This window comes from Oligoflexus tunisiensis (assembly GCF_001748245.1).
Classification (GTDB): domain Bacteria; phylum Bdellovibrionota_B; class Oligoflexia; order Oligoflexales; family Oligoflexaceae; genus Oligoflexus; species Oligoflexus tunisiensis.
This window is the reverse complement of sequence record NZ_BDFO01000001.1, coordinates 4,417,471-4,532,813: the sequence shown is the minus strand read 5'-3', so window position 1 is coordinate 4,532,813 and position 115,343 is coordinate 4,417,471. Positions and strand designations below refer to the sequence as shown.

The window sequence follows — 115,343 nt, the reverse complement described above, 5'->3', positions numbered from 1 at the left end:
GCGGATGTGCTCGCCAAGGTTGCCATGGCGGAAGGTCGCGTGCTGGATGCCTGCCGCCATCTGCGCAAGAGCCACAGCGATGCGGAACTTGTCCAATTTCTCAACAATGAAGGCGTGCGTTTGTCCAAGGAAAAGGATCTCGACGGCGCGATTCGCATGTATGAACAGTGCCTGGGTGAGGTGCATGACAGCGAATTCGCCCATGCCATCTACTATAACCTGGGGCTGGCGCATGCCAAGCGGCGGGAATCAGGCCAGGCGGCGCAGTATTTCCAGATGGCTCTGGCCCGGAAGCCGGACTTTGTGAAGGCCCAGCAGGCGCTGGCCCGTCTGGAACCTATGGGAGCTTAAAATCGAACTCCTCCTTGAGTGGTTTCAAGGAGGTATTTCCAAAACCTTGGGGCCCTATGGGGCCCCATTTTTTTTTGCAAACTGGCGAGGCAGACTGCCCCGGATTCTGCACACGATAACCCCTAACCTTACCGAATTGTATGGCATGTTGTCCCTGTAATATCCGTGCTTTATAAATTCTGATCAATTGATACTTCGTTCTTCCGATAAAGAATTATAAGTTTTGCTGCACACACGAAGAATTGTCGGGAGCTAGGATGCGCTTTGGACGTTATATCGTAGGGTTGCCGGAACATGGTCCCGGGTTTATCCCGCAGGATCAGGACCCGTTGCGCTCCGGTGTGAAGGCAGCTGATGACAATGTGGAAGTGGATGACAACGGCCCCGCGCATGCGGAAGCCGATGCCATGGTATGATCCCAGACTCTTTTTTTTCCCAATCCTGGGAAGGCCTAAGCTTGCATGGTGGAGGGGGCTGACGTAAGTCAGTCCCTTCGGTTTTTTTTGGACACCCGGCGTCAGCTCATAGCCGCGTGAATCGCACCCGCCAGACAGCGCGCCAGCCGTTCAATCCTCTCCGGGGAGAGGGGGACGTCATCCAGCTGATAATCCGTGAAATCTTCGGCCCAACTGGACAAAAGATGCTTCGGCACATCCAGGGAAATCGAGGGCACGCTGCGAACATGCTGGCCACTCAGAAACGCGGCCGAGGCACAGTAAGGAAAATTTTCAACGACCGGATAACCTTCCGCCTGCAAGGCCCGCTGCACTTCCGCCACCAGCCGCGGATCCGCCCAGCGCTGCCCATGATCATCGCCGGTGATCAGATCGATGCTCCGGCGGTATTTGTGATCCCGGGCTTCCACGAACTGGTTGACATAATCCTCCAGGCGGTGAAAGGAAACGGGCAGGATATAGCGTGTGCCGTTGCCATCGATCGGACAAAAGCTGGCCATCGTATGCACATCGATAAGATAACGAGCCGCGCCGGAGCGAATGCTGGCGTAGAGTTCGTCCACCCGGCGCAAGGTCTGCTGGTGCAGCTCCAGAAACCGCTCTTTGAGTTCAACAAAGAGGGCCGTCGGCAGGCAGGCGCGCAGACAGTGGTCCATAAGGCGACCCCCGTCAATGATGGCGCGCGGGTAGTTCACACAAATGACCTGGCACGGGATATCATAGCGTCGCGCCAGGTTGTGGGCTATGGCATGGGCCAGTTCATCAGCCCCCACATCGCGTTCAATCGCCAAATATGTTTCAAATAACGGCCAGACTGCTTGTAAAAGCGCATCCGATTCTATCGCCGGGAATGCATCCAGGAAGTCCTTGGCGTCTGCACCATGCGGTGATATCAAAAGCACCCGGGTGGGGCCGCCTGCTGCGTAGGTGGTTTCTTTCAAACTTTGGTAGGTCATAGGGTCTGGGTCTCTCCCCGATCTATGGCTTGTATCTTAACATGGGTCAGCGGTCCATGCTATGGTGATCGCTGCATGATAACCTGAAGGAGAATGCGGTTGGAACTGATTCATCATTGTCGGCGCGAGGTCTTCAAAGGACTCTGGGCTCATTATAGCGAGCTGGTACCGGATGTGCCGAGGCTGATTCAGGCTTTCGAGGCGCGCGGCGAGGACTGGACCGAAGATCATGTCGCTTATCGCACGCTGCCCGGTGAATTCACCGGCGCCCACATACTGCAAGGCGTTTTTGAAGCGCTCGGTTACTCCCGCAAGGATGATTATTTCTTCGAGGCCAAGCAATTGAAAGCCTTCTGGCTCTGCCCACCGGATGTGCAAGGCCATACCCGGGATGCCTCGCCCAAGATTTTCGTTTCGGAATTGATACCTACGAAATTCTCGTCGGAATTTCAGGAAGTCATCCGGCGTCTGACCTCGCAGGTCACCGCTTCGCCTTTGCGTCGCATCCAACAGCTGCGCGATCAAGTGAAAGGCGGCAGCCAGGAGGCAGCGGATCAGCTGATACGCGAATGCGTGGCGTTGCTCACGACGTTCCCCTCCTGGAGCCGTCCGAGCCTGCACGACTATGAAGTGCTGAAGAAGGAAAGCGAATACGCGTCGTGGACCATGCTCTATGGCCATCAGATCAATCACTTCACCGTGAGCGTGCACCTCCTCCAAGGCTTCAAGGACATCAGGGAAGTCGCCAGCTTCCTGGAGAAGGATTTGAAGGTGCCGATGAACCATTCCGGTGGCATAGTCAAGGGCACACCGGATCTTCGCTTGGAACAGATTTCCACCATGGCTGTGGACAGGGATTACGAATTCCAGGAGGGCGTGGAAAAGGTGCCCTACGGTTTCGTTGAATTCGCCTACCGTTATCCCTTGCCTGGCAAGCAACACGACGGCCAATGGCAATCCTACTATCAAGGTTTTGTGACGTCCAACGCCGACAAGATTTTTGAATCCACCTTCAAATAACGCAAAAAGGCCTCGGTTTTTGACACCGAGGCCTTACCATTGCGACCCAAGCTTGTTTCCAGCTTGAATGTTCCGACGAATCCTACTTCACATCCTTGCAACAACGAAAGCTCAGATGATAGTTCGCGTGACTATCAGGGTGACGTAAACGTGTGCCGTGCCAGTAAGGGGCGCGCCAACGGCAGTGATCCGGATGTGCCTGGTATTTATCCCAGATAAACCAGCTGCCTTTCATTTCCGTATAACCGAGGTCCTTGCTGCCTTTGCTGGCCATTTCCTCGGGTTTGGTCGGCAGATTCATATGTTCCGCGGCGTTTCCATGCAGATCGAAGACTTCAAGTCCGCTTTTGCATTCCAGGAAAGCACCGACCGGATAGGTGTTGGATCCACAGCGTTTCCAGTCTCCACCGTTGCAGCCGTTGTCCTTGGTGGAGTTCATGCCGCAAATACCCTTCTTGCGTTCCTTGCCGTAAGAGTAGACCTTGTTTTGATCCGCCACCCGGTTGTGGGCGAGGCGTCGCTGCCTGATTTTGTTTTCGGGCGACGCATCCTTGAAGCTGTCGAAAGCGTAGTCCGGCTCTTCCAGAGCTCCGGCGCAGGCCCCTTCCCACTCATGCGCATCACAGATGCGTTTACCGATGGAGCTGCAGATATCCGCGGCTTCCACCGCGCGCGTCCAGACCACGGGATATTCACAAGGCACATTGGGGAATTCAAACTGGTCGATGCACACTTTAGCATCTTCCGGCTTTTCCTTGGCGGGATTATAAAGGGGAGCCATGTAAGGAGCACCGCAGATTTTTTCAAACTGCGGGTTTTCGAAAGTGACGCCTGCTTTTTTTGCATTGGCGAGACACTGTTCGGTGGTGATCGGATGTTTGGTGACCGCAGGATTGCCCTGACCTATTTGAGCCGAGCGGCTGCGGAACTTTTCGAGGACCTTCTTATAGTCCTGAATCAGAGTCTCACGCTCCGCCGCAGCCAGGGGCGATGCCCACAAAGCGATCAGAGCCAGGCAAGAGAAAATAAGCCGCAGCATCATATCTGTCTCCTTGAACGAACAGCGAGGGCCGGAACACTGTCATCCATCATAACCAATTCGTCGCATGCAGGTCCAGTTGGCTTGGATGAAGTGCACAGGACTTGCATCCCGCGTCCCTTTCGATGTACCTAGGGAGGGTGGACCCTGGGAACCCCAGCCACTTGATGACCTTCACTCGCATTGAGGAGCCTCTATGAAACTTTTTGCTGCCCTGTTCGCTGTTGCGACCCTTGCCACTCAGCCCCTGGCTGCACAAAGCAGTGGGCGACCCACGCAGATGGTGATCCAGGCCGGGATCGATGAGGGCGGTCTGGCGCTCGGCGGAGATTTTTTGGTGAATGACACCGCCACGGAGAGTTATGGTGGTTATCTGCGTCTTTATTCCAAGGATGAAGACAAGGGGGCTCCGGCGATCTTTGCGCTCGGCGCATCGGGACGTGGGCATGTGAAGGTTGGCATTTTTGAATATTATTTGTCGCCGGGGTTTGGCCTCATTCACTATAACCTCGATGAAACGGAACTGCTCTTTGGGCCGACACTCACCTATGGACTGACGGCGGATATCGATCCTTACATCGGTCTGGGTGTGGAGAACACGAAACTTTATAGCTGGATGGGCGAACACAAGGGCCTCATCAAGGACACGTTCCTGGCCCATGTGCGTTTCCGTCTGTGAGAATTTTTTATGCACTTCGGTCGCGTTCAGGATGATCGCGGTCTGGATCTCGCGCTGCCGGATCCAAGGCCCCGCACTTTGGGCTTTTTGAAATTGGGTCATCAGGGCCGTGGCCTGATCCGCTGCGGCGCTCCCGTCTGGGTCTGCAAGGAATGGCTCGGCACGGTTTATCCCGAGACGGCCCGGCCTTCGGAATATCTTTCCGCCTATGCGCAGCATTACAACTGTGTGGAATACAACGGGAGCTTCTATCACCTGCCGCAGGCGCATCAGGTGGAAGGCTGGGTGAACCAGGTGCCGCCGGGCTTTTCCTTCTGTCCCAAAGTTCCCCAGGATCTTTCCCATAAAATGCATCAGGCGCTGGATCACGAACTTCTGCAGCGGTTCAAACGCGTCTGCGAATGGTTTGGCGATCACCTTGGCCTTTGCTTCATGCAACTGCCGGACTGGTTTGCGCCCACGCATTTTCCGGCTCTGAAGCAATTCATCGAAGCCTGGGGGAATGCGTTTCCGCTCGCCATTGAATTTCGGCACCCGGACTGGTTTCGCGATCATATGCTGGCCGATCCGGTGATCAATCTCCTCTTCAAAGCGAACATCGCCACGGTCATCACCGACAGCCCCGGACGGCGGGATGTGGTGCACATGTCCCTGACGCAACCGAAGCTGATGGTGCGGTTTCTCGGCTGTTTTCCCTCGCGGCGGGATGATCAGCGCGTGCGGGCGTGGATGGATCGGCTGTCGGAATGGGCGGCGGCGGGCATGGATGAGATCTATTTCTTTGCCCATCAGGAGCGGCACGGGGCGATACCGCAGACTGTGGATTTCGCGCTGCGGTATCTCTATGAAAAGAACTATTTCAGAATGAAGGAAGCCGAAACGCCTTCATATGGGGATATCGCATCGGTCCAGCCGGATTTGTGATCCCCGCGATGGCGCACGCGATAGGTGCCCGGCGCGGCGCCTTCGGTGTGCCAGGTGATGGTGATCCTGGAGTTGGCAATGCCGCTGCGTTCCCAGCGATAGGTCGTGTCAGGATCCCAATCGTAGCGCACGGGCAAATACACACCGTTCTCCAGTTTTTCGATGATCAGGAAGGTATCCTGCGTGCGGTAGTCGTTGTTGGGATGCGCACCCCAGAATTGCACGCTGACGGTGGCGCCGCGTGGGTAGGATGCCTGCGGCTGGGTGATGACCTCACCATATTTTTTTCCCCAGGGTTTATCATCAAGAACGACCTTGGCGGTCAGGTCCACGGCATGACCGGTGACATCCGGCGGCGTGGGGCCAGGATCGACGGCCGTGCCTTGCACGATGGCGCGCGAGAGCTTCACGAATTCCTGCTGAAATGCAGCCTGCTGATGCGGGCCAAAGAGGGTGGCGGCACCTTCATACCATTGCTTGGCGTATTCCTCGCGAGTCGCGAGATAGGAGGCATAGGAGTTGGCGAGGCTGCTGATCACCCCATAACGGACTCCGAGAGGAGCGAGTTCATTCAGGACGGCCTTGCGGAAGCGACGACCGGACATCGTGGTGACTTCCGCTGGGACGGCAATCAAGGCCACACTTCCTATTTTGATGATTTGCAGCGGCATGATCTGTGGGGTCATGGTCGGGCCGTTGATATTCACATGCGCGATGCCGGTGGGAATCAGAACCGGCTTTTCCGCATGACAGGCCTTGTAGTTGGGATCACTCGTGTCGGTCCAGATCAGCGAAAAGAAACCGCCCAGGATTTTGCTGAGGGCGGCTTTTCCTGCGTTTTCGCTCCAGGCGAGGCTGTCGACGGTGGTACCGTTCGGAAAGAGCGGCGCTGGGCTGGGATTATCATAAGGACTGCCTGCGGAAAAGGAGGCCCCCATGCCGGCCGCACAGGTGTGGGTTTGGGCGCTGGCCACCTGCAGTGTGCGCATGTCGACCCATTCATGGCGATAGTCGATGGCACCAGTGACTGTTTCGGTGGCGCTATCAAAAAGTTCGCGCGCCTTGTAATACTGCTTGAGCACGGCGTTGCTTAAACTTTTATTCGTGCTGAGGGTCAGATCCGGTGGCGCCTGACCAAAGCCGATGTTGGGGGTGATGTCGCCGGCATTGGCCTGGGCAAAGGCGCCGACAAAGGTTTTGGCGGCGAGGTAGTTGGTGCCGTGATCCTTTTCGAAGAGATACGAAGCCCAGCCTTTGTTATCGGCGGTGATCAGGTGGTTTCCCGGGCCAATGCTATCGGGGTGAACGGCGAACCAGTTGGCCATGCCGATGGCCTCGCCGTGGCGGTTGACGAATTTGAGGAGGGTGAAGGTGCGATCGGTGTTGCTCGCATACTGCGCGCGTTCCTCGGCTGGATTGTTGTTATAAGCTTCCACGGCCCGGTTGCCACCCACCCCATCGAGTGTGCCTTCGTTGATGAGGATGCGGCCGGGTTCCAGATTGTTGTGCGCGTTGAGGATGGAGAGATAAATGCCGTTCACGATGGTTTCAAAGTGGCGTTTGATAAAACCATTGATGGTGAAGTCGTAGAGGAAATAACCGGAGTAACCACCGGGGCCGCCGTGGGTGTGCGTGGCGGAGAGCAGAATATTTTGTTCGTTGTAATAGCGCGCGAGTTCGGGATTCTGCGCGATTTTTTCGGCGACTTTTCGTTTGACCATCTGAAACATCATGCCGAGATCCGCGCTGACAAAGACCACGCGTTTGTTCGTATCGCCAACAATGTAGGCCCGGGAACGCAGGCGGGTGTGGATGCCGGCGGTTTTCTGGTCGCCCACGGCAAAGCCCATCATGACGATTTCAGCCGCGGGACCGGTGATGTCGTATATCCCTGTACCGATCAGATATTCGCCGCTGGTTTCAAGGGCTTGAGGGGTTGATGCGGACGGGCCGCAGGCCATGGCAAGACACAGGCATACGGCGATGAGCGCGCGTTTCATGGAGCCTCCGACTGGGGTCGTGGATGTTCTGCTCACGTTTATGCGCGGATGGACGGGAAAAGCCAATGGATGTTTTTGAGGGGCTGGGGGAATTTGATCAGGGCGCCCATGCGGGCGTGACGAAGGGGGCTGCGTGGGGCGAGGCCGCCCGTGGACGGCCACTCAAATTGAATCAAGCGTGCGGCTGGTCAGGCTGCTGCTGCTGCTGCTGGTGTTGCTGCTTCATGCTCTGCTCGTAGAGCTGATCGAAGTTGATCGGAGCGAGGACCAGCGGAGGGAAGCTGCCCTTGAGGCAGAGACTGTCCACAGTTTCGCGCAGGTATGGGAAAAGAATGGTCAAACAGAATGTACCCATCAGGCGGCGCAGGTTTTCACCTTCCAGGCCCTTGATTACAAAAATGCCGGCCTGCTCGACTTCGATGACGAAGGCGTTCTTCTCACCGTTTTTGGCCGTAATGGTCATTTCCAGGGAAACTTCGTAAGCCGACTCGGCGATCTTACGGTTCCGGGTTTGCATTTCGACATTGACCTGAGGCTTCCAGTTTTGGCCGAATACTTCGACAGGATTAGGCGATTCGAAGCTGAGGTCTTTGACATAAATTCTCTGCAAGGCTACTTGTATTTCCTGGTCAGCCATGTCTACTCCTGCTAAATGTCGGGCTGCTGCTCCCTACTGAGCGGACGCTCACAGTAGCTGATGACCGGCGTTTGGGAAAGAGTTTTTTACCCCGGACCGGTTGTCCGTCGGATAGGGGGAGTGATTCTGACGGCTCTTGCATGAGGGGGAAACTCGAACGTGAAAAGCGGGACCTGGAAAGATGCGTTTATCGCCAAACTGTCCGCAGGAACCGGCTGGGCCCTGGCTCTTCTGATCCTTTGGCTCGGCTTCGTCTTTCATCTTTGGATCGCTGCCTATTTTCCCCTCGTAAATGATGAAGCGTATTACTGGGACTGGGGACAAAGGCTGCAGCTCAGTTACTATGATCACCCACCCGGCATCGCCTGGGTCACAGCGCTCAATGCGAAGGTGGGCAGTGGTTTGTTAAGCGTGCGCCTGCTCATTCCGTTTCTGCATGCATGGGCTGCATTTTTTCTTTTGCTTTGTCTGAGGGAAATCCATCCTGCCTGGCGGTCGCGTGATCTCATGCTGCTCGCCCTGGCGACTCTCATCCTGCCAGGCTTTGGACTGCTCGGGATTTTTGCATTACCGGACGCCGGTCTTTATCCCTGCCTCACCGCTGCATTGTGGTTGACGCTTCGCTATCGACGCCAGGAACGTCTCAGCGCGAATCAGGGTTTGGCCTGGGGCTTTGTTTTGGGTCTGGCGGGAATTTTCAAATATCATGCGCTGCCCATGGGTTTGGGACTGGGCGCGGCTCTGTTCTGGTTACGGCGTGGACGGGCGCGAACGGATCTGATGTTTTGGTTGAACGCCTTGGGCATGGGCCTTTTGGTGACCACACCGGTGTGGGTCTGGAACCTTCAGCATGATTGGGCCTCGATCCGATTTCAAACGCGACAGGGCTTCGGTGATCTGAAGTGGTTTTGGGAAGGACCTCTGCGCACGATCCTCGGCCTTCTCCTGTTTCTCACACCCTGGTTTGCCTGGCTCATGATCAAGACCATGCGTCGTCTGATGCGGGAGCGCGAGCGATTTCCCCAGGGTGTGCCCTTGATTCTTTTGTCCAGCTGCCTGCCTTTGATCATTCTGCTCGCGGGACTCAGTTTCGTGAAACCCGTGCGCTTGCATTGGATGATGCCCGGCTTTTGGCTGCTGCTGCCCGCCCTCGTGGCTCTTTATGGTGAGACTCTGGCCCGTTCCAAACGCAGCTGGATACTCGCCGTGCTGCTGAGCGTTCTGCTGCCGAGTCTTCTGGCTCGCCGCGATGTGCGAAGAAATCTTCTATCCATGCTGAGCGACCGGGATACTCCACTCACGGAATTGACACTGTGGTCAGATCTTAACAACGGCCTGCAGACGATCAGGCAACCGATTTTGCAGAAACTGCCCGCACACTGTCCGGTCGACGGCTATCTTGCGGGTCAGCGCTGGTATATCGTGGCCCAGTTGCACTTTTTGAATCAACGTATGCCGGTCATTTCCCTGGATCGGCAGCATCCCTCGTTTTATACGTTTCGCGATGTCGGTCGGGATTGGGTGGACTGTCCGGTGACGCTGGTGATTCCGGAAGCGAATTATCGGAAGGCGGACTATGAGGATCTGATCATGATCAAAACGGTGACACCCATTCCCCTGCAGCGGCATCCGACTGTGAATTATCTGGCGGTCACCGGGCGTCTGATCGCACCGCCGGAGCAGGTTTTGCAGTCCTTGTGAAACAGCAATCAAGTGCAACATGAGTTTGGCAGGATCAAGGACCTGCGCTATAGAGTCAAATGGAGAAAACCTGTGGAGTGGGGTTATCATGCGGATCATCGTGGCTGTGTTTTTTGTATCGCTGGTCTTTTCCTGCCAAAAACCTCATGTTTCCCGCAGGACATCGCCATCGGAAATGGATAGGCGGCAGAGCGATGGGGAACGGGCCCAAACCCGACGCAGCGCTTTGATCCTGAACGATGATGCGTTTCACTATGAAGGCGCATGGCAGGCTGGTCCTGAGGCCAATGCCTATAAAAAGGATAATCGCTGGGCCCGACGGTCGGGTGATCTCTATACCATTCGATTTGAAGGTGATCAGATTGCGCTCTATGGGGCCATCGCTCCACATCATGGCCACGCCCTTGTCACTCTCGATGATGGATCGCCTACGCGGATCAACTTCCATGGTGGGGAACGTCTGGATAACACTCTTGTTTATCTCAGCCCGAAACTCACCATGGGCTCACATACATTGACTGTGCAAGCGACCGGTACGGGTGAGCCCCAGTCTTTGGATACGTGGATCACCGCCGACCGGGCTGTGATATTTCGCGATCAGGATAGGGAGCTGCCTCCCCCCGAGCACTCCTATCCAATCCTGAACAATAGTGTGTTGGGCTATCGGATTCCCCGTTTGACAGGAAAAGAGTGGAATATCGAACTCCCACTTTATGGTGATTCGGTTTACACCGAGCCCCTGATCAAACAGTCTGCAGCTCACTATGGGGGACTCGCGGATTCATTCGATGCTTTGGCCTGGATTCCTCAGACCTTTGAGTGGGATTACAACTATCATCATGGTCGGCAGGGAGGCTATCCACGTCTGCCGACCGATCGGAAAGATGCCTGGCAGCTGATCCAGGATCATTTTCTGAAGATGCTGGACGAAGCTCAGGACTCTCATGCGATCCTCCACAGTTTAACGGGTCACTATTTTTACTCGCACTATGCCGCCCGATGGGGCAAGGATCGGCTGGATCTGATCCAGAGTGAAATCGGTGAAAATATTCGCAGCACCAATGCCCGCGTGGCCTTCACACGTGGAGCTGCGCGGCAGTATGGAAAGCCATGGGGCCTTCAATTTTCGCCATGGTATGGGCCGAGCATTCTGGACTACTCGACCCAACCCATCTGGATCCATGAGACCACAGGCGAGCCTTATTCCGGCCCGACTCATGGACACTCCGTGGAACTGGCCAAACGGAGTTATTTTCTCACCTACATGGCTGGTGCCAACGTTGCGACGATGGAAGCCGCAAGTATCAATTGGTTTCACGGTGAAACCCTGGATGCTCAAGGAAATCTCTTTCTTTCGCCGTTGGGGAAGGTTGGTCAATTTCTTTACGATTACACGCATCGCTTTCCGGATCGGGGCATTCCCTATACACCCGTGGCGATCGTTATCAGTGAGTATCACGGGCTCGGTATGGATCTGCAGAAAATTTTTCACGGTATGGGAACCGATGCGACGGGGAAAAAAATACCGACAGGGTTTGAACCCGGTCCGGGCGATCACATGATCCGCGAGCTTTTTAATACGGTCTGGCCGCAGAGCTTTGCGGAATCGGCATGGGATGAATCAAAATACTTCATGACTCAGACGCCGTTTGGTGAACTCTTTGATGTCCTGACTGAGGATGTGACCGCCGATGTGTTGAAGCATTACCCGGTCGTAGTCCTGGCCGGTGATTTGGAAATGGATGCCGAGCGGGCTGAAAGATTGAAAAAGTATGTTTTCGAGGGAGGGACACTGGTTCTTAACAGTGCTTATGTTCAGCCTCATCTGTCCGGCCTCTTTTCTGATGTGAATATTCAGAGCTCCCACCCTGTGGAGGTTAATCACGCGGAGGTGGCCGGAAGCTTGAAGCCCGTTGCCATTCAGGAAACGATGGATCTGATCCAGGTTGAAGCCGAAGGCCTGGTGCCGTTGATTACGGGTAAAAACTCTGCAGGCGAATCCCTGGGGCAGCTCGCCACGCTTCATGTGTTTGGAGCAGGGCGTGTGATCACAACGATGCCTCAGTTCCTCAGGAATCGCAATCTTTGGAACGTGTTGTTGAGTCGGATTCAGCAGGAGTTACAGCCCTTTAGGGTGGATGAGGATATTCAGCAGCTGTTCAATCGAACCTCCGATGGTTGGATCGTGACCCTGATCAATAATAACGGCGTTACCAAAGCCCCGCTGACTGCAGCTGTCATTGATCCCACGCAGATTCAAAACGTCTCGATTCTGGATCCGTCGGGCCCTGGCCGCTGGTCCTCAGTTCGGGAGGAAATGGAAGATCGGGAGGTGGCGATCGATTCTGCAGGACAGATCACCCTGGCTGTTCCATCAGGTGACGTTCGTATTCTGCGTTTTAGGGAAGTGAAAAATGGCCCAGTCGGACGACTGGGCCAAGGGTCTTAGAGAGACGAGTCAAGCAGCAGGCTTTTCACCGACTGCAAATTGGTTTTGTCTTCACCGGTGGAGATGTCGATCAGCGAGAACGTAGGCCAGGCAGCATAGGTCACGGTATCACCGGGGTTGCCTTTGGCCACTTCAAACGTACTGCTGGTCACGCCCTGCCCGCAGTTGTTACGGCCGGCGAAACCCACATGGTTGGTAGTGGCTGTGAACTTGTCTGTGGTAAAGGTGATCACCTGCTTTTGTGCGTAGGTGATCCCGGTGTGGCTGTGGTTCGGACCTGCCCAGTTGCAGATCATTTTTTCAATCGACTGCTGGGTATCAGTAACAGTTCCTGCTTTCACGAGGGTGCGGAAATCACCGAGCTTGGGACCGAAACCAAAGTAGCCCCAGCCGCTGCGGGTCTCGCCACTGACAGTGACTTTGGCGTGCAGAGTCCGTTGCTCTTCCATCGCACCACCAGCCGTCCACATGAAGATCATTTCACCTGCACCTGTGGCGGAATCCATACTGGCCATCACATGGGAATAACCAGGGTTGCCGGTGGAGGCGACGCGAACGCGTTTATCCGATTCAAAGAGTGCGGTTGGATCGGCTTCGATGGCGCTCTTGTCTGTGGTGCTTTGAGCCACGGACTTGGTGCCTTCAAACTTCATGACGTCGCCGTCCTTCTCATAGATCACCGAGAACACATGAGGATCGTTCTGAGAAGGTGCGCCTTGCAGCGTGGCCCCTGACTCTGATCGCTCGAGGACGCCCCAGACATAACCCTTGGTGTGGGTGTCGCTGTATTTTTTGGTTACCACGCGAGTCCAGATCGATCCTTTGGGGATATCAGCCTGCACATCCGTTTGAAAGACGTTGCCGGTTTCGGCCGCTTCCAACAGAGTAATCTTGATGGTTTCGAAGGTCAGCGTGCCCTTCTTGTCGAGATCAGCAGCGATTTCCGTCAGAGCTGTATTCACATCTTCTGTCAGATCCAGCTCCTCACCTTCCGCAGTTGGCAGTTCCTTACCGAGGACAGCAGCGAAGCAAAGGGCACGTTTTCCGGTTTCGATGGATTCTTTTACCGTGGCGCGGATGGATCCGGTCATCTCATTCATCTTGGCAGCCACGCAGGCTTCACCGCTGGTTTCCGATGCATCGAAGATACCAAGGTCACCCGAAGGCATTTGAGCCGGACTTGGGTCACCGCTCGTCGAGTCGGGATGGTTGCGATAAACCACGGATGGGCCATAACAATTGGTGTTACGGGCCTGGGGAGCCTTACGACCCAAACCTACGAGACAGCCTTTGATATCCGTGGCACTGGCAAAGGCCTCATCCAAAGCTGCAACAGCAGCCTTGGGATCTTCCACATCCAGGTCAGGTTCCTCATCAGCCAGTCTCAGTGCGGTCGTGGTGGTGGCACCCGTGGGCGATGCCAGCACGATGGAAGGCACGAGGGCCAGAGTGCCCGCGGCGACTTCGGTCGTGGTGTCCGTTGTTGTTGTGGTCGTGGCTGCGTCATCAGAGGACGAATCACTTTTTCCACAGGCTGACAGGGTAACGGTGACCCCGAGCAGACCCGTTGCGACTTTTCCGAACATTGAATTTTTCATTGTTGGTTCTCCTGGAACATTCTCCTAATGAGAAACCCTTCGGGATCTCTCAAGGCCGCTTGCCTTTACTTTTCCGTAAGGCCCTTAAGTCTGGAAAAGAACAACGTGAAATTGCTTCTGTTACTCCCTTTGGACGAAGGTTTCGCGACTTGCCTTTCCCTTGGACTTTGGAGAAGATGAAAAGCCGTTGGGATTTCCGGTAAGAATTCGGGGCTTGCGAATGCGAATCGTCTGGATCTTTTTTTTGCTGTTTCTTTGGATGCCCAGGATCCGGGCTGACGCCAGCTGGTTTGCTCCGGCCGATGCGCCCAGGGAACCGCTTGACGCCAGCTGGTTTGCTCCGGCCGATGCGCCCAGGGAACCGCTTGACGCCAGCTGGTTTGCTCCGGCCGATGCGCCCAAGGAGCCGCAGAATCTCTACTGGCGCCCCATTCTATCCCTGTTCCTGCCTGGCCTTGATCAGTACGCACAGGGGCACACGCGATCGGGTCTGGTCTATTCCTCCGTGTGGGCGGGATCCTTGATCTGGTATACAAATCGTGCGCGCAAATTGAAGGATATGCATGAAGATATGCAGTGGGATCTCTGGACCGAATCCCAAAAGAGTGATTTCGCCCAACATGAGGAGCTGCCACGTCAGGCCACGCTTGCCCTTCAATATACCCTATCGATCGGGGCCCTGAGCGCCTGGCATTCGTTTCGTTCCGGGGTGGAAACGCATCGCGCCTCCGGACGTTTTGCCTTCCTCGAACACGAGGAAACCCCCATGGATCTTCTGGTCGCGCCTTTTGAATTCTCACATTTGCAGCGGAAAACGACCTGGATTCCGCTTCTGGTGGCCGCAGGACTGGGTGCCATGGGTCCCAACTTTCTGTCCGAGGATTATCAACGCGATCCCTTCAGCTCCGCCGATGCTTTCCATACAGCTGCGATCTCCTACAACGCTGGTGTCGCGGAGGAGGCGCTCTTTCGTGGCTATCTGCAGCCGCTCTTTTATGACCAGACCCATTCGACCTTGTGGGCCAATACCCTGCAGGCGACTCTCTTCGCTCTGGCCCATCGCGGCACGGTCGAGCGGCCTGTGGCCCAGGCCGGAATTGGCTTTTACCTGGGATGGCTGCAGCAGAAACGCAACTGGACTCTGAGCGAAAGCATCTTCATTCACACCTGGTGGGACGTGATCGCGCTGTCGAGCAGTTACCTCGTCCGCCTGAAGGATGACAAGCGTGGACGGGCCCCACCGGTGATCTGGCTGCCAGGTGTCTCTTTCCTTTGGTAAAGCGCGCGGAATCGTCCCTGCCTCTTTAAAATGCAGGGGTTCAGGTGCTCGATTTCAACCGGGAAAACGCGGAAACTTGAGAAAGATCCGCATTCGTCCGATCGCCACTTGACAGGTGGTTCAAATCAGGCGGCACCAGCCGGGGGATTGGGGAAGGGTCTTAACCATGCAGGATCGCAAACGCCCGTCGCATCGGGATCGGACAGCACAAAATGTTCCCAACAGTTCATCCCAGCTGCCGTTCTATGCGCAGCTGCCTGAGGAATTTTTGGACCCCAAGCTTTTGATTCGGTTGAGCCACGCCCGTTGTCTGCAGTGGCAATGCCTGCCCATCTGCGAGGACTCCGCCAGTGTCACGATTGCAACCCACGCTCAGACTTCAATTGAAGTTTTGACGGAGCAGCTCGCGCGCTTTTTTGATAAGCGCATTCATTGGGTGATCTGTCCGGAAAAGTATCTGGAGGCCGCCATTCATCGTGCCTTTGGCTTTTATCAACGCTAAAATCGCAACATTTATTGAGGAAATTCGGTCGCAGCGCCAGGGACTTTGGCCTATAATGGGCCCGGAACACACTCTAGGCAAGGGAGTATTTTCGTGAATCCTTGGCGCTTTCCTCGAAAAATTCTGGCCGGATTTATCCTGCCCATTTTGATATTGAGCGGCTGCGCCTACAAGCGCATGATCTTCAACAACCTCGACTGGCTTGTCGTCTACCAGATGGATAGCTATCTGGATCTGACCGACGCGCAGGAAAAAAGCATCAAAATTCCCGTGCATGATACAGTGAACTGGCTGAAGGCGGAGCGTCTGCCGGCCATCACGGAGCTTTTGCGCGATGTGCAGAAGGCGGTCGAAGCCGGGCGTATCGATGCCAAAACCTATGAAAGCTGGGTCGCGCGGGTCAATGTCTGGCGCGCGGAAATCACCGAACGTGTGACGCCACCGCTGGCGCTGCTCCTGAAGCAGCTGGATGCCGGACAGATTGAACATCTGGAAAAGAAGCTCAATAAATCCGACCGCCATCTGGTCAAACTCCTTGAACACAACGATAAGGAATTTCCCGAGGAATTTGCTGATCACGTGGATGATGCGGCTTCCAAATACAAGTTCTGGTTTGGCAAACTGCGCAAGGACCAAAAGGTCCTGCTGGTGGAAAAGCTGGGCTGGAATCGCGCGACGCTGACGGAAAAGCTCAAGCAGCGCCGGCGTTCCCGTGAGTTTTGGATGGATCTGCTCCGGAAACACGACCGTGATCAGCTGGTCACGGCGCTGCGAAATTCCGCGGAGCCCGAGGGAAGTTTCCGTGATCCCGAGTATCTGCGCTTTCGGAAGGAATCCCAGGAACGTGCGCAGAGTTTCCTGATCGCGCTCTTTGCAAGCCTCGATCAGGACCAATGGCAGCATCTGAATAAAGTGATCAAGGACCTGATTGTCGATTTGGAAAGTCTGCAGGTCACCCAGAGGAGTCATCATTGATTAAAGTCTATGGAACGCCGATGACCCGGGCCATGCGGGTTCTCTGGCTGCTTGAGGAACTGCAGGTGCCCGCGGAATTGGAACCTGTCGATCCACGCAAGGGCGAGCACTATCATCCTGATTACTGGCGCATCAATCCCTTTGGCAAGGTGCCCTGCATCACAGTGGACAACTATAGTCTCGCGGAAACATCCGCGATCTGCACCTGGCTTGCGGATCAATATCCCGACAAGCGCCTGATCCCGGCCTGTGGCAGCCGGGCCCGCGGCACGCATGATCAATGGCTGTCGTTTGCCCTGACGGAATTGGAAGCCCCGCTTTGGCTCGTGATGAAGAACACCGTGCTCCTGCCCGAAGCCGCGCGGGTGCCGGCCATCATCCCTCAGGCCATGGAGACGTTCGCGGCGTCCTGCAAAATCCTTGCGGCGCATATGAACATGCGACCTTTCGTATTGGGGGAAGAGTTTCAGGTGGTGGATATCTTCATGGTCTCGCTGATCAGCTGGGCCAAATTCCTGAGTGCACCAGGACTGGATCGGGGACTTCTCGATTATCGGGAGCGCCTGAGTCACAGGCCAGGCTTTCAAAGCTTCAAGGAAAAATATCTCAAAAAAACCTGAATCAGGCGCCTTTTTTGAGGATGAAAATCTCGACCGCAGCTGGCGTCACCCGATGGCTGGCGCGGGGCATATAACGATCGCGGCTGAGGTGCCAGGTCATGGGGCGGCTGATCAGTATTTCCCCAGGTTCCGCCTCTTCCTGCAGTTTATGCGCGACATCCACCGCCTCGCCGAGAGCCATGTACTCCATGCGCGCGGCATGCCCGATATTGCCGACCACAGCGAGTCCCTGATGAATGCCCATGCGGACCTCCAGACGCCAGGGAAGGTCGGGAGACAGCTCACGATTGATGGCCTCAAGCTGCTTCAAAATGCCCTCGGCACATGCGAAGGCCTGTCGGGCCTGGTCGCTCGCCTGCGTACTGCCCGTGTCTCCGAAGACGATCATCACCGCGTCCCCGACATAGCGTTCGATCAGGCCGTTGCAGGCAAAGGTTTCCCTTGTGGTGGCGATCATGAAGCGATTCAGGATGCGGGAGATTTCGGTGGTGCCCAGCGTTTCCGTGGCCGCTGTGAAACTGACGATATCGACGAAGAGTGCGGTCACGAGACGCTGCTCCGGCTGATCGTGGAGTTGCATGCGACCCTCGAGCACATCACGAATCACCTGAGGCGGCAGAAAACGCTGCAAAACATGAGTCGCGAGGTAATGATTCATGCGACGGAGTTCGATCAGATTGCGGATGACCTTCACACTGATCCCAAGGCTGAGGCCCGTGAGAAGAAGGAGCAGAGCGGCCAGGCCGAGACGTTGGCCGAGCTGCAAACGCAGGGAACGGGTCTTCATCGCTTCCAGACGCAAATTTCCGGTCGCGATTTCCTTTTGTGCGGTCAGCGCGCGGGTCTTTTCCTCTTCCGCCTGCAACCCAAGACGTGCGGCTTCCGATTCATAAGCGTCCCGGGCTATTTTTTCCTGCCAGGTGCGCAGGCGTTGGGTGGCGTCCAGCAGCGCTTCATAAGCCCTGGGATAATCGCGCAAACCAAAGAGCGCCCGGGCCTCCAGTTCACGGATAACGAGGTGATCATGGACCATGGATTCCGGCAGGATACGGCGAACCTGGGCGATGGCATCGAGCGCCTTGTTCCATTGTCCCGTTTCCACATAAATGGTGGCCGCTTTGCCATGCGCTTCGCCGAGCCATTCGCGATCCACATCCGGTTTGAAATAAGCGAGAGCGGCTTTCAGGGTGCGCAGGGCCGCTGCCGTTTGCCCCCTGCGATGCAGGAGGGTGGCCTGAGCGATCAGAACCGATCCGTGCAGGCTGCTGTGCGGCAGACTTTTGGAAAGTTCCCAGGATTGCTTCAGCAGCTCATGTGCCGCGCGATCCCCCTCCGGGCTCTTGCGATAGATATGGACGATGCCCAGGTTATAGGCCGTATTCGCTTTCATGAAGCGCAGCGGCAGGGCCTGCAGTCCGTCCCACACGAGCTGAATCGAAGGGATGGCGCGTTCGGGAAACTTGCGATGATCGATGGCGTAGGATAGGTCCTCGTGAATGAAGACGCGCAGAAGGAGCGGCAGACGCAGATCCTCCGCCATCCTTTGCAGTTTCAACTCATGGACCGCGCGATCATGAGGATCCAGATCATTGTAGAGAAGCACCTGGCTGAGCACCTGGGCCTCGGTGGAATAATCCGCGACCTTCTGCAGAAGCTGCTGGATCAGAAGACGATCCGGCTTTTCATCCTGCATGAAACGCCAGGCCAGAGCCATGGCATCCAATACCAGGGCCACGTCGCCAAGTTTTTGATCATGGGCCACACGTGCCCCGAGTTCGAAGGCGGCGGGACTTTCCATGACGCTGATATCGTGCAGATTCATGTGCGCCAAACCCAGAGCCAGGGCACACCAGGCGGCCGCGGGCTGCCGGCGATCCCGCAGCTGGAGAAGATCCCGCTGACTTTGTTCGATGAGGGTGACCGGATCATCGGCGGCCAGTTGAAGGAGCTGCATCAACGTCAGGGAGGATTTCAAACAGGGGCCCGCGAGGAGCGGTGTGGTCCAAAAGAGGAGCAGGATCAGGATATGCCTCATGACACCGCCTCCTGTTCCCCATGCCGGATCCAGATATAAAGGGACTGATGCAGTTCGATCCCTTTGAGAAGGAAGTGACCCATCAGACGATATTCTTCATCCTTCAGGATCAATGCGATAATTTCACTCACAACGATATCACCCGGAGCCGCCAGACCTTCAATCCTTGAGGCCATGTTCACGGTCGCCCCAATTGCGGTATAGTCGGTGCGCTCCACGCCTCCAAAGAAACCAACCAACGCCGGTCCATGGTGAATGCCGATCGCGAGCTGCAGGTCCACGCCAGCTGGCAGCGACCAGGAGTGCTGCAGCTCGTCCAGGCGCAGAAGCATCGCTTCCGCACAGCGTGTCGCGGCCCTGACCTGGGATTCATCATCCATGGGCAGCGGAGCTCCAAAGAGGATCATGAGCGTGCCGCGATTAAATTTATCAATGGTGCCGCCGTGGGCGAAAATCACCTCGCTCATCCCTTCCAGAAAGGCGCTCAGCACCTCGGCCAGCCGCTGAGGACCCAGGTTTTGCACCAGCTCTTCAAAATGAGGAATGCGGGCGAAGACCACCGTGATGTCATGCCACTGCGGATCCTGTTCGATAGGCTTTTCACCGGCAGCGATGGCATGCGCCAGGGCCGGTGGAACAAAGCGTTGCAGCAGGTTTTCCCGAATGTGGACATGCACGTCGTGGGTCTTATGGTGCAGCATGCGACCGGCGAGCGCGAGCACGATGATAAGCGCCAGAAGGCCAAGGACGCCGATAATCAGCTGATCCAGGGAACGCTGCCGGCTGGTGGTGATGGTCTGGAGTTCCGCCTCCGCTATGGCCTTGCGACGTCTGGCTTCCGCTTCCGTTTCCAGGGCGAGGCTCCGCGCCTGCTCCAGATCGATTTGATTGTCGATGAGGCGGGAGCTGAGTTCTGAACTCTCATTGGCGGCCAGCGTGTCCTTGTAAAGCTGCAGATGCTGCTCCAGCTTCAGCCAGGCCTCCCGGTGCTGCTGCAGGGCGGCATGCGCCTCCTGCTGCAGATCGAGAATTTCCAGCTGATCCTGCTTGTAATCCTGCTTGAAGATCTCCTGGGCCTTGGCGAGCAGTTCCAGCGCCCTCTGATGCTGCTGCAGGAGAACATGCGAACGTGCAGATTTTTTGTAGGTATCCCCGATCCACACCCGGGCATCGAGTTTTTTGAAGAGAACCAGGGCCTTGTTGAATTGAATCAGGGAATCCTGAAGGCGTCCCTGCTTCTGATAATAAACCCCGAGCACCGAGAGAGCGGTGGCCAGCGTCGCTTCCTCATCCACTTCCTGGGCCATGCTGATGGCATCGACGAGGAGGACTTCAGGCTCCAGATCCATCGGTCGCTGCTCCATGCGGGTCACCAGCAGAGAGATGTTGGCCTTGGTGGCGGCCAGGAAATAACGGGGTCGGGTCTTTTCCAGCTCTCTCAGGATATCCCGATAGATGGACAGCAACTGGCCTTCACCCGACTTGTTTTGCAGCGTGACCACGGAATTGTGCAGGATCTCCAGCCAATCATAGTATCCGATGTTAAGGTTCTCCGGCCTCGTTTTGGGAATATCCCGGAGCAGACCAAAACCTTCGAGGACATTGCCGGTGTCCACGAGCAGCCAGGCCAGCTCGGTCAGAATCAGAAGTTCGAAACCTTTTCGTTTAAGGCGCCGCGCTTCGGCAATCAGGTCCTCGTAAGCCTTGCGGCGGGCCTGCATATTGCCCGGATCCTTTTGGAAGCCCTGCATGAGGCGATAGCGTTTGACGAAGAGATATTCCCGATGATAGCCCCGCTTCAGGGCCTCGTGTTCCGCGAAGGTCACGTCCTCGGGATCAGGGGCCGTTTCCTCATTCAGATCGGTTCGCAAAAGCGCCACGAATCCTGTGATCCATTCCTGAAAACGCGAATGTCGATCCACACCTGGCAGTTCATTCTGCAGCCAGTGGGCGAGCTGATGCGGGGCATCGAATTGAGCGAACTCTATGGTTTCCGGTTTACGCAGATCATAGGCGTAGGCAAAGAGAGGCCGGGCGCAGCCGAACGCTGTGAGTAAAACGAAGAGGATTTTGATCCCGTTCATACCGCCTCAAAATTCCGCAAAAATACGGAAAATTTATCGGCAGTTTCAACGGGAAAATTGAAGGGAAAGGCGTGGGATTTCTTACATTGAAGGAAAAGGCGCCAGCACGCTGCTGACCTATACCTTAGGGCTGGCGCCGCTCGCGCTACTGACCTATGCTTTCGAGCTGGCGCCTTCTCGCTTACTGACCTATACCTTCGAGCTTAAGCAGGAAGGCATATTCCTCCGCCACTTCCTTGATCACCGCAAAGCGTCCCGATGCTCCACCATGCCCCGCCGTGAGATTCGTACGGAGAAGTATGGAGGTCGGCGCCTTGTTGTGATCCCTCAGCTTCGCCACCCATTTCGCCGGTTCCCAGTATTGGACCTGGGAATCATGGAGGCCGGTGGTCACCAGCATATGCGGATATTTGTGGTCTTTGACGTTGTCGTAAGGGGAATAGGACTTCATGTAGTCATAGTATTCCTTCTTTCGCGGATCACCCCACTCATCGTATTCGCCCGTGGTCAAGGGGATGCTTTCATCCAGCATGGAACTCACGACATCAACAAAGGGAACAGCGGCGATCACACCCTTATAGAGGTCAGGGCGCTGGTTGATCACGGCCCCGATCAGGAGGCCACCGGCGCTGCCGCCCATGGCGTACAGGTGCTGGGATGAGGTGAAGCCTTGATCGATCAGCCACTGGCTGCAGTCGATAAAGTCATGAAAGGTGTTCATCTTGTTCAAAAGCTTGCCCGCTTCATACCAGGCGCGACCCATTTCCGAACCGCCGCGGATGTGGGCGATCGCAAAGACAAAGCCGCGATCCAGAAGGCTGGCCCGTGACGCACGGAAGGTCGGTTCCATGGAAATTCCATAGGAGCCGTAGCCATAGATCAGAACCGGGTTTTTCCCGGACTTTTGCAGACCTTTTTTGTACACGAGCGACATCGGAACCAGGGTTCCGTCACGGACCTTCACCATGACCCGTTCGCTGGCATAAAGATTGGGGTCGTAGTTGTTGACTTTGGTCTGCTTGATCTCACGGCTCTTGTGGGTGGTGAAATCCCAGGAGTAGACGGTGTTGGGCCGGGTCAGGGATTGATAGCTGTAGAGAAAGTCCTGGGTATCATATTCGGCGTTGACATAAGGCGACACCACATAGGCGGATTCCTGGAAGGGAATGTCGCGCAGTGATCCATCCTTGCGACTCATAACGCGGAGGCGGGTCAGACCATTCTCCCGCAGATGCATCACGATATGGCTCTCAAAGACTTCCGCATTCTCGATGAGAATGTTCGGATTGTGCGGCACCAGCGTGATCCAGTGCTGAATGCCTGGCTTGTCGAGCGTGGTTTCCATCACTTGAAAGTTTTTGGCGTTGTGATTGGTGAGAATGAAAAGGCGATCGCCACCGTCCTCCACCATGTATTCCAGCCCACGGATGCGCGCTTGAATCAGCGTTGGCGGAGTTTTCACATTGTCGCTCGGCAGGAAACGAATTTCCGACGTGGTGGTGCTGGTCGCGCTGATGAAAAGCAGACGCTCGCTCAGGCTCTTGCTGATGGCCAGCTCAAAGGTATTGTCCTTTTCCTCATGGATCAGCGCGCTTTTCCGCTCGCCGATCGTGCGACGCAGAATCTGATAGGACCGCAGCGTGACAGGATCCTGCCGTGCATACACGAGGGTCCGATTGTCCGCGGCCCATTCGAAATTGCCTTTGGTTTTTTCAATGGACATCACGCGTTTGCCGGTCTTGCGATCGTAGACCTCGATCGTATACAGCCGACGGCCCTGGGTATCCACGGCATATGCCATGTAACGCTCGTCGGGGCTCAACGAAGGCGCGGTCATCGCAAAGTACTTGTGGCCGCGGGCCCTGACGTTGCCGTCGACCAGAATTTCCTCCGGGCCTTCCATGCTGCCTTTGCGGCGACAGTAGATGGGATATTCCCCGTCACCCTCGGTGCGTGTGTAGTAGGAATAACCTTGATAGGAATAGGGCGCGGACTGGTCATTCTTTTCAATCCGGCCTTTGATTTCCTCGTAAAGTTTGGTCTGAAGCTTGACCGTATCCTTCATCACGAAGCCGGTGTAGGCGTTCTCGTCCTTGAGATGCTTCAGCACCTTGGGGCTTTTCCGATCATGAAGCCACATGTAAGGGTCGATCCGGACGTCGCCGTGCTTTTCGAGTTTTGTCTCGACACGGGCCGGTTTCGGAGGAGGCATGGCCAGACCTATGGTGGATGTGAGCCCGACGGACGCCAAAAGAAGAGTGATAGTAAACAACATCGCGTTTGACCTTTCCTGTCAAAAACCAGCTGATACTGCTAGCATAGGAAAGGCTTTATTTCCAGCGGTTGTGCAGCCAGAAGTAGTGCTCAGGGTATTTGCGCACCGCGTGTTCCACGACCTGATTGAACAGCAGGGAATGCTTCAGAATATCCTCGCTGCGGTTCTCGGAGCTGACGAGGTCAAGCGCCGGTTCGAATTCCATCAGATGCTCGCCAAAGGCTGTCCGATGCATATAGCCCGGAACGACGGGGGCAGGGCGGCGGCTCCAGATGGCGGCAAAGCTGGTATTGGTCTTCGCGGGTGTTCCGAAAAAGGGGAGACGTGGTTCACCGGGACGGGCCTGGTCGATCACAAAACCGACGATTTCCCCGCGGTCCAGCACCTCGCGGATGCCGCGCATGCCGTCGCCTTTTTTATCACGCCGGATCCAATAAAAACCGTTTTTAAAGCGCAGACGTTCGACAAAGCGGTTGGTGCCCTGGCCGCCGACCTTCTTCACCACGACATAGGCCGGTTTGAAAGCCCGGGTAACCTTGGCGCCCATCGCCTCCCAGTTGCCCAGGTGAAAGCAAAGGATATAGACGCCACGACCCTCGGCCAATGCCGCCCGCAGGTGTTCCCCACCGCGCACCTCGATGCGATCGGCTATGGGTTTGCGAATCGAGATCATGGTTTCGAAGATGGAGAGAACAAAGTTCAGCACCGACTGACGGGCGATGTGTTCCATCTCAGCGGCCGACTTGCTGTTTCCAAAGGCGATGCCGATATTGCGAAGCATAAGAGAGCGGCGGATCCGCAACAGATCGAAAGACACAAAGGTGATGATTTGGGCCAGACTGACTAAAATACGATCCGGCAGCCGGCTCAGGCTTTGAGCCAACGCGGTAAGAACGTGTTCCACGCGAGGTCCTTATCGGTCATGAGAGTGTTATATCTTTTACCCATAAAGCTTTTTGCAGGCTTCTGTCCAGTAAAAAAACTGACAGCCCCGGCGGGAGAGGGATGCGGCCACGGCGGATGACCGGCGCAAATCGCCTGACGCCTTTGCATTGCATATTGGCGTCGAATCAGGTACTTATGTAGAGAATGTTCCGAATTCCTGTTAACGGCTCACGCAAGCTGGAGCAGCGTTTGTTGTCACCAGCATTCGTGAATGACGAGCACCGCGGTCACAGTTCAAGGGGTTGCTGAAGGAATGATGCGTCCAGCCTGGACATTCAGTTTGTTTTTTTTCCTGGCGCGCGCGAGTCAGGCGCAAACCCATCCCTATCATTTTTGGGCGGGTGAAATCCCCCCTTATTCCTATCTGGATGAGAAGCAGGAGGCGCTTGGGAGTCTCTATCGCATCTTTCAAGCTTTGGTCGAACGCATGGGCTATAAGACCAAGGTGGAAGTTGTCCCGTGGAAACGCGTCCTGATCGGAACCAGGAAAGACCTTCCCATTTTTTTTATTCCCGTCGCGCGCACACCCGAGCGTGAACACATCTATCAATGGATTGAACCCCTTCTGATCGACCAGTTTGTGATCTACAGCCTGCAGAACCATATGGCCGCTGTGCAGGATAAGGAGCGGATCAAGTCGCTGCGAATCTGCCTCTTGCGCGGATCGGCCGCCGAGGAACTCGCAAAGAAACATGGTGTAACCCGGATGGAACCTGTCACGAACGCCCATTCCTGTGCGCGTCTTCTGAATGCCAACCGCGTGGACGGGTGGCTGACAGCCCGGAGCGTTGCCGAAACTGCCTATGTTCGTGCCGGTTATGATTTGAAGGATTTGCATGCCGGCGTTCAACTGGAACTCTGGCCGCTTTATCTCGCAGCCTCCAAAGGCGTCCCCGAAGGGGAGGTCCTGAAATGGCGAAGTGCCTTGCAAAAGATGAAACGCGATGGAACCTTTGACCGCCTAAGGCAGGAGCCAATACCGCAAGCGGCCAGCCCGGATCCCACACCGACGCTCCCTGCTCAGAGCAAAAGCCGATAGGCCGGGTTATCCGTCTCCCGCTTGAAGGGATAACTGATCCGCTGCAGATGGCTTTCAAATTCCGCGCGCTCATCCCGGCGAACTTCAAAGGCAATCAGCACACGGCCATAATCCGCGCCGTGGGATCGATAGTGGAAAAGTGAGATATTCCAGCGATCGCTGATTACGGCGAGAAAATCCGCCAGCGCCCGTGGTCTTTCCGGAAAGACAAAACTATAAAGTTCCTCTTCCAAAGCCTGAGGTGCTCGGCCTCCCACCATGTGCCGGACATGTTCCTTGGCCAGTTCATTTTCAGTGAGATCCTCCACGCGATAGGCCTGCTCCCGCAGACGGGCCAGGAGGCGCTCCTGATCCGCGAGGCCCTGCACCGCGAGCCCAAGGAAAATATAGGCTTCCGCTGTGCCGTTGGTCCGGTAGTTGAATTCCGTGATCGCCTTGCCGGCCAGGATCTGCGTGCAAAATTCCTTGAGGGCTCCCGGTCGCTCCACAAGGCGAATGGCGAGCAGGCATTCCCGGCCCGCGCCAGTCATGGCACGTTCCGCCACGAACTGCAGGCGTTGGAAGTTCATGTTGGCTCCGGAGTTGATCGTCACGATATGGTGATCCTTCACCGGATTCTGTTTGAGAAAGGATCGGGCGCCGGCCCAGGACAAGGCGCCGGCTGGCTCGACGATGGTGCGCGTTTCACTGTAAATATCCTCAATGGCCGAACAGATTTCATCGGTCGAGACCCGGATAAAACCATCCACAAGCGTTTGCGCGATGGCCAGGGTGTGCTGCCCCACCTGCCGAACGGCGACGCCATCGGCAAAGACACCGACCTGATCCAGCACCACCTGCTGGTTCTGATCCACCGAGCGGGTCATCGCATCACTGTCGCAGGGTTCGACGCCGTAAATTTTCACGGCGGGATTCAAGGTCTTGATGTAAACGGCAAGGCCGGCCAGCAGACCGCCGCCGCCGACGGGCACGAAAACATAATCGACCTCGGGACAGTCCTCCAGAATTTCCTTGCCCACCGTGCCCTGACCCGCGATGACCAGGGGGTCATCAAAGGGATGAATCATGTGCGCCCCGAGGCGTTCCATCAGTTTCAAACAGTAATCATAGGCCTGTGAATAGTGATCCCCGGCCAGCACAATTTCGGCTCCCAGGCGCGCCACGGATTTAATCTTGATATCCGGCGTCGTGGTCGGCATCACCACCCAGGCCGGTATTCCGAGCCGACGTGCAGCCAGGGCCACACCCTGACCGTGATTGCCGGCCGAAGCGCAGATCACACCGCGCTCGCGTGCATCCTTGGGAATGGCGGCCATGCGGTTATAAGCGCCGCGAATTTTGAAGGAAAAAATCGGCTGCAAATCTTCGCGTTTGATGTAAATGGAGTTGCCCCAGAGCGTGGAGAGCTGGGGGGCGAAGTCCAAGGCGGTATGTCGCGCAACATCATAGACGCGGGCTTTCAGTATCTCGTTAAACAGCGATTGTTCCATGGGAGCCTCAGGTTAAACTGGGCTCATCCTAGCATGGGGAAGGGCGGGGGAAGGGAAGCGCTTTCCGTGATTCCGGGCTTTTCCCGGGCAAAAGCATACAGCGTTGTGGGAGAAAGACCACCGCAGGGTACGTTTCGTTGATGAAGTCAGAATGACAGGCGAGACCGGCGATTCAGGAGGCCTTGAGCTGGCGCACGAGGGGGCGCAGAGGCAGGGAAATCGTCCGGCTGGTTCGCGCGGGTTTGAGCAGCAAAGGGCCATTCCAGGGATGGTATTGGGCTCTGACTCTTTGATTCAAGGTCAGAGAACGCTCGGCTGTGCGCGGCTGCTCGGGCAGAGCCAAGGGTTCGAGGGGAAATTCCTCGCGAATGAAATTCCGCAGATCCTCGGCCGACAGCATATCGCTGCGAATCAGGTAAAGCTTCACCGGCCGGTCCTGGCCCGTGAACTGACGCGAACCCAGATAGATCAATTCCTCGGGCCTTGTGCTCAGATGCTCGATAAAGCTTTCGGTCATGATGATGTTGGAACCGGGCAGACGATGCACCAGCTTTTCAATGCGATGCAGAAGGTCGATCTCGTTGGAGGTCGTATCAAAGGATTTTTGTGTGACCGCGCCGGCCGGTGTCTTCAGATGCACCGTGTGAATGTCCACCACAGCATCATGAGCAGCGTGCAGGGCAATGCCGCATTCCAGATCGGTTTGATAGACCTTGTTGAGACCGCGCAGTGCCACCCGGAATTCACGGGCTGCGGCCAGCGCGGCTTCCCCATAACCGTGGATGCCATCCATCAAACCAAAATGGGCATAAGCCGAGTCGCCGGAATGCGATTCCCGGAAACCGCCGTGCCGCAGGATGGATTCCGAGAACAGCTGAATCACAGCCGCCCGCAAGGGCTTTCCGTCGATGCTCATGCCGTGGATGCGGCTGGATCCGATAATATCGAAGGTAATGCCAACGATATCGCGTTGGATGGGGAATTTCAGTTGTGGATTTTTCAGAGCCCAGAGCACGAAGGGCGGCACCCAGCATTCCAGCTCCCGGCGCATTTCCGATTCGCGATGACGGGCCAGCTCCAATTCGAGCCGTGCCTTTTCCAGATCGCGCGCCTGCCGTTCCAGTTCCTCACGCTTGCCCGCAAGGTCGGCGAGGACTTCCTCTTTCTGGCGGTTGACGCGATAGTAGGCGATGGCCCGTTCCAGGGATTGTTCCAGATGCTCCGGTTCCCAGGGTTTTTTGATGTAATCGAAAACCTGGGCGCGCGTGACCGAACTGATCACCAGATCCTCATCTGAATAGCCGGTGACGATCATGCGAACGGCCAGAGGCACCAGCTGAGCAGCGAGGCTCAGAAATTCCACGCCCTTCATGCCCGGCATTCTTTGATCTGTGATGATCACCCAGGGATCGAGTTCCTTCAGGCGCGACAGGGCTGTCAGCGGATTGTCAAAACAGTGGACGGACCAACCCGGCTCACAAATCGCCTCAAAGACGGTGAGATTGTTGGCTTCATCATCCACATAGACAATCACGGGCTGCATGCCGAGGCACCTCCGTGAGGATGTTTGGGAAGCGTGATGGTGAAGGTCGAACCTTGAACCGAATCAGAATCCAAAAGCAGAGAACCGCCGTGACGGGCCACTTCCCTGCGTGAGATATGCAAACCGAGGCCGGTGCCTTTGCCGACATCCTTCGTCGTAAAGAAGGGATCGAAAACCTTGTCGCGAATATCCCGCGGCACACCCGGACCATCGTCGCGAACCCTCAGGCAGACGGCATCCTGGGCAGCTTCCGCGGTGATTTGAATCAGCCCACGATCGCCGATGGCATCGAGAGCGTTGATGACGAGGTTGACCAGCACCTGATTGATGGAGGCACCGTTCACGGCAACTTCCAGATCATCCGGGACATTGATTTCAACCTTGACGCCCTCCGGCACGCGGTTGTTGAGGATCGCCATGGTCGAACGCACGAGGTCGATGACGCGATGTTCGCGCATGCTCGCATGATTGAGACCGGTATAGGTGCGCAGACTGTTCATGATTTCAAAGGTCAAACGCAGGCCTTCCTGCATGACCCCCATCAGTTTGTTGGCCTGCTCGGTGTATTCGAAGTTGACACTTTTTTGAAAGAGCCGGCGCAGGGGGGTGATCGCGCCGTTCACATAGTTCAAGGAATTATTGATTTCGTGCGCGATGCCGGCGGCCACCATGCCGAGCGAGGCCATCTTCGAGGATTGAATCAGATCGGCCTGAGCCAGACGCAAGGAGTCGAGGGCCTCCTCCAGCGCTTCGGTCTTGGCGGAAATTTCCGCGGTCTTTTTAATAACTTCATCTTCCAGATGATGACGGAGGTAGTCCCGTTCCCGATAGGCTTCCGTGATGCGTTCATGCACATCCAAGGCCAGGAACGTGACCCCGCCCAGCACCCCGATCGACAGCAGAACCGGCCCTTGGATAAGACCCAGCACGACCAGGACATCATTGCCTGACATCAGAATAAAGGAACTGAGACTGAGAATCTGTAGAATAAAGGTGCGGTGAATTCCCTGCGCCCTGGACCTTTGCAGAAGATTGCAAAAGCCCATGCCCATGACCCCAAAGAACATTCCAAAGGGCAGGGTCGTACCCAATTGAATCACATCCCCCGTCGTGCCGAGCGCAATGATCAGAACCGCGAGGCCCACATGCGCACAGTAGATCGCAAAGGGGCCTTTGCCCACGAGGCCGATCACGCGGAAGGTATTGAAGAGGAGCAGGGTTCCAATCCACAGCGAAAAATCCGCGAGCTTATGCAGATAAAGCATGGGGAAGTGCAGATTGAACGGGAGTGGGGTCGTGGCAATGAAATAGGCAGCAAACGCGGCCCCCGTGCCGACCAGCGAGAGCGTGAGCAGATGGGAAACCTGACCCCAGAAGACAAAGCCGCTGATCAGGGCGAGCATCAAAAGCCCACCCGAAACCACGGCGTTCAAGGTTTCCTGAAAGAAATTGATATTCGGAGAATAGGGCCTGAACTTGGGCCAGAAGGTGACCCGTGCAAAATACTGGCTATAGGAATATGCGCGCCAGGTGAGTTTTTTTCCGTCCAAAAGGTTTTGGCAGGATACCAGCATGGTTCCATAGAAGGAGCGCACAGTGCGAAAGGTGGGGTCGCCAAAGAATTCGACTTTTTTCCCATCCAGGAGGGCTTCATGGGCGCCGTGAATGATCATGGGAAATTCGATGAAGCCGTCGGGGTTCGCCGCGCATTCCCGCGGGGCCGCTTCGCTGCTGGCTTCCAGTTTGTAAATGCCCTGACTTTCCTGCCAAGGCTGGTCCACAGTCCAGGGGCTCGCCGGGTCCGAAGACGACGGTAAAGGCCCGACACCAAATAAGGATGTCAGGCTCATGAGCACCGTGACGGCGAACTCGGACAAACTCATCCAAACCTCCTAGGCCACCAATGGAAGATTCACCTGGTCCGGTGAAAAATCGGCCTTGCGCATCGCCGCTTCCAAGGTGGTGAGGACAAAATCCAAATCGGAGCGCGTGTGCTGAGCCATCAGAGTGAACCGGAACCGGCAGCTGGTGCGACTGACGGCAGGATAAACGATCGGAACCGCAAAGATTCCTTCATCCCGCAGGTGCGCATTCATGATACTCAGTTTCTTTTCATCTCCGATGATAACAGGAATTACGGCACTTTCGTGATGCGGATCTATGCTAAAGCCCATGTGCCTCAAACCGCTTACAAAATGGCTGATATTCTCTTTTAAATTGTTCACAAGTTCCTTTTCCGAGATGAATATGCGGAGTGCGGCCAGAGCCGCAGCCGCCGTACTGGGCGGAATCGAGACGGAAAAGATGTGCGGCCTTGCAAAGTGATAAAGCCAGTCGACCATCTCGGCCGAACCCGCAGCGAAGGCGCCGATGCCGCCACAGATTTTGGAAAAGGTTCCCATCACGACATCCACCTGAGGCAGCACACCAGAGCGGGCTGCCGCCCCCTGGCCTCCGGGGCCAATCACTCCAAACGAATGCGCCTCATCCACCATGAGACGCCCGTTGTACTTGCGCGACAGGGCACTGATCTTGTCAATGGGCGCGACATCACCGTCCATCGAGAAGACGCCTTCGGTGACGATGAGGCAGCCGACGTACTGATCCCGTTCATCGATCAGCATCTTTTCCAGATGCCGCGGCTGATTGTGTTTGAAGAAGCGGGCTGTCGCCGAACTCATACGCATTCCATCCTGAATGGAAGCATGCGTCAGCACATCGGCGATGACCAAATCCTGCTCCGCCGTCAGTCCGGTGATGATGCCAACGTTGGCCGTATAGCCAGAGTTAAAGAGTATTGCCTTTTCCTTGCCGAACGTGCGTGCGAGTTCATGCGACAGTTCATCATGAATCTTGGTATTGCCCGTGGTCATGGGGGAACCGGTCGAACCGAATCCATATTGATCGAGGGCCAGCTTGGTGGCTTCAATCACTTTGGGATGGGAAGCCAGACCCAGATAATCGTTGGAACAGAGCATCAGATAATCATTGCGGCCGTGCTTGCGCGGCATGTCGAGCAACACACGTGGGCCCTTGGAGGGCTGACGCAGGCTATAATACTGATACTTCGGTGTTTCCTTCCACTTTCTGTAAAGGAAGGAAAACTGCCGGCAGCGGGCAAAGAGATCGACGTTGGAACTTTCGGAACTGAGAAAGGAGGCGAGACTGAATTTCTCGGGATCCAGTTCAAATTCATAGGCACTGTCGGTGATGGCCAGCACCTGACTCAAAGGACCGTCGATGGGCACCTTGTTATCAATGGTTTGAAAACCATAAAAAAAGCTGTTGTCTTCGGCGCGTATCGCCCGCAAAACCAAACGGCCCAGATAAGCTGTCTTATCAGCCCAGGAAAGCTTCGCGGGTGGCAGGATGCTGCCTTCGTAGAAGCCTTCATCCGTGGATAGCGCTTGATCCGTCGTGGCACCGAGTCCCATAAGGGAACAGTTGAGCACCTTGAGTCGCTGGGTGGTTCCCGAGCTTGACTGCAACGTGAGCGTCAGATCCCCGTCCTGCTGGACACGAAACCTGGTGTGACGAATGGAATTGGCTAAATTTGTCATAATATCTCCCATCGGGCCGACTTCACTGCGCTCGGCCTCCCTCTTTCCGCCTCGGCAGAATTGAGTCAGGTATTAATTACAAAGCGCTCTGTCGCTAAACAGCGTCAGGTGAAAGCGCGGCGCTCTATTGAGGAAAAAAGGTTTTTTTAGGAGGGGACCAGGCGTCTGTCCACGCCGGGTCACGGTAAGAATCGGACGGGTGGCGCCATCGGTTTCTGCTTGAATGGATGGCACTAAAGCGAAAGACTGATGCCGATGCCGAAGCCTTCCACCTGGACGGGAAAGGTACTTTCCGTGCGGAGTTCCTGCAAAATCTCTTCGCCATTGGGGCCTTCGGCACTGTACTGCCAGCGATATTTGGTGGAATATCGAGCCTGCAAACTGATGGTTCCTTCCACAAAAAGGCTGACATATTCCCAGTTATAGGAAGCGGATAGCACAAAATCAGTTTCCTGCAATTGCCCCACACCACGGACCAGGAGGTTCACCGGCCGCTGATTCTCGTCCACCAGGGTATCCTGGAGCGAACCATCGCCTTTGCCCTGAATCAGATAGCGCAGACCGCTGCTCAGGCTCCAGCGCGGGAAGTTCCAGCTGTAGGAGACGCCAGCGAAATACATCAGCACGGAAACATCATAATCGGAAAACTGATCCACCCCCGTGTAGACCACATCCTCATTGCGAATACCAAGATGAAAGCCGAGTCCCTTCTGCAGCTGGTAGGTGCCCTGGACCTGGGTCCCCGTGCCGTGCAGGTCTCCTTCCTGCTTGCCTGCCGGGACGATGTAATAGCGGGTGACAACCGTTGCTGTGAGCAGCAGGCGATCGTGTTCACTCGGCTCCTGCACCGTGCGTTCCACGAGGCTCGGGGCGGGGGGCGGCACGGGCCTGGCTTCCGGAACAGGAGCCAGATCCTCTCCATCATCATCCTGTGGGGGAATTTCCATGGGATCAAAGACGGGACGGTTTTCCGAACGGGGCGCTTCCCCGGGCTTGATGCGGAAGGTTTCACCGACTTCCATTTCCTCGGAATCGTCATCGATCAGCATGATGCGCGCGCGATTCACGCGGTAGATTTTTTTGATCAGTCCGGTCCATTGATTTTTTTCGAAGTTCTCGATCAGGATATACTGCCCGACACCGGTGTTTTCCAGCTCGACGCGGGAAAGACCCATGATGATGGCGCGTCCTGATTTTTTCCGCAGGACGGCAGCGGTCGCCGGGTGAGTTGCCAGAAAGCCAACGAGTGCCGCCAGGAACCAGAGCATCCTTTGCATGGCTTTTCCTTTTGCTGATGGAACCATTTCAGTATTGCAGAAAACAGGGAATGAAAAAAGCCCTGAACCCGCAGGGTTCAGAGCCGTGACGACAGAGAATACAAATTAAGGGCAGGGCCTCAGCGAGGCCGGATCCTTCCCATCAGATGGCCTGGCTTAGCTCCGGGGTCGCACGTTGGTATTGAGCTGCGTTCTGTGCTGCGCGACGATCACGCAGGCGGAGTTCGTCCCGCAGCCAGATGGCTCGAAGCAGGTCACTGGACTCATCGTTCAGTTTAAAGAGTTCGCAGAGCGCATCATGATAGCGGGCGTTCAAGCGGCGATCACCATTCATGACGTGCGAGAGGTAACCCTTCGAAGAGATACCGGTCCGTCTCATGATGTAGCCGAAGGACATATACCGATACAAACTTTTATGCAGTTCGTACAATCCCCGAAACGCAGCAGCACCGTTCGGTGCCTGGGAGACAATCGCAAGGTTCATTCCTTCCAGATCCTTGTCCTCGAGAGACAACCGACAATGGGGAAGTAATTCAGATGCGAGGCCAGACATGATGCGAACTCCTTGTGCGTAGAGAAATGCCGTTCGTTGTGAGCGGCGTACCCTATTTTGCAGAAAGCGTTCCGCTGCGATTCGAGTGGTTTTGACGTGTTAAAGGAGGATTTTCGAGCCATTATGACGCAAAATGGCCCATTCCTGTCCGGAACGAGCCGTGCGTGTGGCCGGATTTCGGCCATGATTCAGTGGGTGGTGGCGGCAGCTGTGGTGTTGTTCAATTGTTCATCAAGAAACTTCCAGATCTCTTTCAGATAGGCGGCCCGAGGTGCATCCTGCTCGCGATAGATCTCATGGCGCGTGCCGGGTACAAAAACCTTGCGACAGCGCGGAGCCCGGGAACAGAAGGCGTCCTGACCCTCGGCGGAGACAAAGGTGTCGTTCTCGGCTTGAAAAAGCAGCACAGGTGTTTTCAACTGAGACGCCCAGGCTTCGTCATCAACAAGGATTGACTGCCGGACCGCCTCACCGAGCCAGTGAAAGGATGCGCCGCCCAGCGCGTAGGGCCACTCTTCGGGACTGCTATAAAAATCAGCATAAGCCTGCCAGCGGGGACGCGATCCGGTTCCCGTGTGATCATTGAATTCCGGTTGGCGTGGACCGACCTGACCAAAGGCATAGCTGGAACCAAAGCCCAGAGCCGATGCCACGTCCGCCAGCAGCAAAGCCATACGGCGCGGCACTCCATTCAGCTGGATCGAAAACATCGGAGCCGATAGCACCGCGCCCGCGATCAGATCGGGGCGATCGTGCATCAGAAGCGCACTCACGAGGCCACCCATCGAGTGTGCAAACAAAAAGGTCGGCTTCGAATGGGAGGCTCCGACGACTTCGGTCAAAAATTGTTCGAGGTCCTTCTTGTAATGAACAAACTCATCCACATAGATGGAATCCTTGCCCTCGGGATTGATCCGGGTCGAACGGCCGTAACCGCGCTGGTCATATAGGTAGACGTTATAATCGGCCTGATGGAAATCGAAGGCGATCTCCATGAGCTTTTCGATGCGCTCGCCATAGCCGTGCACAATCACGACCTGCGGCCGGGCTGCATCGATCAAAAAGGATTTATAGCGGAGTTGCACGGGCTGGGCGGAAGGCACCTTGGACGTCAGGAACTGATCCGGCTGGCTTTGAAACCAGGGAAACAGTTCCTGCGCGGCCCAGGTGGAATATTGCGGTTCACGATCTGTAGCCGGAAGGGACCCAGACGTGAGTGCAAAGATGATGAACAACAACCCCAACCAATTCTGCATTTTTCACCTGACTTGGGTTCCAAAAGCCGGGGAACGACCAACTTACGTTGCGTTCCAAAAGCCGGGGAACGACCCACTTACGTTGCGTTCCGAAAGCCGGGGAACGACCCACTTACGTTGCGTTCCGAAAGCCGGGGAACGACCACTTACGGAAGCGTCCCAAACGCTGAGGGCCCGTAGTTGATGTTAAAGTCACCGCGCCGGTTCTTCTTGAAGACGGCGATGGTATTACCTTCCTCCACCGGATCCGATTCCCCCATGGGTATCGGATTCAGACGGTCTTTCTCAATACCGTGCTGGATTAAATAATCCTCGATGGCTTTCGCCCGACGGGCACTCAAGGATTTATTATAGTTCTCCGCACCCTGCTTATCCGCATGACCGCGAACGGTAACACGGGCCAGGGGATCCTTTTTCATGCCCGCCACGATCTTATCCAAAGCTGCAATGGTGGCTTCGGATAGCCGCGCGTCATCAAACTCAAAGTGCACCACGATTCCCGAAGGATCGAAGCTCTTGTAATCGGCAATCGCGTAGTCCACGACATCCTCGTCGACGGACTGCAGAACCTGTTCGGCTTCCTGAACCAGGGCCGCTTTTTCCGGATCATCGGCAGCGATCGGCTGATAATCCGTGATCGGTTGATAATCTCCGGTGGTCTGATCCTCGGGGATCACGTCCGTGGGCGCCTGGGCTGAGGCATCCAGATCATCCACGGCGAGTATGTCTTCTGAATTGGATTCCTCTGTCGTCGTACATGCTGGCAGCAAGGATAGGAGCAGCGCCGCATGCAACCCAAACCGCATTATTCGAGTCATCATAAAATCCTGCCTTTCGCTTACTGGAGCCTTTCGTGCGTTATCGGTATTTTTGTGTACTAACTTCAGGTCTGCGCTTAAAACGGGTGAATTCATTGTAATTTCCACAACTTGGATGATCAATGTCAGCGCCATTTACAGGGCCCATCTGCATATTAGGCGGAAGTTTCGTGGGGTATTGAGCCGGGAGCGCGGACCTGGGGCGAAACCTGGGAAAAATACGAAATTCATTCCAGCCGCTTACTCAATTCTTTGGAAGAAGTCATAAGAATTCGCGGGCCTACTGTTCAAGTCGCCAGGGCGTCCACCGAACATTGACTTAGATTTTCGCGCTGGACATTCTGGAGTTCTTTTCCATGATCGCATCCTTGCCGTATAAGGTCGCCATACTTGATGATGACCACTTCCATCGTAAAGTTCTTGAGCGATTCTGCGAACGATTCCCCTGGGTCAAACCCTATAGTTTTGAGGCACCGAAAGAGGCCCTGGAGGTCATCCGGTTCGAACGGATTCCCATCGTGCTGGTGGACATCCACATGCCCGGCATGTTTGGTGATGATGTCCTGCGCCACTGTATGGCCTTGAAACAGGGCATTCAGGCCTATGTCATCACCGGAGCTGAAAACATGGTGATTGCCGATCGTTGCTTCGATCTGGGAGCACGCATTGTGATTCGCAAGCCGGTCACACAGGAAGCTATTGAAGAGGCGCTCATGGATGCGCGCGTGCATCTGGATCGCTGTAATGAAACCATTAAAAAATTTGCACGTCGGAAGATGGAGGCCTGACCTATGACCATGCATTTGAAACAAAAGCTTTTGGTGAGCTTTATCGTGACAGCCGTATTCTCCTTGATTGTGGGCTTGCTGGGTATCTTCGCCATGAGCAAGGCTGTCGACGCACTGAATTTTCTGCAGAGCAATAGCGTCCCCTCGGTGGACCTGGTATGGCGAGCCAACCAAGCCCAAACCGAAGTCCGCTCTATGGCCCGGGGTATGATGCAAAGCGATCTGACTTTTAGTGAGATGCAGAAGCTATTGGATGAATATGCGAAGTATTACAAAGATATGAATAGTTCCCTTGCAGCCTATGAAGCTATGGAGGATGACCCCACAGCCTTGGCTCTCCTCAAAACATTGAAGCAGCAGCTTGGCGACTGGGACCGGTTACAAAAACAGGTTGAGCCCTTATGGGCTAGAAAACTCGAGATGATTCGTGACGGGTCACGCGAAAAAAATCCTGACGTTTATCGTGAGTTACGTGACAATATTATCAGTCGGCAGGACGAAACATCCAAACCTTATGATGACAATACTGTGACCATGGTCGCCTTGACTGACTTCAGCGTTAAGCAGGCCAAGGATTATGCAGGCGATGCCGAGAAACTGGTGCAGAGTTTCCGCGTGGCCATGATCCTGGTGGCTCTGGGTGCCTTGGGTGCTTCCGTCTTTATTGGTTACCGCATTGCGCAATCCACTCTGCGTCTGCTCGGTGCCGATCCTTCTGAAATTTCAGACGTCGTCAAGACCATCTCCACAGGTGATACGGACCTGCAACTCAATACTCACATCAATTACGGCGTCTATCAGGATATCCGCATCATGGTCAAAGGCCTCAACGATAAAGCCAACCAAGCGGAAGCAATTGCAGCCGGTGACTTGACCAAGGAAATCGTCCTGCTTTCCGACCGCGATCGCCTCGGCAAGTCCTTCCAAACCATGACCAATGTTCTGCGGGAAGTGATCACCCGTTCCAATCTCGCTGCCAATCAGGTGTCCGCCGGTTCTGATCAGGTGTCCAGCGCCAGCCAGAGTCTGTCGCAGGGTGCCACCGAACAGGCCGCAGCTGTGGAAGAAATCTCCAGCTCCGTGACCGAAATCAGCGCCAAAATCAAAAACAACGCCGACTCGGCCACCAACGCCAGTGAAACCGCGCAACGCGCCCAGAAATCCGCTGAACAGGGCAACCGGCAGATCGAAGTCACCCTGAAGGCCATGAACGACATCAATCAATCGAGCATGGAAATTTCCAAGATCATCAAGGTTATTGACGATATCGCCTTCCAGACCAACCTTTTGGCTTTGAATGCCGCGGTCGAAGCCGCCCGCGCCGGACGCCATGGCAAAGGCTTTGCGGTGGTGGCGGATGAAGTCCGTAACCTCGCCGGTCGCAGCGCGAAAGCCGCCAAGGAAACGACGGAACTGATCGAATCCTCCTCACGCAAAGTGGAAGGCGGTCTGGAAGAAGCCCGCAAGACAGCGGATTCCTTCAAGGATATTATGGAAGGTTCCTTGGAAGTCGCTTCCACGGTGAAAATGATCGCTGATGCGAGCCGCGAGCAGGCCTCGGCCATCAGTCAGATCGCATCCGGTATCAATCAAATCAACAAGGTCACCCAAACCACCACAGCGAGTGCCGAGGAAACGGCGTCAGCCGCGGAAGAGCTGGCCGGTCAATCCCAGGAGCTGAAACGCAGTCTCGCCTATTTCCGACTGGGAGATGACCGCTTCAATTTTGATCGCATGAATGGATCCCAGAATCAGGCGCGCGTAATCTCGATGCGCAATAACAATGCCGCTCCCTCTGCGGACTGGGGACGCGGTCAGCCCATGGGCTCGAACACCGCGACCGAACAGGGGAACAAGCCGGTGGCTTTGGATGATCAGGATTTTGGCAAGTATCGGGCCTAAGGCCTGCTTAAGGGAGTCCCTCTGTGGATCGAGAATATCTCGCATCTGAAGAACTGGTTGAAACCTTCATCGCGGAAAGCAGCGACTTTCTCGATGAACTGGAGCTTCAGCTGATCGCCCTGGCTGATGCTACCAATAATCCGGACACGCCGGAAGCGACTCGTGAAACGCTGATGAACACCATCTTTCGCCTGATTCATACGGTGAAAGGCAGCGCGGGGTCCTTTGGGTTCAAAAACATCGCGGCGCTGGCCCATAAGGCGGAAAACCTTTTGGATGCCATCCGCAAGCGCACCATCAAGCTGGATGCGCTTCGGCTGCAACTCTGCCAGCAGGCGATCGATCTTTTTCGCATCCTTTTGGGCCAAATCCAAAAGACCAGGGTGGACATGGACCCCGAATCGCAGGGTGACGTCATGGACCTGATGATGAAACTCGAAGAGGCCCTGATCGATCGCGACCAGGATGGCTCCATGCCGGCCATGAAGGAAGTTTCGTCGGGATTCTTCGTGTTTGAAGAGGATGCTGCACCCGAGGCTCCGGCGGCACCAGCCGCCCCTGCAGCGTCCGCTCCCCAAGCGACCCTGCCGCCTCCGGCCTTTCGCATCACCGATGCCATGCGCAATTCCTTCCTGCAGGAATCGGATGAAACGCTGCAGAAGGTGGAGGCCAGCCTTCTGGCTCTGGCCAATACCAAAGGCGCAGAGCAGATGGAACAGGTTGAGGAAGCCTTCCGCCGGATTCACAGTTTCAAAGGTAACTGTGGGTTCATGGGCTTTCGCGATCTCTCGGATGTTGCTCATGCCCTGGAAGGCCATCTGGAACGGCTGAAGATCCATCCGCAGCTCATCACGTCCGCGGCCACCGAATGTCTTCTGCGCACCGTGGATGCCATCAAAAGCACACTCTTCCGGGTCGGACAGAGCGGTGATGATTCCGTCGAGGATCGTGACGCGCTGCTGAAGTACATGGAAGCCGCGTTACCCGGGCTCGAGAAAAAAGGCAGTCCCAGCCCGGCCCTTGACACGAGGCGCCTCAAACCCTCTCCCCTGGAAAGCCAGGCGCCCCAGCTCAATCCCGTACGCAATGACATTCGGGTTGATCTGAAAAAATTGGATGCTCTGATCAACCTCGTGGGTGAACTCGTCATCGCCGAAGCCATGGTTAGTGGCAGCCTTGCGGATGCCGGCATCGAAAACGAACAGCTGGAACGCGCCTTTCATCATCTGCGCCGCACGACCCTCGATCTGCAGGACATCTCGATGTCCGTGCGCATGGTGCCGGTCGCGCAAACCTTCCGCAAGATGACCCGCCTCGTGCACGATACGACCCAGAAAATGGGCAAGAAGGCCCGTCTGGTGCTGAAGGGTGAGGATACGGAAGTGGATAAAACGGTGATCGAGCAGATCGCCGATCCCTTGGTGCATTGTGTGCGCAATGCCATCGATCACGGCCTTGAGATGCCGGAAGCCCGCAGGCAGGCCGGCAAGGACGAGGTCGGTACCATTACGCTGGAAGCCCGGCATGAGGAAAGTGAAATTTGGATCATCATCAAGGATGATGGCGGCGGCCTGCGCCGTGACAAAATTCTGAAGCGGGCGCGGGAACGCAACCTGCCCGGCATCGAACGCGAAGCCACCCTCACCGATGCCGAAGTCTTTAATTATATCTTCGAACCCGGCTTCTCCACCGCGGATCAGGTGACCGATATCTCCGGTCGCGGTGTGGGCATGGACGTGGTGCGCAAGAATATTGAGAAGATCAAAGGCCGCGTGCGCATTGAATCGCATCCGGGTCAGGGTTCGTCCATTATTTTTGAAATCCCGCTCACGCTCGCCATCATCGATGGGATGCTCGTGCGCGTGGGAGAGACGAAGTATACCGTACCGCTTCTTCTGATCCAGGAGTCCATCATTCTGAACCCCGATCGGGTCACCATGGGTCCGGATGGGTCGAAAATGGTGGAGGTGCGGTCCAACTTTATTCCGATCGTGCAGCTGGCCCAGCTTTTCGGCGAGAAGGATATTCCGCCGTTGCCGGAGGATGGACTGGTGGTCCTCGTGGAAGCCAATCAGCAGACGCTGGCCTTGCACGTGGATGAAATCCTGGGGCAGCAGCAAACCGTGATTAAAGCGCTGCCCACGACCTACAAACGATCCCGCGCCATCAGTGGCTGCACCATACTCGGGACAGGCGAAGTGAGTCTTATTTTGGATGTGGGCGGCATGAGTGAATGCCTGGGCCAGGCGTATCAGGCCCTGATGGACAAGGAAGCGGCCTAAACCTCAAGCAAAGGAAGGGAGGACCTGTGGTCACTAAAAAAACCAGTGAACGTGAACATCTGGATGATGACTGGGATGAGGATGAAGAGGATAGCATGAAAGGCCGTTATTTGGCCTTTCGGGTGCATGAAGAGGACTACGGCATTGAAATCCAGTATGTGACGGAAATCGTCGGCATTCAGAAAATCGCCGCCGTGCCCGAAATGCCGGACTTCATCAAGGGCGTCATCAACCTGCGTGGGCAGGTGATCCCGGTGATGGATATCCGCACCCGCTTTCGCATGCCTCCTCAGGAGTATAACGAAAGAACCTGCGTGATCGTGGTGAACTATGATGAGCATCCGATCGGCCTCGTGGTGGACTCGGTCAATGAAGTGACGAGCATCTCCGAGGAGAATGTCTGCGAGCCACCCCGGGTCGCGTATAACGAGAGCGCCCGCTACATCAAAGGCATCGGCAAGGTCGGAGACGAAGTCCGGATTATTCTGGATGTGAGCAAGTTGCTTTATGGTGCGGAAGCGGAAGCTCTCGCCCAAATGACGGCAGCCTAGGGAGCGATGTTTGACGGATAACATCGGACAGCTTGCGGAGACAGCCGAGACGCTCGGCATGGGCTCCTTGCGCCTGACGGACAATGAATTCCGTGCCATCGCGCGGCTGGTGTACGAGAATTTTGGGATCTGTCTGGGCGAGGAGAAGCGCGGTCTCGTGCTGGGACGTCTGCAGTCCACGCTGCATCGCCGTCAGATCAACGATTTTTCCGAGTATCTGGCGATGCTTCAACAGGATCGCACAGGCACCCTTTTGTCCGAACTGGTCAATCAGATCGCGACGAATCACACGGCATTCTTTCGGGAAAACAACCATTTCCAATACCTTCAACAAAAAGCCCTGCCCGATGTCCTGGAGCGTCTGCAGAAGCAGCAGCGGCGGGATCTCAGGATCTGGTGTGCGGCCTGTTCGAGTGGTGAGGAAGCCTACACCATTCAAATGTGTGTGATGAAAAGTTTGGGCATGCAGTATGCGATGCTCGACGCCGGCCTCCTGGCGACGGATATTTCGACCAAGGTCCTGTATCAGGCCGCCCAGGGATCTTATTCCGGGGAACGGGTTCAGGATGTGCCGGGCGACTATGTGCAAAGTTTTTTTCGACTGCAGGCGGATGGCAATTATCAAATCATCGAGCGGGTCCGCAATGAAATCATGTTTCGGCGTTTCAATCTGATGAATCAGGTCTTTCCCTTTAAACCATTTCAAATCATTTTCTGTCGGAATGTGATGATTTACTTTGATGCCAACACACGAATGAATCTTTTGCAGCGGCTGTATAACTGCCTGGAACCCGGTGGATACCTGTTCCTTGGGCATTCGGAAGCGATCAATTCCGGCAGCACGCCCTTTAAAAACCTGGTGCCTGCGGTCTATCAAAGGAGGCCAGCATGAGCACAAAACCGATTATGCTGGGGATAGGCAATTTGGATGGCACGGCGGAATCGGGCGCAACCTTGAAAACCATGGCGCTGGGCTCCTGTGTGGCCCTGATCATGATGGATCCCAAACGCAAGGCCATAGGCATGGCGCATGTTGCATTACCGGAGTCCAGTACGGATGCCGTCAAGGCTCTGGCTCTGCCGGGTTATTTTGCGGATACCGCAGTTGCCGCCCTGCTGAGCCGCATGGCCCGACTCGGCTGTGATCCGCGCGGGCAGGGTTTTATTGTGAAACTGGTTGGAGGATCCAGCATTATGGATGTGGACGGCGTCTTCAACATTGGCAAGCGTAACGTGCTTGCTCTGAAAAAACATCTATGGCAGGCGAAGCTCGCGGCCATTGCCGAGGACGTCGGCGGTGATTTCAGTCGTACCGTGGAGGTGCATCAGGAATCCGGACATATCGTCATCACGAGTCCGACCAAAGGTCTTTGGGAGATATAAATGGAGAAGCGCATACTGATCATTGATGACTCCAGGACGGCCCGCATGTTTATCAGGCAATGCTTTGAAATCGCCGGATTTGCGGACTGCGAGTTTCTGGAGGCCAGCCAGGGCGAAGAGGCTTTGGCGCTGATGAAGAGTCAGCCGAATCTGTCGCTGGTCATCACCGACATCAATATGCCGGTGAAGGATGGGATTTCCATGCTGCGGGATATGCGAGCCAGCGAAATCTTGAAACATATTCCGGTCGTGGTGATCACGTCCACGCAAAGCGCGGCCCGTGAAGCCGAGCTGAAACCTTTGAATGTAGCGGCGATCCTGGCCAAACCGGTGCATTTGCCACTGGTAGCCGAGACCTTGGCGACCCTTAAAACACAGTTGGGTATGTAAGCATGGGAATTGAACGAGCCAGCCTTGTGGTGGAAAGTCTGAATGCGATCAACGAAGCGGTTCAGGACACTCTGGAAACGCTGACCTATTCCGAGGCCACGCCGATTCCGGCGGAAAGCTGCCCGGCTCGCGGGGCCCCGTATTACATGACCACGGTGGAAGTGAAACGGCCTTATGCCGGCTTTATCCGCCTCATGATCAGCCGCGATATGGCGATAAGCCTTGTCGGATCCATGCTGGGCTGCAGCGATCAAATGGAAGAGGAATGGGTGCACGATGGCCTTTCCGAGCTCGTCAATACCATTGGCGGTCGGATCCTGGCTCATCTCGTCGATACCTATAGCTCTTTCGATTTGGGTATTCCGCAAACCGTCTTTGTGGAAAAGGTGCAGCCGGGACCTTCCGGTGTCCTTGTTCGCCAGGCTTATGCCGTGAATGAAGGGCATGTGGAACTCGAACTGGAATTCAATAGGGCTCAAGCCGCATGAGCCGTATCGAGTGGATGGAATGCATAGCACAACCCGCGACCTTTGGGCGTTCCGCCTGCTTATCAGTCTATGCTCTTGGGTATCGGGCCTGCTTTATGCAGCACCGGGTCCGGGACGCTTCGATCTCAGCCACTGGGATCAAAGCCGCCCACTGAAACTCGACGGCACCTGGCTCTATATGCCAGGACGTTTTGTTGAACCTCACGAATTCGAAAATATTCTGGATCATGATCATCAGGACGTCGACGTTCTGCCAGGCAACGCGCTCCTGCATGAGGAGGCTGCGGCTCCCCGTTACGGAACCTATATCCTGCGTTTGGCTCGCCCGCAAAATCTTGCGGACATGGCTCTGCTTCACGGCCTTTACTATAGCAGTGCCAAAAGCCAGGTGTTCTGCCGCCAGCAACCACGCCGCTCGCTCACCTTGAATTTGGGGCAGGTGGGCGCCAGTATTCCAAGCAGTACGCCGCGGGCTGCATCGCTTGCCATCCAAAATCTACAGGAACTCGCTTCGCTGCCCGCCTGTCCTGAGCTGGTGATCATGCTGCAGGTGAGCAGCCAGCATCACAGCCGATCCGGTGTCTGGCAGCCCCCGCACCTCGGACGCCGGGTTGAATTTGAGGCGCTCCGCACCGGGCAGCTCCGATCCCATGCTTTTCTTCTCGCTGTTCTGCTTTTGATGAGTGCGTATGGGGCGGGTCTTGTCTGGAGGCGGCAGGAGAAAAGCGCGCTCTACGTGTCCCTCGGGGCTCTGGTCCTCGGCCTGCGCCTGGCCGCACAGTTTCATGCGATGCAAACCACAGCTGGGATATCCCGCTGGATATGGCATTTTGAAAATCTTGGAATGCATGCCGCTGTTTATCTCGTCCCTTATTTTTCCTGGAAAAGCCTGCGCCATGTTCTGCGCGGCAGCCATCCTATTCCTTGGATGGAGCGCGTGCTCGACGGAGCTGTCCTCAGTGTTCTCCTCGTCCAGCTTCTGACTCCGGTTCAATTTTGGACCGATTTTACCGGCTTCCTTCCGCTTCTGGGTGGGTGCCTGATGCTGCTGTTTCTTTATGGTCTGAGTCAGTCCAGGGGCAAAAGCAGGCCCCAAATCGGTCTGCATGCCTTCGGGTTGGGTCTTGCTGCCGGCGGCCTGCTGCTGGAAATCCTGGTCTCCGGGCGTATGATCGATGACTTGCCCTTGCATGCCTCAGCCTATGGCTATGCCATATGGCTTTTCCTGCAGCTTCAGCTCGGCCCTGGCTACGGTGCTTTTCCTTATGCGAAAATTCAGGCGCATAATCCTTGCGGCTCACCGTAATTTTTCGGCAAAAGTTCAAACGAGCAAAGTGTTTACAAAAAGACCTGAATTCGACCCCTTTTCTCTTCGCGAAAAAACAGTTACCACTAATGCCGGGGGCTTTTAATCCTTTCGAAAAATTCCAATTTGGAAACTTGCATGATTTTGAAATTCGTCCTGATCCTTCTTGCTGCCTTTGGCGCAGCCGGGATGTCCCAAGCCTCCGTCCTTAACCTGGAACCCGAGACGGAGCGACAGACCGTCCCGGTTATAGAGTTCTTTCCCGAACAAAGCGGAAGCGATGACGAAGTTCTGGCTCGACTCGCTGCGATGCAGGGGGAGCCTGTCACGAGCGGTCGCGTCATCGCACAGGCTTTTGAAACGGTGTGGCTGCGACTGGTGCTGCAGAATGCGAGCGACACGGATCTGAATCGGGTCCTGTACCTGCCGAATAATTTCACGGCGCGTTCCATTGATTTCTACTATTTCCACGAGGGTGTCTTCGTGGAACACAAAAGCTACCCTCAGGATCAAGAGGAGACGAACTACGCGATCATTGGTCGCAGCAGTTATTCCACGTTCGCCGTGCCCAGGGCTTCGACTCTGACGATCTATTTGAAAGTGGATACCGGCTATGAAGCCTTGATTCAGGGCTTTCATGTTGGAACGCGCCAGCAGTTTATCAACTGGGAGGTGATGAGCACCTTTTTTGTGGGCATTTACCTGGGGATTCTATTTCTGACTGCGGTGGCCAACCTCATGCAGGCGGTCGCCTACCGGGATCGTACCTTTCTTTGGTACTCCGCCTATTGCGCGAGTTTGATGCTCAGTTCCCTGTCGTTTTATGGGATCTGGGTGCGCATGCTGGGAATGTGGGAGGTTCAAAAATATATGGCCTATGTGGGGGGCATGCTGGTGCTCGTCTCCGGCTCTCTTTTTATGCGCCCCCTTCTGAATACGCGGCAGCTGTCACCAGGCCTCGATAAGGCACTGATCGGAGTCTGCTGGCTGGCGGTCCTCACCCTCGTATTGCGACTCAGTCCGTCGACAGGTCACACGGGTTTTGCCTTGCAGAATGTCAGCTCCATCCTATTCATGGTGCTGGCCTGCAGCGCCGGTGTGAACGCCATGCTGCATGGGCTTGAACTCGCCTGGCTCTATACGTCGTCCATCCTGCTCATCGCCTTCACGGTGATCTATGTGCGGCTTTCCCAAATGAACATCGTGCCGATCAGTCCGAATGCATTCTATGCGCCAGCCGTTGGTCACATCATGCAGGTTATGATCATCAGTTATGTGATGTTCATCCGTTCGCGCCGGGCTTATAGCGAGATGCTGCGGAGTCAGCGCAATCACAGCATGAATGAACGACTCAATCTTCTGCTGAAAATTATTTCTCATGATATTGCCAATCCGCTTCAGGCCATTTCCCTTTATTGCAACATGGCTTTGCACAAAGTGAAGAACGCAGCGCTGCCGGAAAAAGAGCTGGAGAAGGCCCTGGAGGCCATTCATACGCAGACGCGTATCATTAGGCATGCCAAGGAAGCGGTAAGACAAATGCAACTCGGTCAGAAGATGCAGATTCAGCCGGTTCATGTGTCGCAGATTCTTGACGAGGTCCTGCAGATTTTTCAGCCGCTCTGCCAGGCTCGGGGTATTCGCCTGGACGTTGTGAACGAGCTGCGTGAGGATATCCTGGTCCATACAGACCCCACCATCCTGGTTCACAACATCATCGGCAATGTCCTCTCGAATTCGATCAAATTCACGCCACAGAATGGCCTGATTCAAATTCGGGTGCGTTGCATCAATCGACGTTTGATTTTCGATCTGGTGGACAACGGGCCGGGAATTTCGAAGGAAAAGCGCGTGGAAATTTTTACGCTGAATGTGGGGAAGGGATTCAACGAGCAGCTCACAGGTGCAGGAAGTTTTGGTTTAAGCATCCTGCAAATGTGTTCTGAACTCTTGAACGGACAGCTCGACATAGGCCCGTCCACTGTCTCGGAATCAGGACAGGAACTGGGCCTGCGTATCACCGTTTCTTTGCCGCTACATCACTCCCTTTAGCGGCGATTCCTGAAAAAAATCAGGGGCGCCTCCCTGCTGCTGCAGATAGGGGGGTGCAGCTTTCGCCACCATGCAGTGCAGACTGACCAGCTCGGCCAACGAGCCTACGCCAAAGGACTTCAGCAGCTTGGCCCGACGCAGCTCGATCGTGCGCAGGCTGACATTCAGCTCCGAGGCGATGACTTTATTGGCTGTGCCTTTCAGCAGATATTCGAAGACTTTCTTCTCACCAAAACTCAGCTTGTTCATCGTCTCTTCGTACAGGCTGAAATTTTTCTGATCCTGTGCGCGTTTGTCGAGTTCCTGAGTGGCCAGCTCAATTTTGCGCAGAAAGGTATCGTTGGCGAAAGGCTTTTCCAGAACATCGAAAGCGCCATGCTTGATCGCTTCAGCCCCGGTTTCGAAACCGCCGAATGAGGTGGTGACAAGAACGACTTCCAAAGGATTGCGACGCAGAATGGAGTCCACAAGATCCATGCCGTTGTGAACGCCGAGACGCACGTCGATCAGATAAATCGTTCGTTCTTGCGGAACGTCGTTTTGCTGGAATTCAGCGATCGAAGTAAAAGACTCAACACGATACCCCTGTTGCTTCAATATTTCGCTAAGGGCGCTTTGCACCAGCTCGTCGTCTTCTATGATTTTGACGACTACAGGGTCTTTGAGTAGGGTCATTGTATGCTCCACGATTCAGATTGATGCCAACAGGGTAAAGAAAAAAATTCTATCTCAGATCCCTTCATGAAAGAGCAAACCAGAGTTCTGCCAAGCACACATTCCACATGAAATGAGGTTGAGCATCTGGTTTGCCGATCATGACTATGCGTGAGTGAATTATGTCATTTCATTGACTTTTTAACAGTTGCGGATATCCGCAAAAATAATGATATACAGATTCAAATCAAAGTGCAGCAGAAATAGATAAAAATGCTTGCTGAACATTCGCCGCACGAGCAGGTGAAGGAAATTCGCAACGCTTGAAATGCGTGTGTTAACTCTGATTTCTGTTCCACTGTATGATCCACACTACAGCAAAAAAAATTGTGACAGCAGAGTCCATGGTTTCAAAATTAAAAATATAGCAGGGGCTAAATTAAAATTAACTTAGAAAGCCAAAAGCTGGACTTTAACATGATGAGGCCCAAAATTGAATTGCAGGTGGCCTGGTCCCACAGCTCAAAATTCAGGAAAAGTTGGTCAGGACGCCATGGTTCGGTCCGGGGACCTTGCCTTTCAAAAACATGATTGTGTGCTCTCAGGCGGGGGGCTGTTATCAGAAAACTTCGATCGGGAAAAACCCGGAAGCGTCCGCTGGTAAATGGCCGCGTTCGTCCTCCTGAAAAATAAGTAAAGACTAAACTTATCTTGCCAGTTCCTATCTGAAAGAGTTCTATGGACTCCGCAGCTCGGAAACCACGGGCTTTCACCTGTTCTCGCGCCAGGGATGAGGTATGGCCGCTGCGAAAAAGAAAGGCGGAAACGAACGCGCTTGTTTTCACGTAGCGCTTATTTGTTGGGCATTGGCCGCCCTCGGACTCATCTGGGCCATCACCTTTAATATCACCATCTACCGTAGCGCCATGCTCGAGGCGCGTGATTATCAAAAGGATAAAGCGAATGGAGTCGCCAGGCAGATTCATAACTACTGCAGTGTCGCCACCCAGCTTGCCGATACGCTGACCGTTTTTGTGGAACGCTACGAGGGACGTGACCCGAAGCAAATTGAACAGTATATCGACTCGATATTGGAAAGCGCTCCCCGCGAAATTATATATGGCACCGGCATCTGGTGGGAACCCTACGCGTTTGATCCGCAAAGCCGATATTTCGGGCCCTATGTCTATCGCAAGGATCCGGGAGCGGAACGGACCATCACCTATGAATGGAGCACCAGCCGCTATGATTATCATAACCAGTTCTGGTATCGGGACGGGATGCAGGCGCAGAAGGAGGGGATGGCGATCACCGACCCTTACATCGACCGCGATGTGGCGTTCATTTCCCTGCTGAAACCCTTTTACGATCGGAAAACGAAGGGCTTCAAAGGGCTGGTTTCCGTGGACCTCGTCCCGCCTCACATGGCGCGGCTGCTCGAAAATGTTGCCATCAAGTCCTCGGATAAGGCCATCATCGTGTCGCGAACGGGCCATCTCATTGCCCACTCCGATTCGGAAGCTGTTCTGGAGCGGGTTCGGCGTCGGCACCCGCAGCAGGTTTTTCACTCCATCATGGACGTGCGGTTTGCGGACAGTCGGGTCGGTTATGAGGATCGCCTCAACTATTCGCACTACATGCCCATGATGGGCTGGACCGTTGTGATAGCGAGCGACCCGGACGAGCTGCTGGCCGGTTATTATCGCAGCCGGCGCGTGATTGCGCTGGCCACCTTGGTTTATCTGCTGACACTGACCATTGGCTACTTCACCATCTGTTACTTCCTGCAGTCCCTGGAACGGCAGCGCGAAAATTTTCTCTATGCGGAAAAAATGGCCTCACTCGGCGAAATGGCCGGCAGTATTGCTCACGAAATCAACAATCCTCTGGCCATTATTCAGGGTTCGGCCCAGAAACTTCAAATCCGCCTCCGGCATGAGGAACTCAATCGCGAGGATCTCAAGCATACGGCGGGCGTTATCCTGAAAACGGCGGAGCGCATTGGCCGAATTATCAAGAGTCTGCGCTTTGTGGCGCGTGATGGCAGTACCGATCCTTTTGCCAATACCAGCATAAAGACCATTGTGGAGGAAACGCTCGCGCTTTGTGAAGCCAGGCTGAAGAATGAAGAAATTCGCATCGATGCCAGTCTGATCCCTGCGGATCTTTGCTGTGTGTGCCGGGCGGTACAGATTTCCCAGGTTTTGATCAATCTGATCAATAATGCTGTGGATGCCATCCGGGATCTGCCAGAAAAATGGATTCGGATTGAAGCCCGTTCGCAGAAAGGCATGATTCATATCGCGGTGACCGATTCCGGGCCCGGCATTCCCAAGGAACTGGCGGACAAGATCATGAAGCCTTTTTTCACCACCAAAGGGGTGGGCAAGGGCACAGGACTCGGTCTCTCCATTTCCCGTGGCATCGCCCATGCTCATGGTGGTGACCTGGAATTGGATGCGGATTCTCCGCATACGCGTTTTGTTTTGACCCTGCCGCAGGCCCGTGAAAGTTTGCAGACGGCCTGAAAGAAATTTTCAACGTTCGAAGCGGGCGATCACTTCAACATGCGGGGTGTGGGGCATCTGATCGAGTGGCTGAATGCAGCGGGCCGAGAATCCCTGCTGCACCAGGCGCCGGGCATCGCCGGCAAAGGACTGAGGATCACAGGAAATCAAAACCACCGTGCGGATATGCGGCATGAGTTTGACAAGTTTCCACAGCGCGCCGAGTCCGGCCCTGGGGGGATTGGCGACCAGAATGCTTGCGTCCTGGGCCGCTCGCGTTAGCTCAGAAATTGCGTCCCGTGCCACCGTCGTCACCTCAGATATGGCGTCGCGTCCGTAAAGATCCATACGTTGCGCATGGACGCCAGGCCATTCTCTTTTCTTCAGACTCTCGATCGCATCCGCGCCAACTTCAAGTGCAAGGATCTTCGAAAAGCCGCATGAAACCAGCACTTCGGTAAAGTTGCCCGATCCTGCGAAGAGTTCGAGCACCAGGCTGGAGCACGGCTTTTCCTCCAGCTGTTCCGCCAGCCACCTGCGCATCGCTTCATTCTGCTCGGCGTTGGCCTGCTGGAAAGGACGGCGTCGATTGAGGGGGAGCGCCGCAGGATTGGAATCCTCATCGATATCCAGATAATTCCAAATATGCCCGGCACCGGGCGTCCATGCCGGATCCGGCAGACGGGACCGCAGCGCATCGAGATGCTGCTGCATGCGTTCGGTCAGGACCAGGCAGTTGGTGATCGGCGCGATGCAGAGGCCCTGACGGCCCGCATAACCGAGGACCGTCCCATCCGTTTTAAACTGAGCCCGACGGCGATAGTGATAAACATCCGGTGAAGGCCAGATGGGCTGCACGGAAACATCACGGAGACCAATACGCTGCAGGGCATAGGTCACGCGGTGCTGTTTTTCCTCAAGCTGAGCGGCATAGTCCACCATCATCCAGGGACAGCCGAAACACTGCGTGGGGCTGAGACCAAGGTGCGGACAGGGCGCCGGGAGGCGTTCAGGCGAAGGGCGCAGCAGCGTGATCAATTCCGCAAAGCGATAGGCGCCATCGCACTCATCGGTCGCAAGAAATTGCCCGACATCCCCCCGCCAGGTGCCACGGACAAACCAGGTCACACGATCGGGGCCCTTGACCACGCCATAGCCCTGATTGGATAGATGCGTGACTTCGGCCTCAAAAATGGTTGGGCTGCCTTCCACCCGCACACTCCCGCATTGGAAAACGGCGGTTATAGCATCAAGGTTCGAGGGGAACCAGACTTGATTGGGCCGTTCAACCCACGCCGGCAGCCATCTCGGTCGCGGTCAGCGCATTCCGAATAAATTCCGTGATTTCCTCGCGACGGGCCTGGGCATCGTGGTAGCCAAGATCGGTCAGGCGTGCGCAGTAGCTGGGAACGAAGAGGAGATAACTCACGAGGTTGCCGGCATCGTCCTTGGACCCAAGGCCTCCGACCAGATACCGAATGGAGCGGGGCAGGCGTTCGTATTCCTGATAGGCGATGGCGCTGATATCCTCGGTCGGGGCGATATGAAGACAGTTGAGTACGCGCAGTGGCGACTTCACCCGCTCGGACTCCGGCACAAGGCTCAAAGTATGATTGATGCGTCGCAGGCGTTCCACATCGATGCCCACCCCATCCAGGAGCACCGAATTGAGCAGAACGCTCAGAATCCGGGCGATGCTCGGAATATGCTGCACCGGAACCTGAGGTTCCGGCCTGGCCAGATGCTGCACGCCGATCACCAGAATGGATTCGGCGTGGAGATGAATGGCGGGACTCAGAGGGGCCGTATTTCGCAAACAGCCGTCGCCGAAATATTGCTCCCCGATCTGGACCGGCGCGAAAAACAAGGGTATGGCCGCGGATGCACAGACGTGATGGAGTGTGATTTCCGAAGGCACACTGATGCGTCGCATGCGCTGCCAATCCCCATAGGGCTTCACGCTGTTGATAAAGGTGATGTTGGTCGAGGTCGCATAATCCGTGGCGGAAAGAGCCAGGGCATCCACCAGGCCTGATTCCAGATTCTTTCGGATGTTCAAAAAGTCGATATGATCGGTCAGGTATTGGAAGAGCGGGGTGGTATCGAGCAGATAGTTGGCCCTTCTGCTGCCGAACGAACCGCTGCTGATGATATCCGTGACCAGATTCCAACCGATGTTGCCAAAGGACAGGAGGTCCGTGCGAAAGACCTGATCGATATGGATGTTGCGCCAAAGTTCGGTGAGTTTATGCGCAGACCACACGAAGCTTTCATGCCGGGCTGCGAGAAACGATGCGTTGATGGCCCCCGCACTGACTCCCGTGATAACGGTGAACGCATCAGGACGTCCCATGTCGGTACAAAACTCAGCCAGAGCTTTGACAACACCCGCCTGGTAAGCGCCGCGTGCCCCGCCTCCCGACATCACCAAAGCCAAACGTTTTTCCCGCACAAAAGAGATGGTTCACCTCCCGGTTGGACGGACCATCGGCCCCATCATAACGCATCCCCTGCCTGGCGAAAAGCCCCGTAGCCCGATACCTACACGCGACCCTTTGGACGTGATTCGCGGCTTCTGCTAAGCTTAAAAGATGTCAAAGGAGGAGCCGGGAATGCTGGGCAAATTGAAAAAGATGCTGGGACTGACGGATAACACGAGCGAAGATCCAGCCCTCACAGTAGGCGAAGCCCGCCTGCATACTCGCTATAATCTCGAGGACTTTGATTTCATCCGTCTGGAATTTCCGCTCGAACAGTACCCCAGGCTTCGTGACATTTCCTATGGAGGTTTCGCCCTTCTGAAATCCGGTCTGGCTCTGCCGGAGTTTTCTGATCCGGAAATCCCGGGCCATCTCCACCTGTTTCACAGAATCTGTCCCATTAAAGCCAAAAAGGTTCATGAGGATCGCGACAAGATCGGATTTCAATTCATACACGATAGTGATGGCATTCTGGTTTTCCTCCGTTCGTTTCTGGAGGACATGCGCTGTGGTTCCACACTCGAGCGCATCGATCCCATTCTGCTTAATGAAAATTTTCAAAAGAAATATACCCTGGCTCTGCGCGGCGACGGACCGGTTGATCTTTATATCGACTGGCGGGATGGCTTTCTGCATCGGGCTCTGCTGACCCAGCGGGAAAACAAGGTCTATCAGGAAGTCCGTTGGGTGGAAGGAAGTCTGCAGACCGGCCGTGTGCTGGACCAGGAGGGAGTGGCGCCTCGCATGGTCACCGACCGGGAACCTGATCCGCAGGCTCTGCAAAAATCCCTGCAGATCATGGTGGGAGCGTTGATCAAACGATCGGACTGGCTGGAGCCGCTCACCGCATTCTATGATGAACTGCGGCGCTGGCATAAGCTAAAAGAATAAGTTCAGCACGGGCGCGGCCATGAGCGCACCATCCATGCGGTCGAGCAGCCCGCCATGCCCTGGCATAAGCCGCCCCGAATCCTTGACCCCGCGCTGGCGTTTAAAGACCGATTTGAATAGATCACCCATCTGTCCGAACAGAGCGCAGACGGCACCGACCCCGATCATGAAGGCCGGATCACCCAATTCATTGTCATAGATCGCGGAAACGATCCAGGCCGCGAGGGCGCTGGCTACGAAACCTGCGCAGGCCCCGAGCCAGGTTTTTTTAGGGGAAATCATCGGCGCCATGGGCCTTCGTCCCCAGGTCTTCCCCACAAAGTAAGCGGCGGTATCGCCCGCCCAGGCGATGCTGAGCAAAAGAATGACAAAGCGCTCGTTTTCCGCCTTTTCATAGAGGCTCGCGATCATCAGCCAGGGAATGAGGCTATACACCATGCCGAGGACAGTGGACTGCGAGCTGCGACTGCGCTGCTCGATCGTGCCCGGCAGCAGCGCCGACAGCAGAGCCACGCCACATAAAAAGAAGGAGAGACGGGCCAGCAATCCCTCAGGCTCACTGAGGAGGAGAACGATGAACGCCAACGTGGATGCAAGGGCCCGCATCCAGTCGCCCCGGGCAAAGCCGAGAAAACTCTGCGTGCCCCGCTGCGGATCCTCAACATAAATCCGCATGATCTCAAGCGCCAACAGAAAGTGAATGACCACAAAAAAGCTGTAAACGACAGAGGGCGTTCCCAGAATCAGGATGGCCAAAACCAGCGGCAGACCGATCAAACTGCTGATGATGCGAATGATCATGGTTGATCTGCAATCTGCAGACAGCCCGTACCCTGGATCCGATCCGCTTTTAAATCCTGCAGGGCCCGGTTGGCCTCTTCCAGTGGATAAAGATGAACCTGTGGCCTCAGGGGAATGGCGGCCGCCACTTTAAGAAGTTCCACTCCATCGTCGCGCGTATTCGCCGTGACGGAATGCACAGATTTTTCGTAAAAGAGATGCCGCTCATAATTCAAAGCTGGAATATCGCTCATGTGAATGCCAGCCAAAGCCAGGGTTCCTCCTTTTTTCAGGACTTCAAGCGCCCGCGGAACGAGAGCCCCTGAAGGCGCAAAGATAATGGCACTGTCGACCTTTTCCGGAAACGCATCCTGGAGGCCACCCACCCACCGTGCCCCGAGCTGGCGCGCCAGCTTCTGATGGCCGACATCCCGCGTCATCACCAGAAATTCCGCGCCGCGATAAAGAGCCAGCTGGGCCACGATATGCGCGGACGAGCCGAAGCCAAAGATGCCCAGACGCCCGCCGGGAGGCAGCTCGGCGCGTTTCAAGGCTCGAAAGCCGATGATGCCGGCACACAAAAGCGGTGCGGCTTCCGCATCGTCGAACACAGCGGGAATCGCATACGCGTAATCTTCATGCACACAGGCATACTCCGCAAATCCACCATGCGCGTGATAGCCGGTAAATTCCGGGCTATCGCAGAGGTTTTCCCGGCCCATTTCACAGGACGGGCAGACCCCACAGGTGCGCCGCAGCCAGGCGATGCCGACTCGTGCGCCGAGGGGAAAGCGGTGCACATGCGGACCCAGGGCCTCGACATGTCCCACCACCTGATGGCCCGGAATCAATCGGCGTTTTTTCGAAGGCAGATCACCCTCGATCACATGCAGATCGGTGCGACAGAGGGCGCAGCAGTGGACCTTGATGCGGATTTCCCGTTCACCGGGAACGGGCATGGCCAGGTCCTCCCGTTGCAAGGGTGATTCCATGATATCGTTCTGCTTTTCCAAAACCATGGCTTTCATACGAAGACTTCTCCCAGGCCCTGGGGGGACATGTCACCGACCGGCTCACCCAGCACCTGGGCCTTGAGGAGCCGTCGCATCAGTTTTCCACTGCGCGTATGCGGCAATTCCGATTGAATGACGAGATCGCGTGGGGCCAGGGCCGGTCCCAGACGCTCCCGAGCGAAGTCCAGAATCTCAAGGCGCAGATCCTCATGAGTCATATGATTCGGTTTCAAAGTCACAAACGCGTGTCCCACTTCATAGTGCATGGGATCCGGCTTGCCGATCACAGCGGCTTCGGCCACCGCAGGATGCTCCATGAGCACGCTTTCCACTTCAAAGGGGCCAATCCAATGTCCCGAGGATTTGATGACGTCATCGACGCGGCCTTCAAACCAGAAATAACCATCGGCATCCCGGCGCACGAGATCGCCGGTCAGATACCAGCCGTCGACGAAACTTTTTCGATAGCTATCCTCCCGCCCGATGCAGGCCCGAAAGAGGGAGGGCCAAGGCGTGCGCAGGGCCAGCTCGCCCTCTTCATCAACCGCAGCCGGCACAAGACGGCCTTCCTGCCGTTTCAAGACGCCCGCGTGAATACCGGGCAGAGGCCGGCCCATCGAACCGGGGCGAATATCCGTGCTCCGGAAATTGGCGATCATGATGCTGCCGGTTTCCGTTTGCCACCAGGTGTCGTGAATGGGTTTTCGAAAAACCTTTTCACCCCAACGCACGGCCTCTGCGGTCAATGGCTCACCGCCACTGGCGATCAAACGCAGGTCCTCGTAGCGATAGCGTTGGGATGCTTCCTCTCCACTTTGCATCAGCCGCCGGATCGCGGCCGGTTCGGTATACCAGACATTAACCTTTTGTGTCTCAAGGAGTTGATACCAGCGCTCCGCGTCCCCCTCGCCGCCATCGACGAGGACGGTCGCCCCGTTGCTGAGAGGCGCAAGGATTCCATAGAAAATGCCGGTCGCCCAACCCGGGTCGGCGGTGCACCAGAACACATCACCCGCACGCAGATCGAGGGCGAACTGCGCGCTGACATGATGCGCGATGATCGCTTCATGCACATGCAGGGAGCCTTTGGGTCGGCCGGTGGTGCCGCTGGTAAAATGAATCAAAGCCGCATCCTCAGCTGAGGTGGGGCCGATCGCATAGTGAGGGGAACTGGCATCCATCCATTCCCTATAGCTGATGCAACCCTTGTCCAGAACGGAGCCGGGATCCGCATCGATAAGGACCACATAGTGCAGATCCGGCAGCTCGGTGCGAATGGCTTTCACTTTCGTTTGATAGAGCGCCCGGGTGGTGACGAGAACCCGGGCGTGACCGCTCTGCATGCGGGCGTGAAGAGGCCCTGGGCCAAATCCCACAAACAGAGGTGAAAAAAGACAGCGATGTTTCAAACTGCCAAGCACAGCCACGTAAAATTCAGGCTGGCGCGGGCACAGGGCAAAGACCGCATCACCCTGCTGCAATCCCAGCGCCGTCAGGCCATTGGCAAAGCGTGCCGTCTGTTCCATGAGTTCCTGCCAAGTCATGTCGATGACCGGGCCCGTCTGTGGGCACCAGCGCAGGGCCACTTTATCACCCTGATGAAAGACCTGGACATGGCGATCCACCGCCTCATAAGCCATATTTAAACCGTGATGTCCTGGCAATCCAGTCATACATGCTTCAGCCTGTAGCCACCCATAGGATGCGTAGACCTTCTCGTAGTCCTTGAGATTGGCCTGTTCCCGGTCATGACTGGGCTTGACAATTGTTTCCATAGGCGGTGCCTCGTTGGGAGTTTTTCTGCAACAACCACATCAATCCATGAAGCAATCCAAGTTAGCAATCGTTGTGCCAGTCCTTGAAATGCGCGATGAAGGCATGATCCTTGCTCCATGGAAGGGCGCCGGCCTCGAAACAAAAAAATAGGGAGGAGAAATCCCCATGAAACCATCTTCATCCGCACCCTATATAAAATGGCTGGGAGATATCGGTCTGCAGGATTTGCCTTTGGTGGGCGGGAAAACAGCGTCCCTGGGCGCCATGTATCGCAACCTCAGTGCGCGCGGCATCACCGTTCCCAACGGTTTCGGCATCACGTCCACCACCTATTGGCTGTTTCTCGACGAGAACAGGCTGCGCGATTTCATTCGCAAAACGATTGAAGACGCGGACCTGAAAGATCCCGATCAGCTTCAGGCGGCTGGTCACGCGATTCGGCATCGCATCATTGATTCCAGATTGCCTGCGGCCCTGGAAAAACCGATGGTCGAGGCCTTTCGCGAATTGGTCGAAGGACGCAAGGATGCGGGAGTTGCCATTCGCAGCAGCGCGACGGCTGAGGATTTGCCGGATGCAAGTTTCGCCGGCCAGCAGGAAACCTATTTGAACGTGCGAACGGTCGAGCAATATCTCATGTCCTGCAAGCAATGCTTCGCCTCGCTCTTTACCGATCGGGCGATTTCCTATCGCGAGGATCGGGGCTTCGATCATTTCTCCATCGCGCTCTCCATCTGTGTGCAGCATATGGTGCGCTCCGATCTGGCCAGTTCCGGGGTCATGTTCTCCATCGACACCGAAAGCGGTTTCAAAAATGCCGTGCTCATCAACGCCTCGTATGGACTCGGGGAAAATATCGTGCAGGGTTCCGTGACGCCGGATGAGGCTTATGTTTTTAAGCCCACCCTGAAGGAGGGCAGGCGACCCATCCTGCAAAAGCAGATCGGTTCGAAGGAATATAAACTGATCTATGACGTTGGCGGCAGCCGCATGGTGCGCAATGTGCCGGTGCCAGAGGCCGATCGCCGAAAATTTTGCATCAGTGATGATGACATTCTTCAGCTCGCGCGCTGGGCCGTCGAGATCGAGGAATATTTTTCCAAGGAAAAAGGCCGCGAGACGCCCATGGATATGGAGTGGGGCAAGGACGGGATCGATGGGAAGCTCTATATTCTGCAGGCCAGGCCGGAAACCATCCACTCGCAGAACAAGGCCGTGGATTTCTCCTATTATCAGCTGAAGGAACAGGGAAAGGTTCTGGCGCAGGGTCGCGCTGTGGGCGAAAAAATCGCTCAGGGCAGGGTCCGGGTCATCCAGGAGGCGGCGAACCTGCGGGAGCTGGAACAGGGTGAGGTGCTGGTCACGGAAAAAACCGACCCCGACTGGGAACCTTCCATGAAGCGTGCGGTGGCCATCGTCACCAATCGTGGCGGCCGAACCTGTCATGCGGCCATCGTCAGCCGTGAGCTGGGCCTGCCCGCGATCGTGGGGACGGAGAACGGGACCAGCGTTCTGCAGACGGGGCAGCTGGTGACCATAAGCTGCGCGGAAGGGGAAATCGGCCGGGTTTACGAAGGAACGCTGGCCTTTGAGCAGCAGACCATTGATGCCAAGGCCATCGAGGAAAGGCCCATGACCCAGCTCATGCTGAACATGGCGAATCCGGAGGAAGCCTTCCGTTTATCCCATATTCCGAATGATGGCGTGGGTCTCGCCCGGATTGAATTCATCATCAATCATTCCATCGGCATCCATCCCATGGCTCTGGTGCGGTTTGATCAACTGAAAAACCGCGAGGATGCGGAAAAGATTGCGGAGATGACCGCGGCCTGGCCGTCCCGAACCCAATACTTTGTCGATAAGCTGGCTGAGGGTGTGGGCATGCTGGGCGCCGCCTTTTATCCCAAGCCGGTGATCGTGCGTTTCAGCGATTTCAAGTCCAATGAATATGCCAACCTTCTGGGCGGGCGCATGTTCGAGCCGGACGAGGACAACCCGATGATCGGCTTTCGCGGGGCCTCACGCTATTACAGTGAACTCTACCGTGAGGGTTTTGCGCTCGAATGCGCGGCCCTTAAAAAAGTGCGACAGGAGATGGGGCTGACCAATGTCAAGGTTATGATTCCCTTCTGCCGAACTCTGGACGAGGGGCGCAAGGTCCTGGAGGTGATGAAAGAGAATGGTCTGGAACGCGGCAAGGATGAGCTGGACGTTTATGTGATGGTCGAGATTCCGAGCAACGTGATCCTGGCGGATGAGTTCGCCAAGATCTTCGATGGCTTTTCCATTGGATCCAACGATCTGACCCAGCTGACCTTGGGGGTGGATCGGGATTCGGAACTGCTGTCGGAAATTTTTGATGAACGCAATGAAGCCGTGGAGCGAGCCGTGCGCGAGGTTATCCGGAAAGCCCGGGCCTCGCACACCAAAATCGGCATCTGTGGCCAGGCGCCCAGTGATTATCCTGAATTTGCGGAATTTCTGGTCCGGGAAGGGATCGACAGCATCTCGCTGAATCCGGATACGCTCGTGAAAACCACGCTGCTTGTCAAGCGGCTGGAAGCGGAAGGACAGCGGGGACAGTGAAGGCTGCCCCGCCCTGCAGAGGACTTTCTAATTGATCTGCAGGCGCGTTTCCACTTCGGAAACGCCCGGCACGGCCCAGGCGGCCCATTTCACATCGTCCCGCTCCTCGGCGGAGTGAACGGTTCCGCTCAGGATGACCTTGCTGCCGGTCACTTCAATGTCGATGTTATCCTTGTCCTTGTTGGGCATGCGTTCCAGGGCGTGTTCGATTTTGGCTTTGACGTCCTCGGGCAGGACCTGTCTTTCGATGCTGATATGGTTCGCGACCTCCGTGATACCGGTGAGATTGCGCAGGGCTTTTTCCGCCGCGCTGCGCTGAAAATCCCAATCCACATGACCGCGCAGGATCACGCGTCCTTTCTCCACCGACACCTGAACGGAGGCAGGGACCAGAACATTCCAGGCCAGGGTATCCGCCGCGGCCCGGGCGATTTCGGTATCGGAACGCATGTGGCTGCCCGGGAGGATGACCTCAAGTTCATCGGCGATGGCCTTGACCCCATGCACACGAAAGCAGGCTTTTTCTGCGGCATATTTCTCGGCGTAACTGGAAACTGAGCCGGTGAGCGTCACAACCCCGTCCTGCACCGTCACGCCAACGCGTTCCGCGGCGATGACAGGACTATAGTCCAGAGCGGCCATGACGTCTTTTTGAATCTGGCGATCGTTATTCATGACGGACTCCTTGAAAGCTGAGTTTCACTGGAAAACTCACCCGGGGAGAGTCATGCAAAAAGAGCTCCTTATCGTCGCTGCAAGGAGCTATCGGGAACGTATTAACGCCGCTGCAAGGAGCTATCGGGAACGTATTAACGCCGCTGCAAGGAGCTATCGGGAACGTATTAACGCCGCTGCGAGTAGCAATCGCGACAGACGGAGAATTGCGAGAACGGAGGCATCATCGCTTTGCACTCCGTGCAGAACGAAAGCGGCAGACCCATGGTCTTTTTCCGCGTCACGCGTTTGTTACCCGCCAGGAGTTTATTGATCAGGCCATCATAGAAAGCGGCCAATTCCTGAGCCCTTTCCTTATCCTGGAAAATGTCAGGTTTCTTGTTGGCAAACCAAAGGTACACCGTCAGGTTTTTACGCTGAGCTTCCGCATACTCCAGTCGCGCGCCGGGATCTTCATAGATGAAAAGATCCACGGTGTTCTTCTCCTTGTTCAGCACCTTCTTGTATCCAACCGCAAGGTCCAGGAAGTACGAGAAGGCATCCTCGCTCTTGGTATCCGCCGGGGCGATGCCAAAGAACCAGCGCACGCTGAGCGATGACGCATCCGTGCCGAAGATCCGATCCATCTTCTCTGCCACCAGCAGGGTTTCCTCGGAGATATCCACCGAAAAAATCTCGTGGCCGATTTTCTGGAACTTCCGGAGCGCAAATTCCAGACTGTAGTTGTTAAAGCTTTCGCAGATCTTCCGAATGTGCGCCGCGGTCGGCTTCATATGGACGTCGGTCAGACCCTTTTCCGATTCAGGAGCTTCATAGCGCTGCCTCAGAAAGTGCAGATCCTTCGCATCATAGCTGGTAATGATGCCGGCCTCCGAAGCGATTCCGTAACGTCCAGCCCGTCCCCCGATCTGCTTCACTTCCTGGGGAGCCAGGCGGCGGAAGCCTTCACCATCAAACTTTTCGGTTTCGGTGAAGAGGATCTTATGGATCGGCAGATTCAGGCCCATGCCCACGGCGTCGGTGGCCACCAGGTAATCCGTCTCGCCATCACGGAAGCGGCGGGATTGCTCCTTGCGCACCTCCGGCGAGAGCGCCCCGTACACCACCGAGACATTGGCGCCGGCACCTTCCAGCATGTCCTTCCAGAGAAGAACATTCTTGCGGGAAAAGCAGATAAAGGCCGTGCCCGGTTCCGGCAGTTTCTTGGGGTCTTCCTTGTATTCGGCAAAGACCAGAGGTGACATCCTGTGGGTGTAGACCACCTCAATCTCATCACCAGTCAGCTCCGCAAGGTCGCGCAGAATGTTTTCCACGATCGGCGCGCCGCAGAGGTAAACGACATCGGCCGCAATCCCGATCGCAGCGTTGAGCCAGTAGCCCCCGCGATCCTTGTCGGTCAGCAGCTGAATCTCATCGATCACGGCCACTTCATAGTTCTGGTTGAAGTCCGCGGTCTCGATCGTCTGACAGACATGAGTGGCGCCTTCCAGATCCACGCGCTCCTCGCCGGTCAGAAGGCCAACCTTGACCCCCTTTTCGCGCAGACGATCATAGTTTTCCAAAGCCATGAGCCGCAAGGGCCCAAGGTAAACGCCGGAATGGGCGGTGCGAAGCGCTTCCATCGCCGCATGGGTCTTGCCACTGTTGGTGGGGCCCAGGAAGGCGACCATCTTCCGCTTCTTCGCCCGCGCGGCAAAGAACACGTCCTTGTAATCGGAAAATTCACGATTTTCCCGCAAAGCGGCAATCAGTGCAATTTCAAGCGCATTCTTCTGACGCTTGTTCGCGGCTTTCTTTTCCTTTTTCTCGGCTCGTGCCTGATCCTTTTCGAAGTCGGGCGAGCTGTTCCGATGGGCCTGCTTCAAGGACTGGCTGGCCACGCGATTGACGCTTTTGATAAAGGTTTTCTGCGTGGGCTGCACCTTGGGAGCACCGAGACCGTCGTTCCAACGATGGTATTCTTCAAGCAGGCTTTCAGGCGTATGCGAGCCCGAGCGGAATTTTTTCAATATTTTTTTGACGGCTTCCTGCTGTTCAGGAGGCAGGTCCAAAAAGAAGGGCACATGTTCCACACGCGCGTCCCGCCCATGTTGAACAAACACGGCCCTGAGTTTTTCTGTGAGTTCTATTCTTTTGTCGGTTGTTAATGTCATCAAGTTTCCAAGAGGTAATCAAACGGTAGGTCATCTGTGGATATATAAGATGTATACGGCGTTTGTCAAGGAATGCGTCGATTGGTCCATGCCATATGACGCATCCAATTCGGTGGGAGGGCTGGATTCAGCTGGGCAGCACGGCCTGTGCAGGCTGAGAGTATTTGTCCAGGAGAGGTTGGCGCATGGAGCGCAAGGCCCGCAGGGCATGCTCACGGCAGAGCTCAATCTCCTGATCCGTCACAATCCCATTGGGACTGCGAATGGTGGCGAGGCGGGCGCCATGTTTCTTGGCCATTTTATAGATCTCGATCACCTTGCGATAATTGATATTCCGCGACAGCGTAAAGGACTCCAAACGACCTTCCAGAGCCAGGAGCGCGGTTTCAGCCAGGCAGGCATAGACCACGCTCGCTTCCAGGCCGATATCGCAGTCGAGGTTGACCTTGCCAGGCAGTTCGATCTCACCGCTTTCAATGATGAGCACATCGGGACGACGAATGGCTTCACTCGCGGTAAAGGTCAAGGGCCGGCCCACATCACAGATCAGGGCTCCGGGTTTGATGCGATCAATCGAAAGCACTCCGCCTTCGGTGGCGCTGGTCGCGATCACGATCAGATCCGACTGTCCTGCAAAGCGATCGGGCTGGGTGCTGACGGTCAAGCGGCAGTGCGGTGCCGTCTGCTGAATCTCATCGCGCAGGGTCATAAGCCGCGCTCCGTTGGTGGCCACCAGCACCACATCGGTGAAGATATCGGCAAGGATGCGGGCGCAGACTTTGCCGATGCTGCCGGTGGCCCCGATGACCATCGCCTTGCCTTGCGTTTTCTTCCGTTTATCCTTGCCGATGGGGACAAAGCCAAGTTTCACGAGGGCATCGCGAGCCGCCCACAGCGTGGCCGCGGCCGACAGGGAATTGCCGGTAGTGACAGGAATGGAACTGCGCTGGGCTATGGTCACGCCCGCGTCGCCGACGATTTTGGTGAACGCGCCGAGGCCGATGATTTCCGCGCCGCGTTTTTTTGCATCTTCTGTGATCGCGAGAATCTTTGCATAGATCGCATCGGGATTGGCGGCCAGCATCTCCTTGGGTGTTGCAAAGAGCGTATAAATGAGGCCTTCCGCCATGCTGCCATCGGCCATGCTCTTGATGCCTTTGATCTGACCGTAGAGGACGCCGGGGGCTTTGCCGATACCTTTTTCCATCCACGGCTGCACACGATCCGGCAGCCAGGTCAGCGGCTTCAGCACCGGGTGACGGAAGAGATCGCGACGGCTCAGCGGATGAATGACAAAGGCAAAGCGCCGAATGGAACCCTCGCGCTCCGGATGCAGACGCTGCAGGCCGGGATTGACCCGGTGGGTGGTCAGAAACTCGAGAATATCGTCCTGGTTGAGCGTTTCGTCGCTGTCCTGACACAACTGAATCAAGGCCTCGATCACGGGATAGGGCAGGTCCTCGCTGAGAGAGGGAATTTGGGGTTTGAGCCAGAAGGCGTTGAAAACCTTGGCGGCGCGCAGGTCCGCGGCCAGCTCCGGATTCATATCATCGAGCAGAATCGTCCTGTCCGCAAAATCGTGAAGATCAAAGCAGCGAATCACGTTGCTCGTGCCAATAAAATAATCGGCCTGCAGAGCCTTGCGGACCATCGGATTCAGGTTCATGGCCGACAGTTGAATCGGCTGGCAGGGCTGGACCACCGTATGATTCTGCAGTGAGCGTCCTGCGATGTTTGCATAAGTACGCAGGGCCTTGACGCCACGCAAAGCGGTGGGCACCTGGTACTGCAGGCAGGGATCGAAAAAGTATATATCCTTGGCCAGGCTTTCCAGAGCCGGCAGCGCATCAAACTGGGTCAGGCCGGAGAGAAACGTCAGGGTACTGTTCTGTATTTTCAAATCGCCTTGCTTGATGGCATGCTGCAGGGTCCAGTCAAAAAAGGTGGAACGCAAGAGGTGTCCGGTGACCATGGGCGCCTGCGTCACCTCCTGATGCAGGCGCGTCAGAATCCGATGCCGCAGGGTCCTGCGGCCGATATAAACAGGCGCCGGGATGCAGCCCAAAGCGAGGACATCGCATTCACCCTGATACTGTGAGACGAGTCGGAACAGGAGGTCTTCATCATAATCCACCCCGTAATGGGTGACATGGATGGATTGTCCTGCAAAGTGCAGGATACGATCAAAATTCTGACGTGAGGAACCCAGACTCAGGCTGATAATCCGTTTCATCGGGTTTGGCCTCCTTTAAAAAGATGCTCCTCCGCATAGCGGAATAGAGTGGGCGCGTATTCCTTGTAATGAGGGAATCGCAATGTCGGCAAACATTCCTGCAGATGGGTTGATTGAAAATGCGTGGGACTGTTCAAGGTCGCCAGCATATCCAAAGGCATATGGAAGTATTTCCAGATCGCCTTCGGCACCCGATCATAAGGCAGGGCCAACGGTTCCATATCGAGCCCGACGTGGGCCATCATTTCTGCGAGCACTTTGCGTGCCGAAATCCCATCATCGCCGCCAAGGATGTGCCAGGTCCCAACGGATGGACGTGAACCCGCTGCCACCAGCTGCTGATAGGCCTGAGCCGCGCGATCAACGGGCAGAAGAGGCAGCCGCGTGGCCTCCGAAAAGACGAAGGGCAGAAAGGTCATCCGGCGCAGGGGCAGGCGCGCACTCTTCAGTCGATAAAGCGCCTGCAGGATGTGATACATGCCGCTGATCCGCGGAAATTCCCCGGTGGCCGTCGAACCGATGATTTCACCCAGGCGCACGACGCTGCGGGCAAAGGGCGCTTCCGTCTGTTGGACCAATTTTTCCGCCGCAAACTGGGCTCCGGCCCAGGCATCGGCATAAGTTTGCTCGGGTATCTTGGTGTTTTCCGCAAAGACACCCGCGTGGCGTCCCGCCACCCGCACGGTACTGGTGTGATAGTAATGTTTGAGGCGCGGCAGATAACGGCAGAAATGCAGAATCGTGGCGGTGCGCACGACATGCTCTTCATAAAGCGCGGCATGCGTGGCCGCGGACCCTTGAAAACCGCCGGCATGAATCACCACCTCGGCATCGACCGCGGCCTTTAAAACCGGCCTCAGGGAGTAATCGGAGTGGGCTTGAAAACGGGCATGAATCCATTGGATGGGAAGCCCGCTTAAGGCTGCCGGGGGTTGTCGCCGACTGCAGGCGAGCACCTTCCAGCCGGCCTGCACGAACTGCTGTCCGAGCTGCTGGCCAAAAAAAGTGCCAGCGCCAATGATCAGGACGGTACTCACGGCCGAACCTCCAGACGACGCGGGGTATCAAAGGCGTTCAAACAGGGCAGCTGATGCGAATAAACCCGCAGCGACTGCGGTTTGATTCCGATCTCCAGCCGCTTGGCGCTGGTGAGCAGTTCCCCGTCTCCGTAAAAAGCCATGTTCTGATCCGTGCTGTCGAGCAGCTCGATCTCTAAATGATCAGTTTCAAAGGAACGCATTCTGGGATCATTGGCCGGCGGAATATGCTGACGAACTCGGTAAAGGCCGGTCAGCAGCTGACAGAGATGATGATGTGTGAAGATGCTGACATTGAATTTGCCATCATCGTTGCGGGTCTCCGGGGCGATTTTAAAGGAACCGGCCACGGAGGGCTGATTGTTGATCATCAACAGCGGACTTTCGAGTTCGCCGCGAAATTCATCACAGGTCAAACGCAAACGATATTTTTTCTGAGGGGATCCCAAAAGTTTCAGGCCCAGAATCAACGTATACATGGGATGACCGATGTTGCTCATGAGCGACTGAAAACCGGGCAGGCTGCGACGCCACTGATTGATGCTGGACGCAACGTCACCGATGATGCCGATGCCTCCATTGGTGGCCATATGAGTGCCATTGACGGTGATGAGGTCGATCACCTTCCACTCATCGAGTCGCACGTATTCCAAAGCCTGCTGGACCCGATTATGAATGCCGAGTTCGCGGGCAAGATCATTGGCGGTGCCAGCCGGTAATACCAGAAAACGGGATTCCTGTTCGGCCAGCTGCTGAATCAAGGTATGAAAGGTCCCGTCGCCACCGACGGAAATGATGACATCCACCTTGTCTGCGGTTGCGCGGTTGATCTCAGACCTGAGTTCGTTTTCGTCACGGGGTGCGATGAAATCCAATTCGCTGCGAAACAGCTGACGACGGATCAGGCTCTCCCAGTCGCGACTTTGTCCTTGGGAGGCGCGGGTGTTCAGAAAGACTCGAACTTTTTGCATGTTGATCAAGCCCTTGCGCGGAGTGGAGCGATTTCCTTCTGCCAGAAGACTCTCGGAATGAGTTATGGCATTTCTTTCGCCGCAAAGCCATAGCCCTTGCTCTTTTTTATTGGACATCTGGGAGGGTTGGCTACCCGGAGGGACTTGTAACCCATATGGCGCTATGGGCCTTGTCCAGGGCTGCGCGGCCCTGGTTGCCCGGAGGCTTTGGAAATTCCTTTAGTGATCAACTCTTTGCATGATGGCTTCCGCCAGGTTGCGATCGATCGGCGCGAAGCGATTCAGGGACGGTTCCCACGCGAGAACTTCGGCGTTGGCGATATCGAACCACCAGCCGTGCAGCTGCAGGCGACCGAGCTCCAGAGCCCGACGAACGCTGGGGTAGGTGCGCAGGTGTTCGAGCTGCTGCAGCACATTGAGCTGGGATAATTGATTATGAGGCGCAAGATGCTGACATTCAATAGTGGACCCGGCATGCAGCTTGACCAGGGAAGGCTCGGCATGACGCAACCAGCTGCGCAGGTTGCCGCCCAGGCCTTGCGTGCCGCGCAGGACAGCGATGTTGGCCCCGCATTCGGAATGGCCGCAGACGATGATATCGCGAACCTGCAGTTGTTCCACAGCAAACTCAACGCCGGCGGCTTCTGATTTGTCGAAAATATTGATGCCGTCTTCACCACAAGGTGGGACGAGATTGCCGACATTGCGAATCACAAAAAGATCGCCAGGGTCCGAGGACGCGAAAAGATTGGGCACCACGCGACTGTCGGAGCAGGCAATCAGAAGGGCGTCCGGCGATTGACCCAGGGCGAGACGGGCGAACGTTTCGCGCCAGGCGGGCTGCACGTTTTCACGAAAATCCACGATACCCCTGATGAGTTTTTTCATGTCGCAATGACTCCTATAGATTTTGATCCTTCGCCGCAAATATGTCCTGGTTTTTCCGTCGATGCAATCCCTGAATCGGCCGTCATTCGAGCGCCCGAACCGAATGGTCCGTCCGCTGATCAATTGCCCGCTTGCCCTTGGCTGCGCTAGACTAAAATGTGTCGTTATTCAAAGGACTTCGGAGAAACTGACATGAAGGTCGTTTGGCGCATGTGTTTGGGCTTCCTCTTCCTCAACGTCATCGGGGGCTGCCAGCCTGTGGAACAGAAGTCCACCCCGCAACCCGGTCTCGACGTTTCACCTGTGCCAGGCCCCGCGGTCCCTCCTGCAGGGGTTTTGCAGGCGGCTGAGCAGAGTCTTGAGAACGGTCAGCCGCGCGAGGTGGTGCGCAATCTTCATGCGCTGAAGGTGAGTACGCCCAGGGAAAGGGCCTGGCATCGATTTTTGCTCGGGGAGGCGTATTTGGATATCGGTGCGGTGGACAAGGGTCATCGTCTGCTGCTGGCGAATTATGAAGAGCTGCGTGATGCGCGGCCGGCCGCGGAACCTGAGGTCATGCGGGTGCTGGCGCGGAGTCTGAAAAAGCTCGGCGCCCATTATCGGGATCGCCGGGATTATGAGCGGGCTTATACGCTGCATCAGCTGCAGTGGCTCTATATGCGGCGGGTGGGAAATCTGCTGGACCGCTTCGATGCGTTGATCAGTCTTGATGTGGATGCCGCTTTGCTCAGGAATTATTTTGCTTCCGAGCAATGGCTGCGGCAGGCTTTGCTGATCGCGCAGCAAATGCCGGAAGGATTGGACAGGCAGCGTTCCCAGATCATCATTTGGAATAATCTTTCCTTAAGTCTCAGCGAACTTCTGCGCTTCCCGGAAGCCGAGGCCGCCGCCGGCGAGAGCCGTCGGATCAGCCAGCTCTATGATCCGGCCTCCTCGAAAAAGGAATACCGCGAGGTCTGGGCCATCGCACAGCAGGCGGAAGTTTTCGCCGCCTGGGCCCGCTACACCGAAGCCAAAAATCCAGCGGAATCGCGGCCGCTTTATGCCAAGGCCCAGGGTTTTGCCATCGAAGCTCTGGCGCTGGCGGACAAGCAGGCGATGGCGGCTGGCGTGCTTGGGAAGCTTGAGCAGCAGATGCGTCGGCACTGTGGGTCCAACTGTCGGCCGGCGGTTGGGGGGTAAAATGAAACCAGGAGCGGGGCTTACATCAGGTCCAAGGCAGTGCTATGCTCGACTGGGCCAGGCGCTGCGTGATATTCCATAGGGCATGGGCTGGCCTGCTCCTTGCACAGCGAGGTGGTACGGGAATTCGGGGAAGGATTCATAATGCCAAAAATTCTGTCATTAAACGAACGTCAAAAAGAGATGTATCTGAAGTATTCCGGGCTCGCGCTGCCCCGCTATACGTCCTATCCGGCCATCACCAGCTGGAAGGATACGTCCACCATTCCTGTCATCAAGGAACAGCTGGATGCCACGGCTCATGATCAAAATGCATTCAGTCTCCATTTTCATGTCATGAATCCCGCCAGCCCCGCGACCGAGGAACTGGTGGAAAAATACCTGCACGGCCTGGAACGCGAGGTGACGCAAATCGCACACCACGTCGACAGCTGTGTGATGCAGCAGGTGCACTTTGGAGGCGGGACCCCGAATTTCCTCCATGTAAAACACTGGCGCCAGCTTTATGAAAACGTGCTGAGTCGCTTCACGATCAGTGAAGAGGCCGAGTGGAGTGTGGAGCTGGATCCGCGCTCGGTGACTGAGGAGCAGATCCGTTATCTGCACGACATCGGCGTCAACCGCGTAACTTTTGGGATTCAGGATTTTGACTCCAAAGTGCAACAGGCCATCTATCGGGGACAGACTTATGAAAAGGTCGCCGAGGCGGTCGAATGGGTGCGCTCGCACGGGATTGCTTTTATTAATTTTGATTTGATTTATGGTCTGCCCTTCCAAACAGAAGAGTCCTTGCAGCGCACGCTGGATCAGGTCATTCAGTTAAGCCCGGATCGCATCGCCTTTTGCCGGCTGGAGGAGTCGCTGGAGACGTTCCAGGATCTTCCCACAGGGGCCGCGCTTTTGTCCCTAAACCTTCTTGGCATCAATCGCTTGCTGGCGGCCGGTTATGAATTCATCGGTATGGATCATTTTGCCAAGGCCAATGATCCCCTGGCTGCTGCAGCCCGCAAGGATCAGCTGCAAAGGAATTTCCTGGGCCTGACCACCGTTGGCAGTCTGCCGCTGCTCGGCTTCGGTCCCTCGGCCATCAGCATGCTGGATGATGTTTACGTGCAGAATCCCAAGGGTGTGGATCAGTGGCTCGGCATGGTGGAGGATCACGAATTTCAACGGAAATCTCATATCGTCACCGAGGACGACAAAATCCGTCGTGAGGTGATCAACCAAATCTTCTGTCATGGATCGATCGACAAGGGTTACACCGAATCGTTCTACGATATCGAGTTCGATCATTATTTTGCGAAGGAACTGCAGAGTCTGAAGACCCTGGCCCAGGATGGGCTGGTGACGCTTGATACCTGGAATATCCGTCTGACCCAGCCGCTCGGCCTCCTGCTCCGGGGGGTGGTGGCTGCGCACTTCGATGTCCATCAACCCTTCGGCCGCGGCTCACAGGTCGGGTGAGAATTGAAAACGCCAAGGTCGGTCCACGTTCTTCGTGATGCCGACCCGTGGTCCGTGACTGTACTTTGTCACGGCCTGACTCGGCGGACCGAGCTGGAGTTCACTCTTCTGATCCGGAAAGCCTCCATTCAAACTCAGATGGATGTCCATGGCCTGGGCCAGCTTCCCTGGACCGTTGCATAGTCCCCGCAAGGGTTTGGGTTCCGGCCACTTGCGGAGCTGCCGCATGATGTCGATGCCCCAGAGCGGTTGAATGCTGCGAATGAGAACCGCCTCGCCCTGGCCTTCGTCCCCGCTGCTGATATTCAAACAGAAGTGAATGCCGTAGATGCGATAGACATAAAGCGTGCCGGCCTTTTGGAACATGGCTGCGTTGCGCTGGGTCTGGCCGCGAAAGCTGTGACTGGCTTCGTCATCCTCGGTATAGGCTTCCGTTTCCGTGATGATGCCACCGACCCAGCGTTCCCCGATGCGGCGCACCAGGGTGCAGCCGAGCAGAGCCACAGCGAGTTCTGGCGCCGGTCGTTCATAGAAGGCGGCCGGCAGAACCTGATCAAGCATGAGGACTCCGCGACTCTCCGGTTTGTTTCAACAGGGCTTCCAATTTCAGGATGGGTTCACCCAGGGCTGTCTTCAAGGAGTTGAATTCCTGCTCCGCTGCGCGCAGATAATTGCCGCGCCGCGTGGCCAGCATCAGGCGGTTTTTGGGGGTATGTTCGCTGGCAACAAATTCCGTGGCGGTGACTTCATAGCCGCGGCTCCGCAAAAGGAGAGTGCGCAGCATATCGGTCATGTCCGCCGCGACCACACGCCGGAAATGGGGCGCGCGCATCACAGGGCTCATCGGCAGATGCTGCTCGGCGAGCGGCTGATCCTTCCATACCCGGGCGAGTTCCGCCTGACAGCAGGGCGCCACCGCAATCACGTCGGCCTTGAGACGCAGGGCCTCGGCCAGTGCATAGTCCGTGGCCGTATCGCAGGCATGCAGCGCCACGAAACAGTGCGGACGGAGGTTGGCTTCAATCTGTCCAAAGGCTTTGTGATATTCGGTCAACCATGAAAAGGTCTGAAGATCCGCAACAGCGAATTTCAAACTCTGCTGATAGCCGAGCTGCACGGCGCGGGCATTGGCCCGATCCACCATCGCCTGGCTGTGATCGATGCCGATGAGTTCGAGCGGGTGCCGGAGAATATCCCGAAAGTACCAGGCGATCAGGAAACTCAGATAGGCATTGCCGCAGCCGGCATCCACCACCCGCACCTTGGGAAAACTTTTGGCCAGGCTCTTCAGCGAGGGCAGCAGGAGCTGCAGCATATGATTGATTTGGATGAACTTGCGAGTCGCGTCCGCGGACATCGACGCGTCCTTGTTCAGAAGACCCAGGGCAAAGAGAAGTTCGCCCCCCTGCCATGGGGTGAGCAAAAAGCTTTTGCCTGACAGGAACTTGGTGCGACGTTCCGGTGTCCAATGATCCTGCAGACGTTTTTGAAAAGCAGCGGTTTCCATGCGATCCCCCTTGCACAAGCCTCGCAGTTTTAGCGGGGGCAGCGGGGGCTTGTCCAGGGGTTTATCGGGGGCCGGATCCATGCCAATTCGGGAAGGCGATGGCTCGAGGATTGACAGCGTTCGCAAAGGCATGAATGCTCGAGCTTGGGGAGGGCATCGTGTCACATACCAATCGTCGGCTCGGCATTCAGCAGATCATTGCGTCGGGACTTTGTTTTGGCTGTCTCGGTCTGTTCGGTAAACTCCTTTATCAGCATGGGGCCACGGCCGGTGAGCTGCTGGCCTTGCGGTTTTTCTTCGCGGCCTTGATGCTTTTTGCCTGGCACCTGATGCGGGATCCCAAACGTCTGTGGCTGCCCTGGAGGCAGCTGCTCTCCTGTGCGGTGCTCGGGATCTTTGGTTATGCGCTCTTTGCCTGGTGCTTTTTCGCGGCGCTGGGTGGGCTTTCCGCTTCGCTCTCGGTTCTTCTTCTTTATACTTATCCGATCATGGTCACGATCGGAGGCCGTCTTCTTTTTCACGAAAAAATTCCCAGACAGAAACTTTGGGCGCTGCCTTTGGTGGTGATCGGAACCGTCGCTCTGGTTTGGGGCGAAATTTCTGTGGAAAAGGTGAGTGCGGTGGGACTGGGACTTTGCGCGGCGCTGTTCTATTCGCTTTATATTTTGCTGTCGAGTCGTCTCCTGCGGAAAGTGCCGGCGGATATTTCAGTCCCTTACATTCAAAGTTTTGCTGCTTTGATTCTAACGCTACTCTTTGTTCATGACTTCGAACGGATTCAGAATCTTTGGGTCAACGCCTGGTGGATTATCCTGTCGATTGCGTTTATGGGGACGGTCCTGGCCATGAGTTTGTTCCTGGCCGGCCTTCAGAAACTGCAGAACTGGGAGGTGGCCCTGCTCAGCACGACGGAACCCTTGTCGGCCGTGCTGTTGGCCGCCATTTTCCTGGGTGAACGCCTGACCCCCAGCCAGGTGCTTGGAGGCCTTGGCATTCTTCTGGGACTTCTGCTGGTGGCCCGGCCGGTGAAGCGCCGGGCCGTGAACGTCAACTGAAATAACCCGCTTCCAAATCCCAATCGATCCTCGGCGCCAGGACCGCATCCAGCTCCAGCGCCTGCTGAAAGGCACCCTGCAGGTCCTCGATAAGGTCCTGCGGATGTTCCAGGCCAATGGAAAGACGAATCAATCCATCATCAATGCCGGCTTTGAGGCGATCGGCCCTGTCGTAGCTGGCATGAGACATCGAGGCCGGCTGTTCAATTAGGGATTCCACGGCGCCCATGCTCACCGCGCGCTGGAAAAACCGTGTGGAGCTGACGAAACGTTTGGCAGCCTGGAAATCCGCATTCAGTTCAAAACTGACGACCGCCCCGTGGAGGCCGCGCAATTGTTTTTGCGCCAGTTCATGCTGGGGGTGCGACGCAAGGCCTGGATAGTAAACCTTCTTCACTGCGGGATGACTTTCCAAAAACTGGGCAATCCAAAGCGCGCTTTTACACTGTTCACGGAAACGCACTTCAAGCGTTTTGATCCCACGGGCACAGAGGTAACAATCCAGCGGAGCCATGACACCACCCGTGGCGTTCTGGATAAAATAAAGTTCCTTGAGCAGCGCCTTATCCTTCACCACGAGAGCCCCACCGAGCAGATCGGAATGTCCGCCCAGATATTTGGTGGCCGAATGCATCACGATATCCGCACCCAGTTTCAAAGGCTGCGTGGCCACGGGTGTGGCAAAGGTGTTGTCGATGGCCAGGAGCGCACGATGCCGGTGGGCGATCGCGGCGAGGGCTGCAATATCAACCAGCGAGAGGAGGGGATTGCCGGGATTTTCTGCCCAGATCATGCGGGTCGTTGGCCGAATGGCAGCCTCCACCTTGTCCAGATCATCGAGTGGCACGAGCGTGGTTTCGATACCGACGCGATTGAGTATCTTGTGAAGAATGCGATAGGTGCCGCCATAGATATCGGTGCCGGCGATCACGTGATCCCCATTTTTCAAGAGCATGAACGCGCCATGAATGGCCGCCATGCCCGACGCATAGGCCAGGGCTCCCGCACCTTCCTCCAGGGAGGCGATCGTGGTTTCCAGACCGGCCCGCGTGGGATTGCCGCTGCGGCTGTAATCGTAGAGGGCCTCGCTGAATTCACCCGAAGGCGCGAAGGTGGAGGAGAGATGGAGAGGAGGAATCACCGCTCCGGTCAGGGGTTCCTTTTCGTTGCCCATATGAATTGAACGCGTGGAAAAATGCATGCTGTGGTCTCCCTTAAATACAGTGAAAAGCCTGGTCGAGATCACTCAGAAGATCCTGGGTGTCCTCGATGCCAAGCGAGAGACGCACGAGCGCCGGGTCGATGCCCCAGCGCTGCCGGTCGGCCTCGGATGCCTTGTAAAAACTCATGATCGCCGGTTGTTCGATGAGCGATTCCACACCACCGAGGCTGGGTCCGATCCGGGGGAGACGCACCGCATCGATAAAGCGGGCGCAGCCTTCGCGATCGGTCTTAAGTTCAAAACTGATCAGACCCCCGCAGCCGGTGAGATATTTCTGTGCCTGCTCATGGCTCGGATGGTTGGGAAGACCCGGGTAGTAAACTTTTTTCACGAGCTTATGCTGATTCAAATACGCCGCCACCGCGAGGCCGCTTTTGTTCTGCTGCTGCACCCTGAGGGGCAGGGTTTTCAGGCCTCTTTGCAAAAGCCAGGCGGTATGCGGGGCGGCGATCGCTCCGATAATGCCCTGGAGTTTGCGGACAGGTTCGAGGCGCGCGCGGGAACCGGCGAGCACACCCGCGAGCAGATCGTTGTGCCCGCCGAGATACTTGGTGGCGGAATGCACAATATAATCGACGCCCCAGCGGGCCGGCAGATGATTCACCGGACTGGCAAGCGTGGCATCGACACAGGTGGCCGCATCATAGGCCTTGGCAACCTGGACGAAGCGTTCAAGGTCGATCACGGTCAGATGCGGATTGGTGGGCAGTTCAGTAAAGAGCAGACGCGTGCACCCGTTCATGGCTTCTTCCAGCGCCTCGAAATCCCCGGTTGGCACCTGCACACAGTCCACCCCGTAAGTCCTGAGGTATTCAAAACAAAACTGCCGCGTGCGGTGATAGCATTGATCGAAGAAGACTAGACGGTCGCCGGGTTTCAATTCCGCCAGAAACAGAAGGCTCAGGGCCGACATCCCGGTGGTGCAGACGATCGCATCCTCGGTGCCTTCCAGTTCCGCGAGTTTCTTTTCCACGGTGCGGGTATTCGGGCTGCTGTAACGCGCGTATTCATCGCGTTCCGCCGCCGTGCCCTCGAGCATGTCGATCAGCGCTGCGGTGTTATCAAAGGTATAAGCAGAGGAACAGTGGATGGGATCGACAAGACCGTAATCGCTTTTGACTCGTGCCTCGCCTCCGTGGACGGAGAGAGTGGACAGACCTGGTTCACGCTGCGTCATGGCATAAGCTCCCGGTATCAAAGGGTGAATGAGAACCAGGATTTGCTTTGCGCGAAAAAAAAACGCCACGCAAGGGCGTGGCGAGTTTTCTCGAACTCATTTGGCGCTTTAGCAGAGAAAGCTGCAATCGGCCACAAATCCTTTAAACCCACCTTAGTGAGTCGCGGGAAAAGGAGCAAGATTTTTTCCAGGCTCATCCTTAAAAAAGCTACAGCCTGGTGGCAAGCGGCTCTTTATGTCGAACCCATGGACGCCGTAATAGGCCGGTGGCAAGCGGCTCTTTATATCGAATCCATGGACGCCGTAATAGGCCGGTGGCAAGCGTCACCTCGATGCCGAATCCATGGACGCCGTAATAGGCTGGTAGCAAGCGGCGCTTTGATGTCAAATCCATAGGCGCCGTAATGACATAGAATGCCAAAGAGAGGCCGGCCTTGGTCTTGAACCTTCAAGGATTGCGGACGACCTCATACCAGAGATCAATCATTCCGTTTTTAAATGCCGACATATCCGTGAGGCGCAGCTTCTGCTCTTTTCCATCAAAAAGCGCGACACCACTCCCCAACAGAATCGGCACGACCGTGAGACAGATTTTGTCCACCAGGTTGAGTGGGAAGAATTCCCGGTAGAGCGTGGGACCTCCCACGAGCCAGACATTTTTCTGCGCAAGACTCTTCGCCAAATCCACCAGATCACCTGAATAAAATTCGACGTTTGGTCCGGCCGCTGTGAGTTTTCTTTTGGTCGCGACGATCGTCCGCTTCTCCGCATAGGGCCAGCCGAGCTTGAGCGCCAATTCATAGGTGCGCGATCCTATGATATAGCAGTCGATGGTTTCAAGGATGTCGGCCGTCATTTCCATGCCCTTATCATAGGCGCTCCAGGAAACGTCCATCCAGGAATAATCATCATCTTTCTTAGCTATGAAACCGTCCAGACTCGCGACCATATGCAACGTTATGCTCATCGACATCCACCTGGCTTGTGGTTTGACGAAAGCCTGGAGGCTCGGCATGAGCCTCCAGTGGCTCGATTCAGGATTCAGGCATCTTCATAGAGCCAGGTCGAGAGATAACGTTCTCCCGTACTGGGTATGACCGCCACGATCTGCTTGCCCTTGGCTTCCGGTCGGGCAGCTACCTGCAGCGCGGCCGCGAGAGCCGCACCCGAGGAAATGCCCGCAAATATACCTTCCTCTTTGGCGAGGCGGCGGGCCCAGTCACCGGACTCTTCATTGGAGATTTTGATGACTTCATCGATGAGCGAGGTGTCGACGATCGGGGGAATAAAGCCGGCGCCGAGGCCTTGGATTTTATGCGGACCGGGTTGACCACCGGAGAGCACCGGGGAATCCTTGGGTTCCACTGCAATGGCCTTGAAGGACGGCTTCAGCTTTTTGATTACCGAGGCCACGCCCGTGATGGTGCCGCCGGTGCCCACGCCCGAGATCAGATAATCGACTTTGCCATCGGTATCCTCCCAGATTTCCAGAGCTGTCGTTTTCTTATGGATCTCGACGTTGGCCGGATTGTTGAACTGCTGCGGCATGTAATAACCGGTATTCTGTTCCCGAATTTCCTCGGCCTTGGCGATGGCCCCCTTCATGCCCTTTTCACCCGGCGTCAGCACAAGCTGGGCACCCAGGGCCTTGAGAAGTTTGCGGCGTTCCACGCTCATGGTCTCCGGCATGGTGAGAACCAGCGGGTAACCTTTTTGAGCGGCAACAAAGGCCAGGGCGATCCCGGTGTTGCCACTGGTGGGTTCGACGATGGTCATGCCGGGTTTCAATTCGCCGCTTTTTTCCGCAGCTTCAATCATCGCGAGACCGATACGATCCTTGACGCTGGAAAGAGGATTGAAAAATTCCAGTTTGAGAAGGATATCGCCGGGCAGGCCCTTGCCGATTTTGGTCAGGCGGACCAGGGGGGTATTGCCGATGGTTTCCAGGATGCCGTTGGCGATCTTGGGACGGTGACGACGTTCGGACATGTTGAGTTCTCCTCTGTGAGTGCATGAAGGATGGTGTTATCAGATGCCATCACCATCAGTAAAATACGATGAGAGATAGCGCTGCTGTGTGACGCGACTTCGCGGCTCGACACTTTCGGTGACCCAGACGTTGCCACCGATCGTGGAACCCTCGCCGATGTTGATCCGTCCCAGGACCGTGGCACCGGCGTAAATGGTCACCCCGTCACCGATAATCGGATGCCGGGCATTTCCTTTGACAACAATTCCTTTGTCGTCACGATAAAAACGTTTGGCACCGAGCGTCACACCCTGATAGAGCGTGACGTTCTTGCCGATGACCGCGGTTTCTCCAATAACCACCCCGGTGCCATGATCAATAAAGAAGTGCGCTCCAATCTGCGCTCCGGGATGGATATCGATGCCGGTCTCCTCATGCGCCAGCTCCGCGATCAGCCGGGGCAGGAGGGGAATATTATGCCGATAGAATATATGGGCGATGCGGTGATAGCGCACGGCTTTGAAACCAGGATAACAGATGATGATCTCCAGGGGATCATCCGTGGCCGGATCATTGTTCAGTGCGGCCTCGATATCGGAACGCAGGAGATGCTCGATCGCCTGCATCTCCCAAATCAGAGCCGTGGTCGAGACCGAAGCCAGCCGCGGATGCTCCTGGCCGTAGGTATGCTGCAGATAGACGAGCAGCTTTTCGATGACCGGAGCAACCTTGTCGGCAAAAAACTGCTCCTTGTCCGTCTCGAAAAGAAGACCCGCCGTGACCAGCCGCACCAGCTGATGAATATCATCCTGAAACGCACAGAGCAGCTTATGCTCCAGTCGGTGTTCACTGAGTCTTTCGCTCAAAGTTCTGGGAGTGCCCATACTTCATCTCCTGCAAAGGGTCATCAGCTCTATGAATCCCTTTATACCGCTTCTCATGGAACAGGTCCAATCCCTTTCCTCTGCAAAGTTTCCCTCAAATGCCCAATCCATCCTGATAGACACCGATGCCGCGCGAAGCCAAGCGTCGGCGCAGGAATTGTCCCTCGCGACCGTCCTCGACCACAAGGTTCCAGCCGAGTTCCAGAAGACTTTCCACAGATTGCTGCTGAATTTCCAGGGTGTTTTTTTGCAAGAAGCCTTTGGGCAAAAAGAGCCAGCCGGGTTTCCCACGCTTTTCCTCCCAGATGGGGTCATCAGCGGCAGCCAGATGCAACTGATCCGGGCGCAGGCCGTCGCCTTCGAGCGGAGTATCGATCATGCCGGCCGCCACGGTTCGATAGCTGCGGGGATCGATCAAAATAAAGGCACCAAGGGCTCGCGATCTTTGATAGGGCTCCGCATAAAGAGGCCGTGAACTTTCGATTTCCACCGCGGCGATGTCATTGAGCTGAAGGCCCTGCGCCGGTCCCGGGGCAAGTGTCGTCAGATCAAAGCGATGTTGCAGCCGGCTGATCTGAGCCCGCGCGGTTTGCGTTCCAAGTCGCACGATATAACGCTCATCCGAACGCCAGGGATCTTCATCGAACCAGACGAGTTGCGCCTGCCACTGGCGGGTGGGAACCGGAACATTCGTCTCGGTCACGACAAGACTGCCGCGGTCGAGATCGCGTTCATCCTCGAGGGCGACGGCCACGGCATCACCCGCTTTCGCAACGTCTGCCTTCTGACCGGAACGGTAAATGGCAGCGACCCGGCTGGTCTGTTGCGAGGGCAGGATGGAAATGGGATCGCCGACGCGCAGCTGTCCTTCGGCCACCGTTCCCGCCGCCAGCCGCTGACCGCTGCTGTCCCGCAGAATGATTTGAATGGGCAGCCGCAGTTCCTTGCCCGCTTGGGCGCGTGAGGGCAGGGCGTCGAGAACATCGAGCAGAGCCGGACCCTGATACCAGGGTGTGAGTCCGCTTTTGCTGCTGATATTATCGCCCCGCAGAGCGCTGACCGGAATGACATGAAGCGACTGATCAGGCTTGATCCATTCCAGGGCGCGGAACTCATGTTCGATTGCCTGAATGCGCCCGGCATCATAGTCAATCAGGTCGATCTTGTTGAGGGCCAGAACCAGATGCGGCACACCCAAAAGATGGGCGAGGTAAGCGTGGCGCCGGGTCTGCTCCAGGATTCCATGCCGGGCATCCACGAGCAGGATCGCGACATCCGCAAGCGAGGCGGCGGTGACCATGTTGCGTGTATACTGCACATGACCGGGCGCATCCGCGAGGATGTATTTCCTTTGGCTGCTCGAAAAATACTTATAAGCCACGTCGATGGTGATGCCCTGCTCGCGCTCGGATTTCAACCCATCGGTGAGCAGGGAAAGGTCGAGTTCACCCTGAATGCGTTTCGAATTTTCAATCGCGGCCAGCTGATCATCAAAGACCGCGCGGGCCTCATACAGAAGGCGGCCGATCAGGGTGGACTTGCCGTCGTCCACACTGCCCGCGGTGGTGATGCGCAGAAGCGAACGTGCCTTTGCCTGTGTCATCAGAAATACCCCTCTCTTTTCTTCAGTTCCATGGATGCGTCCTGATCATGATCGATGACGCGGGTTGAACGTTCGGAACTCCGCGCCTCGAAGAGTTCGCTGATGATATCATCCAGATCGCGCGCGCTCGAACGGATGGCGCCAGTGCAGGGGCTGCAGCCCAGGGTGCGGAAGCGGCAAAGCACATTCTTCGCGTCACTGGAATACCAGCGTGGATCATCGTCATCGAGCGGAATGAGACTCGTGCCCTTGTCCAGAACGCGGCGTTCATGCGCGAAGTAGAGGGGAACGATTTCGATGTTTTCGCGCTTGATATAATGCCAGACATCAAACTCCGTCCAGTTGGAAAGGGGAAAGACGCGCATGTTCTCCCCTTCATGCACCCGGGTGTTGTAGAGGTTCCAGAGTTCCGGCCGCTGGTTTTTCGGATCCCACTGGCCATGACGATCGCGGAAGGAAAAGATTCTTTCCTTCGCCCGCGAGCGTTCCTCATCACGCCGCGCGCCGCCGAGGGCCGCGTCGATGCCATGTTTTTTCAGGACCTGCAGAAGGGCTTCGGTTTTCAGAAGAGCACAGCAGGCCCGGGTTCCCAGGCGAAAAGGGTTGGTGCCGTCGGCAATCGCGGGTTCATTGCGATGCACGATCAGCTCCACCCCCAACTTTTTCGCCATGCTGTCACGGAACGCGTACATTTCCTTGAACTTGAATCCGGTGTCGACGTGCACCAGAGGAAAGGGGATTTTTCCCGGAGCAAAGGCTTTCACCGCCAGATGCAGCAGGACCGAGGAATCCTTCCCCACCGAATAGAGCATCGCCGGTCTTTCATAGTTGGCGGCGACCTCGCGGAGGACCTCGATGCTCTCCGCTTCCAGATCATTTAAATAGGTATTGTCAAAGGGATGCCGGGGCATGCTGATCCTCTCTTTTGGCTGGGGAATGCAGTCCGCATTCCTTGTGACTTTGATCCTCCCACCACCAGCGCCCGGCCCGCTCCTCCTCATGAGGCTCGATGGCCCGGGTGCAGGGCGCGCAACCTATGCTGGCATAACCTCTGTCATGCAGAGGATTGTAAGGAAGATTGTGAGCTTTGATGTAGGCCCACACATCCTGCCGCGACCAGGAAATCAAGGGACTGATCTTCAAACGTTCCGCTTCGTCGAGGGCAAAGAGCGCGACGGTCGATCGCACGGGGGATTGTTCGCGTCGCAGGCCGGTGAGCCAGGCTTTTTTTCCAGCCAGGGCCCGCTGCAGCGGCTCCACCTTACGAATGTGGCAGCACTCCTTGCGGCGTGCGGCACTTTCATAAAACGCATTGGGACCGTGCCGGGTCACAAAGGGTTCGAGCGCCGCAGGATCCGGATAATAAAAGCGAAGGCTGAGATCATAACGGATGCGCCAGCGTTCGATGAGATCATAGGTCTCGGGTGGCAGGCGTCCCGTATCGAGAACAAAAATTTCCGGGCGGACGTCGAGCTGCAGAGCCAGGTGCATCAGCACAAGGTCCTCAGCCCCAAAGCTGCTGGCGAGGGCCAGCTCGGGAGCAAACCAGCGCGCGGCGAGCTGCACGATATCGAGCGCCGGCCGCGACGCATGGCGCTGATTCCAGTCCTTCAGCTGATCGCTCGTGATCGGCGCCGCGTGCTTCATAGGAGTGCTCCCAGACGTTCAGCCCCGATGCGCTGGGCAAAGTCGCCGAGATATTCATCGCGTCCGCCTTCCGCCTTCCAGAAACCCAGGATCCTGTCGAAAGCCTGAGGCAGATCATCGATTTTAACCTTGTCCTTGATCTTGAAGGCGAGACGTTGACCTTCCGGTTCGCCGCCCAGGAAAATCGCATACTGCCCCGGCATCTGACCGACGAGGCCGAGTTCCGCGGAATAGGGGCGGGCACAGCCGTTGGGGCAGCCCGTGATCCGCACCGTCGGGGCTTTTTCGTTGAGTTCATAGCGATCCAGGACTTCCTGGATTTGACCAAAGACCTGAGGACCCACGCGTTCACTTTCAGCCAGCGCCTTCATACAGGTCGGCAGGGCCACGCAGGTCAGGGCCCGATCATAAAGTTTGCGCGGGCTCAGGGGATTAAGACCGTGGCTGTCGAGCCAGGTTTCAATCGCACGCTTATCCTGAGGCCGGATCCCGGAGAGTATCAGGTCCTGTTCCGCGGTGAGCTGCACCGACGTTTGATACGTTTCAATGATATGCCGCAGGGCGGATTTCAATGGACGGTCACTGTCGATCAACCGACCGGAGAGGGTATGAAAGCCCAGGGAAAGCGTTCCATCCCGGGCTTCAATCCAGCCGAGATACGAGGGTGTTTTCCAGGGCGGCAGAGGGCGATCTTCAAATTGCAGTTGGGCTCGCTGACTGACCTCATTTTTGAACCACTCCACGCCGCGCTTATCCAGAAGGTACTTGAGGCGGGCGAAGGTGCGATTTTCCCGATTGCCGTGATCACGCTGCGTAAAAACCACAGCCTCGGCCACGGGCACCAGGGCCTCCTGAGGAATCCAGCCGAGCAATTCCGCAAGACGCGGATGAGTTTCCGTATCATTGTGCGACATGCCCATGCCACCGCCGACGAAAACGAAGTAACCTTCGAGCTGATCCTTGTGATCAAAGGTGGCGGCAAAACCGAGGTCCTGCGCATAGATGTCGATCGAGTTGTTGCCAACCGCGGTGAGGCCGATTTTGAATTTGCGCGGCAGATAAGCCTTGCCGTAGATGGGATCCTCTATTTCCTCGACCACCGGCTCGCCGTCGAGGAAGATTTCAAAGTAGGCGTTGGAAGCCACAGTAAAATGTTTGGAAAGCCGGGTCGCCGGTTCATCGAGCTGCGCGAGACGCGGATCACCCCAGGGGTTGACGGACTGGGTCACGTTCCGCACAACATCCCCGCAGGCACCCGTTGTGCTGCTGAGCGCGGCCCGGATTTCCTTGAGAACGGGTTTCACGTTCGCCTTGAGGACACCATGCAGCTGCAGCGACTGCCGCGTGGTGATGCGCAGTCCGGCATTGGCATAGCGCGAGGCGATATCATCCCAGGCAACCCATTGCTGCCAGGTCAGACGCCCGCCCGGGATGCGGCCGCGCACCATCATGGTGAAAGGTTTGGGGCCGGTCGACTCCTCACCGGGTTTTTTCTTGTCACGGTCCTTGTATTGATACATGCCGTGAAATTTCAGAAGGTTTTCGGCGTTGCCGGTAAAGCGCGGGGCATCGCTGTTGATCTCCTCGGGAAGCGTGCCGCGCAGTCCCCGTGATTCCTCTTTCAGAAACTCGATTTTGCTTTTTTCCTGACTCATCGCGTGGATTCTCCTGCTTGTGCATAGTGGGGTTGTTCGGTCCGCCAGTTGTTTTGCCAGATCTGCAGCTGCTCCTTGAGACGGCGCATGCGCTGGGTGGGATCCGGTATCAGGAGGCGGACATTCCTCCGAAGGACAGCGAGCTGCCCGAGTTCATCACTAAGGTCCTGCGGCAAGGCCTCTTCCAGCCAAAGACGCAGGGCACGCGCCACACCAGGGAAAAGACCCTGGGTGGAGATGGCGATCTGCAAAGGACCGCGTTCGATCTGAGCTCCGAAATAAAAATCGGCAGAGGTCGGTTCATCAACCGCATTCACCAGGATGCCCCGGGCTCGTGCCGCCGCGGCGATGCGGGCATGCACGGCGCTGTCGTTGACCGCGGAAATCACGAGCACGTGACCCGCAACGTCGTTGGCAAAGAAGGGCCGGGTTTCATAAGTCAGCTGGTGCCGCTGCAAAAGCTCCTGCGTTTCCGCAGCCCAATGCCGGGCGATGACCCGCACGCGCGCTCCGGCCTGAAGGAGCTTTTCCAATTTTTCCCGGGCCACCGTCCCCCCACCCACGAGGAGCACCGGTTTGTCCTGAAGATCAATGAATATGGGCAGCAAGGACATGAGGAGCCTCCTGAAAAAGGTTGGTGAAGCTTTGCGATTTCGCATCCATAAAGCGCACATTGTCACCGAGGTAGATGATCACCGGACCTTGCCCGACGCGCTGGTAGCCCAGGGCCAAAATACTTTGAATGGTGGTCTGGAATGCATGGCTGGAGCCATCATCTGCGCTTTCGATCAGAGCGAGTGGGCTGGCTGGATCCCGTCCATGCTCCAGAAGTTTTTCCAGGGTGCCCTGCAGTTTCTCAAGGCCCATGAAGATCGCGACCGTTCCCCTGTAGCGCGCGAGGTCCTGCCACCATTGAGGATCCTCGGGCAGGTGATGGCCCTGAATCGCTCGGAATTCATTGCTTCCGGTGCGCAGAGTCAAAGGCAGAGTGAAGCCGGCTGCGATTCCATTGAGGGCGCTGACGCCTGGAATCACCCGGTATTCCACACCCGCTTCGCGCAGGGCTTCCACTTCCTCTGCGCCACGGCCGAAGATGAAGGGATCACCGCCCTTGAGACGAACCACGAACCTGCCTTTTTGGGCATGGGATACGATCAAGGCATTGATTTGCTGCTGCGCGAGCGCGTGACGACCGCAGCGTTTGCCGACGTAAAGCGCCTTCGCCTTTTTGGGAAAAAGCGCACGGAAATCAGCGGAAAGAAGCGCATCATAAAGAATCACATCGGCGTTTTGCAGGGCTTTCAAACCCGCCAGAGTCAGATAATCGACGTGACCCGGCCCAGCCCCAACGAGGGCGACAAATCCTGAACGCATACTTGCACTCCCAAGTGTTGGTCAAAACCAAAGCCGCAAGGACTCAAGGCTCTGGATCAAAGACCAGCGCGTTTTATTAAATTTTGAAGAGGAAGAAAAAAAACGACGCTGTTCTTTAACAACAGCAACAGAGGCAACACAGACAGGAGGCAAGGCGGAGGGAGGCGAGCGAGTCTTGAGCAAGCGGTGAGCTTGTCGGCCTTGATCGTAAGTCTTGTGTTATGTCACGCATGATATACCTCTGTGGGAAACAGCTCTCAGGATGTGAACATGCCTGAGGTCAATTTTGAAGTCAATCCTGAATGCCGCACGAATCGGAAGGCATCAGACGGGGAAACTACGATATGGAAAGGTCAATCTGTCCTCGGCTGATAAGGACCCGGTTTTCGATGTTAATCAAATTGCCCGGTTAGGACGGATAGACCTACGTCTGCGTCGAACCCGAGCCGCCTCAACCACAGGTCCCGTCCGGGGGAGGAGGCGCCTAGGTTCAATATTTTTCACACCATCCGGTCAGATTTTTTCCAGATGAATCGTGCATTCCAGCTCATCCCCACGATGGCAGGCGAAAATCCCCGAATGGGCCTGCGCATCCCAGAGCATCGCTTTGCACACCCGCTCATCTGAACTCACAGTGACCGAGTCTCCCTCGTCCTGGTCATACACCCTGCCCGCGGACATGCGATTGTCAGGAAAACCAAAGTCGGTTCCCGTTGTCAGAATATAGGTTCGTTCCAACGCGACACTTTCCAGCGTGATCGTGAGCACTCCCTCCGTTTGGGCATTGGGGCAATCGGACTTGACCTGGTAACTCCCTTCGGCAAAGACGCGGGAATGGGTCGGCGAGGATGTCGCGAGTGCTGTGACCACGGCGAGAGTGAAGGCCAGCCAACTAGAGATGCGGGATATCATAAGCCACTCCAAGGAAAAAATTAGGGCCGGCTTTGGGATAAAGGCGAACCATGGTGTTGAGACTCCATGAAGGTGCAACTTTATAGGCTGCTGTGAGCGCCAGGTGAAGGGGCTCCAGCACCAGAAGATCGTAGGTTTCCGTCCGTGTTTCACTGCCGACCGGGGCACGCAATCTGACCTTGCCGGCGAGGCCTTTGGCGGTCATGAGCTCGGCACCCAGAATCAGATGGGGTACGAGGTTCTCATCCTGAAGACGAAACCCGAACTGTGCGAACGTTGTCTCGCGTTCCAGTTGAAGCTGTCCGCCCGGATAGGATTCTTCAAGCTCAGCCGCCACATGACCCAGGCCAAGGATCCAGGCACTTCCAAAGCGACCGATGGAATGAAAGGTTAGAAGATACGATGCTTCCACCTGGATGCCTTTCAGTTCCTTGTCGTTGAACAGCGCATTCTGATAGCCATCCGCATAGTGATGATTATCCACGATGGTGTTGCCCACTGCGCGCCCGAGATGCAAGGCCAACGTGTCCCCTTGGGCCTGTGAGGCCGTGCCGAGGAGAACCCCAAAGACGAGCGGTTTAATTGGATGCATGAAACCTTCCCCGTAGATGACGATGGAAAAGAGCCGCCAGAGGCAGCATGATGATGGCGAACAGATCCGTGGGATCTCGCACCACGGTCACCCTCACGCCACACATGGCATAAAGGGCGGTGTAGAGAGCGACCACCGTGGCGCTGGTTTTGAGTGTAGCAAAGGCCAGACAGGTAAACCCAGCACAGCCCAGGAAGACAGCCTCGGACTGCTGCCAGCGCGGTCTGATGAGGCTTATGGCATCGATCAACAAAAAGGGAAAGAAAAAGAGCCCTGCAAAATCAGAGAGCTTGCCGGTGACAAGGCCCGCCAGGTCACTTTGTTTAAGGTAGTGATCGTTGAAGGCAACCAAAAGAACAGCGATCAAAACCAGAGGATATTCACAAAAAAAACGGTTCACACGTGACCTCACGATTCGCCATGAAATCTTATCATAGCCCCTTCAGCCCCTGGCATATTTATTGAAGTCTGCGGCACTGACCTCCAACGTCACTTCAAACCAGGCGGGAGACCATGCAAATAGAAGATTTTTTCCAGACCGTCAATGATACAAATATCGCTGAACTCGTGCCGCAGTTCTATCGCGAGGACATCCAGTTCCGTGATCCTTTGGTGGCCCTGCAGGGACGTGAGGCGCTGATCGTCTATTATCAAAAGCTGTTCGCCGGCGTGGACGCGGTGCAAATCGTTTTTGGAGAGCACCTGGAAACGGGCGATTCGCACATGATCGCCTGGACCTTGACGTTGCGTGCGGGCCGACTGAACAACGGCAACCCCTTTCACCTGGATGGCATCTCGCATATCAAATATGCGGGTGGGCTCGTTTATTACCACAGGGAATATTTCGATCTCAGCGTCGTGCTTTTTGAGAAATTGCCGGTGATCGGGGGACTCATGGGCTGGCTGAAAAAGCAAAACCGGCCCGACCTGTCCTGGCAGACCGTTTAAAAATGGAACGTAAACATCTGAATTGACGCCAGGTATCATCAATCCTTCACTCACGTCCAAATTTGCACCGATAAGTATTTCATACAACCCTGGAGAAACTGGAGAGCATAGTGCGGTGCAAAATATCCATTTTCCTGACCCTATGGCTGGCAGGCCTCGCCTGCACCGAAGCTAAGCTGGACAGTGGCCCCGTGGCACCCGGGCAGACCATGGACAAGGGCATCCTTTTGGATCCGCAGGCGATCGAATCCTCGGACGCGGAAGCCAAAGCTGCAAGCACAGACGACGAACGGGTTGCGCCTCCGAGCAATATCGCGGGGGCTTATTTGATTTGTGCGGAGACTCAGGCCGCCACGGCAGAGCTTCCCGAATCCAATGTGAATTGCGCCCTGAAGGATCCCATGACCCATAACAAGGTCTCGCTGGCCTCCTATCAATCCTATTCCTGGAACTATCAGGTTCCGGCTGGCAGCAACCTCGTGGTGACCATGAGCCAACTCCCGCGGGATCCTGACTGGCACGTTCAATTCCTGATCAAAGGCCCGGCCTTGGCCGACATTCAAAATCAGATGGGTCAGCTGATGTTCACTCTGGATCTGCAGACGGCGGAGGGTGTAAGCAGCCAGCAGACGTCCACGGTCAAGCCGCAGCTGGTCAGCTGGCTTTCGCTGGCCGGGGCGTCCGCACCGGCAGCCGCCGCGCGCGGTGGAACGGAGCACACCACCAATCCTCTTTGGATCTGTCGAATTTATCATGAAAATGAGATTATTCCGGCCAAGCTGATTGTTCATTTCAATAACCCGCAGGCCACCAGCTGCTATGGAACATACAATGGCGCCAGCGTCGGCTCGCAAAGTTCCGATGCGCTGACCGTGCTGGCGAAAAGTGAAGTCCTCCTGATCAATCAGGGGACCTTCGACGAATACCTGGAATGGGTCCCGGCCGCAAATGGCGAAAAGCCTGCGCGAGCCTTTGTTACGGGAATCGATGCCGCAGGGGCTCCCCTCTATAGCTGTCGCGGCAATCAGGATGGGACTGACATCATTCCTGGTGTCCTGAGGCCGGGTGCCAACGGCTGCGTGCATGAGTGGTATGGAGCCGCCGAGCGCACCACCTATGAGGTGCTGGCCTGGAAAAGGTCCGTGCCCCTGTAACATTCCCAAAGCTCGGAGAACACGATATACTGGCTTCAAAATCATGTGTATCGGGGACTTTGGATGCGGGCGCGGTTGATCCACTCAACTCTCGATGTCTGGCTGCTCGGTGGGATTCCTATCCTGGCCATCATTCTGGGACTTCTGGTTCCTGCCGCGGCGCATGACCCCTTGCGTCCCACCATACCCTATGCGCTTATTCTGTTTTCCTATCCCCATTTCATGGCGTCCTATTATGCCTTTTACCGGCACAAATCGGTCTGGTCAAAGCACTGGTTCGCAGCCCTCCTTGTGCCTCTCAGCCTGATCGCGATCCTGTCTGCACTGCTTCAGGCAGGACAGCAGGAGTCCATGCATACGCTGGCCCAGGTCGCGCTGGTCCTCCTTTACTGGCATTATTTGAAACAGAGCTATGGCAGCTGCATCTGGCTCGGTAGAATGCGGAGCGATGGGCTGCAGGCCTTTCCCCGCAATCTTCTGCTGGGTGCCTGCCTTCTGATCGGTTGCCTCGGCTTTTTTATGGTGCAGGGCCAGAGCAGCCATGGACTGGTGTTTGGCATGTATCTGAAGTTTCTGCCCATGCCCCCCGAATTCCAGCTGCTCATGCGGGGGCTGGCGTTGCTTGGGGTTCTGTTCTGCTGTCTTTATGCCCTCCGACTGGATGTGAAGGCACGCGCGCCGCGAGCGACTCTTGCGCTTTTGCCTCTGATCGCGCTGTGGGTCTGGTTCGAACCTTTCTTTCAAAACCCCATCACGCTCATGATACTGCCCGCCCTCCATGGCCTTCAGTATCTGCCATTTGTCGGACGGGTGCTGTGGAATGATCTGCATGATCGATCGCAGCGGGCCTATGTGTTCGGAGGGCTTTGTCTGCTTTTGATCGGCGGTGGTTTTGCCATCTTTCATCTCGTGCCAAGGCAGCTCGCAGGTCTGGAGATCGAAGGACTGGCAGGGGCCAGTTTGATCTTTCTGAACGTGCATCATTATTTTATCGACGCCAGCATATGGCGCCTGAGCCAGCCCGAAGTTCGCGAGCGGCTCCTGCGGGGGCAGACGACTTTGGGATGAACTAGATGGAACCCTGCAGGATGAGTTCACTGGAGAACACCATCACCTGCTTTTCCAGGCGGCGGTCATACGAGAGTATATAAACCGTCGCGGATTTATATTGGGTCACCGAGGGCACGACGTGTGTCTCGAACTGATTTTTGCCGCAGATTTTGCTGGTCTCCTTGGGATCCTTCAGAGCAATCGCGACAAAGTCACTGGTGTCGAGCGTGCTTTCCACCGGAGCTCCCCCCATATCAAAGCAGGCAACATAGGCCATGGACGAGCGTCCTCCGTCGCGGCTCAGAGGCGGAAAGATACGGAGTTCAGCCACCAGCCGGGAGATCGACCGATCCATGAGGTGGCGGGCCTTCATGCGCTTTTCGAGAAGGCTCATGTTTTCTTCCTGAAGACTCATCTTCTTCATCGCAAAATTAATCAGGAAAGCCAGCAGCCCGGCTGCGATCAGGACTTCAATCAGACTGAAACCTGCCTGGTTATGTTTCATAGTGTACTCTCGACTATATAGAGGGGACCGGCTGTTTCATACTGGAGGAGATTGAATCCTATCCGTTCATCCAATGGGGGATAGCTGGCCTCATAGCGTTTGAAACCGCCGCCACAGTCATCAAGATATTCATCCGGCTGTCGCGGTAGGAACGGCGTCCGTGCGGCGATCGGCAGGAAAAAGTTGGTCGCAGTACTGGAGGCCAGCGCCTTGACCTGATTGCGAAACAGCGATATGCCGTCGGGCAGGTTCACTTCAATCTGCCCAGTGGCGTTGGGGCTATAGATATAGAGCTCGGCCCCCGGATCCCCTGTAACGGCGATGCCATTGGCAATGAAGTGGCCAAAAATCGCATATTTTCCAGGCTCGGCCAGGTTAATCCTTAAAAGACCCGCGCTCACCAGACCACAGAACATATTATCACCGGGACTGAGATTCACGGTCAGTGTGCTGCCGCGGTCCATGAACTGCATGACCGGAATCATCAGGGTATCCGGGCCACAGGACGTCGAGGCCTTGTCGAAACCACCAGGAGCGGGAACCGTCGTGAGACTGCCGCGGATATTGGAATAGGCGGAACCTGCGGAACAGTCGAGCGAGGTGACTGCATTTCGCGACTGGGGCAGGGCATATCCCGTTTTATTATTGATATAGAAATAGTCAAAGCCATGATTCCAGGCCGGCGTGCTATTGGGAAGGAACGTATTCAACACCGGGGAATTCAAAACATCCGTTTCGATGCCTTTGGTGAAGGCCGTCCTGAACCTGCCCATATCAAGATTATTTGCGTCTGAACTGAGAAAGCGACTGCGGACGTAAAAGGTATCCCTGAAGGTGATCCTGTCGGAACCGTTGGCGGCATAAATCTGGTTCACGGGAACGCTGGTTGGGTTCGCATGAAACACAGGACCGGTGAACGTCACCTTGGGCCCCACGCTGCTGATCAGGGGGCTTTGGGATCCCATCAGAATCACATTGAACTGATCGAGGGAGGCGACCCGCAGCCGCAAACCATGCGAATGGCTCACCTGCCGGGGCGGACTGCGACCAGCGGGGTCGGTGATCATCAGCTTGACGAAGACCCGCAGGTTTTTGGTCAAAGCCTTGGGGTCATTGGAAAGCTCCATCAGCTCCAGTTGGATGCCGTTGACGTTTTTGGCTTCATCTTCCGTAAGGATACAGGGCAGGTTGATATTCGGTCCGGACCTGGAGACCGTATAGGACGGAGCCTTGGTCGAGAAATTTCGAAAGGCGCGCAAGGTATTGTCCAGCGAGGGACAGGAACTTTGAGCCGTGAGCCCCAAACGGAGCCGTCCCACAATATTCATCAGCATCGACTGCCCGACCGAACCCAGGCTGACCGCCTTATAGCGCGATCGCACATGGTGCGAGGAAAAAACGAGAGATCCCGCGATGAAGATGGCGGCAAACGCCACCATAAAGATCGAGGTCCCACCCGCCTCAGGCGACGAGCCGATGAATGTGTGGAACCGCCTCATCGGAGTATCGGACCTCCGTCCTTGTCGTTTTTGCAGTAGAAGATGCCGAGGCAGCCGATCCCGCGAACATTGAAGCGCAAGAGATAGCTCTTGGTCATGACCGAGGGCGGCGTTGTGGGTTGACCCTGGGTCAGAAGCATCGGTTGAAACGTTTCCGTACTCATTCCGAAGACGGAATTAAAGTTTCCATTCGAGCCTTTATACTTGTTGATCGTGCCCATGGCGAACGAGCCCTCCGGATGTTTCATGGAGGCGGAATGGGAGCTTTTCGGTGATGCCACGTTGATCGGTTGCGATCCGAGCAGTTTATTCAGGTAGAGCTGATTATCCGCCACGCAATTATCCTTGGGTCTTTGATACGTGTTGCTTAAAGCGATCTGGCTTTGTTGCATCAAGGCGGCCCGGGTCAGAACCTTGGCCACCTCGAGCTGCGACGCCAGAAACTGGGCCTCGGTGGGAAGGGCGGCCGGCATCAAAAAGCCTTTGAGGATGGTGTCAAGATTCTTCCCATCCAGCCCACTCAGGGCGAGACAGGTCAACTGCATCGGATACGGTTCCCAATCAAATTTGCCCGTGGGCTCGATACCGGTGATGTCGTTGCGGGAACAGGTGGCCTTGCCATAGAACTGACTGTGAAGTCCGGCGAGACGATTCCAGACGTCACCTGCGAGAGCCTGCTGATAGGTTGTGACATCGGTGGCGGCGGCCGGGAAGGGCAGGGCACTGACCGCTTGCGCCAGCTTATAGAAATAATCATTGGCAATGGTCCCGGCGCCGGAGCCTACCGTGAGCTTGACGCCATCGACATCCGTCGCCACTGTAAACTTTTCCAGGCTTGAGACGGCCGTGGCCGCCGTCAGAGCGCTATCGATCGTACTGAGCGCGGCGCTCTGCAGTGACCTGGTCACGGTGTGAGGCTTGGGAAAACTCTGACTCGTGCTGCTCGGATTCAGGACGTTCTTGCACATCATCACCGAGTAGTAGAGGTTGTAATTCTGAGGCGTGGAGGCCGTCATGCGAAATCCAGCGGACATACTCAGGCTGGTCAGCGATTCATTGACCATCTCGAGGATGTTCCTGGTATTGCCCTGTTTGCCGATCTCGGCCAGAGTCTCTGTCCTTCCATTGTTGGAGGTCAGAACACCGGTCGCGAGGGGAAACCAGGTGCTTTCCGTTGGGATGGGATTGCTGGCATTGGCCGGCGTGGCCCAATACCCCAGCACAAAGGAAACGTTTTTGTTCGTAACAAATTCCAGAGCCGGGCTAGCATGGGACAGAATGGCCACATCCGCATCTCCACAGTACTGGATGGTGGACAGCCTCACGGAACCCAACTCCGGATAATCCGCGAGCAGACGCTGATCATCACGCGGACGCGGCAGATGGTTGCTGATCGTGCCACCAACGGAGAGCTGGACTCCCTTCTCGGCCTGGGCCAAGGGTGGACTCGTGAAAAATGCAGACAGTGTCAAGGCCGCTGTCGGACCGATCGCGCGGAAAATCCCATGGATTTCAATTTTCATCTCTCCCCCTCATTCGTAGATAAAGAAAGACACATCCTGAGTGCCGATTTTCCTCGCAAAGACCCCATAGGCGTTCTTGTCCACATCATTCAGCACGACATCAACCTGGGCTTCCCTGGCGCCGGTAATTTTTTTCGAGAGCAGACGCTTTTTCTTGCCTTTGCTTTTCTCGAAATAATAACCCTTGAACTCGATGGGTATGGCCAGCAGCTGGGCGCGAACTTGCTCGCTGTGATAAAAGTGAAGCATCCGCCGGGCATCGATCGGTGGCGTGAAATCCGAATGGCTCGCCATATGAATCGACGCGTACTGGGTCGGGAACATGAACTGTGATTCACCCTGCAAACCCCAGGTTCCAAGCCCTGACGCCGTCACAGGAATGCCAAGCGGCGCGCCGCTGATGGGCTGCAGTTCAATGGCAAAGTGTCCCTCCAACGTCGAGGTATCCGCCATGGGATTGAGGGCCTTGGCGATTCGATCACAGCCCTTGTTGTTGCAGTCGATGACCTGACCGATTTTTTGAACAAAGTACTGGTCCGGGTTATAACCGTTGAAGACGACCATGAGTCGGCCCTTGAGGTCGGCCGCATCGATATCATCGCTGTTGCCACGCATGATCACAAAACGGCCCGCGGCCCCGGAAGGGCTGCTGCTGGCATATTCATCGGCCAGAGTAAAATACGCACCCGAATGCGTCCGGCTCATCATCGTGAACGGCGTGCTGGTTTCATCCTTTAAAACCCAGGTGGCAAAGGTATTCTTCGCGGCCTGGGTATTGTTGATCTTGCTCATGCGGACGATCTTGACCTCGTCCGTGGCTCCTTTCAGGCCTTCCGCCTTCAGACTGGAGTCCAGGTCACTAAAGAATTCAATAGCCCTGGCGTTACCCAATTTGGTGGAGGACGCGACCAGCTTCTTCCCATCCATCCTGTAAACGCAGGGGCCAGGCTTCAGTTTCCCGCCCGCGCTGTCGCAGCCGGTCAGGGGAATCGGCAGCCTCTGAAAGCTGAGAGCCACGTCTGCCAACTGAAGATCAAACATGAAACGCTGACCGAAGCCGCGAAAGGAGCTATCCTGCTTGCCCATGTCGGTGACCTTGCGGGCCTGTTTCATGATGTGGAACATCTGACCATTCGCCACCATTACCACGATGGCAAGCAGTCCCAATCCAAACATGATTTCCAGCAGGCTGTAGCCGGCTTCATTCTTACGTGCTCGATGTGCCATAGACCGTCTCACGAAAATGGGCAGACAATTCTTCACATAAGGGTCGTATCGGCTGAAGGCGGCGCAAAAGGAGGTTTTTTGTTCTTCTCCATGTTCTCGCGGCACTAGCGGGATCTTATTTTTTCTGGGAGTTGTGCAAAATCGGTGGGAAAAGGTGGCGAAATTATCAAGTTAAAACAGTTGGTTACAAGTGGATAAAGGGTGGGCTCCCTCCCGCTTCGCAGCGTGCGGAAGAGAGGAATATCGCAGAGGAAACCGACATTCTTACAGAGAATCCCGCGTTGTGCCCTGCAGATAAAGAGACACGGGAATATATCCTTGTGCCTCGACAAAGATCGCATCGGGAACGGAAATACGGAATGTATGATTTCCCGCGGGTAAATCGCCGAGAGCCACTTCGCGGATGGGGATCACCTGACCCGGGCACCAGTTGCTGAACGAGGCCCACTGCTCCGGCGTGCGCGGCGCCCGACCATAGATGCCGTTGGGCTGCGTATTGTAAACCCGATAGGGTTCGCAGGAAACGCCTCCTGGTTTGTAGGTCAGGAGCAGCTGGTCGTCAAAGTAAATGAAGTGGTTTCTCCGGTTGTATTCCTCGCCACCGGCATTCGCGCCGTGATTGGAGGTGATCAGGTAAAAGCGGGCGTTCTCAACCAGCTTGTCGAGGTGAAACGCGATGGTACGCTCGGTTTTTGTCAGCTCATCCGTGGCACCTGGTTCGTAGTTGTTCAGATTTTTTTTGAAGTTCAGGGGCAGCAAAAAGGTTTTTTCTGCTGCAGGTGAACCACTTTCGGACACGAATTCCGCCGAGCCGTAGAACACATCATTGCGACCCTGGCAGCCGGCGACCTGTTCATTCGCAGCATAAGGCACCCCGAAGACTTCCAGCTCGGCCCAGAAATCAAAGCGTGCGTTCAAGTCGCGATCCTTCAGGATGTCGGCGACGTTGTCGATGCGAAAGCTGTAGGGGACCTGATCCGGTTGCCGATTTTTATCCATGAAGGGTGTGATAAAGCGTCCCAGCTCGATCCGCTGAACCGCGTCGGGCGCATAGGTGGAGGCACCCTTGGGGACCAGGGCCAGATTGAAGTTGCCGATGCGGTCGTAGTTGTCACAGGCGGCCTTGATAACAATATTCAGCGTCAGCTCGCGGCCGAGTGACTGCAGCTCCTGCTCGGTCAGCCTTCTTGCATAAAGGTCATTGCGATGGCGGATGACGCCGGCTGGCGTGGGGGCGTCCACCTTCGAGGCGTAGCCATCATAATAGAGGACCTTGTTAAAGACGGGCGTGGACGTGGCCGCACGGGCCTCGACCTGGAGTAGAACGCAGGCGGCCAGACTGCCAAGTACTCTGAATGTGTGATTCATAAGTAGTTTCCCATACCTTGATGAAGATTGTTGTCCGCCCCTTCCATAAACAATCGCCTGGAAACCGTCAATTTCAAGTTTTTCGCGGTATGCAGCTTGCAAGCTCTCTGCGGGATCGACCGCCATGATCCTACCGCGTTGTGGAAAAAACCCCGTTTTTCCGCGGAAAATGATAATGCGCGAAGGCATGAAACCCGCCCTGTGGTTCCACCCGATAGCTCGAAAGCCGCAGTTCCGTCTCGGAACCCTCCAGCACATGAAAATGATTCCGCGACTCCTCATCCCCGCGCCCGCGATTCGATGTGGTGGTGCCACAGCTGATGAGCAGCAGAGGCGCCGTGCAGGCGTTGGGATGCGCCGCCACAACCGCCGCCTGATGCACATGCCCGGTGAGGATCATATCCAGCCGCACGCCGCCACAGACGTCCTGCCAGTCGGGCTGCAAAGAAGGATGATGAAAACCCTGATCCATCAGTCCAATCGGATGATGCAAAGCGAGGATGTGAAAATCGTTGGGATCGGCTTTGGCAAAGGCATCGCGACACATTTCCAGCTGCGAACGGCTGAGATGTCCCTGCACGAGGCGCGTGTACGGCCGAACGCTGTTGAGCGCGACGATGGTCGCTCCCGGCAGCTGCTCCACCCAGTCCAGCTCAGGATGAATGTAGCGCCGGTAGCGGGCAAAGGGCGTCAGGAGACGCTCCCAAAACCGATAGAGCGCAATATCATGATTGCCAGGACAGACCACCACCTGCGGCGTCAGCTGGCGGGCATTTTTCAAAAACTCAGCCGCCGCCACAAATTCGTCATGCCTGGCTCTCTGTGTCAAATCGCCTGTAATGACCAGACCTTCTGGCCTGAGCTTTGCAATGGCTTCAAGGAGCTGCTCCCCGATGGAATCGGAGTAATGGGGGCCAAAGTGGAGATCAGAGACATGAATCAGGCGCATGAAGGCTCCTACAATTCCTATATGACAACGAGAGTCGTTCCGCCTGCGCGGGCCCAGGAAACAGAATGCAACTCCCGGACCCAAGCGTCGGATGCCGGCCTCGCCTTTCGCAACTATTTTTTTGTCATCAATCCGGCGTCGGGCAGCGCCAATGTCGAGAGACTGCAGAGTTATGTGCAGGAAAAAGCCGGCAGACTCGGCAAGACGGTGAACTTTCATCGCCTGCAGCCGAGCGATGATCTGCCGTGCGTTATGGAAGAAGCCGCTCGCAACGGTGCGGAGGTTTTTGTCGCCGCCGGTGGTGATGGAACGCTGGCTGCGGTCGCGACCGAAGCCAGGCGTCTCGGCAAGGCCTTTGGTGTCATCCCCTCGGGAACCGCGAACGTCTTTGCTGCGGAACACATGATTCCAAAAGGGATTGAGGATGCGGTGGACCTCGTTCTGGAAGACGGCGCACTTGAGCCCGTGGATCTTGTGGTGGTGGACGGCAAAACCTTTCTTTGCCACGTGAGTGTGGGAACCTATTCCTGGATCACGACCACCACACCGCAGCATGCGAAAAAACGCTTTGGCCGGATCGCCTATCTTTGGAATGCGGTCAAGCTCCTGTTCAAGGAACGCATCTGGACCTTTGAGTTGGAGGTCGATGGTCAAAAGATGATGCGACGCGCGTCCACCATTATGGTGACCAATGCCGGCTCCATGGGCGCCACGGGTCTGCGCTGGGGTGACAATATTCGCACCAACGATGGACGGCTTGAAATCTGCATCATCCGCGCCCGCAATTTCCGGCATTACCTGTCGCTGCTCTGGTCCCTGGTCACCCGCAAACCGCATCATCCGCTGAAGGAATATGCCTTTGTTCAGCGCAGCGCGTCCATCAAAGGTCCAGCTCATCTGCCGATCCGCGCGGACGGCGAGGAAATTGGCTACGGGCAGTTTCATTTGCGCGTGGAAAAACATGGATTGGGTGTGCTGATGCCGCCTGATGCCCGGCAGAACCCGAATTTACATTAAAGGGCTTCATCAATCGGCAGCCAACCGATCAGCTTCACACTGAGCCTTTGCCAGAAGCTGCTGTCCGGTTCCTCGTGAAAGACGACTTCAGCGTTTTCGCGCAGACCCTTCCAGAGCAGGTCATCGTCGTCACAGGCCTGAGCCTCACAACGCAGACTGACCTTCCAGCTGTTGGTGGGCTGCATGCCGTGTTCGATCATTTCCGCCAGACTTTCGGCGAAGGCCCGGCTGCGAATCAGAACTCCGCATTCGGTGTTGAGATCCGAGGACCGCGGATCGAGATTGTAACTGCCGACAAACGAATATTCCCGATCGATGACGTAAGCCTTGGTGTGAAGGTTGGCCCGGCTCGCCAGGACGCCACGCGTGGTTTTCGAACGGGCCGGTTGATTGTCGCTCCGCCACTCATAAAGTTCCGCCCCGGCCTCCAGGACCGTATCGCGATACTTGGCATAACCGGCATGCGCCGCGAGCACATCATTGGATCGCATGGAATTCGTGAGTATGCGGATTTTCACGCCTTTTTTACGCCATTCCCGGATCCGGCGCAGGAGGGCCCGCGAGGGGATGAAATAGGCTGTTTCAACGAGCAGTTCCTGTTGCGGCTCCGGGAGCGTCAGGAGCTGTTCGCCAAAGGTTTCGGCCTCGTCATCAAAGACGATATCGGGTGAAGACGCCAGAATACGAAACGGCGCCCAGATCATACGGTTCAAACGACTGACAAGCCAGGGCAGGGCCTTGTCGGGCCCCAGACTGGTGAGGACGATCTGATCTTCCGGCGCGGTGGCAAACTGTTTTCGCAGAGCCATCCAGTCGGGTGAATCCCGATGGTTCAGATTCTCGCCTGGATCATTGACGGGCACCGAGGCGGCGGCATTCCAGTAAAGATCGAAGACCTTGCTAAAGCGTGTGGCTGCGGGACCGGCGGCCAGGACGTCGAGATCGCGGAAATTTTTCTGACCGTTCCAATCGAAGTATTCGTCGCCTATGTTGCGACCGCCGACAATGACAAAACTGCCGTCGACCAGGTAGAGCTTGTTGTGCATGCGATGAGTCATTCGATCATAGTCGAGCACCATTTCGAGACCGCGGGTGATCATGCCGAGACCGTCGCTGCCGGTGCTTGCGGGGTTGAAGAGCCGAATCTCGACCAGGGGATGGCGGTCCATGGCTTTGAGGAGGCTCCTTTGCTCACCTTTGTGAATGTCATCGAGCAGGATGCGGACCCGCACCCCGCGTTCGGCAGCATCCAGAAGCCGGGAGAGAATCAGACGTCCGGTGCGATCATGACGCCAGATGTAATACTGAATATCGATCGACCTGCGGGCTGTATCCGCTAGGGCTGTGCGGGCGCGCAGGGCGGTTGCGCCGTCAATCAACGGGTAAAAACCGGACTGTTTTGGATAGTCGCGCGTTTTCTCCAGGACCTCTTTCACCAGAGGCGCATGCTCGGGCGGCGGCAGTGTACTCGAATAAGGAGCTTCCTGCCGCGAACCCAGCGCATGTGCCGCACAGCCTGACAGAACGAAAGGGGCGATCAGGATGGCCAGCAGGATGGAGACGAGCATGAGAGTGTTCCCGGAATAAGTTCGCGTTTCTTGCCGAACTCCAACTTTGCAAGGACCGGGCCGGGATGGGTTGCAGATAGCGGTATGTCGGGGTGCAGCGACCGCGTTGGGATTGCTTGCAGACCGCAGTATGTTGAGGTGCAGAGACCGGGTTGGGGTTGGTGGCAGAGAGCACGGCTTGGGGTGCAGACCGGGCCGGGATGGGTTGCAGACAGCAGTATGTCGGGGTGCAGAAACCGGGTTGGATTCAGAGAGCACGGCGTCGGGGTGCAGAGACCATGAAGGGATTGTCCGGAGCCTGAATTATGTCGGGACGAACTAGGACCGGCCGCCATGGGCACGACCGGCCGGGATGGACCCGCGGCCTACACCGCGTCCGGAACGGTTACGATGATGGGCGCACCTTTGGTGATGACCATGGTGTGTTCGTATTGTGCGGTGACAAATTTGGGTTCGGTCACGAGCGTCCAGCCATCTGAACTGTCCTCGGCATGGTGAGCGCCGTTGGACAGAAAAGGTTCGATGGTAATGACCATGTTTTCTTTCAATAGCCTTTTATCCTTGGGATCATGAAACGGCGCGATAAATTCCGGCTCCTCGTGCAAGGCGCGGCCGACGCCGTGACTGCCGAGATTGCGAATGACGGTCAGGCGACGCCGTTTGGCTGTTGCCTCAACCGCGGCCCCGATCGCTCGAATGGGAGCACCGGCACGCGCCACCTTTATGGCTTCATTCAAAGCCTCCCGGGTGGCTTCGCAGAGCTGACGTTTGGGCTTGGTTTCGGGAGGAATCATAAAACTGCCACCGGTATCCGCGAAGAGTCCGTCGAGTTCCGCAGACACATCGATATTCACAAGATCCCGCGCCTGCAGCACCCGATTGCCCGGAATGCCATGCGCGATCTCGTGATTCACGGAGATACAGGTGGCGCCGGGAAATTTATACAGCAGCTCCGGAGCCGACCGTGCGCCGTGAGCGGCCAGGAAATCCCGGCCGATGGTGTCGAGCTCCCGCGTGGTCATGCCCGGCTCCATGCTGCGGGCCATATGCTGCAGGCAATTGGCAACAATGCGGCCAATGCGTTTCAGGCCTTCCAATTCTTCGATAGTTTCGATGGTCATGGGTTGGGTGTCCTCCCGTCGTTCCTGTTTCCACGTCGATGCGGCGATCATACTCCATTTCGCAGTCCGGTGCACCCCCCCCATGCGGTTAAGGAAAAGGTGATTCCGTGTGTCCTCCTGCTCAGGGAGAGTGACGTCCGCCAAGCTTCAGGATACACTGGTATTTTTAGACCATGATAAGGAACGACAAATGGTCCAGGAGTGGGATGTCATCATCGTGGGAGGCGGCATCGGCGGTCTAAGCTGCGCCCATTTTTTACGCCGAGCCGGCTTTAAAATCCGCGTCCTGGAACGGAGTCCAGGACTCAATGAAGTGGGCGCGGGTCTGCAGCTCGCCCCGAATGCCCAGGCAGCATTCAAGGAAATGAAGCTGCTGGATGACCTTCTGCCCCTGGGCTGGCCCATGCACAAGGTGGAACTGCGTTCCACGCGCAGTGGACTCCTGGCCACGATGGAGGCTGGCGCGGAACCTCTGCTCGCCATTCATCGGGCGCAGCTGCAAAAACTTCTCGCGCGGGATCTCGGGTCGGAAATCCTGCAGTTTGGAGTCAACATCACGGCCATGCGCGAGGAAGGGGATCGGGTGCAGGTGACTCTGCAGAATGGCGAAACCCTGACCGGAAAGCTTCTGATCGGCGCGGATGGCCTGCGTTCCCAGGTGCGATCGCAGTTTTTCCCGCCGGTAACCTTTCGTTATTCAGGGACCAGCAGTTATCGTGGCATTGCCCAGGCGCCAGGTCTGCTCAAGGATCCGCATGTCGGGGCGGAGATCTGGGGACCCGGCTGTCGCTTCGGTTACTCGCACATCACGAGCGCGGAGATTTACTGGTACTTGACCTTCGATTCCCCGCCGCAGGAACAAAGAACCCCCGCAGCATGCCACGCCCATGCCCTGCAGCTCATGGAGTCTTTTCCGGAACAAAAGCCCATCGTCGAACGCACGAACGTCGCACATCTGATTCACACCGATATCAGCGATATCAAGCCCACGGCCAACTGGGTCCGCGGTCGCGTTGCGCTGATGGGCGACGCGGCGCATGCCACGACTCCGAACCTGGGTCAGGGTGCAGCCCAGGCCATTGAAGATGCCTGGGCCCTGGGCCTGACCTTGCAAAAGTTTGATGCGGAACCCATTGCTCTGGAGGCCTACCTTGCCGTCCGCGAGGACAAGGCGCTCTGGATCGTGCGACAGTCCTGGTCGTTTCAATCGATCTGCCATCTGAAAAAACCATGGCAGCAGAGTCTGCGTGATTTTTGTGTGAAACATGTGCCAGCCGGGTTACAGAAGGCGAGTTTCGCCCGCATGTATAAACCCGAAGTCGGTCTATCTCATCCATGAAAGGACGTCCCGCATGCTGAAAAAAATTGGTCTGGTTCTGCTCGCCGTGGTCTTCGCGTTGCTCGTGTTCCCCAGTATCCTGCCTCATGAGGCCTCGATGGAAAGACGAGTGCTGATCCGCAGCACGCCGGCGACGATTTACGCGGTTCTGATCGATTTCAATCAGTTTCGCAGCTGGGATCCCTGGAGTCCGATGGAGCCGGAATCCACCTCGCAGGTGGAAGGACTGGGTGTGGGCTCACGTTATTCCTGGTCCGGAGAAAAAGTGGGGCGCGGGAGCATGCTGATTCAAAGCGTCAAGGAGAATGAGCAGGTGGATGTGCTTCTGACTTTTGAAGACCCATTTCCTGCTGAGGCTCTGACCGGCTGGCGCCTTGCGGATACCGGCAACGGTGAAACCGAAGTCACCTGGCACTACAAACAGGAAATGCCTTATTTTCAACGCTATTTCGGCCTCATGTTCGATGCTATGCTCGGCAAGGATTTTGAATCCGGCCTGGCGCGTCTGAAGACACGCATCGAAGGGCAGACATCCTGAGGTCATGGCGTTGACTTTGAATCCGGAGCTGCAGGAGCAGCCTTGGGTTGAGGAACCTCCCTCTCAGGCTGCTGCATGATCTTCATCCAGTTATTGTTCTGTCCGAGAAGAATTTTCGAGCCTTTTTCAACATTGAGTGTTGTGCCCTTGGCCAAAAGGACTTCGAAGACAGCGAGGGAACCATTGGTTTTCAGCATCTGCAGCAGAGCCTCGCCGCGGGAATGGGTTTCCTTGATAACCCAGCGCCTGGCGCTTTGTTTCACCAGCAAACCCTGACCGAGTTCACTGCTGTTTTTTAAAAGACCGGCCAGGATCAAACCATCGCGGGCATCCAGCACGACGGCATCATAACCAAGATTGCGTGACAGCCAGGCGAGGATGCTGGCCGCGTTACGGCGATCCTGGCCCGTGATGGCCCAGGTGCTCATGGATTTAAAATCCTTCCGGCTGTTCACCGTAATTCCCATTTTTGATCCGCGATCCGTAAGCACCATCTGCAAAAGTTCGGGATCCAGCAGGAGTTCCTGGGGCAGGTCGGCGAGTTCCGCGCCGGGATTCAGGCGGTGCATGAAATCCGCGTCCTCGGTGGGGACATACTGCAGAAAACCCAGGCTCGAAAAATCCTGCATGAGCCGATCCCAGCGTTTGGCTCGGTTCGGCGTGCTGCGTATGGTCAGGTGTCGAATCAGAGTGGGCTGCTCCTGCCAGCTGGATTCCGGCAGGCTGTTCCACCAGGTCAGAGGATCGGGAATGTCATCCGCATGCAAAGGTGCGGTAACGAGCAGCAGGATGGTGAAGAACATTTTTACCATGATATGGTGATGCCTCCCCCGATAAAGAGCAGGTTGAAACCGAATTCGCGGATGGCCAGATCGCTGGCGCTGGCCTCAAGGTCTTCGGAATCGCGTTCCAGGGACAGGCGCTCCGCAAAACCAAAGCCCATGATTTTCAGATCCCAGCCTGGTCGTTTCATCAGATCAAAGTAGGCATCGACCCCGACGCGGGAACTGGTGACCGACACCTTATTGGATTGAACGAGACCGGCCTGGGCCGAGCTGTAGGAAGCCCAGAGGCGGCTGCGCATCCAGAGGAGTTCCTTTTCCAGACCGAGTTCCGCGTTCAAATTCAAAACCTGTTTGGCTTCAAAGCGGGTCAGCCGGTATTCGCCCAGACTGTTCTGGACAGCCAGCTCGGATTCCAAATTGAGAAGCCCAATCTTGGGTTGCAGGTCGATGCGCGAAATCAAAAACTGCCAGGATTCTGGCGGCGTGAATTCCCAGGCCCAGCCGAGCGAGGCGCGACTCATTTCGAAATGTTCCTGCAAACCAAAGCGGGTTTGCTGCGCCTGAGGGGTCAGATCATAATACCATCGAAGGCCCGAGAGGGGACCGCTGCGCAGTTCGAGCAGCAGCGAGATAAGTGAGGTCTGCGTGATGACCGAGTCGCCCTGCACGAAGGAATGACCGTAGCGCAGGCCCGCATAGTTCGAGGTGAAACTTTCGAAGAGCATGCGATCCAAAAGATTGAGTAAGGAAAATCCTTGGGTTTCGCCGTTGATTTTCTTTTCGAACTCCGCCTGCCGTTGATTGCGACCCTCGCTGTTTTGAATCCAGTACCGCTCCCCGTCCTTGAGCGTGCCATAGGTCCGCTTCCATTCAAAACTCTCCGCCCGACCCTGCTCCAGGTTGCGGAATTCCTGGGTCCGACGGAGGCGCGCCTTGACCCTTGGCAGCCAAAGGTTTCGGCCGGGAACAAAGTGAAGCTGATAGATCAGGAGTTCCTCGGGCAGAAGCGGCATATCCGGATGCATGATGAGTTCGGTGGTTTTCCCGCCGGCTTTGTGCGTGTAAATCCAGCCGGTGGGCAGACTTTCGAGGATCATGCGGGACAGGAAACGGAGAACGCTGGCCTTCTGCAGGTCCTCCAGAAATTCCCCTTCGAGATGAAAGCTGAAGGTCTGCACGGGCGTCCATTGACCTTTGACCTGAAACTGAATGTCGATATCGATAAACTTCGGGCGGGTGATAAAGGTGATGCGCCAGGAGGCTTCCGCGGCGCCCGCCGGCTCTTTTTCCTCACGCTGACACAGATATTCCGCCAGGAAACCGGGCGAACTGTTATTGGCCAGAAGGTTCTGACCCAGGCCCTGACAGAGACGCAGCCACTGCGCCTGGCTGGTTTCGCCGCTCAGGATTTTGGCGCCGTCCTGCAGACGGATATAGGCTTTCTGATTTTTGGGATCAACGGGTACATATTCCTCGGCAGCATGCCCAGGCAGCGAGAGGAATAACATCATGATCCACAGATATCTCATGCCGCCATGAACTCTTCCTGTTTGAACTCAAGAATGAGCAGAGTCAGGTCGTCGTCAAACACCTGAGCCTTTTTGTTAAAGCTGATGGCATCCTTCATCAGGGCCTTGCAAAGCGTGAAAGGATCCTCGTGCGCGTGGGCCTGCAGGAACACCTTCATGGGTCGTGCGCCCCACTGCTTGCCGTCCGCGTTTTCCAGTTCGGTCAGGCCATCGGTATGAAGAATAATCTTGTCACCTGCGACCAGATTGACCGTTTCATTATAGAAAACCGAGTCCTTTTCCAGACCGAGAATGCAGGACGATTTTCGTTTTTGCAGAAGATAACGATAGGGCACCTTGGGATTCGGTCCGAGCCTCGGATCCTTCACGTTGGCTGGAATCAAAACCGGATACGGGTGACCGGCATTGGAGAAGGTCAGCGTGCGGTTTTCACTGTCGATTAAAAGCGCCAGGAAGCTCATGCAGAGTTTGCCACGCAGGGTTTGATAGAGCAGGGTATTCAAGGTTCGCAGGATGGCGGCCGGATCATTCGCCGCGAAGGCTCCCGCCATGATCTGTTCGGCAAGGATATGGGTCGACGCATAGGCGATGGCTGTGACGAGGGCCGCCGGCACACCGTGGCCGGTGGCATCGCCGATGACGATCAGCTCCCGGTTATTGCCCAAAGGATAGTGACCCCACCAGTCGCCGCCGCACTCGGAAGCCGGCTGATAGAAACTGGTCAGGAGCAGATGCCGGTTGCGGAAGGTCTGCTCTTTAAAGAAGGTGTTTTGCACGGACTGGGCCACGGAGAGTTCCTGATCCAGGCGGGCCTTTTCATGCTCGGCGGCCAGCAGATTGACGATCTTGCGCGTCATGAGGTTGAAGGCAGCTGAGAGCTGACCCAATTCATCCTTGGAGCGTACACTCACCGTGTGTCTGAAATCACCGGAACCCAGGCGCATGGTCGCGGCATAGAGTTCGCGGAGGTTCGCCAGAAGGTTGCGCAGGATCATGGACGAGAAGAAGAGGGCGATCAGGACGAAGAGCACCGTCCAGCGCAGCATGTCCCATAGGAAATCGCGAATCGCTTCATCAATGGCGGAACTGTCCTGGTGGGTCACCAGATGCAAAGGATAGCCGGGCACATGATGATAAGCCACGAAGTAGGAACCCTGCGGGGTTTTCAGTTCGCCCAGATAACCAGCGCCCAGATCGCCATGCATCAGCTTCTGGGCCTTGCTTACAAAACTTTTGACCGGCACGATGGAACGATAGGACTTGCGGGTGATAATATCGCGGAAGTTTTCATCCAGGAGAAAGCTTTGGACCCGGCGATCCTCCGAATTTGCCATCGGCATCACCCGCAGTTCAAAGCCCAGCACGAGCAGCAGCATTTCCGTCGAGCCCCGGATCGCGAGACGCCGGATCATCACCGCTTCGCTGGCGATTTGCGGATGCTGCAGAATACGAACTTCGTTGTTGCCGAGAGCCTTTTTCCACCAGGTGGCCGGGATCACGGGATACTCGGGATTCACACGCTCGACCAGGGTTTCCATTTCATTTTTTTGGTTCAAACGGAAAATTTGCAGACTTTGCGCTCCCTCTTCGCTGACGAGGAAGCCATCGATGAGTTCCGTGCGGGTCTTGCCCGAAGCTGTCAGCACCGCCTGCACGAGGTAGCTCAGGCGATTGTCCCAGCGGGTCAGGAGGCTGAAGATTTTTTCGCCCAGCAGCTGCGTGCCATCGATCAGACTGCTCTGATACTGCCGGTCGAGGTTTTCCCGCAGCGCCTGGCTGTTTTTAAACGTGATGGAACCCACCACGGTCAGCACGAGCACGATGGTGAAAACAAAGATTTTTGCGCCGAAGCTTTGTCGCATTCCAAAAGCCATGGTAATCCTGATATTTCCTTTCTGCATCTTCGGTATGATCGGGAAAATACTGAATGCCTTCAGACCGGGCAAATCTTACCGATAGAGGGAACCAGGAGGTTGCATCATGCCACTTCGCATGCTGATGCTCTGGCTCCTGGCTCTGTCCTTCTCCGTCGCCTGGATCGTCTGGCCACACCAGGTGGGGAAAAAGGAAGGGGCCTTGGCTCACGTGGCCAGGATTCAGGGAAATGTTTCCATTCGACCGGCGGGGAGCTTTGGCTGGACCTCGGCCCGGAAGGGAAGCCATTTGCAGGCGCTTGATGCGATTGCCACCGGGACCAACAGCCGGGCCGAACTCCTGCTCGTCAACGGAGCCACCATTGTTCTACCGGCTGATACGCAAATCAAACTGCAGGCGCAGACGGTGATCCCCGGCATGACCATCTCCTTGATCAAAGGTGGGCTGGAGGTCCAGGCCGAGGGGGGTCAGCCGGCGTCCAGCAAAAAACCTGTGACGCCCAAACCGGGCATCAGGCTGGCTGCGGCCAAACCCATCACCATTCAAACCAATCGCTACAGCGTGGACCTTTCCCGACTCGAGGGCCAGTTCAAGCTACAGGCTGGTGCCGGAGCGCAGGCTTCCAGGCCCGAAACCGTGCGTGTTCAGAATGCCAAAGGCGCCATCAGCCTCGCGAAACTGGAGGACAGCGCCCGGCCCAAACTCGATGAGCAGCTGGATGAATCCTTTGCGGACACACCGATTCCGGCTGTGATCGAAGTCAGCCCCGAACCGCCTGTCGAAGCACCCCGTATCAAGACGATCGAAGCCGTGAAGGTGCCCGAATCTGAAACCGTGCCGGAAAGCATGGATGAAACGCCGGCGCCCGAAACATTGCCGCTGGTGGATGAACCGGAAGAGGAGCTGGTTCCGCCGCGCCTGAAGGATACCCAGCTGGATTTCTGGGCCGTGGATTCCATCGAGGAAACATTGGAGATTCCTTTGGTGCTGCCCCTCGCGGGCCCCAAACCTGATTTCAACCCGGAGCGCTGGCAGACCATCCTGCGCATCAGCCTTCGCGGTACGAAGCAAACGATCATCGTCAAACGCGAACCGGGATCACTGGGCATGTTCTTCTATCTGCGTGAACTGCAGAGCCTTTTGCCACAAAAGGACCTCGAGGGTCTGCAGCTCGTGATCGAAAGCGGGCTTATGCGTCGCGGCGATAACGAAGACGATGTGCGCATGGCTGATCTTAAAACCGCGGTGACCCTGCACAGTTTGCAGAATCGCCAGGCGATGACCCTGCTGATGGATGGCTGGCGTTATGTGGAACCCACCGATCAGTGGATCCGCACGCCTTTCCTGTCCCGCGCGGACGTCACGCTCCACCTCCTGGAACCTCTCATGCTGGCGGAACTGGAAGGCTATGTGCGCGGCGCCAGAGCTTTTACCGTGCAGCCATTGCACGCGGCCTCGCGTTTAACCGCGATCCATTTCGTGCGCGGTCAGAGTATTGTCGCGACAACGGATGTGACTGATGAACGTGTGATCAAAGGCCTGATCAGGAGACTGGAACCGGATCTGGTGTATCAGGGTTCCCATCAGGCCTTCCTTGGCGGCAAGGGTTCCTTTGATCTGAATAAGGAAACCCAACGTGCAGGTGATCTTTATTATGTGCGGAATACCCGGGTGCTGAAGCTGGATCGCAATCTTTTCAAAACGCATTCGGCGGCCCGTGCCTTCATCCGTAACTTCGATCCCTACTTCATGAGCATGCCGGTCGAAATCCTTTATAACAGGAACTGAGCCCTTATTTCTGCTGGATGACCATGTCGCTGACATTGCCGATCACCATGAAATATCGTTCTCCCAGAAGGTCAAGGCTCAGCCCGCCTGCACTTTTTGCATGAAACACATCGAGACCGATCGTGATCTGATTGCCGTTCTGCTCAAAACAGGGCATGACGCCGAGCGGTGCCTGATGAATGTGAGGATGGCGCGTGAGGTCTGGAAAGGCGGAGCCTGGATACACCGGAATATTGGATCCTGCGTCCGGCTCGATGCGCAGCTGGGGGTAGGTTCCGCCCGCACACTTCAGTGCCGCTTTCTTTGCGCAACTGGAACGAGCCTGCTGGGTTGAGGCCAGGCTCGTAAAACTCAAGCCGGACAGCTGAGTTTGCAGCGTCGATGGAATGGGCGTGCAGACCGCGCGATAGCGAACCTGATAGCTTTGCGAAAGGTCGGGGCGATTGTTGCCAGGGACCATTTTCGGACGCTTGATCGTCAACTCGTGCAGGGAACTGATCACCACATCGGACGGGTTGACGACAAAGGCCAGATCCCGCTTGAGCATATTCGCGAGCGACTGTTTCATTTTCAGGGATTGATCCTGGGCCACCTGCTGGGCGGCCTGCTGCTGCGCTTTGCCGAAATAGCTGCTGGAAAGCCAGGCGATCACGCCGATGATCAGACTTGTGATCATGAATTCAATCAGACTGAAGCCCGCTTCGCGTCCGGGTGCCCGAGGTCTACGCTTATTTGTTGACATAAAGTGAGCCACTCCGTTTTTTAAGATCAAGTTCGGTGCCATTCGCATGGGCCCAGAAGAGGATGTAATCGACACTGGCCCCTGCGGAGCTGCGATTGGGATCCAGATATTCGGCACAGTTGATGACATTGCCGGACTGCAGATCGTTCAGCTGGATCGCGATCTCGACGAAGGCCAGCGGTGAACTCAGAAGGCTCTCCTGGGGCTGACTCGTGTCCCGCAGGATATTGAGACAAAAATGAAAGCGGCCATTGGCTCCCCTTTCCACGCGCGGGCAGCGATTCAGGGATGACCCTGCGAAACTGTTGGCTGCAAGTTCGCGGCTGAAGAGATTGTTCCAGGCTCCGCTGTTGACCCCGGAGGGCACAGCCGCCAGTGCACTCGACCGATTGCTGGTGTAGAGTCTGAGGAAGGACTGGCTTGCGAAAAACGATGCCGGATCCCCGCAAGGAACCGAGGCGCTGGTGATATTGGTCTTGATGAATGTTTTCAAGGAATCATCAAGTACCGCGATGATTTGCTGATAACCTTCACCAGCTTTCACAGAAACCTTGGCCTTTTTTGTAACGACAAGGGCGCGACTGGCGAACATCACAATCAATGAGATCAGGGCCACCGCGATCAAAACGCTGATGAGACTGAAACCGGCTTCGTGATTGTCTTCTGGCCTGTTCTGGGGTTTTTTCATATGAATCCCATGTGGTGAGTCGCCCAAGAATACGTTAACATGAGACGAGTTTGGTTTTCCAAAAAGGTGGCTATGAAAAATCTGGTTCTTCTGATCGTGGGACTTGGCCTGCTCTTTTTCTTCTTCAAACCGCAGAAGAAAAGTTCGGAGCCATCCTCATCCGCCCCATCGCAAAAGTTATCCGCGCGCGCCTCGCAGGAGCCCAAGCTGAAGGTCGAGGATCCTGTTGAAACGCCGGGCCCCACGCTCAAAGAGGAGACCCAGGCCATCAAGGCTGCGGGTCTCGCGAGGCAGGCCGGATTTCGTAACCTTCCCATCAAACAGGTCAATGGGCACTGGGAACTCCCGATCAAGTTTACAGCGACTCACAAGCATTGTGAAATGGGCGATCTCGATTTGATTCGTATCGACCAAAAACGTCGGGGTGTGCGCAGCCTGATCCTGGCCCTCGACGATATGAGCAGCCGCGAGAACGTGGTCTATCAAAAACTGAATGTCGAACAGCTCGTCGGGCAGTCCCTGACTCTGAGATGGAAGGCCAGCGAGGAGTTGCGGCCGCTGGGCCTCTATATTTGCAGCGACGTGAACGAGAGGCAGTCCTGCCACGCAGCTCGCGTCGGTGATGTCAATCAAGCTTTGAAACCAAAAGAACCTCGCCGTGAGATCGACAAGGTTTACTACTTTCAATTCATCCAGGAAGGTCCGCGGCTGGCGCTCCTCGATTCGTCGCGTCAGCTTGCGAAAAATCCCAAAGTTCTGGGGCGGGCTCTGGCGGCGGTCGGCATCCCGTCCGGCGAGGCCCGCAAACTCGCCGAGAACGTGAGTCAGCATCATGTGGGAATCGGATCCAAGTCTGCCCGCTTTGAAGATAAGCAGCTGACGATTGATCTGCCTCAGAACGATCCAGCCTGCCCGCTGCCTCACTTGAAATTCTGAGTGAGCATGGCGCCCCATCCGGCCTGCCCTTTGCCTCACTGGAGCACGGCGCTCAAATTGAGCTTTTCCCGGGCGGCCTCGTCGAATGCCGTGGCATAGTTTGCCTGCTTCAATTTGTTTTGCAGCCAAAGATCTCCTGCCGTCATCCCATTGGCTTCCAGAAAATGAGCCAGGGTATTGCCGGTCGGAGCCTCAATCTCCAGATTGAAAACAGTCCGATCAGGATTTTTGATAATCTCCTGGCTGACCGCGGTCCTGACGCCTTCCGCTGTCAGGATCTCAGCAAGCTCTCGAGCCTGAACCACGCCTCCGAAACGATCAAGGAAGGGGTGGTCCGGCGTCACGATCAGCTCTCGATTTTTACCAAAGTTAAGGCGCAGGAGACTGTCTGATTCCGGGCCGGCGGTCACGCGCTTGACGCGGAAAGCACGCTGCAGGATTGGATTCCAAACCTGATCGCCCGGCAAAATATCTTCGATCTGTTTATGGCTTCCATCGCCCATCCGAATCCGAGTCCCAGCGACAAAGCAGCCTTTTTTCGAGTCGCGGAAACCCACGGGTCCTTCCTGCTGGCAGCCGTTGGCTGGATCGAAGGAATAAATGGGGGCTCCGATGGGATTGGGCAGACTATTATGCTGCATGCAGGACCACTTGCCAGGAATCATAGTGGCATAGGAACCGTTTTCCCCTTTGAATGGCCCATCATACCAGACCGAAGTGTTCGCGCACTTGCTCTTGCAGATCGAGGGATCGGGTGGCGGCGGAAGTTCAACGTCCAGGATCAAGCGCAGCTCAGGCGGTGGTGCGGCTTCATCCACACCCTCGATCCGACCTATGATCGTATAGCTCTTGCCATTCTCGACGGTAAAAACAGGCGTTTTCACCAGCCGCGCACCTGGATTGGTGATCGAGATCGCGCCGTGCTTGGGAAAGATGCCAGGGTTCGACGGATCGTCACTGCTGTATGTTTCGTCCAATTCCGAGATGTAAATTTCACCAGAAACCGCCACACCGCCGACGATCAGTTCCGCCGAGAGATCGGGAACGTCGACCGTCACGGATTTTTGCCGGTCACCGGCATCGGCGGAGGCGACCTGGGATTCTGAGCCTGAAGTTATTTCCACCTCGGAGAGCCGCAAGACAGCCGAAGTCACCCGCGGTGCTTCGATCGGAACCTGAGCCAGGATTTTCTTTTTCACATCCGCGCCTGTTTTTTCGTCCCGCACCAGGGTGGAAATTTCCACATCCGCCGAGGTAATGCGCGTTGGATTCGCACTGCCCAGATCACGGTTAAAACCCAGGAGTTTGATCTCATGGCGCGCGCATTGGGTGCCCTTGCAGAAATCGATCGCCCGGGCTGTACCAGTCATGATGCTCGTGAGTTTCGCGTTATCCAATATACGGCTGTGGGGTTGCGCGACGGTCACGGTCTGATTCTGGGCCAGGAATTTGGTATTGTCTGGTATTTTACTGGCAAACTGGGTGAGCTTCGGATTCGGAACCAAATAAGGCTCAGGATATAGGCCAAAACCATTGGCAGCGCTGTTCGAGCTGAGAAGCCCTTTATAAAGGCTGAGACTGGACAAAGCCTGGGCTTCCATTTCCGTTCGCAGGCGATGACGATCGGCCTCGCGGGTTGTGTTCATAACGCTGCGAAACTGGGTCGTCGCAGCGATCACTCCGATCACGCCGATGGCGAGTGTCAGAGAAATATTTCCGTCCTGATTTCGTGTTTTCATGCTTTTCCCCTAGATTTCCCTTAGGATACTCATTGAATAAACTCGTGATGCGACTCAATTCGGCCTGCTTGACATCTGGAAATGGTGAAGCTGTCTCGCAGCATTAAAGCACCCCCTGCGCACCTGAGAGTGAAACCTGGATGATCGGGATTAAGGCCCCCTCACACAGATCACCGTGTTTAAATAGGCTCCGGTGGACGCCGCATTCTTGCTCATGCCCTGTGTCACCCCATCAGCCAGGAACAGACGCCACGCACCGTTGGCTGCCGATGACGAAGTCGTGGCGGACCAGAAGTAGTGATCATCCACATTGGATATGAAAAAGCTATTGTTCCGGGTCGTCGCCGCTGTTCCACCTTTATAACCGATATCGCGCATGCCATGCATAACAGCTGTTTGCATGTCATTCATGGTTGGCAGGCGCCAGTCGGTAAAGCCACCAAACTCCAAGTCATTGCAGTGCACCACAGCATTGGACCAGGTGGAGCCTGTGATACCCGGTGCGGCTCCTGTGACCGGATAGGACTCTGACCAATACTGCTGCGTGATACGATCGTAGAACACGCAGTCGTCGGTATTGGCATTACACGTGCCATCACTTGTCATATCCATCCAGATGTTTGTGGTTGTATCGCAGGTCGCGCCATCTCCAAAACCGGGCAGGTTAACCGTGGGCAGCACATCGCTGTTGTTGTTCCAGTTGTCGACGCTGTCCCACCAGTCGTAACTTGTGCCGGCGGTGCCAGCGTTGTTATTAGGCATGGCATCCTGGTTATAAACCGCGGAGTTGATCCGGTTTTGACAAAGGGTTCGGATCTGTCCTGTCAGACCACCAGCGGTTTTGCCATAACGCAAATCCCAGGCGGACAGGGCCGAGGTGTCAACCGATTTATAAGTGCTGGTGGTCAAGCAACCTGTTTGACCATCGCCGGTGCACACGGCAATGGTCCCTGTCGTACCAAAGATGGTGGCATTCCCTGCGATATTGGCTTCGGTAAGATCAGTATCACCGGTCCCAGTGTGCAGGGCACCGGTGGAATCAAACCATTCGAAATCAGCTGCACCTTTGATCTGGGCATTAAACGTGGCCAAGGTCAAATCACCGGTGCCGGTATTCCCGGAAAGAGGGTTGGTGGACGATGGATAATCCCCGGTCACGCCCGCAAGGAGCACACCCTTTTTGATATTGCCCGCGGTGATATTCGTGAAGTCGGCGGATTTATAGGTGCTGGTCGTCACGCAGCCGGTCGCATTGTTGGTGGAACAATCGGCCAGAGTTGGCGTTGTTCCTGATCCACCCATACCGTAGCTGCCGTTGCTCACGCGAACGTTGGCGGCGTTGGGAAGCGTCAGCGTACCGTTGCTGCCGGTGCCGCTGACACCGAAGCTGACTCCGCTCAAAACATTGCCAGCCGCAGGCAGGACGACGTTACCGGGCGTTCCCGCCACAGTTTGACCCGAAAGAACCTTGCTGGCCAGTCCGGACGTATCCGCTGCGCGATACGAGGCCGTGGAGACACAACCGGTGGCCCCATCGCTTGCACAGAGTCCATGCGATTCCGCGGTCGCGGAGCCGCCGATGCCAGCGACAGTGAAACCGCTGACGATTTTCGCGGCAAGGCCACTGGTCTCAGCGGCCGTATAGGATGCATTGGCTACACAATCGGTTGCACCATCCGCAGCGCAGCTATTGTGTGATTCCGCAGCGGTTGTTCCGGGAATGCCAGCGACCGTGTTGCCCGTGACAATTTTTGCGGCGAGACCTGCGGTGGCGGCTGCCGTATACGAAGCTGTCGCGACACAGCCGGTGGCGCCATCTGCCGCGCAGTTGCCATGCGACTCAGCAGTGGCCGAACCGGGTATACCGGCGACGGTATTTCCACTTACGATTTTGGGAGCGAGTCCACTGGTGGCGGCGGCTGTATAGGATGCAGTCGCCACACAACCGGTCGCACCATCCGCGGCACAGTTGCCATGGGATTCGGCGATGGCACTACCGGACACACCGGCTACCGATTGGCCTGTTACAACCTTTGCAGCCAGGCCGGTGGTGACAGCGGCTGCCATCAAAGGCCCAACCGCAACGCAACCCGTGGCACCATCGCTGGCGCAATCTCCGAGCGTGGGAGTGGTTCCATTACCACCGATACCAAAGGCACCGGCACCGGACCGAACCTGTGCTGCAGCAGGAAGAGTCAAGGTCCCTGTGCTGCCGCTGCCGCCGACTCCATAGGAAGTTCCTGTGTAAACCACATTGGTTGCGGGCAATGTCACATTACCCGCAGTGCCAGCCACGGTCTGACCGGAAAGAACCTTATCCGCAAGGCCCGTGGTGAGGGCTGCAGTATAGGTTGCGGTTGCGACACAACCGGTGGCACCATCCGCTCCGCAGTTGCTGTGGGATTCTGCAGTGGCGGAACCTGAAATGCCAGCAACGGTATTACCGGAGACCACTTTTGCCGCGAGGCCGGTGGTGAGAGCAGCCGTGTATGTGGTGGTCGCCACGCAACCGGTGGCGCCGTCAGCCGCGCAGTTGCCATGTGATTCTTCAATGGCCGAACCGGCGACACCAGCAACGGTGTTGCCCGTTACAACTTTTGCAGCAAGACCTGTGGTCAGGGCTGCAGTGTAAGTGGCAGTCGCCACACAACCGGTGGCACCATCCGTCGCACAGTTGTTATGAGATTCTTCCGTTGCGGAGCCGGAGACTCCTGCGACTATGTTTCCCGTCAAAATTTTTGGAGCCAGACCCGAAGTCGCAGCTGCCGTATAGGAAGGATTGGCGACACAACCCGTGGCCCCATCCGCAGCACAGGCGATGTGGGATTCGGCAGCAGTGGAACCAGCGATGCCTGCGACTGTGTTTCCAGATACAATTTTTGCAGCGAGGCCTGTGGTCAGAGCCGCTGTGTAAGTGGCCGTCGCCACGCAACCCGTCGCGCCATCAGCCGCACAGTTGTTGTGAGATTCTTCAGTCGCGGTACCCAAAACACCTGCGACTGTGTTACCCGAAACAATTTTTGGACCCAGTCCAGTCGTTGCCGCTGCGGTATACGAAGCATTGGCAACGCAACCGGTGGCCCCATCCGCAGCACATGCGATGTGGGATTCGGCGGCCGTTGAACCAGCGATACCTGCGACGGTGTTTCCAAATACAATTTTTGCAGCAAGGCCAGTGGTCAGAGCCGCAGTATAAGTAGCCGTCGCCACGCAACCAGTGGCCCCATCGGCTGCACAGGCGCTGTGTGATTCCTCAACGGCAGAACCGGAGACACCAGCCACTGTATTTCCCGACACGATTTTCGCAGCGAGGCCCGTGGTGGCTGCTGCCGTGAAATTCGCTGTCGCCACGCAACCGATGTCACC

96 protein-coding genes (1 of these 96 running past the window's edge) are annotated in these 115,343 nt (G+C 56.1%); 36 read left to right on the top strand and 60 right to left on the bottom strand.

Going from position 1 to position 115,343, the window contains the following annotated elements; genetic code table 11:
* Positions 1–351 carry the 3' end of a tetratricopeptide repeat protein gene (locus OLTU_RS18735; RefSeq protein WP_141734291.1) on the top strand. 816 nt of this gene lie to the left of the window's left edge, so 351 of the gene's 1,167 nt are visible here — the last part of the coding sequence; the start codon falls outside the window, past its left edge; the stop codon is at positions 349–351.
* Between the two features lie 257 nt (positions 352–608).
* Positions 609–767 carry a hypothetical protein gene (locus OLTU_RS31980; protein WP_176736755.1) on the top strand — a complete coding sequence of 53 codons (159 nt, stop codon included), beginning with the start codon at positions 609–611 and terminating at the stop codon, positions 765–767.
* A 101-nt stretch (positions 768–868) separates the two neighbouring features.
* Here OLTU_RS31980 and OLTU_RS18730 read toward each other — a convergent pair whose 3' ends face one another.
* The gene (locus OLTU_RS18730; RefSeq protein ID WP_141734290.1) at positions 869–1,762 is read right to left on the bottom strand and encodes an N-formylglutamate amidohydrolase; all 894 of its coding nucleotides are present in this window, start codon (positions 1,760–1,762) and stop codon (positions 869–871) included.
* A 99-nt stretch (positions 1,763–1,861) separates the two neighbouring features.
* On the opposite strand from OLTU_RS18730, the gene OLTU_RS18725 reads away from it, so the two are divergent.
* Positions 1,862–2,782, top strand: coding sequence for a DUF1338 domain-containing protein (locus OLTU_RS18725; RefSeq protein WP_176736754.1), 921 nt, complete (start codon positions 1,862–1,864; stop codon positions 2,780–2,782).
* An 82-nt stretch (positions 2,783–2,864) separates the two neighbouring features.
* Here OLTU_RS18725 and OLTU_RS18720 read toward each other — a convergent pair whose 3' ends face one another.
* Positions 2,865–3,824 (bottom strand): hypothetical protein, encoded by a 960-nt coding sequence (locus tag OLTU_RS18720; protein ID WP_141734288.1) that lies wholly within the window; start codon positions 3,822–3,824, stop codon positions 2,865–2,867.
* Between the two features lie 193 nt (positions 3,825–4,017).
* On the opposite strand from OLTU_RS18720, the gene OLTU_RS18715 reads away from it, so the two are divergent.
* Positions 4,018–4,500 carry a hypothetical protein gene (locus OLTU_RS18715; RefSeq protein WP_141734287.1) on the top strand — a complete coding sequence of 161 codons (483 nt, stop codon included), beginning with the start codon at positions 4,018–4,020 and terminating at the stop codon, positions 4,498–4,500.
* Between the two features lie 9 nt (positions 4,501–4,509).
* Positions 4,510–5,424, top strand: a complete 915-nt coding sequence (locus tag OLTU_RS18710) for a DUF72 domain-containing protein (protein ID WP_141734286.1) — start codon at positions 4,510–4,512, stop codon at positions 5,422–5,424.
* Here OLTU_RS18710 and OLTU_RS18705 read toward each other — a convergent pair.
* Positions 5,355–7,424 carry a neutral/alkaline ceramidase gene (locus OLTU_RS18705; protein ID WP_141734285.1) on the bottom strand — a complete coding sequence of 690 codons (2,070 nt, stop codon included), beginning with the start codon at positions 7,422–7,424 and terminating at the stop codon, positions 5,355–5,357. The two genes, OLTU_RS18710 and OLTU_RS18705, sit on opposite strands and share 70 nt — an antisense overlap.
* A gap of 172 nt (positions 7,425–7,596) precedes the next feature.
* Entirely contained in the window at positions 7,597–8,061 is a 465-nt protein-coding gene (gene secB, locus OLTU_RS18700; protein ID WP_141734284.1) for a protein-export chaperone SecB, read from the bottom strand.
* Between the two features lie 159 nt (positions 8,062–8,220).
* Between secB and OLTU_RS18695 the strand changes: the two genes are divergently transcribed.
* Both OLTU_RS18695 and OLTU_RS18690 read left to right on the top strand, forming a co-directional pair.
* A complete protein-coding gene (locus OLTU_RS18695) occupies positions 8,221–9,762 on the top strand; it encodes an ArnT family glycosyltransferase (RefSeq protein ID WP_141734283.1) in 1,542 nt (513 codons plus the stop codon).
* A gap of 88 nt (positions 9,763–9,850) precedes the next feature.
* Positions 9,851–12,211, top strand: coding sequence for a type 1 glutamine amidotransferase family protein (locus tag OLTU_RS18690; protein ID WP_141734282.1), 2,361 nt, complete (start codon positions 9,851–9,853; stop codon positions 12,209–12,211).
* Here the strand turns inward: OLTU_RS18690 and OLTU_RS18685 are convergent.
* On the bottom strand, positions 12,208–13,797 hold the full coding sequence (locus OLTU_RS18685) for a hypothetical protein (protein ID WP_218110126.1): 1,590 nt from the start codon (positions 13,795–13,797) through the stop codon (positions 12,208–12,210). The genes OLTU_RS18690 and OLTU_RS18685 overlap by 4 nt on opposite strands.
* Positions 13,798–14,068: 271 nt before the next feature.
* Here OLTU_RS18685 and OLTU_RS18680 point away from each other — a divergent pair, with 271 nt between their 5' ends.
* The 4 genes from OLTU_RS18680 (at position 14,069) to OLTU_RS18665 (ending at position 17,185) form a co-directional block, all read left to right on the top strand.
* Positions 14,069–15,088: a CPBP family intramembrane glutamic endopeptidase gene (locus OLTU_RS18680; RefSeq protein ID WP_218110125.1), complete on the top strand. Its 1,020-nt coding sequence runs from the start codon at positions 14,069–14,071 to the stop codon at positions 15,086–15,088.
* Between the two features lie 166 nt (positions 15,089–15,254).
* A complete protein-coding gene (locus OLTU_RS18675; RefSeq protein WP_141734279.1) occupies positions 15,255–15,590 on the top strand; it encodes a GspE/PulE/PilB domain-containing protein in 336 nt (111 codons plus the stop codon).
* A gap of 93 nt (positions 15,591–15,683) precedes the next feature.
* Positions 15,684–16,565 carry a DUF6279 family lipoprotein gene (locus OLTU_RS18670; RefSeq protein ID WP_141734278.1) on the top strand — a complete coding sequence of 294 codons (882 nt, stop codon included), beginning with the start codon at positions 15,684–15,686 and terminating at the stop codon, positions 16,563–16,565.
* Entirely contained in the window at positions 16,562–17,185 is a 624-nt protein-coding gene (locus tag OLTU_RS18665) for a glutathione S-transferase family protein (protein WP_141734277.1), read from the top strand. Before OLTU_RS18670 ends, OLTU_RS18665 begins: the two co-directional genes overlap by 4 nt.
* Position 17,186: 1 nt before the next feature.
* Here OLTU_RS18665 and OLTU_RS18660 read toward each other — a convergent pair whose 3' ends face one another.
* The 4 genes from OLTU_RS18660 to OLTU_RS18645 form a co-directional block, all read right to left on the bottom strand.
* The gene (locus OLTU_RS18660) at positions 17,187–19,220 is read right to left on the bottom strand and encodes an adenylate/guanylate cyclase domain-containing protein (protein ID WP_141734276.1); all 2,034 of its coding nucleotides are present in this window, start codon (positions 19,218–19,220) and stop codon (positions 17,187–17,189) included.
* The gene (locus tag OLTU_RS18655) at positions 19,217–21,304 is read right to left on the bottom strand and encodes an adenylate/guanylate cyclase domain-containing protein (protein ID WP_141734275.1); all 2,088 of its coding nucleotides are present in this window, start codon (positions 21,302–21,304) and stop codon (positions 19,217–19,219) included. The genes OLTU_RS18660 and OLTU_RS18655 overlap by 4 nt, the downstream gene beginning before the upstream one ends.
* Before the next feature lie 181 nt (positions 21,305–21,485).
* On the bottom strand, positions 21,486–23,579 hold the full coding sequence (locus tag OLTU_RS18650) for a S9 family peptidase (protein ID WP_218110124.1): 2,094 nt from the start codon (positions 23,577–23,579) through the stop codon (positions 21,486–21,488).
* 55 nt (positions 23,580–23,634) lie between these two features.
* The gene (locus OLTU_RS18645) at positions 23,635–24,483 is read right to left on the bottom strand and encodes a lysophospholipid acyltransferase family protein (RefSeq protein ID WP_141734274.1); all 849 of its coding nucleotides are present in this window, start codon (positions 24,481–24,483) and stop codon (positions 23,635–23,637) included.
* A 294-nt stretch (positions 24,484–24,777) separates the two neighbouring features.
* Between OLTU_RS18645 and OLTU_RS18640 the strand changes: the two genes are divergently transcribed.
* Positions 24,778–25,563 (top strand): substrate-binding periplasmic protein, encoded by a 786-nt coding sequence (locus OLTU_RS18640; RefSeq protein ID WP_176736753.1) that lies wholly within the window; start codon positions 24,778–24,780, stop codon positions 25,561–25,563.
* Here the strand turns inward: OLTU_RS18640 and ilvA are convergent.
* The 8 genes from ilvA to OLTU_RS18600 form a co-directional block, all read right to left on the bottom strand.
* A complete protein-coding gene (gene ilvA, locus OLTU_RS18635) occupies positions 25,545–27,053 on the bottom strand; it encodes a threonine ammonia-lyase, biosynthetic (RefSeq protein ID WP_141734272.1) in 1,509 nt (502 codons plus the stop codon). The genes OLTU_RS18640 and ilvA overlap by 19 nt on opposite strands.
* A gap of 172 nt (positions 27,054–27,225) precedes the next feature.
* A complete protein-coding gene (locus OLTU_RS18630) occupies positions 27,226–28,596 on the bottom strand; it encodes a response regulator (RefSeq protein ID WP_141734271.1) in 1,371 nt (456 codons plus the stop codon).
* Complete coding sequence (locus tag OLTU_RS18625; RefSeq protein WP_141734270.1) at positions 28,584–30,479, bottom strand: sensor histidine kinase; 1,896 nt, start codon at positions 30,477–30,479, stop codon at positions 28,584–28,586. Before OLTU_RS18625 ends, OLTU_RS18630 begins: the two co-directional genes overlap by 13 nt.
* Before the next feature lie 9 nt (positions 30,480–30,488).
* Positions 30,489–32,156, bottom strand: coding sequence for an aminotransferase class I/II-fold pyridoxal phosphate-dependent enzyme (locus OLTU_RS18620; protein WP_176736752.1), 1,668 nt, complete (start codon positions 32,154–32,156; stop codon positions 30,489–30,491).
* Between the two features lie 233 nt (positions 32,157–32,389).
* The gene (locus OLTU_RS18615) at positions 32,390–33,433 is read right to left on the bottom strand and encodes a hypothetical protein (RefSeq protein ID WP_141734268.1); all 1,044 of its coding nucleotides are present in this window, start codon (positions 33,431–33,433) and stop codon (positions 32,390–32,392) included.
* A 142-nt stretch (positions 33,434–33,575) separates the two neighbouring features.
* Complete coding sequence (locus OLTU_RS18610; RefSeq protein ID WP_141734267.1) at positions 33,576–33,986, bottom strand: hypothetical protein; 411 nt, start codon at positions 33,984–33,986, stop codon at positions 33,576–33,578.
* Positions 33,987–34,174: 188 nt separating this feature from the next.
* Positions 34,175–35,242, bottom strand: coding sequence for an alpha/beta fold hydrolase (locus OLTU_RS18605; RefSeq protein ID WP_141734266.1), 1,068 nt, complete (start codon positions 35,240–35,242; stop codon positions 34,175–34,177).
* Between the two features lie 146 nt (positions 35,243–35,388).
* Positions 35,389–36,063, bottom strand: a complete 675-nt coding sequence (locus tag OLTU_RS18600) for an OmpA family protein (RefSeq protein WP_218110123.1) — start codon at positions 36,061–36,063, stop codon at positions 35,389–35,391.
* A 353-nt stretch (positions 36,064–36,416) separates the two neighbouring features.
* On the opposite strand from OLTU_RS18600, the gene OLTU_RS18595 reads away from it, so the two are divergent.
* The 10 genes from OLTU_RS18595 to OLTU_RS18550 all read left to right on the top strand — a co-directional run bounded on the left by OLTU_RS18595 (position 36,417) and on the right by OLTU_RS18550 (position 47,202).
* Positions 36,417–36,848, top strand: a complete 432-nt coding sequence (locus OLTU_RS18595; protein WP_141734264.1) for a response regulator — start codon at positions 36,417–36,419, stop codon at positions 36,846–36,848.
* A gap of 3 nt (positions 36,849–36,851) precedes the next feature.
* Positions 36,852–38,750, top strand: a complete 1,899-nt coding sequence (locus tag OLTU_RS18590) for a HAMP domain-containing methyl-accepting chemotaxis protein (RefSeq protein WP_141734263.1) — start codon at positions 36,852–36,854, stop codon at positions 38,748–38,750.
* Between the two features lie 23 nt (positions 38,751–38,773).
* The gene (locus OLTU_RS18585; RefSeq protein WP_141734262.1) at positions 38,774–41,032 is read left to right on the top strand and encodes a chemotaxis protein CheA; all 2,259 of its coding nucleotides are present in this window, start codon (positions 38,774–38,776) and stop codon (positions 41,030–41,032) included.
* 26 nt (positions 41,033–41,058) lie between these two features.
* The gene (locus OLTU_RS18580) at positions 41,059–41,583 is read left to right on the top strand and encodes a chemotaxis protein CheW (protein WP_218110122.1); all 525 of its coding nucleotides are present in this window, start codon (positions 41,059–41,061) and stop codon (positions 41,581–41,583) included.
* A gap of 10 nt (positions 41,584–41,593) precedes the next feature.
* The gene (locus tag OLTU_RS18575) at positions 41,594–42,475 is read left to right on the top strand and encodes a CheR family methyltransferase (protein ID WP_218110121.1); all 882 of its coding nucleotides are present in this window, start codon (positions 41,594–41,596) and stop codon (positions 42,473–42,475) included.
* Positions 42,472–42,966 carry a chemotaxis protein CheD gene (locus OLTU_RS18570; RefSeq protein ID WP_141734260.1) on the top strand — a complete coding sequence of 165 codons (495 nt, stop codon included), beginning with the start codon at positions 42,472–42,474 and terminating at the stop codon, positions 42,964–42,966. Before OLTU_RS18575 ends, OLTU_RS18570 begins: the two co-directional genes overlap by 4 nt.
* Complete coding sequence (locus OLTU_RS18565) at positions 42,967–43,356, top strand: response regulator (RefSeq protein ID WP_141734259.1); 390 nt, start codon at positions 42,967–42,969, stop codon at positions 43,354–43,356.
* Positions 43,357–43,358: 2 nt separating this feature from the next.
* The gene (locus tag OLTU_RS18560; protein WP_141734258.1) at positions 43,359–43,844 is read left to right on the top strand and encodes a chemotaxis protein CheX; all 486 of its coding nucleotides are present in this window, start codon (positions 43,359–43,361) and stop codon (positions 43,842–43,844) included.
* 19 nt (positions 43,845–43,863) lie between these two features.
* Positions 43,864–45,150: a 7TM diverse intracellular signaling domain-containing protein gene (locus tag OLTU_RS18555; protein ID WP_176736750.1), complete on the top strand. Its 1,287-nt coding sequence runs from the start codon at positions 43,864–43,866 to the stop codon at positions 45,148–45,150.
* 138 nt (positions 45,151–45,288) lie between these two features.
* Positions 45,289–47,202: a sensor histidine kinase gene (locus OLTU_RS18550; protein ID WP_141734256.1), complete on the top strand. Its 1,914-nt coding sequence runs from the start codon at positions 45,289–45,291 to the stop codon at positions 47,200–47,202.
* Here the strand turns inward: OLTU_RS18550 and OLTU_RS18545 are convergent.
* Positions 47,185–47,877 (bottom strand): response regulator transcription factor, encoded by a 693-nt coding sequence (locus OLTU_RS18545; protein WP_141734255.1) that lies wholly within the window; start codon positions 47,875–47,877, stop codon positions 47,185–47,187. The genes OLTU_RS18550 and OLTU_RS18545 overlap by 18 nt on opposite strands.
* Before the next feature lie 776 nt (positions 47,878–48,653).
* Here OLTU_RS18545 and OLTU_RS18540 point away from each other — a divergent pair.
* Complete coding sequence (locus tag OLTU_RS18540; RefSeq protein WP_141734254.1) at positions 48,654–50,384, top strand: ATP-binding protein; 1,731 nt, start codon at positions 48,654–48,656, stop codon at positions 50,382–50,384.
* A 9-nt stretch (positions 50,385–50,393) separates the two neighbouring features.
* Here the strand turns inward: OLTU_RS18540 and OLTU_RS18535 are convergent, their stop codons facing one another.
* Both OLTU_RS18535 and OLTU_RS18530 read right to left on the bottom strand, forming a co-directional pair.
* Positions 50,394–51,575 (bottom strand): class I SAM-dependent RNA methyltransferase, encoded by a 1,182-nt coding sequence (locus tag OLTU_RS18535; RefSeq protein WP_141734253.1) that lies wholly within the window; start codon positions 51,573–51,575, stop codon positions 50,394–50,396.
* Positions 51,576–51,648: 73 nt separating this feature from the next.
* A complete protein-coding gene (locus tag OLTU_RS18530) occupies positions 51,649–52,791 on the bottom strand; it encodes a patatin-like phospholipase family protein (RefSeq protein WP_245676872.1) in 1,143 nt (380 codons plus the stop codon).
* A 184-nt stretch (positions 52,792–52,975) separates the two neighbouring features.
* Between OLTU_RS18530 and OLTU_RS18525 the strand changes: the two genes are divergently transcribed.
* The gene (locus OLTU_RS18525; RefSeq protein ID WP_141734251.1) at positions 52,976–53,734 is read left to right on the top strand and encodes a hypothetical protein; all 759 of its coding nucleotides are present in this window, start codon (positions 52,976–52,978) and stop codon (positions 53,732–53,734) included.
* Here OLTU_RS18525 and OLTU_RS18520 read toward each other — a convergent pair.
* From OLTU_RS18520 to acsA, 3 genes are read right to left on the bottom strand one after another with little or no spacing between them, the layout of a single operon-like run.
* Positions 53,723–54,535, bottom strand: coding sequence for a phosphatidate cytidylyltransferase (locus OLTU_RS18520; RefSeq protein ID WP_141734250.1), 813 nt, complete (start codon positions 54,533–54,535; stop codon positions 53,723–53,725). The two genes, OLTU_RS18525 and OLTU_RS18520, sit on opposite strands and share 12 nt — an antisense overlap.
* Entirely contained in the window at positions 54,532–55,542 is a 1,011-nt protein-coding gene (locus tag OLTU_RS18515) for a zinc-dependent alcohol dehydrogenase family protein (protein ID WP_141734249.1), read from the bottom strand. Before OLTU_RS18515 ends, OLTU_RS18520 begins: the two co-directional genes overlap by 4 nt.
* The gene (acsA, locus tag OLTU_RS18510) at positions 55,539–57,302 is read right to left on the bottom strand and encodes an acetate--CoA ligase (RefSeq protein WP_141734248.1); all 1,764 of its coding nucleotides are present in this window, start codon (positions 57,300–57,302) and stop codon (positions 55,539–55,541) included. Before acsA ends, OLTU_RS18515 begins: the two co-directional genes overlap by 4 nt.
* 166 nt (positions 57,303–57,468) lie before the next feature.
* On the opposite strand from acsA, the gene ppsA reads away from it, so the two are divergent.
* A complete protein-coding gene (gene ppsA, locus OLTU_RS18505; protein WP_141734247.1) occupies positions 57,469–59,889 on the top strand; it encodes a phosphoenolpyruvate synthase in 2,421 nt (806 codons plus the stop codon).
* 27 nt (positions 59,890–59,916) lie between these two features.
* Here the strand turns inward: ppsA and OLTU_RS18500 are convergent, their stop codons facing one another.
* The 6 genes from OLTU_RS18500 to OLTU_RS18475 form a co-directional block, all read right to left on the bottom strand.
* Complete coding sequence (locus OLTU_RS18500; RefSeq protein ID WP_141734246.1) at positions 59,917–60,564, bottom strand: BON domain-containing protein; 648 nt, start codon at positions 60,562–60,564, stop codon at positions 59,917–59,919.
* A 167-nt stretch (positions 60,565–60,731) separates the two neighbouring features.
* Entirely contained in the window at positions 60,732–62,717 is a 1,986-nt protein-coding gene (locus tag OLTU_RS18495; RefSeq protein WP_141734245.1) for a helicase-related protein, read from the bottom strand.
* Between the two features lie 127 nt (positions 62,718–62,844).
* Positions 62,845–64,950, bottom strand: a complete 2,106-nt coding sequence (locus OLTU_RS18490) for a DUF8754 domain-containing protein (protein WP_141734244.1) — start codon at positions 64,948–64,950, stop codon at positions 62,845–62,847.
* Positions 64,947–65,987 (bottom strand): NAD-dependent epimerase/dehydratase family protein, encoded by a 1,041-nt coding sequence (locus tag OLTU_RS18485; RefSeq protein ID WP_141734243.1) that lies wholly within the window; start codon positions 65,985–65,987, stop codon positions 64,947–64,949. The genes OLTU_RS18490 and OLTU_RS18485 overlap by 4 nt, the downstream gene beginning before the upstream one ends.
* Positions 65,984–66,958 carry a diacylglycerol/lipid kinase family protein gene (locus OLTU_RS18480; RefSeq protein WP_176736749.1) on the bottom strand — a complete coding sequence of 325 codons (975 nt, stop codon included), beginning with the start codon at positions 66,956–66,958 and terminating at the stop codon, positions 65,984–65,986. Before OLTU_RS18480 ends, OLTU_RS18485 begins: the two co-directional genes overlap by 4 nt.
* A 219-nt stretch (positions 66,959–67,177) precedes the next feature.
* Entirely contained in the window at positions 67,178–67,846 is a 669-nt protein-coding gene (locus OLTU_RS18475; protein ID WP_141734241.1) for a carbonic anhydrase, read from the bottom strand.
* 192 nt (positions 67,847–68,038) lie between these two features.
* Here OLTU_RS18475 and OLTU_RS18470 point away from each other — a divergent pair, with 192 nt between their 5' ends.
* A complete protein-coding gene (locus OLTU_RS18470; protein ID WP_141734240.1) occupies positions 68,039–69,028 on the top strand; it encodes a hypothetical protein in 990 nt (329 codons plus the stop codon).
* 183 nt (positions 69,029–69,211) lie between these two features.
* On the top strand, positions 69,212–70,492 hold the full coding sequence (hemN, locus tag OLTU_RS18465; protein WP_218110120.1) for an oxygen-independent coproporphyrinogen III oxidase: 1,281 nt from the start codon (positions 69,212–69,214) through the stop codon (positions 70,490–70,492).
* On the opposite strand, the gene OLTU_RS18460 is transcribed toward hemN, so the two are convergent.
* Together OLTU_RS18460 and OLTU_RS18455 are read right to left on the bottom strand one after the other, a co-directional pair.
* A complete protein-coding gene (locus OLTU_RS18460; RefSeq protein WP_141734238.1) occupies positions 70,478–71,053 on the bottom strand; it encodes a DNA-3-methyladenine glycosylase in 576 nt (191 codons plus the stop codon). The genes hemN and OLTU_RS18460 overlap by 15 nt on opposite strands.
* Positions 71,046–71,999, bottom strand: a complete 954-nt coding sequence (locus OLTU_RS18455) for a class I SAM-dependent methyltransferase (protein WP_176736748.1) — start codon at positions 71,997–71,999, stop codon at positions 71,046–71,048. Before OLTU_RS18455 ends, OLTU_RS18460 begins: the two co-directional genes overlap by 8 nt.
* A gap of 158 nt (positions 72,000–72,157) precedes the next feature.
* On the opposite strand from OLTU_RS18455, the gene OLTU_RS18450 reads away from it, so the two are divergent.
* A complete protein-coding gene (locus OLTU_RS18450) occupies positions 72,158–73,054 on the top strand; it encodes a DMT family transporter (RefSeq protein WP_176736747.1) in 897 nt (298 codons plus the stop codon).
* On the opposite strand, the gene OLTU_RS18445 is transcribed toward OLTU_RS18450, so the two are convergent.
* The 14 genes from OLTU_RS18445 to OLTU_RS18380 all read right to left on the bottom strand — a co-directional run bounded on the left by OLTU_RS18445 (position 73,047) and on the right by OLTU_RS18380 (position 86,489).
* Entirely contained in the window at positions 73,047–74,255 is a 1,209-nt protein-coding gene (locus OLTU_RS18445) for a trans-sulfuration enzyme family protein (protein WP_141734235.1), read from the bottom strand. The genes OLTU_RS18450 and OLTU_RS18445 overlap by 8 nt on opposite strands.
* Before the next feature lie 13 nt (positions 74,256–74,268).
* Positions 74,269–75,453 carry a trans-sulfuration enzyme family protein gene (locus tag OLTU_RS18440; RefSeq protein WP_141734234.1) on the bottom strand — a complete coding sequence of 395 codons (1,185 nt, stop codon included), beginning with the start codon at positions 75,451–75,453 and terminating at the stop codon, positions 74,269–74,271.
* 448 nt (positions 75,454–75,901) lie between these two features.
* The gene (locus OLTU_RS18435; protein ID WP_218110118.1) at positions 75,902–76,420 is read right to left on the bottom strand and encodes a dihydrofolate reductase family protein; all 519 of its coding nucleotides are present in this window, start codon (positions 76,418–76,420) and stop codon (positions 75,902–75,904) included.
* A gap of 74 nt (positions 76,421–76,494) precedes the next feature.
* Entirely contained in the window at positions 76,495–77,442 is a 948-nt protein-coding gene (cysK, locus tag OLTU_RS18430; RefSeq protein WP_141734233.1) for a cysteine synthase A, read from the bottom strand.
* Between the two features lie 39 nt (positions 77,443–77,481).
* Positions 77,482–78,306 carry a serine O-acetyltransferase EpsC gene (gene epsC / locus OLTU_RS18425; RefSeq protein WP_141734232.1) on the bottom strand — a complete coding sequence of 275 codons (825 nt, stop codon included), beginning with the start codon at positions 78,304–78,306 and terminating at the stop codon, positions 77,482–77,484.
* A 94-nt stretch (positions 78,307–78,400) separates the two neighbouring features.
* Positions 78,401–79,909 (bottom strand): sulfate adenylyltransferase subunit 1, encoded by a 1,509-nt coding sequence (locus OLTU_RS18420; protein WP_141734231.1) that lies wholly within the window; start codon positions 79,907–79,909, stop codon positions 78,401–78,403.
* Positions 79,909–80,820, bottom strand: a complete 912-nt coding sequence (gene cysD / locus OLTU_RS18415) for a sulfate adenylyltransferase subunit CysD (RefSeq protein WP_141734230.1) — start codon at positions 80,818–80,820, stop codon at positions 79,909–79,911. Before cysD ends, OLTU_RS18420 begins: the two co-directional genes overlap by 1 nt.
* A complete protein-coding gene (locus tag OLTU_RS18410) occupies positions 80,801–81,556 on the bottom strand; it encodes a phosphoadenylyl-sulfate reductase (RefSeq protein ID WP_141734229.1) in 756 nt (251 codons plus the stop codon). Before OLTU_RS18410 ends, cysD begins: the two co-directional genes overlap by 20 nt.
* Positions 81,553–83,211, bottom strand: coding sequence for an NADPH-dependent assimilatory sulfite reductase hemoprotein subunit (locus OLTU_RS18405; protein WP_141734228.1), 1,659 nt, complete (start codon positions 83,209–83,211; stop codon positions 81,553–81,555). The genes OLTU_RS18410 and OLTU_RS18405 overlap by 4 nt, the downstream gene beginning before the upstream one ends.
* The gene (locus tag OLTU_RS18400) at positions 83,208–83,825 is read right to left on the bottom strand and encodes a precorrin-2 dehydrogenase/sirohydrochlorin ferrochelatase family protein (RefSeq protein ID WP_176736746.1); all 618 of its coding nucleotides are present in this window, start codon (positions 83,823–83,825) and stop codon (positions 83,208–83,210) included. Before OLTU_RS18400 ends, OLTU_RS18405 begins: the two co-directional genes overlap by 4 nt.
* Positions 83,800–84,585, bottom strand: a complete 786-nt coding sequence (cobA, locus tag OLTU_RS18395; protein WP_141734226.1) for a uroporphyrinogen-III C-methyltransferase — start codon at positions 84,583–84,585, stop codon at positions 83,800–83,802. The genes OLTU_RS18400 and cobA overlap by 26 nt, the downstream gene beginning before the upstream one ends.
* A gap of 513 nt (positions 84,586–85,098) precedes the next feature.
* Positions 85,099–85,497 carry a hypothetical protein gene (locus OLTU_RS18390; RefSeq protein WP_141734225.1) on the bottom strand — a complete coding sequence of 133 codons (399 nt, stop codon included), beginning with the start codon at positions 85,495–85,497 and terminating at the stop codon, positions 85,099–85,101.
* Complete coding sequence (locus tag OLTU_RS18385) at positions 85,478–86,089, bottom strand: hypothetical protein (RefSeq protein WP_141734224.1); 612 nt, start codon at positions 86,087–86,089, stop codon at positions 85,478–85,480. Before OLTU_RS18385 ends, OLTU_RS18390 begins: the two co-directional genes overlap by 20 nt.
* Positions 86,076–86,489, bottom strand: a complete 414-nt coding sequence (locus OLTU_RS18380; protein WP_141734223.1) for a hypothetical protein — start codon at positions 86,487–86,489, stop codon at positions 86,076–86,078. Before OLTU_RS18380 ends, OLTU_RS18385 begins: the two co-directional genes overlap by 14 nt.
* A 113-nt stretch (positions 86,490–86,602) precedes the next feature.
* Here OLTU_RS18380 and OLTU_RS18375 point away from each other — a divergent pair, with 113 nt between their 5' ends.
* From OLTU_RS18375 to OLTU_RS18365, 3 genes are all read left to right on the top strand, one after another.
* Positions 86,603–87,037: a nuclear transport factor 2 family protein gene (locus OLTU_RS18375; RefSeq protein WP_141734222.1), complete on the top strand. Its 435-nt coding sequence runs from the start codon at positions 86,603–86,605 to the stop codon at positions 87,035–87,037.
* 110 nt (positions 87,038–87,147) lie between these two features.
* A complete protein-coding gene (locus OLTU_RS18370; protein ID WP_141734221.1) occupies positions 87,148–88,191 on the top strand; it encodes a DM9 repeat-containing protein in 1,044 nt (347 codons plus the stop codon).
* Positions 88,192–88,236: 45 nt separating this feature from the next.
* Positions 88,237–89,259 carry a hypothetical protein gene (locus tag OLTU_RS18365; RefSeq protein ID WP_218110117.1) on the top strand — a complete coding sequence of 341 codons (1,023 nt, stop codon included), beginning with the start codon at positions 88,237–88,239 and terminating at the stop codon, positions 89,257–89,259.
* A gap of 1 nt (position 89,260) precedes the next feature.
* Here the strand turns inward: OLTU_RS18365 and OLTU_RS18360 are convergent, their stop codons facing one another.
* From OLTU_RS18360 to OLTU_RS18335, 6 genes are all read right to left on the bottom strand, one after another.
* Positions 89,261–89,746, bottom strand: a complete 486-nt coding sequence (locus OLTU_RS18360; protein ID WP_141734219.1) for a type II secretion system protein — start codon at positions 89,744–89,746, stop codon at positions 89,261–89,263.
* Complete coding sequence (locus OLTU_RS18355) at positions 89,743–91,245, bottom strand: hypothetical protein (protein WP_141734218.1); 1,503 nt, start codon at positions 91,243–91,245, stop codon at positions 89,743–89,745. The genes OLTU_RS18360 and OLTU_RS18355 overlap by 4 nt, the downstream gene beginning before the upstream one ends.
* Positions 91,242–92,768: a hypothetical protein gene (locus OLTU_RS18350; RefSeq protein ID WP_141734217.1), complete on the bottom strand. Its 1,527-nt coding sequence runs from the start codon at positions 92,766–92,768 to the stop codon at positions 91,242–91,244. The genes OLTU_RS18355 and OLTU_RS18350 overlap by 4 nt, the downstream gene beginning before the upstream one ends.
* 9 nt (positions 92,769–92,777) lie before the next feature.
* Complete coding sequence (locus OLTU_RS18345) at positions 92,778–93,995, bottom strand: hypothetical protein (RefSeq protein ID WP_141734216.1); 1,218 nt, start codon at positions 93,993–93,995, stop codon at positions 92,778–92,780.
* A gap of 264 nt (positions 93,996–94,259) precedes the next feature.
* Positions 94,260–95,363: a peptide-N-glycosidase F-related protein gene (locus OLTU_RS18340; protein WP_141734215.1), complete on the bottom strand. Its 1,104-nt coding sequence runs from the start codon at positions 95,361–95,363 to the stop codon at positions 94,260–94,262.
* Positions 95,364–95,493: 130 nt separating this feature from the next.
* Positions 95,494–96,312, bottom strand: a complete 819-nt coding sequence (locus OLTU_RS18335) for a metallophosphoesterase family protein (RefSeq protein ID WP_176736745.1) — start codon at positions 96,310–96,312, stop codon at positions 95,494–95,496.
* On the opposite strand from OLTU_RS18335, the gene OLTU_RS18330 reads away from it, so the two are divergent.
* Positions 96,298–97,329, top strand: a complete 1,032-nt coding sequence (locus OLTU_RS18330) for a diacylglycerol/lipid kinase family protein (protein ID WP_176736744.1) — start codon at positions 96,298–96,300, stop codon at positions 97,327–97,329. The genes OLTU_RS18335 and OLTU_RS18330 overlap by 15 nt on opposite strands.
* On the opposite strand, the gene OLTU_RS18325 is transcribed toward OLTU_RS18330, so the two are convergent.
* Positions 97,326–98,897, bottom strand: coding sequence for a phospholipase D-like domain-containing protein (locus OLTU_RS18325; RefSeq protein ID WP_141734212.1), 1,572 nt, complete (start codon positions 98,895–98,897; stop codon positions 97,326–97,328). The genes OLTU_RS18330 and OLTU_RS18325 overlap by 4 nt on opposite strands.
* A gap of 365 nt (positions 98,898–99,262) precedes the next feature.
* Positions 99,263–100,018: a type I methionyl aminopeptidase gene (gene map / locus OLTU_RS18320; RefSeq protein ID WP_141734211.1), complete on the bottom strand. Its 756-nt coding sequence runs from the start codon at positions 100,016–100,018 to the stop codon at positions 99,263–99,265.
* Positions 100,019–100,208: 190 nt separating this feature from the next.
* Here map and OLTU_RS18315 point away from each other — a divergent pair, with 190 nt between their 5' ends.
* Both OLTU_RS18315 and OLTU_RS18310 read left to right on the top strand, forming a co-directional pair.
* Complete coding sequence (locus OLTU_RS18315; RefSeq protein ID WP_141734210.1) at positions 100,209–101,357, top strand: FAD-dependent oxidoreductase; 1,149 nt, start codon at positions 100,209–100,211, stop codon at positions 101,355–101,357.
* Positions 101,358–101,370: 13 nt separating this feature from the next.
* On the top strand, positions 101,371–101,895 hold the full coding sequence (locus OLTU_RS18310) for an SRPBCC family protein (protein WP_176736743.1): 525 nt from the start codon (positions 101,371–101,373) through the stop codon (positions 101,893–101,895).
* Between the two features lie 2 nt (positions 101,896–101,897).
* Here the strand turns inward: OLTU_RS18310 and OLTU_RS18305 are convergent, their stop codons facing one another.
* Genes OLTU_RS18305 through OLTU_RS18295 form a run of 3 tightly spaced genes read right to left on the bottom strand, consistent with a single transcriptional unit; the run spans position 101,898 to position 106,071 of the window.
* Positions 101,898–102,707, bottom strand: coding sequence for a hypothetical protein (locus OLTU_RS18305; RefSeq protein ID WP_141734208.1), 810 nt, complete (start codon positions 102,705–102,707; stop codon positions 101,898–101,900).
* Positions 102,701–104,191, bottom strand: a complete 1,491-nt coding sequence (locus OLTU_RS18300) for a hypothetical protein (protein WP_218110116.1) — start codon at positions 104,189–104,191, stop codon at positions 102,701–102,703. Before OLTU_RS18300 ends, OLTU_RS18305 begins: the two co-directional genes overlap by 7 nt.
* Positions 104,192–104,205: 14 nt before the next feature.
* On the bottom strand, positions 104,206–106,071 hold the full coding sequence (locus OLTU_RS18295; protein ID WP_218110115.1) for a PP2C family protein-serine/threonine phosphatase: 1,866 nt from the start codon (positions 106,069–106,071) through the stop codon (positions 104,206–104,208).
* A 118-nt stretch (positions 106,072–106,189) separates the two neighbouring features.
* On the opposite strand from OLTU_RS18295, the gene OLTU_RS18290 reads away from it, so the two are divergent.
* Entirely contained in the window at positions 106,190–107,872 is a 1,683-nt protein-coding gene (locus OLTU_RS18290; RefSeq protein WP_141734205.1) for a FecR domain-containing protein, read from the top strand.
* A 4-nt stretch (positions 107,873–107,876) separates the two neighbouring features.
* On the opposite strand, the gene OLTU_RS18285 is transcribed toward OLTU_RS18290, so the two are convergent.
* Together OLTU_RS18285 and OLTU_RS18280 are read right to left on the bottom strand one after the other, a co-directional pair.
* A complete protein-coding gene (locus tag OLTU_RS18285) occupies positions 107,877–108,614 on the bottom strand; it encodes a prepilin-type N-terminal cleavage/methylation domain-containing protein (protein ID WP_176736741.1) in 738 nt (245 codons plus the stop codon).
* Entirely contained in the window at positions 108,601–109,302 is a 702-nt protein-coding gene (locus OLTU_RS18280) for a PulJ/GspJ family protein (RefSeq protein ID WP_141734203.1), read from the bottom strand. The genes OLTU_RS18285 and OLTU_RS18280 overlap by 14 nt, the downstream gene beginning before the upstream one ends.
* Positions 109,303–109,341: 39 nt before the next feature.
* On the opposite strand from OLTU_RS18280, the gene OLTU_RS18275 reads away from it, so the two are divergent.
* Positions 109,342–110,238 carry a hypothetical protein gene (locus OLTU_RS18275; protein WP_141734202.1) on the top strand — a complete coding sequence of 299 codons (897 nt, stop codon included), beginning with the start codon at positions 109,342–109,344 and terminating at the stop codon, positions 110,236–110,238.
* A gap of 35 nt (positions 110,239–110,273) precedes the next feature.
* Here the strand turns inward: OLTU_RS18275 and OLTU_RS18270 are convergent, their stop codons facing one another.
* Both OLTU_RS18270 and OLTU_RS18265 read right to left on the bottom strand, forming a co-directional pair.
* Complete coding sequence (locus OLTU_RS18270; protein ID WP_141734201.1) at positions 110,274–111,977, bottom strand: Hint domain-containing protein; 1,704 nt, start codon at positions 111,975–111,977, stop codon at positions 110,274–110,276.
* A gap of 150 nt (positions 111,978–112,127) precedes the next feature.
* A partial coding sequence (locus OLTU_RS18265) for an Lcl C-terminal domain-containing protein (RefSeq protein WP_218110114.1) occupies positions 112,128–115,343 on the bottom strand: 3,216 nt, incomplete at its 5' end.

Bases quoted from the DNA above. Each gene is read 5' to 3' on its own strand.
- cysD (WP_141734230.1), bottom strand. From the start codon at position 80,820: ATGCCCCGGCATCCCTTTGACAATACCTATTTAAATGATCTGGAAGCG.
- OLTU_RS31980 (WP_176736755.1), top strand. From the start codon at position 609: ATGCGCTTTGGACGTTATATCGTAGGGTTGCCGGAACATGGTCCCGGG.
- OLTU_RS18435 (WP_218110118.1), bottom strand. From the start codon at position 76,420: ATGAGCATAACGTTGCATATGGTCGCGAGTCTGGACGGTTTCATAGCT.
- OLTU_RS18570 (WP_141734260.1), top strand. From the start codon at position 42,472: ATGAGCACAAAACCGATTATGCTGGGGATAGGCAATTTGGATGGCACG.
- OLTU_RS18490 (WP_141734244.1), bottom strand. From the start codon at position 64,950: ATGAAACGGATTATCAGCCTGAGTCTGGGTTCCTCACGTCAGAATTTT.
- OLTU_RS18410 (WP_141734229.1), bottom strand. From the start codon at position 81,556: ATGAAGCACGCGGCGCCGATCACGAGCGATCAGCTGAAGGACTGGAAT.
- OLTU_RS18690 (WP_141734282.1), top strand. From the start codon at position 9,851: ATGCGGATCATCGTGGCTGTGTTTTTTGTATCGCTGGTCTTTTCCTGC.
- OLTU_RS18715 (WP_141734287.1), top strand. From the start codon at position 4,018: ATGAAACTTTTTGCTGCCCTGTTCGCTGTTGCGACCCTTGCCACTCAG.
- OLTU_RS18270 (WP_141734201.1), bottom strand. From the start codon at position 111,977: ATGAAAACACGAAATCAGGACGGAAATATTTCTCTGACACTCGCCATC.
- OLTU_RS18440 (WP_141734234.1), bottom strand. From the start codon at position 75,453: ATGACGCAGCGTGAACCAGGTCTGTCCACTCTCTCCGTCCACGGAGGC.
- OLTU_RS18655 (WP_141734275.1), bottom strand. From the start codon at position 21,304: ATGAACGGGATCAAAATCCTCTTCGTTTTACTCACAGCGTTCGGCTGC.
- OLTU_RS18295 (WP_218110115.1), bottom strand. From the start codon at position 106,071: ATGCGACAAAGCTTCGGCGCAAAAATCTTTGTTTTCACCATCGTGCTC.
- OLTU_RS18640 (WP_176736753.1), top strand. From the start codon at position 24,778: ATGATGCGTCCAGCCTGGACATTCAGTTTGTTTTTTTTCCTGGCGCGC.
- OLTU_RS18290 (WP_141734205.1), top strand. From the start codon at position 106,190: ATGCCACTTCGCATGCTGATGCTCTGGCTCCTGGCTCTGTCCTTCTCC.
- OLTU_RS18545 (WP_141734255.1), bottom strand. From the start codon at position 47,877: ATGACCCTACTCAAAGACCCTGTAGTCGTCAAAATCATAGAAGACGAC.
- OLTU_RS18315 (WP_141734210.1), top strand. From the start codon at position 100,209: ATGGTCCAGGAGTGGGATGTCATCATCGTGGGAGGCGGCATCGGCGGT.
- OLTU_RS18605 (WP_141734266.1), bottom strand. From the start codon at position 35,242: ATGCAGAATTGGTTGGGGTTGTTGTTCATCATCTTTGCACTCACGTCT.
- OLTU_RS18520 (WP_141734250.1), bottom strand. From the start codon at position 54,535: ATGATCATTCGCATCATCAGCAGTTTGATCGGTCTGCCGCTGGTTTTG.
- OLTU_RS18360 (WP_141734219.1), bottom strand. From the start codon at position 89,746: ATGAAACATAACCAGGCAGGTTTCAGTCTGATTGAAGTCCTGATCGCA.
- epsC (WP_141734232.1), bottom strand. From the start codon at position 78,306: ATGGGCACTCCCAGAACTTTGAGCGAAAGACTCAGTGAACACCGACTG.
- OLTU_RS18650 (WP_218110124.1), bottom strand. From the start codon at position 23,579: ATGTTGTTTACTATCACTCTTCTTTTGGCGTCCGTCGGGCTCACATCC.
- OLTU_RS18660 (WP_141734276.1), bottom strand. From the start codon at position 19,220: ATGAGGCATATCCTGATCCTGCTCCTCTTTTGGACCACACCGCTCCTC.
- OLTU_RS18390 (WP_141734225.1), bottom strand. From the start codon at position 85,497: ATGATATCCCGCATCTCTAGTTGGCTGGCCTTCACTCTCGCCGTGGTC.
- OLTU_RS18565 (WP_141734259.1), top strand. From the start codon at position 42,967: ATGGAGAAGCGCATACTGATCATTGATGACTCCAGGACGGCCCGCATG.
- OLTU_RS18455 (WP_176736748.1), bottom strand. From the start codon at position 71,999: ATGGAAACCGCTGCTTTTCAAAAACGTCTGCAGGATCATTGGACACCG.
- OLTU_RS18330 (WP_176736744.1), top strand. From the start codon at position 96,298: ATGAATCAGGCGCATGAAGGCTCCTACAATTCCTATATGACAACGAGA.
- OLTU_RS18480 (WP_176736749.1), bottom strand. From the start codon at position 66,958: ATGCAAAAAGTTCGAGTCTTTCTGAACACCCGCGCCTCCCAAGGACAA.
- OLTU_RS18515 (WP_141734249.1), bottom strand. From the start codon at position 55,542: ATGAAAGCCATGGTTTTGGAAAAGCAGAACGATATCATGGAATCACCC.
- OLTU_RS18560 (WP_141734258.1), top strand. From the start codon at position 43,359: ATGGGAATTGAACGAGCCAGCCTTGTGGTGGAAAGTCTGAATGCGATC.
- OLTU_RS18310 (WP_176736743.1), top strand. From the start codon at position 101,371: ATGCTGAAAAAAATTGGTCTGGTTCTGCTCGCCGTGGTCTTCGCGTTG.
- OLTU_RS18470 (WP_141734240.1), top strand. From the start codon at position 68,039: ATGAAGGTCGTTTGGCGCATGTGTTTGGGCTTCCTCTTCCTCAACGTC.
- OLTU_RS18495 (WP_141734245.1), bottom strand. From the start codon at position 62,717: ATGACATTAACAACCGACAAAAGAATAGAACTCACAGAAAAACTCAGG.
- OLTU_RS18685 (WP_218110126.1), bottom strand. From the start codon at position 13,797: ATGTTCGGAAAAGTCGCAACGGGTCTGCTCGGGGTCACCGTTACCCTG.
- cobA (WP_141734226.1), bottom strand. From the start codon at position 84,585: ATGCGTTCAGGATTTGTCGCCCTCGTTGGGGCTGGGCCGGGTCACGTC.
- OLTU_RS18275 (WP_141734202.1), top strand. From the start codon at position 109,342: ATGAGACGAGTTTGGTTTTCCAAAAAGGTGGCTATGAAAAATCTGGTT.
- OLTU_RS18625 (WP_141734270.1), bottom strand. From the start codon at position 30,479: ATGAGTTTGTCCGAGTTCGCCGTCACGGTGCTCATGAGCCTGACATCC.
- OLTU_RS18400 (WP_176736746.1), bottom strand. From the start codon at position 83,825: ATGTCCTTGCTGCCCATATTCATTGATCTTCAGGACAAACCGGTGCTC.
- OLTU_RS18675 (WP_141734279.1), top strand. From the start codon at position 15,255: ATGCAGGATCGCAAACGCCCGTCGCATCGGGATCGGACAGCACAAAAT.
- OLTU_RS18375 (WP_141734222.1), top strand. From the start codon at position 86,603: ATGCAAATAGAAGATTTTTTCCAGACCGTCAATGATACAAATATCGCT.
- OLTU_RS18475 (WP_141734241.1), bottom strand. From the start codon at position 67,846: ATGAAAAAACTCATCAGGGGTATCGTGGATTTTCGTGAAAACGTGCAG.
- OLTU_RS18420 (WP_141734231.1), bottom strand. From the start codon at position 79,909: ATGACACAGGCAAAGGCACGTTCGCTTCTGCGCATCACCACCGCGGGC.
- OLTU_RS18305 (WP_141734208.1), bottom strand. From the start codon at position 102,707: ATGGTAAAAATGTTCTTCACCATCCTGCTGCTCGTTACCGCACCTTTG.
- OLTU_RS18280 (WP_141734203.1), bottom strand. From the start codon at position 109,302: ATGAAAAAACCCCAGAACAGGCCAGAAGACAATCACGAAGCCGGTTTC.
- hemN (WP_218110120.1), top strand. From the start codon at position 69,212: ATGTATCTGAAGTATTCCGGGCTCGCGCTGCCCCGCTATACGTCCTAT.
- OLTU_RS18550 (WP_141734256.1), top strand. From the start codon at position 45,289: ATGATTTTGAAATTCGTCCTGATCCTTCTTGCTGCCTTTGGCGCAGCC.
- OLTU_RS18600 (WP_218110123.1), bottom strand. From the start codon at position 36,063: ATGATGACTCGAATAATGCGGTTTGGGTTGCATGCGGCGCTGCTCCTA.
- OLTU_RS18595 (WP_141734264.1), top strand. From the start codon at position 36,417: ATGATCGCATCCTTGCCGTATAAGGTCGCCATACTTGATGATGACCAC.
- OLTU_RS18705 (WP_141734285.1), bottom strand. From the start codon at position 7,424: ATGAAACGCGCGCTCATCGCCGTATGCCTGTGTCTTGCCATGGCCTGC.
- OLTU_RS18610 (WP_141734267.1), bottom strand. From the start codon at position 33,986: ATGTCTGGCCTCGCATCTGAATTACTTCCCCATTGTCGGTTGTCTCTC.
- OLTU_RS18345 (WP_141734216.1), bottom strand. From the start codon at position 93,995: ATGGCACATCGAGCACGTAAGAATGAAGCCGGCTACAGCCTGCTGGAA.
- OLTU_RS18300 (WP_218110116.1), bottom strand. From the start codon at position 104,191: ATGATGTTATTCCTCTCGCTGCCTGGGCATGCTGCCGAGGAATATGTA.
- OLTU_RS18500 (WP_141734246.1), bottom strand. From the start codon at position 60,564: ATGAATAACGATCGCCAGATTCAAAAAGACGTCATGGCCGCTCTGGAC.
- OLTU_RS18540 (WP_141734254.1), top strand. From the start codon at position 48,654: ATGGCCGCTGCGAAAAAGAAAGGCGGAAACGAACGCGCTTGTTTTCAC.
- OLTU_RS18710 (WP_141734286.1), top strand. From the start codon at position 4,510: ATGCACTTCGGTCGCGTTCAGGATGATCGCGGTCTGGATCTCGCGCTG.
- OLTU_RS18620 (WP_176736752.1), bottom strand. From the start codon at position 32,156: ATGACAAATTTAGCCAATTCCATTCGTCACACCAGGTTTCGTGTCCAG.
- OLTU_RS18615 (WP_141734268.1), bottom strand. From the start codon at position 33,433: ATGCAAAGGATGCTCTGGTTCCTGGCGGCACTCGTTGGCTTTCTGGCA.
- OLTU_RS18285 (WP_176736741.1), bottom strand. From the start codon at position 108,614: ATGTCAACAAATAAGCGTAGACCTCGGGCACCCGGACGCGAAGCGGGC.
- ppsA (WP_141734247.1), top strand. From the start codon at position 57,469: ATGAAACCATCTTCATCCGCACCCTATATAAAATGGCTGGGAGATATC.
- OLTU_RS18590 (WP_141734263.1), top strand. From the start codon at position 36,852: ATGACCATGCATTTGAAACAAAAGCTTTTGGTGAGCTTTATCGTGACA.
- OLTU_RS18405 (WP_141734228.1), bottom strand. From the start codon at position 83,211: ATGAGTCAGGAAAAAAGCAAAATCGAGTTTCTGAAAGAGGAATCACGG.
- OLTU_RS18445 (WP_141734235.1), bottom strand. From the start codon at position 74,255: ATGCATTTTTCCACGCGTTCAATTCATATGGGCAACGAAAAGGAACCC.
- OLTU_RS18630 (WP_141734271.1), bottom strand. From the start codon at position 28,596: ATGCAGCCCGTGATTGTCTATGTGGATGATGAAGCCAACAATCTCACC.
- acsA (WP_141734248.1), bottom strand. From the start codon at position 57,302: ATGGAAACAATTGTCAAGCCCAGTCATGACCGGGAACAGGCCAATCTC.
- OLTU_RS18525 (WP_141734251.1), top strand. From the start codon at position 52,976: ATGCTGGGCAAATTGAAAAAGATGCTGGGACTGACGGATAACACGAGC.
- OLTU_RS18680 (WP_218110125.1), top strand. From the start codon at position 14,069: ATGCCCAGGATCCGGGCTGACGCCAGCTGGTTTGCTCCGGCCGATGCG.
- OLTU_RS18385 (WP_141734224.1), bottom strand. From the start codon at position 86,089: ATGCATCCAATTAAACCGCTCGTCTTTGGGGTTCTCCTCGGCACGGCC.
- OLTU_RS18350 (WP_141734217.1), bottom strand. From the start codon at position 92,768: ATGAAAATTGAAATCCATGGGATTTTCCGCGCGATCGGTCCGACAGCG.
- map (WP_141734211.1), bottom strand. From the start codon at position 100,018: ATGACCATCGAAACTATCGAAGAATTGGAAGGCCTGAAACGCATTGGC.
- OLTU_RS18340 (WP_141734215.1), bottom strand. From the start codon at position 95,363: ATGAATCACACATTCAGAGTACTTGGCAGTCTGGCCGCCTGCGTTCTA.
- ilvA (WP_141734272.1), bottom strand. From the start codon at position 27,053: ATGGAACAATCGCTGTTTAACGAGATACTGAAAGCCCGCGTCTATGAT.
- OLTU_RS18555 (WP_176736750.1), top strand. From the start codon at position 43,864: ATGCATAGCACAACCCGCGACCTTTGGGCGTTCCGCCTGCTTATCAGT.
- OLTU_RS18335 (WP_176736745.1), bottom strand. From the start codon at position 96,312: ATGCGCCTGATTCATGTCTCTGATCTCCACTTTGGCCCCCATTACTCC.
- cysK (WP_141734233.1), bottom strand. From the start codon at position 77,442: ATGTCCGAACGTCGTCACCGTCCCAAGATCGCCAACGGCATCCTGGAA.
- OLTU_RS18325 (WP_141734212.1), bottom strand. From the start codon at position 98,897: ATGCTCGTCTCCATCCTGCTGGCCATCCTGATCGCCCCTTTCGTTCTG.
- OLTU_RS18355 (WP_141734218.1), bottom strand. From the start codon at position 91,245: ATGAGGCGGTTCCACACATTCATCGGCTCGTCGCCTGAGGCGGGTGGG.
- OLTU_RS18730 (WP_141734290.1), bottom strand. From the start codon at position 1,762: ATGACCTACCAAAGTTTGAAAGAAACCACCTACGCAGCAGGCGGCCCC.
- OLTU_RS18460 (WP_141734238.1), bottom strand. From the start codon at position 71,053: ATGCTTGATCAGGTTCTGCCGGCCGCCTTCTATGAACGACCGGCGCCA.
- OLTU_RS18720 (WP_141734288.1), bottom strand. From the start codon at position 3,824: ATGATGCTGCGGCTTATTTTCTCTTGCCTGGCTCTGATCGCTTTGTGG.
- secB (WP_141734284.1), bottom strand. From the start codon at position 8,061: ATGGCTGACCAGGAAATACAAGTAGCCTTGCAGAGAATTTATGTCAAA.